We start from the raw sequence: 115,343 nt of genomic DNA, 5'->3' as shown, positions 1-115,343 counted from the left end.
CCGCGCACACCGTAGGGTGCGTTCGGGTCGGCGAGTTCGAGCACGTCGATGCTCATCGGCGGCATGTCGAGCACGGTCGGGATGAGGTAGTCGGTGAACGACGGGTTGCGCACCTTGCCGCCCTCGACCTGGATCTCCTCCATCACGGCGAGGCCGAGGCCCTGCGCCGACCCGCCCTGGATCTGGCCCAGCACGGCCTGCGGGTTGAGCGCCTTGCCGACGTCCTGCGCGCAGTCCAGCTCGACCACCTTCACCAGGCCGAGCTCCACGTCCACGTCCACCACGGCGCGGTGCGCGGCGAACCCGTACTGGACGTGGGCGTTGCCCTGCCCGGTCTCGGGGTCGATGGGCTCGGTGGCCCGGTGCCGCCACTCCACGGTCTCGTCGATCACCTCGTCGCCCAGCAGCCCGGCCAGGTCCACGTCTGCCGGGTCGCGGCCGCCGGCGAGCTTGGCGAGCTTCTCCCGGACAGCCGCGCACGCGGCCTTCACCGCGCCGCCGGTCACGTAGGTCTGGCGGGAGGCGGAGGTCGAGCCGCCGTTGCCGATGCTGGTGTCCATCGGCAGGATCGTCACCCGCTCCACGCCCAGCTCGGTGCGCACGATCTGCTGCATGATCGTCACCAGGCCCTGGCCGACCTCGGCCGCCGCCGTGTGCGCCAGCGCGGCCGGTTCGCCGTTGATCACCTGCAGCCGGACGCGCGCGGTGGAGTAGTCGTCGTAGCCCTCGGAGAAGCAGATGTTCTTGATGCCGACGGCGTAGCCCACACCGCGCACCACTCCTTCGCCGTGCGTGGTGTTGGAGACGCCGCCGGGCAGGTCCCGCAGGTCGACGGTGGTCGACAGCGGCGGCATCGGCTTGTCCCGCACCAGCTTCAGCAACTGCGCGACGGGCGCGGCCGAGTCGACCACCTGCCCGGTAGGCATGACCGAGCCCTCGCTCATCGCGTTGACGATCCGCACGTCGACCGGGTCCAGGCCCAGGGCCTCGGCGAGCTTGTCCATCTGGGACTCGTAGGCGAATCCGGCCTGCACCGCGCCGAAACCGCGCATCGCGCCGCACGGCGGGTTGTTCGTGTAGACGCCCCAGCAGTCGACGGTCACGTTGTCCACGTCGTAAGGGCCGATGCCGAGCGTGGCCGCGTTTGCCACCACAGCGGACGTGCTGGAGGCGTACGCGCCGCCGTCGAGGTAGATCCGCGCCTTGACGTACACGAGCTTGCCGGTGCGGTCCGCGCCGTGCTCGTAGTACAGCACCGCCGGGTGCCGGTGCACGTGTCCGTAGAACGACTCCTCGCGGTTGTAGACCATCTTCGTCGGCTTGCCCGTGTGCAGCGCGAGCAGGCACGCGTGCACCTGCATGGACAGGTCCTCGCGCCCGCCGAACGCGCCGCCGACACCGGACAGCGTCAGCCGGACCTTCTCCAGCGGCAGACCCAGTGCCGCCGCGACCTGGCCCTGGTCGACGTGCAGCCACTGGGTGGCGATGTAGAGGTCGACGCCACCATCCTCGGCGGGCACGGCCAGGCCGGACTCGGGGCCGAGGAACGCCTGGTCCTGCATGCCGACCTCGTACCGGCCGGTGACCACGACCTCGGCCGCCGCCTGCTGGTCACCCCGCCGCACGGGCACGTGCCGCACGAGGTTGCCGCCGGGGTGCAGCGGCGTGTCGTCGACCGCCGTCTCCATGTCCACGACCGGCGTGAGCACCTCGTACTCGACCTTGATGCGCTTCATCGCGCGCTGCGCGGTCTCCGGGTGGTCGGCACCGACCAGGGCGACCGGTTCACCCTGGTAGCGCACGACGTCCTCGGCGAGCACCGGCTGGTCCTTGTGCTCCAGGCCGTACCGGTTCTGCCCGGGCACGTCCCGGTGCGTGAGCACGGCGTACACGCCGGGCACCCGCAGGGCTTCGGTCAGGTCGATCGAGAGGATCCGCGCGTAGGGGTGCGGGCTGCGCAGGGTCGCGCCCCAGATCATGTCCTCGTGCCAGAGGTCCGAGGCGTAGGCGAACTCGCCGCGCACCTTAAGGTTCCCGTCCGGCCGCTGGGGGCTGAAGCCGATGCCACCGGGGACGGCGGAGGTCAGTTCGGCGGGGGTGAGGCTCATCGCTTCCCCTTCAGTCGCTCGGCGGCGGCGCGCAGGTCGCGCGCGAGATCGGTTTCGGAGGCGGTGCGCAGTTCGCCGTCGTCCACCACGGTCCGGCCGCCCACCAGCAGGAGCTTGAGCTTCGGCTGCGGTCCGAGGACCAGGGCGGCGACCGGGTCGTCGATGCCCGCGTGGTCGAGACCGTCGAGCCGCCACACGGCCAGGTCGGCGAGCTTGCCCGGTTCGAGGGAGCCGATCTCGTGCTCACGGCCGAGGCAGCGCGCGCCGCCCATGGTGCCCAGCCACAGCGCCTGGCGGACGTCCAGCGCCCGCGGGCCGCCGCGCTGCCTGGCCTGCAGCAGGGCTTGGTGCAGCTCCTCGACCATCCCGCCGGACTCGTTGGACGCCGCGCCGTCGACGCCGAGGCCGACCGGGGCGCCCGCCTCGAGCAGGTCGCGGACCGGGGCGATACCGGTGCCCAGCCGGCCGTTGGAGGTGGGGCAGTGCGCGCTGCCGGTGCCGGTGGCGCCCAGCCGCTTCACCGCATCGGGTGACAGGTGCACGGTGTGCGCGAGCCACACGTCGTCACCGAGCCAGCCGAGGCGCTCGGCGTACTCGGTGGGCGTGCAGCCGTACTCGGCCTGGCACTGGTCCTCCTCGTCGACGGTCTCGGCGAGGTGGGTGTGCAGCCGGACGCCCTTGGCGCGGGCCAGTTCCGCCGCGCCGGTCATCAGCTCGGCGCTGACCGAGAACGGCGAGCACGGCCCGACAGCCACCCGCACCAGAGCGTCCGGGCTCGTGTCGTGGTAGTCGGAGATGGCTTTCTCGGTGGCGACGAGGGCGGCCTCGGTGTCCTCGACCAGGTTGTCCGGTGGCAGGCCGCCGTGCGACCGGCCGCGGTCCATCGAGCCGCGGATGGCGTGCAGGCGGATGCCGACGCGCCGGCCCGCCTCCACCAGGGCGGCGAACTGGTCGCCACCTTCGCGCGGGTAGACGTAGTGGTGGTCGGCGGCGGTCGTGCAGCCGGTGGTCGCGAGCTTGGCCAGCCCGGCGGAGGCGGCCGAGTGCGTGATCTCCGCGTCCAGGCCGCCCCACACCGGGTACAGCACGGTCAGCCACTCGAACAGGGTGGCGTCCTGGGCGAGGCCGCGGGTGGCCCATTGGTAGAGGTGGTGGTGGGTGTTGACCAGACCGGGCGTGACGAGGCAGCCGCTGCCGTCGACCCACGTGTGCGGGCCGGTCGGCTTGGGCGCTTGGCCGGGGCCCACGGCGGTGATCCGGCCGTGCTCGATGACGACGTGGCCGAACGCGTGCTCGGTGCCCGCGGCGTCCACGGTGGCCACCGCGACGCCGTCGAGGATGGTCGGCGTCATCGGGCCGAGCTCTCCGGGTCTGCCTTGCGGGTCGCCGCCAGGCGCACGGCGTCGAGGATCTTCTCGTAGCCCGTGCAGCGGCACAGGTTGCCGGCCAGGGCCTCGCGGATCTCCGGGTCGCTCGGTCGTGGCACCCGGTCGAGCAGGTCGTGCGCGGCGACCACCAGACCGGGCGTGCAGAACCCGCACTGCACCGCGCCCGCCTCCACGAACGCCTCCTGGACGGGGTCGAGCCGGTCGCCGTCGGCGAGTCCTTCCACCGTCCGGACCTCGCGGTCCTGCACCTGGCCCGCGGCCACCAGACAGGAGCACACCGGCGTGTTGTCCAGGTACACCGTGCACGAACCGCACTCGCCCTGCTCGCACGCGTTCTTCGAGCCGGGCAGACCCAGCCGGTCCCGGAGCAGGAAGAGCAGGCTCTCGCCCTCCCACACGTCGTCGGCCTGCCTCGGCTCACCGTTCACCGTCACGTTCACGCGCATGGTCAGGCCACCTTCTCGGAGTAGTCGCGCCAGGCCCAGTCGAGCGTGCGGCGGGCCAGCACGGAGAGGGCGTGCTTGCGGTACGCGGCCGAGCCGCGCACGTCGTCGATGGGGCTCGCGGCCTGGGCCACGAGTTCGCCGAACCGCCGCTTCACCGAGTCCAGCAGCGGTTTCGGGGAGTCCCACTGGTTGCTGGCGGTCAGCTCGGCGGACAGGAACTCCTCGGCCGCCGACGCGCGGCGCGGCGTGGGCGCGGCGCTGCCGACCGCGGCGCCGACCCGGTGCTGGTCCGGGTGCAGGGCCACGGCGAACGAGCACACCGCGATCACCATGGCGTTGCGCGTGCCGACCTTGGCGAACTGCTGGGGCGCCCGCGTGGTCGGCACGTGGACCGCCGTGATCAGCTCGTCCGGCTCCAACGCGTGGCGCTTCACGCCCAGGTAGAACTCGGTGGCCGGGATGAGCCGGGTGCCCCTGGTCGAGGCGGCCTCGACGGTGGCGCCGGCGGCGAGCAGCACGGGGTGCGTGTCACCGGCGGGCGAGGCGGCGCCCAGGTTGCCGCCGACCGTGCCGCGGTTGCGGATCTGCGGCGAGCCGACCGTGCGGGACGCCATCGCCAACCCGGGCAGGCGCTCGCCCAGCTCGTCGATGATCCGCGTGTACGGGACCCCGGAGCCGATGCGCACGGTGCCGTGGTCGCCGCCGTCGGTGTCCCAGGAGCGGAGTTCGGCGATCCGGGTCAGGTCCAGCAGGGCGGCCGGGCGGCGGTGGTCGAAGTTCAGCTCCACCATCACGTCCGTGCCGCCGGCGATGGGCACGGCGTCCGGGCGCTGCGCCTTCAGGGCCAGCGCCTCGGCGAGGGTGTCGGGGCGGAGGAAATCCATCGGCTACCTCGGTGAGTGGAGTGCGCGGTGTGTGAGCCAGTACACAGACCGGGGGTGGTGATCGGCTACGGCGGTGCGCATGAATCCCAGGCTCCTACGACGAGTCGATTTGTGCTTTCCTACAAACACGATCGGACGAAGGTAAACCGGTGAGATGACGTGGAGGAGGCGCCCGTGTTGCTGGTTCGGAGCCTGCTCGGGATGCCGGAACTCCGACTTCGCCTCGTCGGCGGTGCCGAGTCCTTGGACAGCCCCGTGACCAGGCTTTACGGCACCGAACTGCCCGACCCGGCCCGCTACCTGTCCGGGGGTGAGCTGGTGCTTTCCGGGCTGTTGTGGCACCGGTCGGCGGCCGATTGTGAAAAGTTCGTCGCTTCCTTGGCGGCGGCCGGGGTCGCCGCGTTGGCGGCCAGCTCACCGGATGCCGGTGAATTGCCCGCGGCGCTGGTGGAGGCGTGTGAACGGCACGGCATACCGCTGTTGGAGGTACCGGTCGACCTGTCGTTCGCGGCCATCACCGAACGCGTGGTGCTGGAGCTGGCGGCCGAACGGGTGGGTGACGCGGGCGCGTTGCTCGGCAGGCACCGGCGGCTGCTGACCGTGGTCGCCGACGGCGGCGGGTTGTCCGAGCTGGTGGCGGCCGGGGCGGCGGAGCTGGACGCGCCGTGCCGGGTGCTGTCCTGCACGGGCCACGTGGTCGCCGGGCCCGAACTGCCGGAGGCGGCGGCGCTGGTGCGGGAGTTCCTGCTGGCCGACCGGCTGCCGAGGGTGGTCCGCGGCACGACGTTGCTGCCGGTGTCCGCGCGCGGCGGGTCGCGGTTGACGTCCTGGATCCTCGTGGTCTCCGGCGACCGCGCGCGGGACGAGGTGGCCGCCGAGCTGGCCAGCCTGGTCGGCGTGGAGCGGGCCCGGGTCGTGCAGGGGCGGGAGATCGAGAACCGCGCCGCCGGGCCCTTGCTGCGGCAGGTGCTCGCCGGTGGCGACGTCGCCGCGCGGATCGCGGCCGTCGGCTGGGACCCCGACGCGCCGCTGCGCGTGCTCGCGGCGTCGGTGTCGGACGGGCAGGTCGAGCAGGCCGTCGCGTTGGTGGAGGAAGTGCTGGCGGCCGTCACGTCGACGTTCCTGGTGGCCGCCGTCGGCGCGGAGGTGTACGCGCTGGCGCCGTCCGGGCCGTGGACGGAGGGGGTGCGGTCGGCGTTGCGGACGCTGGAACCGGGCTTGCGCTCGACCAGGGTGCTGGTCGGGATCTCGTCACCCGTCGGGCACGCGGGGCTGCGCGGCGCGGCGGAGGAGGCGTCGCACGCGAGACGCCTGGGCGAACGGCGGACCGGTCGGACGTGCGTGGTGGCGGGGGAGGAGATCGCCCTGCACCAACTGCTGCTGGCCGGTGTGCCGGAGGAACTGCGCCGCTCGCTGCGCCGACGGCTGCTGGGCCCGGTGCTGGACTACGACGCCGAACACGGCTCGGACCTGGTCGGCACGCTGCGGGTGTTCCTGGACTGCTCGGGCTCGTGGACCACGGCCGCCGCGCGTCTGCACGTCCACGTGAACACCCTGCGCTACCGGGTGGGACGGGTGGAGGACCTGCTCGGCGTGGACCTGTCGGACTTCGCCGAACGTGTCGACCTGTACCTGGCGCTGCAAGCGGGGTGAACCTCGCCGACCGTCGTCCGCGTCCGACATCGCGCTCACTCGCGCAACGGGGACCACGGTGGCCGCGGAACGCGCGTTTCGGCAGGGGCCATCCCCGACCCGCCGCCGCGCAGGCCGGGGATGGCGTCTTCCTCACCGCACCTGCTGCCACGGGACGAGCGTCGGGCGCTGTCCGGTGGCGAGGAACTCCTCGATCGCGACGGTGAGGTCGGCGACCGGGATCTCGCAGTGGGTGGGGAAGTCGATCCCGGCGTACCGGGGACGTCGGCGCGGGCCCTCGCCGAGGCGGTCGAGCGGCTGGTGCACGTCATCGGCGGCCCGCAGTTCGTCCACACCGGACGCGAAGTTCGCCTGGATCACGGTCACTCCCGGCACCGGCGGCCGGAGTTCACGCACTGCACCAGCCGGTTCATGATCTCCTCGGACATCACGTTGGCGAAGTCGTCGTGGTCGGAGAACGGGTTGTGCTCCTCCTGCGGGAACGCGTCGACCGCGTACTGCCCGGCGACCTGGACGTCACGCGGGATGTCGTAGGTCAGGCTGATCCGCAACTGCGGCACCGCCTTGAAGCCGCGCGGGCACTTGCCGTTCTCGTTCGGGTAGACGATGTGGTCGCGGTGGTTGGCGCTGTCGGTGTTCCTGCCGTCCCAGCAGCTGGCGAAGTCGTGGATGCGCTTGACCTTGCTGCCTTCCGGGCAGATCGGGTACTTGTCGATCAGCACCTTGTCCTCGAACCCGGTGCAGGTCCACGACTTGCGGGCGTTCTTCGGGCCGTTCGTGGAGACCTTGGCGTCGCCGTAGAGGACGCGGAGGAACTGCGGCATCGGCTCGACCTTGACGACGGGGCTGCCGCGGAAGGTGATGTCCACGACCTCGGGGCGCTGGATCTCGCCCTCGTTGCCGGGCAGCTCGTTCTCGTCACTGGCGCTCTTGCCGTCACCCTTCTCCGGCGCGTCCGCCTCGGCTTCCTGAGCGGCTTCGGCGACCTTGGCGTCGTTGGCGTCACCGTCCTTCACCGTGCACGGCGCGAGCCTCTTCAGGCGCCGCGGGCGTTCGGCGACCCGGTCGATCGCCTGGACGATGCGGTCGATCGACGCGGTCCGCTTGTCCCGCAACGGCCGGAGCACGGTGTTGTTGACGAAGTCGGGGTCGTCGACGTCCGCCGCGGCCTTCAGCTTCTCGTTGGCCTCCGCGACCTGGTCCTTCATCGCCTGGAGGTTGCGGTCGACCTCGGCCTTGGCCTGACGCGGCACGTTGCGCAGCTTGCGCCGCACGTCAGGGCATTCCACCTCGGCGCCCGCCGGCTCGCCCGGCTCCTCGTCCTCGTTCTCGCGGTCGATCCGCACCACCGGCCAGAAGTAGGCCGACTTGTCGCCGTTCTTGCAGGTGGTGTCGGCTTCGAGCAGGCTCTCGTTGGTGGAGTCGGCGTCGGTCGACACGTTGCCCACGTAGTCGTGCAGGTGCTCGGCGCCGTTGCGGACCCCCGGCTGCGCGATGAAGTTGTCCGGGTTGAAGTGCCCGTTCTCGTTGCGGCCGCAGTCCACGGTGAACGTGCCCGTGCTGGCACCGCGTTGCGGCCGGGGCACCTTCACGTTGCGCTGCTGCTTCGTGATGTCGACGAACAGGGAGATGTCCGCCCCGTCCGCCTGGGCGGTGCCCTGATCGCCGGTGGTGCTGATCGCGACGGCCAGGCCGATCGTGAGCGCCAACCCGGTCACGCCGGCAGTCAGCTTCGTGCGCCGGGAGAAGCGGTGCCGCCCCTGGTTTCGCGTCATGGATGTGTCACCTCGTCGTAGGTACGCGCCTGTGTGCGTTGAACCCCGACCGCCGGTGGGCGGTGGACACACTGGCATACGTACCGCACCCAGTCCGCGACCTGCCCGTTACCCGTTCGTTATCTCGATCGCCCCCTATCTTCGATGTCACTCTCCTGTCCGTTGTCGGACCGCCGGCCATCTGTTGCTGTGGGTGGTAGGTCAGGGGAGGGGTGTGCCTTGCGGGGACGTAGCGACAACTCGATGTCGGGCATGGTCTACGGGTCGGTGGTCCAAGCGGGCAGCGTCGGGGAGGTGCACTTCCACGACCGGCGACGGGAGCCGCTGATCCCGTACCAGCTGCCGCCCGCGCCGAGGTTGTTCACCAGCCGGGCGCGGGAACTGGCCGCGCTGGACGGCTGGCTCGTGGAGAACGAAGGACATCCGCTGGTCGTCGTGGTGAGCGGGCCCGGAGGCGTGGGCAAGACCTCGCTGGCGCTGCGCTGGCTGCACGACACCCGGTCGGCGTTCCCGGACGGGCAGCTCTACGTCGACCTCGCCGCGCGGACAGGCGACGAACCCATGACGCCGGAAGAGGTGCTTGAATCGTTCCTCCTGGCGTTGGGCATGCCCACCGTCGAGATCCCGTGGGGACTACCGCGAAGACAGGCCGCATTCCGCTCGATGACCGCCGACCGCTCGATCTCGGTGCTACTGGACAACGCTGTGTCCGCGGCCCAGGTCCGGCCGTTGCTCCCGACTTCGGCGCGCAGCGCGGTCGTGGTGACCAGCCGGTGGCGGCTCAGCGGTCTGGCGGTCGACGGCGCCCGGTTCGTCGAGGTCGAGTCGTTCGACGAGGAGTCGTCGGTGGAACTGCTGGAACGAGCGGTCGGCACGCGGGTCGCCTCGGAACCCGACGCGGCTCGGGAACTGGCCCACCTGTGCGCGGGTCTGCCCATCGCGCTATCCGTGATCGGCGCCCGGTTGTCGACCCACCCCCAACGTTCGCTGTCGAAGGAAGTCGGTTCACTGCGCGCGGAACGGCTCGGCACGTTGACCTTGGACGACGGGGTCTCGGTCGAGGCCGTGTTCGACGTCTCCTACTTGGAATTGCCGCCAGGGCACGCGCGGGCGTACCGCCTGTGCGCTCTGCACCCGGGAACGTCCTTCGGTGTGGAGGCGGCGGCCGCCGCGGTGGGCCAGCCGCCGGAGGACGTCGAACCGGTCCTGTCGGACCTCGTGGAGAAGAACCTCCTGAGCGAGGTGGCGGACGAGCGCTTCCGGTACCACGACTTGTTGCGGTTGCACGCACGCCGACACGCGGAATGGGACTCGGCGGCCGAAGGCGACGCCGCCGTGCGTCGCATCGTCGAGTGGTACCTGGAACGGTCCGTGGCCGCGGATCTGGCCGTGGTGCCGGACCGGCCTCGCGTCGGACCGCGCTACGAGTCGGCGGACACGGTGTTCGATCACGTCACCGCCGCGTTGGACTGGCTGGAGGAGGAACGCGCGAACCTGGTCATGGCCATCCGTGAAGCGGCCGAGAGGGAGTGGCACGCACTCGCGTGGCAGGTCGCGGAGACGATGTTCGGGTTCTTCCTCCACCGGCACCACTTCGCCGACTGGATCGCCGCGTTCGAAGCCGGTGCGGAGGCGGCGCGACTCGACCGGCACGCCGTGGCGGAATCCCGGCTGCGCATGCAGCTGGCGATCGGCTACCTGAACGTGGGGCGGCAGACGGACGCGTCCCGCGCGGCATCACGGGCATTGGAGCTGGCTCACCAGGCCGAGGACTTCGCCTCGATCGCCACCGCGCTGCGCCAACTCGGGCGGATCTGTCGACAGCAGGGCGAATCCGAGAACGCGCTGACGTACTTCCGGCGGTCGCTGGAGTTCGAGTCGGCGCTGGGCAGGCGGCGCGGTGAAGCACTCGCCCACCGCAGGATCGGCGAGGCGCTGACCGATTTGGCGCGGCACGAGGAGGCCATGGCCGCGTTCGCCACCGCCGCGGCGATCATGTCGGAGCTGGGCCAGGTGCTCGAACTGGCCCGCGTCCGCACCGTGGCGGCCATACCGGCCCTCGCCCTGGACCGGGTGGACGACGCGGCCGACCTGTTGGACTCCGCGCTGCCGGTGATGGCGGAGACGAAGTCGCCCGACTACATCGCCGACGTGTTGCTGTTGCTGGCCGACGTCGCGTTACGCAGGGACGACCGGCAGCGAGAGCAGGCCCACCTCAAGGCGGCGGAGGCGGCGTACACCCGCGCCGGACAACCGGTACCGGAACGCGTCCGGTCACGTCTCACCGGGTAGACGACGGCGTCGGCCACCGCCACCCACCGCGCGGTGGCCACGCCGTCCTCCGCCACCACGAACCCGTCCCGCGGACCGCCGACGACCCGCCACACGCCGGGCGCCTCGGCCTGCCACTCACCCCACGACACGGGGCACCGCCACCGGCGACACGGGCACCGCTCTCGCGGGCTCGGACAGGCCCATCAGTCGGTACATCGTGCGACGCAGGATGGCGCCGGCCTGATCGGGACACGAGCTGATCGCCTCGGTCATCCCGGGAACCACCGCGGCGGCGTCGAGTTCCGGCCGGAGCGGGTCGAGCACCGGTGCTCGTCGGTACACGAGGTCGGCCAGGCTTCCCTCGCGCAGCACGCCCTCCGGCAGCGGCACGACCGCCACCCGCTTGCCGATCGCCGCCGCGTACTGCGTGCACGACCCGTGATCCCCGACCACCACGTCCGCCGCCACCACCGCGGCCCGCCAGCCCTCCTCGGGCGGGATGACGAGCAGTCCGCGAGGCAGCCACGCGCGCACCTGACGTGCGCCGTGCACGCTCCAGATGTTCGGGTGCAGCACGGCCGCCACCGGTCGACCGGTGGCCAGAAGCCTTTGGTACAGGTCGATGTGCGCGCCGAAGGTCGAGTCGGGCGTCCACGTCGAGCAGACGGTGACCAGCCGCTGTCCCGGCGCGACGCCCAACGCCCGGCGGTAGTGCTCGCGGTACGGCGTGCTCGCCCGCATCCGGTCCAGGCAGATGTCCCCGGCCACCACGGCGACGGGCTCGGCCTCGGGGCACGATTCCCTCAGCGCGCCGAGTTCATCGCGGTGCGACAGCGCGACCGCCGAGGCGACGACGCGCCCGTCGCGGATCAGCTGCTCGCGCGCCAGCCCGTGTGCCGGGAGCGCGTCGCGCCGTCGTGGCCGCGCCCGCGACTTCAACGCGCCCGCGCCGTGTGCCACGACCAGCACGTCGCCGTGCACCTGGTCGATGCCGCGGAAGCTCGCCGCCAGCACCAGGTCGAACCGGTGCCTGATCGCCTGCCCCCACGGCAGGACGTGGCCGTCGAGCCCGCGCACGAACTCGGCCGTCCCGTGCACCGCGCCTTCCGTCGTGAACAGCACCTGCACCCGGTGGTCGGCCTCCAGCAACGGCACCAGGTCCGCCAACCGCGTTCCCGCGACCACGTGCGGCACCACGACGAGCACCGACTTGCACCCCGCCCTTGTCACTCGGCTCCCCGCGCCTAAGCCGATCGGCCCATTCGTCCACAGGTCTCCGGTCACGTGGCACCTCCGCTCAGTAAGCACGACCAGTTGGCATGAGAATCGACGACCACTCTGTCGGGACACTGCTCGGTGATCTTCCGAAACCCTCGAACCGCTGTTCAGGGGCACTGTTGCACGTGCGGTTCCGCAAACATGCGGGCCAGCCTGTCAGGTATCTGTCAAACGTCTACCGGGCGGCGAATAGCGATTTCGCAACGGTAATTGCCTGTTGGTCGTGAGGTGCACCAGACTTCGACTGGACGTCAGCGAGGGGTGGCGCTGTGACCTGCTTGTTTTCGATCTTGGGCGAAACGCGAATGCGCATCGGATCCCGGTTGGACAGGAGCTGGGCGACACCGAAGGCCCGCGGGATGCTGGGGGTGTTGTTGACCAACCCGGGGAGTTGGTTCACCACTTCCGAACTTCTGGAATGGATGTGGGCAGAGGACGACAAACTGCCTCGCAACCTGGCCCAGACGTTCTACAACTACTCCGGTCGGATCAGGCAGGCGTTGCATTTGATGAACGCCGGCGTGGAATTGGAGAATCGAAAAGGCGGCTACCGGGTGACCGCCCTTCGGGCTAACGTCGACTACTTCTTATCGGCTCAACTGCTCGACCGGTCGCGCGAGGCCCGCGAGCCGCGGGACACCTTGAGGGCGGTCCGCCGGGCGATGGAGTACTGGGCCGACGACATCCCGCTCGCCGATCTGCCGGGTGAGCCGGCGCTGGCGTGGCGTCGCCAGGCGCACGAGAACGTCTGGCTCCCGATGCAGAGTGCGTTGTGCTCCAGCCTGTTGGTGGACAACGACTTCCGCGGCGTGATCGCGCACATCGACGGACTGCCGCCCGCCGACTCGGCGTACCTGCCGCTGGTCATGAACCGGCTGGAGGCGATGCACGGCTTGCACTTGCGCAGCGAGATGGACGCCTACTACTACGCCATGAGGCGTCGGCTCCAGGACGAGTTCGAGGATGCCGCCGCGGCGACGCTCAAGAAGTTCTACGAGGGCTTGGCAGAGCCCGCACGAGTGCGACCGCGCGGGCCTGCCCGAACCCTGACCGCACCGCGGCGGCTGCCCCACGACGTCGAGGACTTCGTAGGACGTGACGCCCTGCTCGCCAAGATCGATGCGGTGACGGGCTGCGCCAAGGGTGAGCCCCGCCCGGGCATCGTCCTGCTGCACGGCACCGCGGGAGTCGGCAAGACCGCCCTCGCGCTGCACTGGGCGCACCGGGTCGTCGACTTGTTCCCCGATGGCGTGCTGCACTGCGACTTGAAGGGGTTCGCGGCGGACAAGGCGTTGGACGCGAGTGTGGTGGTCGACCGCTTCCTGGAAGCTCTGGGGGTCGACGTGGACCACCTGACCACCGCCGACCGGCGGGCACGGCAGCTGGAATCCACCTTGCAGGACCGTCGGGCGCTCGTCGTCCTGGACAACGTCCGCGGATTGCGCCAAGTGTCCCCGTTGCTCCCGCTCCTGCGCGACTGCACCGTCCTGGTCACCAGCCGCAACCGGTTACCCGGCCTGGGTCCCCGCGCCTTCCCGGTGGCGCCGCTGGGACCGTCGGAGGCCGCCCGGATGCTCGAAGCACGGATCGGTGATCGGGCCGTGCGCGACCGGTATGCGGTGGAAGACCTGGCCGCGCTGTGCGGTGCCCTGCCGTTGGCGATGGAGATCGTGGCCCACCGGATCGCGGCGAGCCCCGGTGCCGCGCTAGCCGAGTTCGTCGCCCAGCTGAGGGACGAGCGCCGGCTGTTGAACCTCGGCAATCACGGCGCTGACGGCGACATCAGCCTGAAGACGGTGTTCTCGTGGTCCTATCGAGCCTTGACTGGCCTGGACCGTCGGGCGTTCCGGCTGCTCGGCCTGCACCCCGGGCCGGACTTGAGCATCGACGCGGTCACCGCCGTGCTCGGCACGACGCGGTCGGCGGCGTTGGACTGCCTCGAACTGCTGACGTCGGCCCACCTCCTCGAACAGCCGGGCCCGCTGCACCGCTACCGCTTCCACGACTTGCTCCGCGACTACGCCGAGGAATGCGCGCGAGCGGACGAGACGGAGCAGGAACGCGCGCTCGCCGAGCACCGGCTCGTCGACTTCTTCCTGCACACCGCGAAAGCGGCGGACTCGGTGGCGTTCCCGTACCGGCCGGGGAAAGAGGTCCACGACCCGGTGGCCGGCGTGCTGCCGCTGGACTTCGCGCACGACCGGGCGGCGCAGGACTGGTTCATCGAGGAGCGGGGGAACCTCTGCGCCGTCATCGACCGCGCCGCACGCAGGGGCATGCACTCCCGCGTGTGCCAGCTGGCCCATGTTGTCACCGACATGTTCCGTCGGTGCGGCTATTACGAGGAATCCCGTGAAGTGCTCACGCTCGTGGTCGGGTCCGCGCAGCTGGAGGGTGACCTGGACGCCGAAGCCGCGGCGTACAACGATCTCGGCCTGGTGTGCTTCGAGCAGTCGGCGTTCTTCGAAGCGCGCAAGCACTTCCACCACGCGCACGCGATGGCCCAGCGGATGGGCAGCAAACGCGGTACCGCGACGTCGTTGCACCTCCTGGCCCGGGTCGACGTCGCCGAGGACAGGATCGAGGACGGCTTGCGCCGCTACGACGAGGTCCTGCGTCTGGCCCGCGAGGCGAACGACGGCACGCTCGCGGCGGGCACCCTGCACCGGTTGGGCGTGCTGGCGATGAGCCGCAACAACCGCGTGGACGCGGCGAAGTTGTTCCACCGCGCGCTGGAGTTGCGCGAGGAGCTCGGCATCCTGACCGGGCAGGCGGACACCCTCGGCGAACTGGCCGAGCTGCACCGGCGGCAAGGTGAACTGCGCACCGCGGAGGGCTACATCAGTCGGGCGATCCGCCTGCACATGCGCACCCGGGCACAGGCCTTGGCCGCCCGCGCGTGCGAGGTCTGGGCGGCGGTCCACCGGGATCGGGGGGATCTGGTCGGCGCCACCCACTGCGCGCGTCGAGCCGTCCAGCTCTACGACCGGGTGGGCAACTCCAAGCACAAGGCGGACGCCTTGGTGCTGCTCGGTGACCTGAGGTGGGCAGCCAAGGCGTACGCGGCGGCCACCGAGGGGTGGGAGCAGGCGTTGAAGATCTTCACGGACGCCGGTGATCCGCGTGCGGCGGAGGTCGCGGCCAAGCTCGACCCCTTCGACGGTGAACGGACCGTGCCCAACGCCAGGGATCCACGTTGGTCGGATGAGGCTTCCGGAATGGGACGCGAAACCCGGCAGGCCTGAAGGTCGAGCTGCCTGGTCGACGGGGCAAATACCAAGACGGACATCCTGCTTGGTTAATGGAACCGCATTTGTGCGCTTTCGCTGCGTAGGCAGACAAAACCGGCCGGGTGACACCTGTGGCCGCGCGATCGGGGGCATACCGCCGGTCCCGTTACAGCATGTAACCAGCCATCTGGGCTAACCTTGCGGTGATCGAGTGGTCGACTCTGCCGCTGGTCCCACATTTTCGATCACTGATGAGGTACCACTGGGGCACGCGTCGCTCGATCGTGTGTGCGAGCGCCTGTATTCCGCTCATTCGGCGTAGCCAGCGGGATTCCACCCCAGTGCCGGTCCCTTGAAGGGCTCTGACACGATCATCTCGCCTCCGAACCCGAGACCGGAGGTCAAACATAGGACGACTTAAAAGAAGGTTCCTCGTGTCACAGAGCTGGAAGCTTGTTGGTGTGGCGTTCACCCTTCTGGGGATGTTCGCAGTCGTGGCCGCGACGGACTACTGGTCCATCGACGCCGTCGACCGCACGCAGGTGTCCGAAGCCGCCTGAGCACACCCGGGGCCGGTCCTGTCCGTGCGGACGGGACCGGCCTTCCCGCTCCTGTCGGTTCGCTGTAGATGCCGCGTCACGCGCGCGGTGCGCTTCACCGCGCGCCGAGCGTTGCGAAACACTCCCGGGGCCGCCGCAAAGTGAGAAGGAGTGCTCATGCAACGCACACTCGGTGCGCTGGCAGCCGTGGTGCTGGGGGTTTCCCTCGTCGCCACCGCGCCCGCCGCCGCAGCGCAAGCACACCCGTTCCCCACCGAGTTCGGGTTGCCTGACGGGTTCCTGCCCGAGGGCATCGCGATCGGGGCCGCGCCGACCGCCTACTTCGGGTCGCGGGCCGATGGGGACCTGTTCCGCGTCGACCTCCGCACCGGGCGCGGTGAGGTGTTCAGCCAGGGGCCGGGGACCGCGTCGGTCGGGTTGAAGGTCGATCGGCGCAAGCGGCTGTTCGTGGCCGGCGGGGCGGGTGGTGACGGGCGGGTGGTCGACGCTCGAACGGGAGAGATCCTCAAGTCCTACGAGTTCGCCGCCGACGCGAACACATTCGTCAACGACGTCGTGATCACCGACGACGCCGCGTACTTCACCGACTCGCGCAAGGCGGTGCTGTATCGCGTCGCGTTCGGTCGGCACGGCGAGTTGGCGAAGTCGCACACCGCGATTCCGCTGACCGGTGACTTCGTGCTGACGCCCGGCGTCATCAACGCCAACGGCATCGCGGAGACGCCTGACGGCAAAGCGCTGTTGATCGTCCAGAGCAACACCGGCCAACTGCACCGGGTCGACGCGCGCACGGGCGTGACGACCGCCGTCGACCTCGGCGGCGAGGTGCTGACCAACGGCGACGGGCTGCTGGTCGAGCGCCGCACGCTCTACGTCGTGCAGAACCGGCTGAACACCGTCGCGGTGTTTTCCCTGTTCAGGGACGGGTCGGCTGGAACACTGGTGACCAAGGTCACCGACTCGCGGTTCGACGTGCCGACCACGGTCGCGTCGTTCGCGGGCCGGCTCTACCTGCCCAACGCCCGTTTCACCACACCGCCCACGCCCACGACGACGTACAACGCCGTTTCGGTGCCGAAGCCGTGAAAGTCAGGGGGCCGGTGCCGAGAAGTTCACATCGGCCCCCTGTTCGTGGCATCACTCGACTGGGTAACCTCATCGTCGCGTCGCGCAAGTGATCGCTGTCTCTTCGTAATAATGATCTTCGAGTGTTACCGTTCCGTCGCCGATCGGGTGAAGAAGAGGCAGCGTTCCTAGTGCTGCGCCTGACCAGGCAACGGACGAGGCTGCGGAGCGCTGTGAAGCAGAAGAGCACCACGGAGACGAACTACAAGACGATCCGATCGCGACTCACCGGCGTCGTCGTCGTCCCCAGCATCGTCCTGCTCATCATGTGGGCGCTGTTCTCGTCGTACACCCTGTTCGACGGCTTCTACCTCCGGGCCGTCGCCTCCGGCGTGAAGGACGCGTCGATCCCGGCGGTCCAGACGTTCGCCGCGCTGCAGAAGGAGCGCGAGCTCAGCATGACCGTGCTGAGCCAACCCGGCCGCGGCACCAGCGACCTCGAGGTGCAGCAGGCCGAGACCGACCGGGCCGTCGACACCATGCGCACGGCGTTCGACGAGCTGGCGTCGCAGGCACCGCAGGAGATCGTCGACAAGATCAACGCGCTCAACGTGCTGCTGGACCAGCTGCCGCAGCGCCGTTCGGCCCTCGAAGCGGGACGCGCGTCGAAGTCCGAGATCTACACGTACTACAACAGCCTCCTCGACGCCGGTGACGCGCTGTTCAGCGTGCAGGCCCGAGTGGTTCCCGACCACGAGTCCGTCAAGGGCGCCATCACCGCCACCGAGTACTTCAAGGCCGCGGACTGGATGTCCCGCGCCACGTCGCTCGCGTCGAGCGCCCTGGCCGCCGGTGAGTTCTCGTCACCGGAGGAGCACATCGAGTTCGCCAACCTCGTCGGCGCCTACCACTCCTCCTACGAGTCGATCGCGCCCTACGCCCGGCCGGAAGTGCGCGAGCACTACCAGTTCATGATCGAGGGCGACGCGTGGAAGCGGCTGGTCGAGTTCGAGGGCAGGCTGATCCAGAGCGGCGAGAAGCCGTCGGACGCCGGGTCGCTGCAGGAGTGGCAGAACGTCAGCGGCCCGATCTCCGACGAGTTGACCTCGCTGGTCAGCGAACAGGCCTCCAGCGCCGTGAACGTCACCATGGCCCGCGGTGAGAGCAAGTTCCGCACCGTGCTGATCGGCAGCCTGGTCGCGCTGCTCGCCGTGATCATCGGCATCCTGATCGCGATCCGCACGTCGAACCGCCTGGTCAACCGGGCCCTGATCACGCGTCTCGCGGCGTTGAAGAAGGACTCGCTGACCCTGGCGCACGAACGGCTGCCCGACATCGTCGACCGGCTCCGCGAGGGCAAGCACGTCGACGTCGAGGTCGAGGTGCCGCCGCTGGACTACGGCAGCGACGAGATCGGCCAGGTGGCCGACGCGTTCAACGCCGCCCAGTACACCGCCGTCGCCGCGGCTGTCAAGGAGAGCCAGGCCCGCGAAGGCGTGAACCGGGTCTTCCTCGACATCGCGCACCGCAACCAGGGCCTGGTGCACCGCCAGCTGAAGATCCTGGACAAGCTGGAGCGCGAGGAGGAGAACCCCGAGCAGCTCGACGCGCTGTTCCAGCTCGACCACCTCGCCACCCGCGCCCGGCGCAACGCGGAGAACCTGATCATCCTCGCGGGCGAGCAGCCCGGCAGGCAGTGGCGCAAGCCCGTGCGGCTGCTCGACGTGCTGCGCGCCGCCGTCGCCGAGACCGAGCAGTACGTCCGGGTGAAGGTGAACCCCGTGCCCGACACAGCGCTGGTGGGCGCGGCCGTCGCCGACACCATCCACCTGATCGCCGAGCTGGTGGACAACGCCACCGCGTTCTCCTCGCCGCGGTCGCAGGTGCAGGTGCACGCCAGCGAGGTGCCGCAGGGGATCGTGGTCGAGATCGAGGACCACGGCCTGGGCATCAACCCCGAGGACCGCGAGCAGCACAACGCGATGCTGGCCGACCCGCCGGAGTTCGACGCGATGCGCCTGCGCGGCGAGTCGCGCCTGGGCCTGTTCGTGGTCGCCCGGCTGGCCGCCCGCCGCGGCATCCACGTCGAGCTGCGCGAATCGCCCTACGGCGGCACGCTGGCGATGGTCCTCATCCCGTCCGCGATCGTCGCGGGCCCCACCACGGCGACGGAGCCCGCCGAGACCCGGCAGCTGCCCCGCCGCTCCTTCCACGAGATCCCGGAGCAGGGCGACGACTCAGTGCGAGACGCCAGGTTTCCCAACAGTTCCCGAGACCTGGAAGGGTTCTGGGCCCAAGCCGAGGCCGCGGCCAACGAACATCCCCTTCCAGAGGTCGAACGACTGAGCGGCGGGCTGGACCTGTCGCAGCGCAGTGGCGAGCTCGAGCTGTCGCAGCACAGCGGCGAGCTGGAGCTGCCGCAGCGGAAGCGGGCCACGTCCGAGTGGCCCGCCGAAGAACCGGGGTCGGCCGCCACCGCCGCCGACCGACCCGAACTGCCACGCAGGCGCCGTCAGCAGAACCTGGCGCCACAGTTGGTGCGCAACGATTTCCACCCTTCGCCCGAACCGCTCCCCGAGGTCGATCCCGAGAAGTCCGCCGAGAGGGTCCGCAAGGGCCTGTCGGCGTTCCAACGGGGCACACGCGACGCCCGTCGGACACCCGACGACCTCGAACCGTGATCAGCAGCAGTGGCCGGACGACTGGAAACCGGAAAGGCAACCCGATGAACGACATGACCAGCCAGCACAACGAACTGAACTGGTTGTTGGAGGACCTGGTCGGCCGGGTGGTCGGAGCTCGGCACGCGGTGGTCCTCTCGGCCGACGGTCTGCTGCTGGGCCGCTCACCCGGGCTGTCGAAGGACGACTCGGACCACCTGTCGGCGATGGCGTCGGCGTTCCAGAGCCTGGCCCGCGGCACCGGGCGGCACTTCGGCGGCGGCGCCGTGCGGCAGACCATCGTCGAGATGGAGCACGCCTACCTCTTCGTCACCGCGGCCGGCCACGGCGCCTGCCTGGCCGTCCTTGGCGAAGAGGACTCCGACATGGGCATGATCGCCTACGAGATGAACATGCTCGTCAAGCGCGTCGGCACGTACCTGTCCTCGGCGCCGCGCGGCACCGCCGCGGCGAGCCTGCCCGCCGCCCGAAGGTCCTCCTGATGGCCGGCCGCGAGGACTGGTGGTACGACGAGGCCGCGGGCCCGTTGGTCCGCCCGTACGCGATGGTGCGGGGTCGGACCCGCCCGCTGCGACCGGAGCTGCACCTGGTGACGCAGGTGCGCGCGATGCCGTCGCCGTCGGACCCGGACGCGCTGTCGGTCGAGCACATGGAGATCATGGAGCTGTGCCGCCGCCCGTTGTCCGTCGCCGAGGTCGCCGCGTACCTCGACGTGCCGCTCGTCGTCGTCAAGGTGCTGTTGAGCGATCTCATCCAACGCGGTGACGTCGTGATCCGAGACCCCTCCCGAGTCCCGCAAGTGCCGGACCGGAACCTGCTCCAGGCGGTGTTGGATGGTGTCCGTGGAATCTGAGCGGCCGGGTGGGGAACTGCTCGTACCCACCCCAGTGAAGATCGTCATCGCCGGTGGCTTCGGCACCGGGAAGACGACGATGGTCAACTCGGTCAGCGAGATACCGCCGCTGCACACCGAGGAGCTGCTCACCGAGGCCGGTGTCGGCGTCGACGACGTGCTGGGCCTGGAGTCCAAGGAGACGACCACGGTCGCCCTCGACTTCGGCCGCATCACGATCAACCCCGAGGTGGTGCTGTACCTGTTCGGCACCCCGGGCCAGAACCGGTTCTGGTTCATGTGGGACGAGCTGGCCTACGGCGCGATCGGCGCGGTGATCCTGGTCGACACGCGGCGGCTGGACAGCAGCTTCCCGTCGATCGACTTCTTCGAGCGGCGCGGCATCCCGTTCATCATCGCGGTGAACTGCTTCGAGGGCGCGCACAGCTACGAGGTCGAAGAGGTGCGCCGGGCCCTGGACGTGGACGCCGCCATCCCGCTCGTGCTGTGCGACGCGCGGGACCGCGAGTCGGCCAAGACGGTGCTGGTGAGCCTGATCCAGCACACGATGGACCGCCTCGACGCGATGGCGTGAGCCCGACCCGGTGACGGGTGACCGCGAACGGTCACCCGTCCCGCCTCACACCACCGGTTCGAGCTGGCAGTTGAAGTGCCGCAACAGCTTCGGCACGTGCGTCAGCCGGTACCCGGGCACCCGCTCGGGGTCCTTCGCGATCTCCGCCAGCGTCTCGCCGACGTACTCCAGGTGGCTCTGCGTGTAGACCCGGCGCGGGATGGCGAGGCGGACCAGCTCGTACGGCGCCGGCTTGACCAGCTCACCCGCCTCGTCCAGCTCGCCGAGGTACAGCGAGCCCAGTTCCGCGCATCGGATGCCGCCCGCCAGGTACAGCTCGGTGGCCAGGGCGAACCCCGGGAACCGGCTCGGCGGCAGGTGCGGCAGCAGGCGCCCGGCGTTGAGGTACACCGCGTGCACGCCGGTCGGCCGCACGCTGTCCACCCCCGCGGCCCGGGCCAGCTCGGCCACGTACGCGGTGGCGTCGGCCCGGGCCCGCAGGTACTCCGGGTCGGTCACCTCCAGCAGGCCTTGCGCCAGCATCTCCAGGTCGCGGCCGGCGAGACCGCCGTACGTGCGGAAGCCCTCGGTCGCGATCAGCAGCAGCTCGCACTTGGCGGCCAGCTCGGGGTCGCGGATCGCGAGCAACCCTCCCATGTGGACGATGGCGTCCTTCTTCAGGCTCGCCACGCACCCGTCGGCCAGCCGGAACGCCTCCTCCGCGACCTGCCGGGGCGTGTGGTGCTCGTAGCCCGGCTCCCGTTGCGTGACCAGCCACGCGTTCTCCGCGAACCGCGCCGCGTCGAGGAAGAACGGCACACCGTGGCGGCGGGCGATCTCACCCGCCGCCTTGATGTTGGCCATCGACACCGGCTGCCCACCACCACCGTTGTTGGTGATGGTGAGCACGACGACGGCGACGTCCTGAGGGCCGGACAGGATGGCTTCCAGCGCCTCCAGGTCGATGTCGCCCTTGAACGGCGCGTCGTCGTCGAGGTCCGCGGCGGCCCGGCACGGCAGGTCTACGGCCTGACCGCCGAGGATCTCGACGTTCGCGCGCGTGGTGTCGAAGTGCGTGTTGCTGACGCTGACCTGGCCCGGCTTGAGCAGCGCGGTGAACAGGATCCGCTCGGCCGCGCGTCCCTGGTGGACGGGGAACGCGTGCGGGTAGCCGGTCAGGTCCTGCACCACGTCGCGGAACCGGTAGTAGGAGCGCGCACCCGCGTAGGTCTCGTCACCGCGCAGTCCCGCCGCCTGCTGCTCGGCCGACAGGGCGCCGGTGCCCGAGTCGCTGAGCAGGTCGATCGTCACATCGGTGGCGGCGAGGTTGAACGGGTTGTACCCGGCCGCGGCCAGCGCCCGTTCGCGGTGCGCTCGGGTGGTGATCGGGATGGGCTCCACGACCTTGATGCGGTACGGCTCCATCGTGGGCATGGGTGACTCCTAGTACTAGCCTGCCAGGCTGATCGAACGGGGTGAGGCCGTGTCGTAGGCCTCGGAAGAGAGGTAGACGGTGATGCCGGGGCGCGGTCTGCCCATGCGCAGCGACACGTGGGCGATCAGGCCGACGCCCTCGTCCAGCGGTCGACGGGCGATGGCGCGCAGCGCGCTGTCGAACTGCGTGGGGTCGAGGTCGTACTTGGCCATCACCGCGAGCACCCGCCTGCGTGCTTCTTCGTCATCGGCGACGTAGTCGCGGATCGGCACGTACAGGGAATAGCCGCTCGGTGCCTGCGCGTCGCCGTCCAGGAACGTGTAGCTGGAAATCAGCGGGCGTCGGTCGAACGTTCCGGTGCTGCCGCCGGTGAGCAAGCAGAAATCGGGCACCCTGTCCACATCGACACCCCGCGCGGCGTTCGCGGCACGCGTGACGTCCGTTACATCCGCGGCGTGGTGGGAGATGTAGACCTTCACCCGGGCCCGCCGTTGTTCCACCAGGTCGAGTGCGAAGAACGAATATTTGTCAAGTCCGGGCCTGGTCACCGCGTGGGCGCGCAGTACCGGGAAACCGGCGGCGAAACCGGTCCGGGTCAGCGCTTCCCGGATCAACCCCTCGGCGGCGGCTTCGCCGCGCACTTCCGGGTTGAGGTAGACCTTCACCGCGGGCGCTTCGTCGGGGCGGAACACCAGCGAGTACCAGAACGTGAAATCGCTTTCCGGGTGGTCCGGCAGGAACAGGCTCTTGACCGCGTCGAAACGGCGGGTGTCCAGGTTCTCCCGGTGCCGCATCCGGTCGAGCGCGGCGAGCGCCGCCGCGGTGTTGGCCGCACGGGAAGGCCTGGTCGCGGTGGGTTCGACGATCGTGCGGAGGATCGGGGACTCTCCTGCCGCGAACGCCGTGGAGAACTCGACCGGGGTGTGGTCGTCGGCGACGTCGGAGGGCCAGGTCGGACTGCCGGAAACCGGGCGCAGGCCACCGGGTCCGAGCGCGTCCGCGAGCAATCCCACGGATTTGACGGTGTTTTCCGTGATGCCCAGAGAATGCAGCAGGGCACTGAGCTGTCGGCCCGTAAAATCGCGTATGGATACTTTTTGAGGGTCCAAGGCGGGGTTCTCCTCGTGGGGGGCGAGTCGAAAGTTACGCTAGGCGAAGCAATCTTGTCCACCGGGCGGCCGTAGCGTGACGTAGGGCACTCTAAAGGCAGGTCACAGGTCCTGTCGATCAGTGGTCACGAGGAAGGGGACGGTAATCAAGACTACTCCGAACGGCCTATTGACTAGACCTTCGTCAGTCTTTCGCACTAATCGCGTGCCGGGGTTCGATGACGGATCGTGGCTTTTTGTCCCCAGTGCCGCCCGAGGTACGGTCGAACGTTCGCCGGCTAATGCGTTCCACCATTCAAGACGCTGCTGTTAATTGTTCGCCGCGTTGTTCGCGTGACGCTGGCGACCCGGTGTGGTAAAGCGGCCCGGACAAGCGGACGGGGCCGCCGATCACCAGGATCGACGGCCCCGCGCACGCCCGGTCGGGCGTTCGGCTCAGGACGCGTAGTTGTGGAACCCGCGCCCGCTCTTCTTGCCCAGCAGCCCCGCGTCCACCATGCGCAGCAGCAACGGCGGCGGCGAGTACAGCGGCTCCTTGAACTCCTCGTACATCGACTCGGCGATGGCCTTGGTGGTGTCCAGGCCGATCAGGTCGGTCAGGCGCAGCGGACCCATCGGGTGCGCGCAGCCGAGCACCATGCCGTTGTCGATGTCCTCGGCGCTGGCGAAACCGGACTCCAGCATCCGGATCGACGACAGCAGGTAGGGGATCAGCAGGGCGTTGACCACGAACCCGGCCCGATCCTGCGAGCGGATGACCTCCTTGTGCAGCACCCCGGTCACGAACTCCTCGGCCCTGGCCCTGGTCCGCTCGCCGGTCAGCAGCGACGGCACCAGCTCCACCAGCTTCAGCACCGGCACCGGGTTGAAGAAGTGCACGCCGATGACCTGCTCGGGACGGCCGGTGGCCATGCCCAGTTTCATGATCGGGATCGAGGAGGTGTTGGACGCGAAGATCGCGTCCGGGTCCACGACGACCTTGTCCAGCGCCGCGAACACCTCCGTCTTGACCTGCTCGTTCTCCGCGACGGCTTCCACGACCAGGTTCCGGTCGGCGAAGTCGGCGAGGTCGGTGGTGAACCGCAGGCGCTCCAGTGCGGCGTCCCGGTCCTCGGCGGACAGCTTGCCGCTGCGCACGCCACGGCCGAGCGAAGAGGCGATCCGCCCCCGCGCGGCCTCCGTGGCGTCCGGGCTGACCTCGGCCACCAGCACGTCCAGCCCGGCCCGCGCGCAGACCTCGGCGATGCCGGAGCCCATCAGGCCCGATCCCACCACTCCAACACGTTGAATGTCACTCACGCCCCGATCCTGCCAGGGCCGTCCCCGATGGGCACATCTCCACTGGGGTTCTCCACAGCCGAACGGGCGGTGCTCCTCATGGTCGGCCGCCGTGCCGCGGCCTAGCGTTGCCGTCGTGATGATCAACACTGCGATAGCCGGTGTCGTCCTGGCCGTGACCAGCGCGTTTCCCGCGTTGGACGGGTGGGTCGAGCAAGACTGGGCCTCAGCGGCGCTGCTGACCGTCGAGGACGCCACCGGCACCCGCGCGGACGCGGCGGGTGAGGCGTCGGTCGGCGGGTACTTCCGGATCGGCAGCGTGACCAAGACGTTCGTGGCCACCGTCGTGCTGCAGCTGGTGGACGAGGGCGCGGTCGGGCTGGACGACCCCGTGGACCGGTACGTGGCCGGTGTGCCGAAGGGCGAGAACGGCGACCGCGTCACCGTGCGCCAGGTGCTCAACCACACCAGCGGCCTCTACGACTACATGCACGAGGAGGGCTACTCGACCAACCGGTGGCGCGGCGCGGACCGGTTCCGGAGCTACCGGCCGCGGGAGCTGCTGGACGTGGCGTTCGCGCACGAGGCCTACTTCGACCCCGGGAAGGGGTGGCACTACTCGAACACCAACTACGTCGTCGCCGGGATGCTGATCGAACGCGTGACCGGCCGGACCTACGGCGACGAGGTGCGCTCACGCGTCCTGCGCCCGCTCGGCCTGGCGCACACCAGCGTGCCGGGATGGCGGCCCGGCCTGCCGCACCCGCACGCCCGCGGCTACACGCAGGTCGACGGACGACTGGTCGACGCGACGCTGATGAACCCGACCCTGGACTGGGCGGCGGGCGAGATGATCTCCACCGCCGAGGACCTCAACCGGTTCTTCGACGCGCTCCTGAGCGGGCGGCTGACCAGCGCGGCGTCCCTCGACGCCATGCGGCAGACCGTGGAGGTGAAGGACACCGGCACGATCTTCGCCTACGGCCTGGGGTTGCAGCGGTTCGACCTGCCGTGCGGCCGTTCGATCTGGGGTCACGGCGGTGAGCTGATCGGCTACCGCACCTACGCCACGCGCGCCGACGACGGCACGCGGGCGACGTTGTCCTACAACCCGCTGCCCGTCGACGTGCCGGGAGAGGCGGTCATCGGGCTGCTCGCCTCGGTCTACTGCTGACCACCCGACCCTCGCACCCGTCGGCGACGGCGGGTGCGAGGTGGTGTCCGGTGGGTCAGCCCGGGGCGCCGAAGTCCTGCGTCCAGTAGGACTTGTTGTTGCCGTCCACGGCGTGGGCGACGCCGAGGTCGCGCAGTTCGCAGTTCACGATGTTGGCGCGGTGGCTCTCGCTGTTCATCCAGGCGCGCACGACCTCCTCCGCGGTGCCGAGGCCGGCCGCGATGTTCTCCGCCATCAGCCGATAGGTATACCCCGCCTCGGTGACGCGTTGTCCCGCTGTGCTGCCGTCCGAGCCGGTGTGGCTGAAGTTGCCGGTGCGTGCCATGTCGTCGCTGTGCCGCCTGGCCGCCGCGTCGAGTTGGGCGTTCGCGGTGAGGGCCGGGCAGCCGACGGCGGCGCGTTCCCCGTTCGTCAGGCTCAAAACCCGGTCTGCGAAGGTCTGGGTGGCGAGGGCGGGCGTGGCCGTGGCCAGGAGTGCCGCGACCGCCAAACCTGCCGTGAACGTCCTGCGTCCCATGTCTGCGTGCCTCCTCGTGGGCGGGTTCCTGTTGTCAAGGGGTTCCCACTTACGAGAGGACCTGTATTCCACGATAGGTGGAACCGTGGTGACCTCGTGTCAACGGACTCCCGGGGCCACGTCGTCTTGGGGGTGGAGGTAACGATGCGCAGTGATCCGGGGTCCCCCGAGGGGTTCGCCGAGTTCGTCGCCGAACGGTCCGGCTCGCTGGTCCGCGCCGCGTGGTTGCTCACCGGCGACGCCCACAAGGCCGAAGACCTGGTGCAGGTGGCGCTCGTGCGGCTGTGGGAGCGCTGGTCGAAGGTCGACGAGCCGGGCGCTTATGCCCGGCGGGTGCTCTACACGACGTACATGACCTGGTGGCGGCGGCGGTGGCGGGCGGAGACGCCGTCGGTCGCGGTGCCGGACGCCGTGACGCGGGACGACGTGGAGGGCGACGCGGTCGTGCGGCTGGCGGTGCGGGCCCGGCTCGCGCGGTTGAGCAGCCGGCAGCGGGCGGTGGTGGTGCTGAGGTTCTTCGAGGACTGCAGCGTGGAGGACGCGGCCCGGGTGCTGGGCTGCTCCACCGGGTCGGTCAAGACGCACACGTCGCGCGCGCTCGCCGTGCTGCGGGAGGACGCCGTGCTCAGGACGTTGATGGACGAGGGGGTAGTGCTGTGAAGGGCTTGCGCGGACTGCTGGCCGACGCCGTGCCGGACCTGCCGGAGGTCGACCGGGTGGCGGAGGTGGGTCGACGGGTGCGGCGGCGTCGCCGGGCCCGCGGTGTGGTGGCGGCGGGCGTGGTCGTCTCGCTGACCGCGGGCGCGCTGGTCGGCACCCAGTGGTTCAACCCCGTGCGGGAGGAGAGCCCGGTCGCCACCGCCGCGCCGATCGTGGTGATGCCCGCGCTCGACTGCCCCGCCGAGGTGCGGCACAAGCCCCCGCGGCAAGGAGCGGAGGGCCCGGTGGCGGACGAGTCGGCGGTGAACGCCCTGCTCTGCGTCTACGGCGGGACGCCGGGCGCCTACTACCGCGCCGAGATCCGGCACGACGTCGCGACCGTGGTGCGGGCGATGAACGAGTTGTCCGCCGAGTACCCCTACCCGTACGAGGTCGACGGCTGCAGGATGGATTGGCGCGGGCACTACGCGATCGTCTTCGGCTACCCAAACGGGACGCGGCACCAGGTCCGCGTCGACCTGAACTGCGGCACGCTGTTCCGCGACGACCTCATCCGCTTCGGCGACATCACGCGGCCGGTGGAGGTGTTCGCCGCGATCGTGCGCGCCGACGGCGGCGAGCCGCCGTACCTGCCCGGCAAGCGGTGACCGGTGGTCGGGTGGCGGTGCGCGGCCGCCACCCGACCCCACCGGTCAGTCCTTCAGCTCCCGCTCGGCCTGGGCGATGGCGGCGAACTCCTCCTCCGGCGCGGCGGCCACCAGGTGGTGGCGGCTGTAGAACCAGAAGTACGCCAACGCCACCACGACGATGCCCGCCGTGATGCCGGCGGCCAGTTCGTCCACGAAGAACGTCGCCACGACCGCCGCCACCGCGAGCACCAGCGCCACACCGGTGGTCACGACGCCGCCCGGCGTCCGGTACGGCCGCGCCAACCCCGGCTCTCGCACCCGCAGCACGATGTGCGAGACCATCATCAGCACGTACGACAGCGCCGCGCCGAACACCGCGACGTTGATCAGCGTCGCACCGCTCTTCAGGATCGCCGCCAGGACGAACCCGATGGTGCCCGGCACGATCAGCGCCAGGTACGGCGTCTTGCGCTTGCCGGTCTTGGACAGCCAGCGCGGCAGGTAACCCGCGCGCGACAGCGCGAACAGCTGCCGCGAGTACGCGAAGATGATCGAGAAGAACGACGCCACGAGCCCGGCCAGACCCACGTAGTTCACGATCTGCGCCAACGCGTTGTCGCCGCCGTAGGCCGCGCGCACCGCCTCGGGTAGCGGGTTGCCGGACGACATCAACGCCGCCGACCCCGCACCGCCCGGCGCGAACACCAGGATCGCCGCCGCGAACACCAGCAGCGCCAGCACCGCCGCGATGATCCCGCGCGGCATGTCCTTCTTCGGGTCGCGCGCCTCCTCGGCCGCCAGCGGCACGCCCTCGACCGCGAGGAAGAACCAGATCGCGAACACCAGCGCGCCCAACGCCCCGCTCACGCCGAACGGCAGGAAGCTGCCGTCCCCGATGTCGAACAGCTTGTCGGAATCGAACTTCGGGATCATCCCGACCACGAACGCGACCAGCGCGACCACCGCGACCCCGGTGATCACGAACATCAGCCGCAACGCCTCGCCCACGCCGTACAGGTGCACGCCGACGAAGATCACGTAGCAGACCAGGTACACCGGCCACGAGCTGGTGAGCCCGAACAGCCCGAGCGCCTGCACGTAGTCGCCGATGAACACCACGATCGCGGCGGGTGCGATGGCGTACTCGACCAGGATCGCGATGCCCGTCGCGAAACCGCCCAGCGGTCCCAGCGCACGGCGCGCGAAGCCGTACCCGGCCCCGGCCACGGGCAGCGCGGCGGCCAGTTCCGCCAGGCCGAACACCATGCACGTGTACATGGCGCCCATCAGGACCGTCGCGACCAGCAGGCCGCCCCAACCGCCCTGGGCGAGCCCGAAGTTCCACCCGGCGAAGTCGCCGGAGATGACGTACGAGACCCCCAGCCCGGCCAGCAGCACCCAGCCCGCGGCACCCCGCTTGAGCTGTCGGTGCTCCAGGTAGTCGCGGCCCACTTCCTCGTACTCGACGTGTTTGGCCATCTGCGCTCCCTAATGGGTCAGTCGCGCTCCTTTGCAGGGAGCGTGGCGCGGGTCACCTGACCGTGTCAACAGGCGGGCGACCGAAGATTCGCGCGAGCCAGGGTGTGGCGGCCTTCACTCGAAGGTGTCAAGATGAGGCGTCCAATGGCTCGCTGACATACCTTTGGAGGTACCGGGGATGCTCGCCGTGGAGGAGTTGCGCGTGCTCGTGGACACCGGGGAGATCGACACGGTGCTGGTCGCCGTCGTCGACATGCAGGGGCGTCTGCAGGGCAAGCGCTGCGCCGCGCGCTACTTCCTGGACGAGGTCCTGGCGCACTCCGCCGAGGGCTGCGACTACCTGCTGGCCGTGGACGTGGAGATGAACACCGTCGGCGGCTACGCCATGTCGTCGTGGGACACCGGTTACGGCGACTTCGTGATGAAGCCCGACCTGTCCACGCTGCGCCGGGTGCCGTGGCACGAGGGCACCGCGCTGGTCATGTGCGACCTGGTGTGGGAGGACGGCTCGCCGGTCGTGGCCTCGCCTCGCCAGATCCTCAAGCGGCAGCTCGACCGGCTCGCCGAGCGCGGGCTGCGCGCGTTCGTCGGCACGGAGCTGGAGTTCATCGTCTTCGACAACACCTACGAGGACGCCTGGGACCGCGGCTACCGCGACCTCACCCCGGCCAACCAGTACAACGTGGACTACTCCCTGCTGGGCACCGCCCGCATCGAGCCGCTGCTGCGCGCCATCCGCAACCACATGGCGGGCGCGGGCATGGTGGTCGAGTCGGCCAAGGGCGAGTGCAACCCCGGCCAGCACGAGATCGCGTTCCGCTACACCGAGGCGCTGGCCACGTGCGACAACCACAGCATCTACAAGACCGGCGCCAAGGAGATCGCGGCGCAGCACGGCAAGTCGATCACGTTCATGGCCAAGTACAACGAGCGCGAGGGCAGCTCCTGCCACATCCACCTCAGCCTGCGCTCGGCCGACGGCGAGCCGGTGTTCGCCGAGGGGCACGGCGTCTCGAAGCTCATGGAGCACTTCATGGCGGGGCAGTTGGCCGCGTTGCGCGAGCTGACCTACTTCCTCGCACCGAACATCAACTCCTACAAGCGGTTCGCGCCGGGCAGCTTCGCGCCGACTGCGGTGGCCTGGGGCAAGGACAACCGGACGTGCGCGCTGCGCGTGGTCGGGCACGGCCAGTCGCTGCGGTTCGAGAACCGGGTGCCCGGCGCGGACGTGAACCCGTACCTGGCCGTCGCCGCGCTGATCGCCGCCGGGCTGCACGGCGTGGACAACGAGCTGCCGCTGGAGGAGGAGTTCGTCGGCAGCGCCTACGACTCCGACAAGCCCACCGTGCCCGCCACGCTGCGCGACGCCGCGTCGCTGCTGGCGCACAGCGAGCTGGCACGTGAGGCGTTCGGGCAGGAAGTGGTGGAGCACTACCTCAACGCGGCGCGGGTCGAGCTGGCCGCGTTCGACAAGTCGGTGACGGACTGGGAGCGGATCCGTGGTTTCGAACGGCTCTAGGGCACGGCCGTTGATCGGCGTCAGCACCTACCTGGAACGCGCGAGGTTCGGCGTCTGGGACGTGGAGGCGGCCGTGCTGCACCGCGACTACCTCGACTCGGTGGTGCGCGCCGGTGGCAACCCCGTGCTGCTGCCGCCGGTCGGGGAGTGGGACGCGGACAGCGTCACGTTCCTCGACGGCCTGGTGCTGGCGGGTGGCGCGGACGTCGACCCGGCGCGGTACGGGCGGCCGCGCGACCCGCGCACCGGACCCGCGCGGCCCGAGCGGGACGCGGTCGAGCTGAGCCTGGCGCGTGCGGCGTTGAAGCTGGACCTGCCGCTGCTCGCGGTGTGCCGGGGCATGCAGGTGCTCAACGTGGCGTTGGGCGGCACGCTGCTCCAGCACGTGGAGGGCCACAACCCGGCGCCCGCCGTGTTCGAGCACACCGGGATCGCGGTCGCGCCCGGTTCCGCGCTCGCCGGCATCGTCGGCCTCGCCACCACCGTGTTCTGCCACCACCACCAGGCGCTGGACGTGCTCGGTGACGGCCTGCGGGTGGTCGCGAGCGCGCCGGACGGCACCGTGGAGGCGGTGGAGCTGCCCGGCGCGCGGTTCGTGCTCGGCGTGCAGTCGCACCCGGAGGCCGACACCGAAGACGACCGCTTGTTCGCCGCGCTTGTGGACGCCACCCGCGACAGGAGTGTGAAGTGACCACGTTCGACGTCATCAACCCGGCCACCGAGGAGGTGGTCCGCTCGGTGCCGCTGGCCTCGCTGGAGGAGACCGACGCGGCGATCGCCCGCGCCTCGGCGGCGTTGCCCGCGTGGCGCGCGGTCGCACCCGGTGACCGGGCCCGGCTGCTGCGCCGGTTCGCCGAGGCCGTGGACGGCGCGCTGGAGGAACTGGCGGCGCTGGAGGTGCTCAACGCCGGGCACACCATCGGCAACGCGCGGTGGGAGGCGGGCAACGTCCGCGACGTGCTGCACTACTACTCGGCCGCGCCGGAACGGCTGTTCGGCAAGCAGATCCCGGTGGCGGGCGGGCTGAACGTGACGTTCCACGAGCCGGTGGGCGTGGTCGGCGTGATCGTGCCGTGGAACTTCCCCATGCCGATCGCCGCCTGGGGCTTCGCACCCGCGCTGGCGGCGGGCAACGCGGTGGTGCTCAAGCCCGCCGAGCTGACGCCGCTGACCGCTCTGCGCCTGGCCTCGCTGGCGCGGGAAGCGGGCATCCCCGAGGACGTGTTCCAGGTGCTGCCGGGCGCCGGTCCGGTGGTGGGGCAGCGGTTCGTCACGCACCCGGACGTGCGCAAGGTCGTGTTCACCGGTTCCACGCGGGTCGGCAAGCAGGTCATGGCCGGCTGCGCCGAGCAGGTGAAGCGGGTGACGCTGGAGCTGGGCGGCAAGTCGGCCAACATCGTGTTCGCCGACGCGGACCTGGAACGAGCCGCGGCCACCGCGCCGTACGGGGTGTTCGACAACGCGGGCCAGGACTGCTGCGCGCGGTCCCGGATCCTGGTGCAGGCGTCGGTCTACGACCGGTTCATGGAGCTGCTGGAGCCCGCGGTGAAGGGCGTCGTGGTCGGCGCGCCGGGGGACGAGGCCACCGAGATGGGGCCGCTGATCTCGGCCGCGCACCGGGAGAAGGTCGCGTCGTACGTGCCCGACGACGTCCCGGTGGCGTTCCGCGGTTCGGCTCCGACCGGCGCCGGTTTCTGGTTCCCGCCCACGGTGCTCGCGCCCGTCGCGCCCGGTGACCGAGCGGCCGTGGAGGAGATCTTCGGGCCGGTGGTGGCCGTGCTGCCGTTCACCGACGAGGAGGACGCGGTGCGGTTGGCCAACGACAGCGCCTACGGCCTGTCCGGGTCGATCTGGACCCGGGACGTGGGGCGGGCGCTGCGCGTCTCGCGTGGCGTCGAGTCGGGGAACCTGTCGGTCAACTCGCACTCGTCGGTGCGGTACTGGACCCCGTTCGGCGGGTTCAAGCAGTCCGGGCTGGGACGCGAGCTGGGGCCCGACGCCCTCGACTCGTTCACCGAGACCAAGAACGTCTTCATCGCTCACTGATTGGGAGAGACATGGTTGTGCGACTTGAGGGCCGGGTGGCCGTGGTCACCGGCGGCGGCAGCGGCATCGGCCTGGCCTCGGTGCGGCGGCTGGCGTCGGAGGAGGCGAAGGTCGTCGTCGCCGACGTCGACGCGGAGTCCGGCAAGGCGGCGGCCGACGAGGTGGGCGGGCTGTTCGTCCAGGTCGACGTGACCGACGAGGAACAGGTGTCGGCGCTGTACCAGACCACTGTGGACACTTACGGGTCGGTGGACGTCGCGTTCAACAACGCGGGCATCTCACCGCCGGACGACGACTCGATCCTGACCACGGGCATCGAGGCGTGGGACCGGGTGCAGAAGGTGAACCTGACCTCGGTGTACCTGTGCTGCAAGTACGCGATCCCGCACATGCTGGAACGCGGTCGCGGCTCGGTGATCAACACGGCGTCGTTCGTGGCGACCATGGGTGCGGCGACGTCCCAGATCTCGTACACGGCGTCCAAGGGCGGGGTGCTGGCGATGAGTCGTGAGCTGGGCGTGCAGTTCGCCCGGCAGGGCGTCCGGGTGAACGCGCTGTCACCCGGACCGGTGAACACGCCGTTGCTGCGGGAGCTGTTCGCCAAGGACCCGGAGCGCGCCGCGCGGCGGCTGGTGCACGTGCCGCTGGGCCGGTTCGCCGAGCCGGAGGAGATCGCCGCGGCGGTGGCGTTCCTGGCCAGTGACGACTCGTCGTTCATCACCGCGTCGAACTTCCTGGTGGACGGCGGTATCGCCGGTGCCTACGTGACACCGCTGTGATGCCGTTGCAGGACGCGTTGTTCCGCCCAGTGCGGGCGGGCAACGCGTTCGAGGAGACCGTGGAGCGGCTGATGCAGGCGATCCGGCTCGGCGTGGTGGGGCCGGGGGAGCGGTTGCCCGCGGAACGTGACCTGGCGACCCGGTTGGGTGTCAGCCGGGTGACACTGCGCGAAGCGATCCGGTCACTGCAGGACGCCGGGTACGTCGAGTCGCGGCGCGGCCGGTACGGCGGGACGTTCGTGAACTCGCCGCTGCCGGCGCCCGCGCCGGACCGCCGGGTCGACCCCGCCGAGCTGGCGGACGCGTTGACGGTGCGCTGGGCGGTGGAGACGGGTGCGGCGGAGTGCGCGGCGGGCCGTGCGCTGGGCCCGGTGGAGCGGCGCAACCTGCTGGCGCGGCTGGCCGAGTGCCGTGACGCGTCGGTGGACTCCTACCGGCGCAAGGACTCGCGGCTGCACCTGGCGATCGCCGAGGCGACCGGGTCGGCGTCGCTCACGGCGGCCGTCGCCGACGCCCGGACGCGGGTCAACGCCCTGCTGGACCGGATACCCCTCCTGCCGCCGAACCTGGCGCACTCGAACGACCAGCACGAGCTGATCGTGACCCACATCGTGGCGGGCGACCCGGAGGCCGCGCGGCGGGCGATGGCCGAGCACCTGGACGGCACGGCCCTGCTGCTGCGCGGCTTCCTGTCCTGAAGGACCGTTCAGTGACCGCGCCGAGACCGCCGGAGCGCGACACGGTGGTGAGATCGCCCCCGGATACTTCCGCCCAATAGTCCGCGCCGCAATTCGGATCAGCGTTTACCCGCATTGCGGTCTTGGTACACTAAAGGGTGATCTGAGGGGGCAGATGTGGACGGTTTACGGCGGCCTGCTGATCCGATCAGAGTACTGATCGGCATCCGCAACGAGCTCGCCCGGTACGGTTTGGAACGCCTGCTGTCGGCGTTACCCGTGGTCGGGGCGCTGGAGGTTCGGAATTCGCCCGAGGATGGTTTGAGGGAGGTCGTGGACGGCCGGTTCGACGTGTTCGTGGTAGCTCTCGGCGAGCTCGATCCGACTGTTCCGGAGTTGCGGTTCGAAGGGCTCTACCCCGTTCGGCCCAAATTACTCGTGATCATGCGAGTAGATCCCCGAGTCCATGCCGATCATGGCGCACCACGCGGCCGAGGCGTCACCGTTGGCGAGCACCTCGACCACCTCGGTCTGCTGGGCGGACGTCATGCCGGGGCCGCCCCACGACACCGGCACGGCCATCCGGAACACGCCCGCCTCGCGCAGCAGCTCCACGACGTCGGCGGGCAGCCGCCGAGCCGCTTCGATGTCGGCGGCGCGCTCGCGCAGGACCGGCACGAGATCCTTGGCGCGAGCCAGGATGTCCGACGCGGTCAGGTGCGTCTCCGCCACCGACTCCAGCGTTTCCGAACCGGTCATGTGCTGACTGCTCCCTTCACGGTGGTGTGGTCCGGCGTCAGGCGTAGCGCCCCGGGGCCACGGTCCAGTCGGGGTCGATCGCGGCCTTGAGCCGGCGGGCCAGTGCCCGTGCGGCGGGATCGGGGCTGAGGCGGTCGAGCCAGTCGGCGTGGTCGATGTCGAGCCGGTACGGGACGTAGCCCGCCGCGCTGAACCGCTCGTAGGCCAAGTCGAGCGCGCGGTGCGCCCGTTCGGCCGTCCGCGGGGACCGGTCGAACTTGATCGGGACGACGAAGTCGACCAGGTCGGGGCTCAACGCGTTCAACGTCGCGCCGCACCGGACGCCGGTCTCGGCCGACACCCGTTCGAGCAGCGCGAGCGCGTGCTCCACGTCGGTGCCGGTGAACGGCACCAGCGGTAGGAAGAACAGCCACCCCAGGCCGTGTCGGTCCACCTCGTCGGCAGGCCGGCCGAGCGTCGCGGCGAGCACGTCGTCGTTGTCGCGCGGATCGCCCGCGTACAGCTTCGCCACGGCCCGGGAGATCGCGTCGGTCGGCTCGCCGTCCTCCTCGCTGAACAGCTCCGCCGCCTCGGTCCGCAGCACGGCGGTCAACGCGTCCACCGCGGCGGGCGTGCCCTCGACGCAGACGTGGGCCTGGAAGCCTCCGACTTCACCGCCGTACAGCTCGGCCGCGGTGAAGTCGAAGACCTTCAGCACGCCGCCGACCAGCCCCTGTGCCATCCAGCGGCGCATCTCGTCGATGGCTCGTGGCAGCACGTCCGCGGTGAAGTTCAGCCGCAGCACCCGCTGCGCCTCGGGTCGGGGCGGCAGCTGCACCGCGGCGGCGGTGACGACGCCCAGGTCGGATTGGACGAACAGCTGCGTCAACGACGGGCCGAGCCCGTGCGCGTACACCGGGGTCGGCCGGTCGGGGCGCGGCCACCAGCCGACCCGGACCAGTTCGCCGTCCGGCAGCACGACCTCCAGCCCCAGCAGGTCGTCCACCCGCTGCCTGCGCAGGCCGACACCCCGGTCGAGCGCGTTGCCGACCACGCTGGTGTGCGCGGAGGACGCGGTCACGTTCACCATGCGTTCGGTGCCGTGCAGCAGCCCGGCCAGCACGCCCTGGGTGACACCCGGCTCGACGACGGCCCAGCCGGCGCTCACGTTCACGTCGCGCACCCGGTCCAAGCCGCCCAGGTGCAGCACGACCACGTCGTCCCGGGCGGGCTCGCCGGACCCGAGTCCCCAGTTGCGGCCGGTGCTGACCGGGTGCAGCCCGCCGACGCCCGCGAAGGCGCGCACGACGCGGGTGACCTCGTCCGCCGTGCGCGGCGAGACCAGGCCGTGCACCCGGCGGGCGCGGAACTCGCCGACGTTGGGCCGGGGCGCGGTCTGGACCGGGTTCCCGTCGTCGTCGACGCGGATCTCCACCCGGTCGACGCCCACGATCTCGGCGGCGGCGTCGAGCGCCGCGCGCAGGGCCTTCCCGTGGTGCTGTCCCCGGTGCCGGGGACGACTGCCGGACATGGTCATGGATGCCTCACTGCGGGCGCCACTCGGTGAGCAGCCTCCGGGTCTGGGTCGATGGACGTCGGAAGAATCCTTCCGACGCGCGCGGGGAGCGCGGAAGACCCGGAGGGGCCGGTGCAGCGGGCACACCGGCCTACCCACCCGGCTAGGTCAGGTGGCCCGTCCGGTCAGGAACCCCGCAGGTGGCGGCCCGGCTTGTCGTCAGCATGTGTTGACGATCGCGGAGGCGTCAGCATATGTTGACGGCATGGCTGCGATCGCCGACCTCGACTCGGCCGCGCACGGCGAGGACCCGGACGCGGGGCTGCGCGCCGTGGCCCGCCTGCGCCGGCTGGTCGACCAGCTGGAAGCCGAACACGTCGCCGCCGCGCGCCGGGCAGGGTGGTCGTGGCGCGACATCGCCACCCGCCTGGGCGTCACCAAGCAGACCGTCCACCGCAAGTACGGCCGAGAGGACTGACCGGTGTTCCGAGGCGACCACCCCGACCTGACCCGCACCATCGGCCGCGCGCTCAAGCTCGCCCTGGACCTGGGCCACCCGCGCACCGGCAGCGAACACCTCCTGGCCGCCCTCTCCACCGGCCACCTCACCCCCAACCCGCAGGCCCTCGACTCGCTCACCGCCGGCCCGCCCGCCGGCCCGCCCGCCGCTGATCCACCCGCCGGCTCGCCCGCCGCCGGCCCGCCCGCTGGCTCGTCCGCCCCGGACTCGCTCACCGCCGGCTCGCCCGCCGCCGGCCCGACCTCGGCCGGCCCGACCGCCGCCGGCTCGCCCGCCGCTGATCCACCCGCTGGTCCACCCCTCGACCTGCGGCCTGCCGCCGTCCTGGTCGCCGCGGTCCTGGCCCGTCACGGCGCGACGCCCGCCGCCATCCGGGACGCGGCCCACCTCGCCGCGCCGCTCGGTGCGGGCGGCGCGGTCGACCAGGCCGTCCTGGCGCCGCTCGGTGTCGACCTCGACCGCCTGCTCGGCGGCACACCCGCGCTGGACCGACGCGCTGGCCGGGAACCGCTCCTCCCGTTCGGCGCGGCGAAGGCACGCCGGCGCTGCGCCCGCCTGACCCCACCGCTCGGCCTGGACGCCCAAGCGGCGTACGAGGCGTCGTTGCGCCTGGCCCTGGCCCGTCGCGAACGCGAGCACCGCCCCGAACACCTCGCCCTCGCCCTGATCGCCCTGGACCCCGGCGTCGCCTGGGTGCTCAAGACCGCCGGCGTCGACCGCGAAGCCCTGCTCGCCGACCTGGCCGCGACCTTCCCGCCCCCGCGCCGCAACCCGCTGCTCACCCTCGACCGCGGGATCGGCCACCGCGTCCGCCACCGCGACCTCGTCCGCCGCTACGAACGCACCACCGGACGTGCCGTGACCTCGACGGACGCGCTCCCCGCCCTGATCCGCGGCTGAGGACCCACCCGACCGGGTGATCCGCGGGACACCGGAGCGGCCGACCCGGTGCGCCGGAAATCCACTCGGTGAGCACCGATAACATCTTCGGCGAAGCAGGCAACTACGCCCACCGAGGAGTCACCGTGTCCCAGCCACGTCCCGCAGCCGCTCTCGCCCCACCGCGCGTGGTGGTGCCGGCGGGGACTACCGCGGGGACGGCGGTGCGTGAGGCGGGGCTGCCGGGCAAGGGCCCGGACGCCGTCGTGGTCGTGCGCGACCCCGAGGGCCACCTGCGCGACCTGTCGTGGACGCCGCAGGTCGAGGTCGAGGTCGAGGCGGTCGCCGCCGACACCGAGGACGGCCGCAGCGTCATCCGGCACTCCGCCGCGCACGTGCTCGCACAGGCCGTGCAGCAGCAGTTCCCCGAGGCCAAGCTGGGCATCGGCCCGCCGGTCAAGGACGGCTTCTACTACGACTTCCAGGTCGACAAGCCGTTCACGCCCGAGGACCTCGCCGCGCTGGAGAAGCGCATGAAGTCGATCATCAAGGGCGCGCAGCGGTTCAACCGCCGCGTGGTCGAGTCGGTCGACGCCGCCAAGGCCGAACTGGCCTCCGAGCCGTTCAAGCTGGAACTGGTCGACATCAAGAGCGACGTGGACACCGCCGAGGTCATGGAGGTCGGCGGCGGCGAGCTGACGATCTACGACAACCTCGACCCGCGTTCCGGCGACCGCGTGTGGGGCGACCTGTGCCGCGGCCCGCACGTGCCGACGACCAAGCACATCCCGGCGTTCAAGCTCACCCGCGTCGCGGCCGCGTACTGGCGCGGCAACGAGAAGAACCCGCAGCTGCAGCGCATCTACGGCACGGCGTGGGAGTCGCAGGAGGCGCTGGACGCGCACCTGGAGCTGCTGGCCGAGGCCGAGCGGCGCGACCACCGCAAGCTGGGCGTCGAGCTGGACCTGTTCAGCTTCCCGGACGAGATCGGCTCGGGCCTGGCGGTGTTCCACCCGCGCGGCGGGATCATCCGCAAGGCCATGGAGGACTACTCGCGGGCCCGGCACACCGAAGAGGGCTACGAGTTCGTCTACTCGCCGCACATCACCAAGGGCAACCTGTTCGAGACCTCCGGCCACCTCGACTGGTACCGCGAGGGCATGTACCCGGCGATGCACCTCGACGCCGAGATGAACGAGGACGGCACGGTCCGCAAGCCCGGCCAGGACTACTACCTCAAGCCGATGAACTGCCCCTTCCACGACCTGATCTTCAAGTCGCGCGGGCGGTCCTACCGCGAGCTGCCGCTGCGCATGTTCGAGTTCGGCGGCGTGTACCGGTACGAGAAGTCCGGCGTGGTGCACGGCCTCACCCGCGTGCGCGGCATGACGCAGGACGACGCGCACATCTTCTGCACCCCCGACCAGGTGCAGGACGAGCTGAAGTCGCTGCTGGGCTTCGTGCTCGGGCTGCTGCGCGACTACGGCCTCGACGACTTCTACCTGGAGCTGTCGACCCGCAACCCGGAGAAGTCCGTCGGCTCCGACGAGGTCTGGGAGCAGGCGACCGAGGCGCTGCGCGTCGCGGCCGAGGACTCCGGGCTCGAACTGGTGCCGGACCCGGGCGGTGCGGCGTTCTACGGGCCGAAGATCTCCGTGCAGGCCAAGGACGCGCTGGGCCGCACCTGGCAGATGTCCACCATCCAGGTCGACTTCAACCTGCCCGAGCGGTTCGAGCTGGAGTACACCGGCCCGGACGGCAACCGGCAGCGTCCGGTCATGATCCACCGCGCGCTGTTCGGCTCGGTGGAGCGGTTCTTCGGCGTGCTGACCGAGCACTACGCGGGCGCGTTCCCGGCGTGGCTCGCGCCGGTGCAGGTGGTGGGCATCCCGATCGCGGACGAGCACGTCGACCACCTGCTCGCGGTGGCGAAGCGGCTCAAGGCGAAGGGCATCCGGGTCGAGGTGGACGCCTCCGACGACCGGATGCAGAAGAAGATCCGCAACCACACCACGCAGAAGGTGCCGTTCATGCTGCTCGCGGGCGGCAAGGACGTGGAGCAGGGCGCGGTGTCGTTCCGGTTCCGCGACGGCACGCAGGTCAACGGCGTGTCGGTCGAGCAGGCCGTCGAGACGATCGTGGACTGGGTGGCGCGGCGTGAGAACGCCTCGCCCACGGCGGAACTCGTCCAGTGACCCAGGGGTACGAGGAGCAGGACGGGGTCGGGGTTCACGACGCGTTGCAGCGGTTGTGGACCCCGCACCGCCTCTCGTACGTGCGCGGTGAGGGCAAGGCCGTCGGCGACGAGCCGGAGGGGTGCCCGTTCTGCCGGGTGACCGGGCTGGACGACGCCGAGGGGCTGATCCTGGCGCGCGGCGAGCTGGTGTTCGCGGTGCTCAACCTGTACCCGTACAACCCCGGCCACCTGATGGTGCTGCCGTACCGGCACGTGCCCGACTACACGGACCTGACCGTGGCCGAGACGGCGGAGTTCGCCGCGTTCACCCAGAAGGCGATGCGGGTGATCCGGTCCGCCTCCGGTCCGCACGGGTTCAACATCGGCATGAACCAGGGCGTGGTGGCGGGCGCGGGCATCGCGGCCCACCTGCACCAGCACGTGGTGCCGCGCTGGGGCGGCGACGCGAACTTCATGCCGGTGATCGGCCACACCAAGGTCCTGCCGCAGCTGCTCGGCGAGACCCGCCAACTCCTCTCCGACGCCTGGTCCACCACCCCCTGACCCGCGAGTCGAACGCTCAGGTCCCGCGTGTCGAACGCTCGGGTCCCGTGTGTCGAACGCTCGCGTCCCCCGAGTTCGTCGCTCAGGTCGGGCGCGGGGTACCTGAGCGTGGAATTCAGGGGTCCTGAGCGTTCGACACACGGGCGCTGAGCGTTCGACTCGCGCAGGTTTTTCGGGTTCGGGTTGAACGAGGGGTGGGGCTGTCTCGTTCAGACCGGGTGACCACGCCCGGCTGACGAGAGGCGCACACCCTGTGACGGCCATGACCGAGCCCACCGCCGTGCAAGGCTTACCCCCGGACGATCGTCCGCTGTTCCGACGATTCGGCCGCGGCCCGAGCGCGACACCGCCGTTCCACCGCATCCACCACGCCTTCGAGCACCACGTCGCACGCTCGCCGCACGCGCGGGCGGTCGAGCACGAGGGCAACTGCCTGACCTACGCCGAACTCGACCACCGCGCGAACGTCGTCGCCGCCGAACTGCTCGACGCGGGCGTCCTACCGGGCGATCACGTCGGCGTCTTCCTGACGCGGTCGATCCACCTGGTCGTCGGCATCCTCGCGGTGCTGAAGGTCGGCGCCGCCTACGTGCCGCAGGACGTCCGGATCACCCCGCGCCCCCACCTCGACCACGTCCTGCGCACCGCCGACATCAAGGTCGTGCTGACCGTCCGCGAGCACGCACCGCGGCTCGAAGCGCCCACCGTGCTGGCCATCGACACCCTGCCCGACCGCCGCGTCACGGCACCGCGGACGGAAGGCGGCGACACCGCCGTCGTCATCTTCACCTCGGGCACGACCGGCGTCCCGAACGGCGTCCGCGTCACCCACGCGAACCTGTGCAACGTGCTCCTCACCGCACCCGGCGACCTGGGCGTCCGACCGGGCGACCGGGTCGCGCAACTGCTCAACATCGCGTTCGACATGGCGATCTGGGAGCTGTTCGGCGCCCTTGCCCACGGCGCCACGTCCGTCATCCGCGGCCGGGACATCGCGCGCACGGCGAGCACCGCCACCGTCCTCATCGCCACACCGGGTGTGCTGTCCACAGTGGACCCCGAGGAGTGCCCGCACGTCCGGGTGGTCGCCGTGGCCGGGGAGCGCTGCCCCAAGCCACTGGCCGACGCCTGGTCCACCCGCGCCGCGTTCCACAACGCCTGCGGACCCACGGAAGTCACGATCGTCAACACCGTGCAGCGCTACGACCCGCGCGTGGGCAGGCTGACCATCGGCCGCCCGGTCCCGAACACCACCGTCTACGTGCTCGACCAGGACCTGCGGCCGTGCCGGATCGGCGACGTGGGCGAGATGTGGGCGGGCGGCGCGTGCGTCACGGCCGGCTACCTCGGCAACGACGTGCTGACCGCCCAGCGCTACCGCCCCGACCCGTTCCTCGGCGGCGACCACCTGATGTTCCGCACCAGGGACCTGGGCCGCTGGACGCCGGACGGCGAGTTGGAGCACCACGGCCGCACCGACGACCAGGTGAAGGTGCGCGGCTTCCGGGTCGAGCTGGACGCGGTCACCTCCGCCCTGGAGACGACCTCCGGCTGCGCCCGCGCGACCACCGTCCTGCACGACGGCAGGCTGGTCGGCTTCGTCAGCCCCGCCACCGTCGAACCCGGAGCCGCCACGGACGCGGTGGCCCGCGCGCTGCCCTACTACTGCGTGCCGTCACTGGTCATCGCCGTGGACGACCTGCCGATGACCGCACGCGGCAAGGTGGACCGGGCCGCGTTGTCGTCTCTGGTGCCGGTCGCATGACCACCACGCGCACCGGCACGCCGACGGCGTCGTGGCTGAGAAAGCGCCCGTTCACCCACCACAACCGGCTCGCCGTCGCGGTGGTCCTGGTCAACGTGGTCGCGGCGTTCGCGGTGGACGACGCGCAAGCGCTCGCGGACCTGGTCGTCGCCAACGTCGCCCTGGCCGTGCTGATCCGCCAGCAGCACGTGATCAACCTGCTGTTCCGGCTGGCCACCAGCGCGCCGACGACGTGGCCGCTGCGGGTCCGCTGGACGCTGGGCAAGGTCTACCACTTCGGCGGCCTGCACGTCGGCGCCGCGATCAGCGCCACGGCCTGGTTCGCGGTGCTGGCCTGGGTCCTGGACGACGCCATGACGTGGACGATCCTCGCCCTGATGGCCGCGATGGTGGTGTTCGCCCTGCCCTCCCTGCGCGCACGGCGGCACGACCTGTTCGAGCGCGTGCACCGCTTCGCCGGCTGGACCGTGCTCGTGCTGTTCGCCGCGCACTCGTCCCGGCAGCCGGATTTCGTCGGCTCGACCCGGTTCTGGCTGCTCCTGCTGGTCGTCACGAGCGTCGCCCTGCCCTGGGTGCGGTTGCGGCGCGTGCCGGTGCGGATCGTCCGACCGTCGCGGCACGTGGCGCTGGTGTCGTTCGACCACGGCGTGACGCCGTTCGCCGGTTCCTCGACCGCGGTGAGCCGCCACCCGCTGCTGGAGTGGCACTCGTTCGCCAACGTGCCGACGCCGGGCCGCACCGGTTTCCGGCTCACCATCTCGCGCGCGGGGGACTGGACGGGCGCGCTGATCGACGACCTGCCGACGCACCTGTGGGTCAAGGGCGTGCCCACCGCCGGTGTCGGCAACATCGACAAGCTGTTCACCAGGGTGGTGTGGGTGGCGACCGGCAGCGGCATCGGGCCGTGCCTGCCGCACCTGCTGTCGGGTGAGACGCCGGCCCGCCTGGTGTGGTCCACCCGCACGCCCCGCGAGACCTACGGCGACGACCTGGTCGACGAGATCGAGGCCGTGCAGCCGGACGCCGTGGTCTGGGACACCGTCCGCGACGGCAAGCCCGACCTGGTCGAGCTGGCGCTGCGCGCGCACCGGGAGTTCGACGCCGAAGCCGTGATCTGCATTTCCAACAAGAAGACGACCTGGCACGTCGTGGAGAAGCTGGAAGCGCGGGGTGTGCCCGCCTTCGGCGCGATCTGGGACTCGTGAGGAGACTTCGTGGACTACTCGACCTTGCTCATCGACGAACGGGACGGCGTCACGACCCTCACCGTGTCCCGGCCGCGGGCGCGCAACGCGTTGTCCGGCCAGGTCCTCGGCGAGCTCGACCACTTCCTGTCCGGGATCCTGGACGGGCCGGCGCCGCGGGGCGTCATCCTCACCGGGGCGCCCGGTCCGGCGTTCATCGCGGGCGCGGACATCCGCGAGATGGCCGTGATGACGCCGGAGGAGGGCGAGCGGTTCGGGCGGCTCGGCCAACGCGTCACCCGGTTGCTGGAACAGGTGCCGTGCCCGGTCGTCGCGTGCGTGGACGGCTACGCGCTCGGCGGCGGCTGCGAGGTGGTGCTGGCGTGCGACTTCGCCTACGCGACCCGCCGCTCGGTGTTCGGCCAGCCGGAGGTCGTGCTCGGTCTCGTTCCCGGGTTCGGCGGGTGCGTCCGGCTGCAGCGCCTGGTCGGCCCTGCGGTCGCCCGGGAGCTGATCTACACCGGCAGGCACGTGGACGCGCCGGAGGCGGCGCGGCTCGGGCTCGTCAACGCGGTGTTCGACGACCGTGATGAGATGCTGGCCGTCGCACGCGCGGTGCTCGGCCGGATCGCGGGCAACTCGGCCACGGCGGTGTCGCTGGCCAAGGCCGCGGTGAACGCCTCCCGCGGCACGACCGTCGCCGCGGGGCTGGCGTTCGAGCTCGACGCGTTCCGCGAGGCGTTCACCACCGACGACATGCGCGAGGGCACGGCGGCGTTCCTCGCCAAGCGCCGGCCCGCGTTCACCGGCGCCACCGGGGAACCGCTGCTCCACGACTAGCCGAGGAGGTGCGCGATCAACGACAGTCACACTGCCCTGCTGCGCTCCCTCCACGACGAGCACGCGCCCGCGCTGTGGCGGTACGTGCGCCGGCTGACCGGGGACGACGAGCTGTCCCGCGACGTGGTGCAGGAAGCGCTGCTGCGGGCGTGGCGCAACCCCAAGGTGCTGGAGCAGGGGTCGGCGGCGGCTCGCGCCTGGCTCTACACGGTGGCGCGCAACGTGGTGATCGACGAGCGGCGCAGCGCCCGGGCGCGCTGGGAGATCGGCTCGGAACGGCTGCCCGAGCGGGCCAGGTCCGACCACAGCGACTCCGCCCTGGACGCCTGGCTGGTGGCCGACGTGCTCACCCAGTTGACGCCGGAGCACCGCACGGTGATCGTGCGTGCGTACTACATGGGTCAGTCGGTCGCCGAGCTGGCCGTCGCACTGGACCTGCCGGAGGGAACCGTGAAGTCCCGGCTGCACTACGGTCTGCGGGCGCTGCGGCTGGCGCTGGAGGAGAAAGGGGTCACCGGACGTTGAGCTCGCCAGTCGATCCGTACCGGGACTGGGGTGCCGCGTACGTCCTGGGTTCGCTGTCGCCCGGCGAACGGCGGGAGTTCGAGGGACACCTGCCGGGGTGCCCGGAGTGCTCGGGTGACGTCGCGTCCTTCGCGGGCGTGCCCGGCATCCTCTCGGCGGTGCCCCGTGACCGGGCGCTCGACCTGCTGGAACCCGAGGGTGAGGCGGACGAGCCGCCCGCGGCGGTGTTCAGCGGAATGGTGGCGGCCGAGCGGTCGCGCCGGTGGCGTGCGCGGATTCTGGTGGCCGCCGCACTGGTCGTCGCGGCGTCGACGGGGGCGGCGGTCGCGCTGGCCGTGCGGCCGGCCGCCCCCGACGCCGTGGTCGTCGCACCGCCGCCCGTGCCCGACGTGGCGATGCACCAGACCGTGCCGAGCCCGGTGACGGCCAGCGTGCAGCTGGTGGACGAGCCGTGGGGCACCCGGATCGAGGTGCTGTGCTCCTACGCCGTGCCGGACGGGCCGCCGCCGCCCGTCTTCGCCTACTCCCTGCACGTGGTCGCGGCCGACGGCACCTCGGCGAGGGTCGCGACCTGGACCGCCGGACCCGGCTCCACCACCCGGCCGGTCGCCACGACCGAGCTCGGCCGGTCGGACATCACCGGCATCGAGATCAGATTGGTGCAAAAAGACCTGGTCCTGCTCCGCGTCACGTTCTGACCGCCCGCCTCCCGGCGCCCATCCTCCGCGAACCGCGTTCCCGCAGGCCGAGGACCTGCTGCAAGAGCAACTGCACGTCCCGGTGCACGTGCGCCGGTCCCGGGAGGTGGATACGTGTTCCAGATCACCCGCGGCCACGGCCGGCCCAGCCGCAGACACCTTCCTGGCCGATCGTCAAGAGGGGTGAGCGTCGATACGGTGCGTTGCATGACCGCACCTGAGCGTTCGCGGCTGGCCCGAGAACGGCTCTCGCGCGAGTTACGAAGGCTGCGCACCGAGGCCAAGATGACCGGCACGGCCACGGCGCGCGCTACCGGGATGAGCCAGTCCAAGCTGTCGAAGATCGAGAACGGCATGCTCCTCCCGTCCGTGACCGACGTGGAGCGCCTGGTCGCCGAGCTGTCCGCGACCAGGGAGACGAGGGTCGAGCTGGTGGAGTTGGCCCGTCAGTTGCACGCCGAGGCGGAGACCCGCCGCGTGGTGCTGCACCGGGGGGCGCACCGGCACCAGCAGACCATCGCCCGTATCGAGGCCCGTGCCACCACCAGCCGCTTCTTCCAGAACGCGGGTGTGCCCGCGCTGTTGCAGAGCGAGAACTACCTGCGGGTCGTGCACAACACGATGCCCCCGCACGAGCAGGACAGCGCGATAGCCACGCTGCGCAGCCGCCGTGCCCGCATGGACGACCTGGGCAAGCGGTTCGTGTTCCTGCTGGCGGAGAGCGCGCTGCGCTGGCGCATGGGTTCGGCGGACCTGATGTGCGAGCAGATCGACCACCTCGTGCAGATCATCCGAAGGCCGAACGTGCAGCTCGGCGTGGTGCCCTGGACGGCGGACGCGAACATGGTGGCCCTGCACGGGTTCCAGGTCTACGACGAGCGGGTGGTGACGTTGAGCGTGCTGACCGGCAACGCGACCATCACCGACCCGCACGACGTGCGCGAGTACCTGGCCCTGTTCGGCAGGCTCGAACGGCTGGCGGTGCGCGGCGACGCGCTGGAGGACCTGCTGGAGCAGATCTCCAGGGACCACCGCAAGCTCGGCTGAGCTGGGCGGTTAGGCTGCCGGGGACCACTTCCTCCCCGTCGGTAGGTGCCTCGCCACCCCATGCTGAACATCTTCGCCCGCGCGTCGGTTTCGCGCGTCACCGATCCGATCGGGGCGTGGCTGCTGCGCCGCGGCCTCACCCCGAACACCGTCACGGTGCTGGGCACCGTCGGCTCCGTCGCCGCCTCGCTGTGGTTCATCCCGCGCGGGCAGCTGTTCACGGGCGCGGCGCTGGTCACCGCGTTCGTGCTGTTCGACCTGATCGACGGCGCGATGGCACGTGCCCAGGGCGGTGGCACGAAGTTCGGCGCCGTGCTGGACGCGAGCTGCGACCGGATCGCCGACGGCGCGCTGTTCGCCGCCATCGCCTGGTGGGCGTTCGGCGCGGACGAGCACGGCCTGGCCGCGGCGACCCTGGTCTCGCTGGTCGGCGCGCAGGTCACCTCGTACGTGAAGGCACGCGCCGAGGCGTCCGGGCTCTCCGCCGACGGCGGGCTGGCCGAACGCGCCGAGCGGTTCATCGTGGCCCTGGTCGGCGTCGGCCTGCACGGGCTCGGCGTGCCCTACATCCTCCCGGTGGCGCTGTACCTGCTGGCCGCCCTGGTGACGATCACCGTGCTGCAGCGCATCCTGGCCGTGAGCCGTGCCGCGAAGGAGCTGGGCGAGTGAACGAACGGCTGGCGGACCTCGGCTACGCGGCCGGCTGGCGCCTGGTGCGGCTGCTGCCCGAGAAGGCGGCCAGGGCGCTGTTCGAGGCGGTCGCGGACCGGGCCGCGAAACGCGGCGGTGGCAGCGTGCGGCAGCTGCGGTCCAACCTGCGCCGGGTCGTGCCCCAAGCGGGCGAGGCCGAGCTGGACGAGCTGGTGCGGCTGGCCGTGCGCTCGTACGCGCGGTACTGGCGCGAGGCGTTCCGGATGCCGTCCATGGACCAGAAGGAGCTCTACGCCGAGCTGGACCGCACGATGACCGGCGTGGAGAACCTGGACGCGGCGCTGGCCGAGGGCCGGGGCGCGGTGATCGCGCTGCCCCACTGCGGCAACTGGGACATGGCGGGCGTCTGGCTGGTCGGGCACTGCGGGACGTTCACCACCGTCGCCGAGCGGCTCAAGCCCGAGTCGCTGTACCGGCGGTTCATCGCGTTCCGGGAGAGCCTCGGCTTCGAGGTGGTGCCGCTGACCGGGGGCGAGCGCAACCCGGCGCTCGTGCTGGCCGAGCGGCTGCGCGCCAACCAGGTCGTCTGCCTGCTCGCCGACCGCGACCTCACCGCGGGCGGCGTGCCCGTGACGTTCTTCGGCGAGCGCACCCTGATGCCCGCCGGTCCCGCGCACCTGGCCGCGACCACCGGCGCGGCGCTGATCCCGGCCGGCCTGTGGTTCACCGAGGACGGCTGGGTCGTCCGGCTGCACCCGCCGGTCCGGGTCCAGGGCACGGCGGGTGTGCCCGCGGCGACCCAGCAGCTGGCCGACGTGTTCGCCGCCGACATCGCCGCCCACCCCACCGACTGGCACATGATGCAGCAGCTGTGGCTGGCCGACCTGCCGGAGAGCAGGCAGAAGGCGCTGCGCCGGGTGCTGGCCCGCCGGGGGGAATCGGCGTGAAGGTCGGCATAGTCTGCCCGTACTCCTTCGAGGTGCCCGGCGGGGTGCAGGCCCACGTGGTCGACCTGGCGCACGCCCTGCGCGGCCTCGGGCACGAGGTGGAGGTGCTGGCGCCCGCCGACGACGACACGCCGGTGCCGGAGTTCGTCACCCCGGCCGGGCGCGCGGTCGGCATCCCGTACAACGGTTCGGTGGCCAGGCTGTCGTTCGGACCGGTGTCGTTCGCCCGCGTCCGGCGGTGGATCGCCGAGCACGATTTCGACGTGCTGCACCTGCACGAGCCGACCGCGCCGTCGCTGTCGATGCTGGCGCTGATGGTCGCCGACGGCCCGATCGTGGCCACCTTCCACACCTCCACGCCCCGATCGAAGATGCTGTCGGCGTTCCAGGCGGTGCTGCAGCCGTTCCTGGAGAAGATCACCGCCCGGATCGCGGTGTCCGCGCTGGCCCGGCGGGTGCAGGTGGAGCACCTGGGCGGCGACGCGGTGGAGATCCCCAACGGCGTGGACGTCGGGTTCTTCGCCGACGCCGCACCGCTGGACGGCTACCCGCGCCCCGGCGGCACGGTCGGGTTCGTCGGCCGGTTCACCGAGCCGCGCAAGGGCATGCCCGTGCTGCTGGAGGCGTTCCGCGAGCTCGACCTGCCCGACGTCCGGATGCTGGTCGTCGGGCGTGGTGACGAGGACGAACTGCGCAAGCAGGCCGGGCCGGAGCTGGCGTCGCGGATGGTGTTCCTCGGCATGGTGGACGACGAGACGAAGGCGCGCGCGCTGCGCAGCGTGGACGTCTACTGCGCGCCCAACACCGGCGGCGAGAGCTTCGGGATCATCCTGACCGAGGCGATGTCGGCGGGTGCGGCGGTGCTGGCCAGCGACCTCGACGCGTTCCGGCGCGTGCTCGACGACGGCAAGGCGGGCGTGCTGACCCCGGTCGGCGACTCGTCCGCGCTGGCCGCGGCGCTGCGCGACCTGCTGACCGACCCGGCGCGGCGGGCGGACTACGTGGACGCGGCGCGGCAGCGGGTGATGATGTTCGACTGGTCGGTGGTCGCGAACCAGGTCCTTCGGGTGTATGAGAGCGCTATGGCGGCAGATCCCCGTCGGGTGGGCGAGGCGTGACCAGTTCCGGAGTCGCGACGACGTTCCTGGTCCTGCTGGCGCTGGCCGTGCTGATCGGGCCGTGGACGCTCGGCACCGCCAACCGGCTGGACCGGCTGCACGTGCGCACGGACGCGGCCTGGGCGGCGCTCGACGCGGCCCTGGCGCGGCGGGCGGTGGTGACGCGGGCGGTGGCGGCGGTGTGCGGCAAGCCCGAGCTGCGCGCGGCGGCGGACCGCGCCGAGCGGTCGCCCCGGTCGGACCGGGAGGCGGCGGAGAACCGGCTCTCGGCGCTGCTGGAAGGGCTCGACCGGTCCGTGCTGGAACCCGCGCTGGCCGCCGAGCTGTCCGACGCCGAGCAGCGGGTGGTGCTCGCCCGGCGCGTGCACAACGACGCGGTGCGCGACACGTTGGCGCTGCGCCGGCGGCGGTCCGTGCGGTGGCTGCGGCTCGCCGGCACCGCGCCGACGCCGTCCTACTTCGAGATCGCCGAACCCGGCGGCGACATCGAGGCGTCCACGCTGACCCAGCGCGTGTCCGCGCGGGTCGTGCTGCTGGACGCCGAGGACCGGGTGTTGTTGTTCGAGGGCTTCGACCCCAACCGGCCGGACGAGCTGTTCTGGTTCACCGTCGGCGGTGGGGTGGAGCCGGGGGAGGACGTCCGGACCGCCGCGGTGCGGGAGCTGTTCGAGGAGACCGGTGTGGAGGTCTCCGGCGACGAGCTGATCGGTCCGGTGTGGAAGCGGCACGCCGTGTTCGCCTTCGACGGCTTGAACTACGCGGCGGTCGAGTGGTTCTTCGTCGGGAAAGTGGAGGCGGTCGACGTGGACACCTCAAGGTTCAACGAGATCGAGCGGCAGACCATCCGCCGGCACAAGTGGTGGTCGGTGGACGAACTGGCGTCGACCGACGCGACGGTGTACCCGGTGCAGCTCGCCGACGTGCTGCCCGGTGCGCTGGTCGGGTGGGACGGCACGACCCGTTCGGTCCGATGATCGGGATCTCGAGCCGGGTGGACGACGTCGTCTCGTTCTACCGCGCCCTGGAGGAGTCGGACCGGCCGCGGGCGTACTTCGAGTTCGTGGACGTCGAGGGCTGGGTGGACGAGGGCGCGCGTGCGCTCTACGAGACCGTGGAGCACGAGGGTGAGCTGATCGCGATCCGGCAGATCGAGCTGCCCTCGGCGGGTGGCGTGCACCGCTACTCGTGGCGCCGGCTGGAAGACGTGTTCGGCGGTCTCACCGACGAGCCGATCGACCCGCACGAGGACCCGGTCAAGCCGATCCCGCGCGAGGCGTTCGTCGAGGTCTGGAACTCGCTGCCGCACGAGGTGTGACCGGCGGGCCGGGCGTCCGCCGCAGCGGAGCCCACCGGCACGGGTGGCCCGTCGCCGACCGTGCCGCCCGCCTGCCCACTTCGCCTTTCCGGTCCCCATTTCCGGGCATTTGCTCGAGGCGACCGCACTTATACCGCACTTATGCGGACTCTCGCCGATGGGTCCGACTATTGTGAGTGGCAACGCGGGATGGGTGTGCGGTCGGCCGGTCGATCCCCGGATGATCCGGTCCGGTTAACCGATGGGTGCGCCACGTCGAATTGTCCGGGCCATCGGGAGGCTCCGTGTCACTGGTCGAGCGATTCGTCGTCGGGGTGGACATCAAGGGCTTCTCCGCGCTTGTCACCCGCAGGCAGATCCTGGTCCAGGACGCGTTGCACCGGATGCTCGGTGAGGCCGCCGCGAGCGTGGGGCTCGACCGGGGCCTGTGGACCCGCCACCCCGGCGGTGACGGCGAGGTGGCGGTGCTGCCGCCCGACGTCGACCTCCTCGCGGCGGTGCGGGGGTTCGTCGCCGAACTCGACACCAGGCTCGCCGACCACAACGAGGACCACGGCGCCGGCACACGCATCCGCCTGCGGGTGGCGATGCACTCCGACGTCGTGGTGCGGGAGCCGGGGCCGCTCGGGTACTCCGGTCCCGCGCTGACCGTGCTGAGCAGGCTGCTCGACGCCGATCCGGTGCGGGCGGCGCTCACGGAGGCGCCGGACGCCAACCTCGCTCAGATCATTTCCGAGGTGCTCTACCGCAAGGCCGTGCTCTCGGGCCTCGGCGGACTGCGCCCGCGGCAGTTCCGCCAGGTCCGGGTCGATCTGCCGGCCAAAGGATTCCACGAGAACGCGTACGTGTACGTGCCTCCGCACGAGACCGCGACACCGCACGTTCCGCCTCCGCCCGTCGGGCGCACGGAACCAGAACAGCCGAGCATTGCGGACCTGATCAAGTCCCTGCGCCGCATCCGACCCCCGAAACCACCGGCCGCCCGTGAGCCGCTTCAGGCGGCGGTGGAGGTGGTCGAGCCCCCGCCGGTCGACTTGGCACCGGAGGTGCGCGAAGCCGTGCGCGAGGTGCGGGAAGCGCTGGCGCGCGGTGACCTGCGCGGTGCGGACGCGATGACGACGTGCGCGTTGCTCACGGAGGCGGGGCGTTGGGACAGCGGGTGGCTGCGCGGGAAGGACGGGGCCGCGCTGACCGACGCGCTGCTGAGCGAGCTGGACCTCGCCTGGTCGGACTTCTCCGCGGGCGAGGCGGGATTCCGTGTCCAACGTGCGAGGCTCGAAGGGTTGGCGCTTTCCGGGTCGAGGGAGTTCCGGGAGCTTTCCGTCCGGTTGGGGTGGCGGACCGAAAAGGACGAGGTGATACCGCGTTACGGGGAATTCAGCCGCCGGGCCGGCGGGACGGTGAATCCGTTCTACCCGACGCTGCGAAACCCCGAGCGAGAAGATCACGAGAACTGGCACGACGACTGGTCGGTGACCGTCATGGCCGTGCACGTCCGATTGCAGCGCTGGGAGCGGTGAGATGGTGTTCGTCGTCGTGCTCGTCCTGCTGGCCGCTGCCGGCTGGCTCGGTGTCACCGGGCTGCGGAGCGTTCCGCCCGGTCAGGTGGGCCTGATCACCAAGCGGTTCAGCCTGCGCCCACGGCACCCCGACGACGACCCGAGGGTGAGCGCGTTCGACGGCATCGGTCCGCAGGCGCGGCTGCTCCGGGGGAACACGCGCACCTGGCTGGTCCCTTACCTCTACGAGGTCGAGCTGGTCCCGCAGACGTACGTGCCGCACGGGACGATCGGCTTGGTCGTGGCCAAGGCAGGGGCCGTGAAGCCACCTGGCACGTGGATTGCCGAGCCCGTCGACTGCGACTACTTCCAGGATGGCGTGAGCTTTCTCCGGGGCAACGGAGCCGGGCGCGGTGGCCAGCAGGGCAGGCAGTTGCAGGTGTTGACCGGTGGTTACTACAACATCAACACCCACCTGTTCGAGGTGATCACGGTCGACACGCCGGAGGCGATGGAACGCGAGGGCCTGACCCGCCACGACCTGACCGCGGTGGAGATCTCGATCGGCCAGACCGGCGTGGTGATCGCGCACGTGGGGGCCAAGACCGTCCCCGACGTCCTCGGCCCGCGCGTGGACGGCCACGTCGCGTTCCAACTGCCCGTGGAGTTCGTGGCCCGAGGAGGGCGCCGGGGCGTGCAGGAGGAGACTCTGGACGAGGGCGGGCACTACGAGATCAACCCCTGGTTCGCCCGCGTGGTCGAGGTGCCGACTCGAGAGCTGATCCTGGAATGGAGCGAGGGCGGGAAGACCGCCGGAAACTTCGACAGCTCGCTGGGGCGGATCGTCCTCGACGTGCAGGGCCACACGGTCCGACTCGACATGCGTCAGACGGTCCGCATCCCGGCCACCGCGGCGCCGGAGATCGTGCGCAGCTACGGCCTGGGCGGGCGGGGCGAGGCCGGCGGGCGCAGCTCGGTGCAGGAGTTCGTGAAGAAGGTGCTGGCGGCCACGGTCGACGGCTACTTCCGCAAGCTCTCCGCCCGCTACCGGATCCAGGAGTTCATCACCCGCTACGACGAGGTGGGCAACCAGCTCGCGGGCGAAGTGCGCCAGGCCCTGGCGCAGACAGGGGTGCAGGCCATCCGCACCACCCTGTCGAACTTCTGGTGCGACCAGCCGGAGATCAACGAGATGCGCAGGCTGATCGCGCTCCAGCAGGAACGCGTCAGGCTCGTCCAGGAGGAGCTGGCCGAGTTGCGAGAGAGGAACCGGCAGGAGGACGTGCGGAGCGAGATCGAACTGAAGCGGATCCGGGTGGACGAGGAGCGTCGCCAACTGGACCTCATCAGGTTGAAGGTGCAGGTCAAGCTGCTCGGCGCCGAGCACGTGTCGCTGGAGCGCCTGCTGGCGCAGTGGGTGAAGGCGAACGTGCCGAACTACATCGGCGGCACGGACGGCGGAGTCGCGCAGGCGCTGCTTCAGGCCATGCCGTTCACGAAGGCGCAGGACCTGATCACGGACATGGCCGCCCGGGTGGCCGAGGGCCTACCCGGCACTGATGTCGACGCGTCGGAACTGACGAACGGTACGCCCAACCAGAACTAGAGGATGAACGTGGCGATCATCTGACCGAGCAGCCGCACGTCGGCGTGGCCCTTGAACTCCAGTCGCACCTGGCCCAGCCCGCTGAACCACAGGTCCAGCTCGGTGTCCATGTCGAAGGTGCCGGCGGTCTCGATGGAGAACGCCTGCACCCGGCTGTAGGGCAGCGAGGTGAAGTCCTTCTTGCGGCCGGTCATGCCCTGCACGTTCACCGCGATCACCCGCTTGTTGGTGAACACCACGAAGTCGCGCACCGTCTTGAAGCTCGACACGATCTGCTCGCCCTGGATCAGGATCGGCGACACCTGCGACGCGATGTCCTCGGGCCGGCACGGCGCCAGCTTGAAGACGGACTGCTTCTCGAAGTCGATCACCCCTCCGACGCTACCGCCTACCTGGGCCACCCGGCCGGGTTCGAGACCGATTGCCGGGAGATCCCCGACCCCGTCTCCGGGTAATCCCCGAACCGCGCCTCGTGCACGTGGGCGAAGAAGTAGCAGAACGCCTCGCACTCGGCGTCCACCACCGCCACCCGGGGATCGCGCGCCACGGCCTCGTAGAACTCCTGCCCCAGCGCGAGGATGAAACCGCGGGCGTACAGGAAGCCGTCGTCCGAGCCGTCCGTGACCTCCTGGACGTCGGCCCGGTCGATCTCGTACAGCTTGCGCTCGGCGACCCGGTCCAGCGCGGTCAGCTCCTCGGCCGACAGCGCCTCGCACGCCCGCGCCAACGCCCGCAGCACGGCGTCGAGGTGTTCCTCCAGCTCGGCGGCCTCCTCGAAGGCGTCGAGCGACACGTCACGCTTGGCCAACGCGCGGCGCACGTCGTTCGGGCCCGGGCCGAGGCCGGCCCAGGCGTCTTCCAGCATCGCCCAGAAACGGGCCTCTTCGGCAGCGGTCGGCAGGATCATGGCGGTGACGCTAGCAACGAGGTCCGACAATTCCGGGTGGACGGGATCGGGGGGTGCGTCCACACGGCGCGAACACCCCCCGATCGGGGTCACACCCGGCCGATGACCTCGTTGCCGTAGGACGCCAGCGTCTTGTCCTTGTCGTCGTGCATCAGGTACAGCGCGAAGTTGTCCACGCCGATCTCCCGCAGCTCCTGCAACCGGTCCACGTGCGCGGACGCCGGGCCCAGCAAGCAGAACCGGTCCACGATCGAGTCCGGCACGAAGTCGGTTGACCGGTTGCCCGCCTTGCCGTGGTGGGCGTAGTCGTAGCCCTCGCGGTCCTTGATGTAGTCGGTCAACGCCGCCGGCACCGCCCCCGAGTCGCCGTAGCGCGCGACCAGGTCGGCCACGTGGTTGCCGACCATCCCGCCGAACCAGCGCAGCTGGTCGCGCTGGTGCGCCAGGTCCGTGCCCACGTACGCGGGCGCGGCCACGCACATCGTGATCGCCGACGGGTCGCGGCCCGCCGCCACGGCCGCCTCGCGCACGCTCCCGATCGTCCACCGCGCGATGTCGACGTCCGCGGTCTGCAGGATGAACCCGTCCGCCTGCTCGCCGACCAGCTTCAACGCGCGCGGCCCGTACGCGGCCATCCACATCTCCAGCTTGCCGTCGCGCACCCACGGGATGCGCACCGGCGTGCCGTGGTGCTCGGCCTCCCGGCCCTCGGCCAGGTCCTTGATCACCGTCATGGCCCGGCTCAGCGTGGCCAGCGAGGCGGGCTTCTGCCCGATCACCCGGCGAGCCGAGTCACCGCGCCCGATGCCGCACACCGTGCGGTTGCCGAACATGTCGTTCAACGTGGCGAACAACGACGCGGTCACCGACCAGTCCCGGGTGCTCGGGTTGGTCACCATCGGCCCGACCACCAGGTCCTTGGTCGCGGCCAGCACCTGCGAGTAGATGACGAACGGCTCCTGCCACAGCACGACCGAGTCGAACGTCCAGCCGTAGCGGAACCCGTTGTCCTCGGCGGCCCTCATGCCGGCCACCACGTCCCGCGCGGGCGGGTCGGTCTGGAGCACTACCCCGAAGTCCACGTCCGCCCCCTCAGACCAGGTACTGGTTCAGCTCGCGGGACAGGAACTTCCCGTGCCCGGCCGAGCCGTGGAAACCGCCGGCGTCCACGACCACCCGACCGCGCGAGAGCACCGTGTCGACCTTGCCGGTGATCTCCATGCCCTCGTACGCCGAGTAGTCGACGTTCATGTGGTGCGTGGCGGCGGAGATCACCTGCTGCGCTGACGGGTCGTACACCACCACGTCGGCGTCCGCGCCGGGCGCGATGACGCCCTTGCGCGGGTGCAGGCCGAACATGCGCGCGGGCGTGGTCGAGCAGATCTCCACCCACCGCTCCAGCGTGATCTCACCGGCGACCACGCCCTGGTGCAGCAGGTCCATCCGGTGCTCGACGCCCGGCATCCCGTTGGGGATCTTGGAGAAGTCGCCGCGCCCCAGCTCCTTCTGGTCCTTGAAGCAGAACGGGCAGTGGTCGGTCGACACCACCGACAGGTCGTTGGTGCGCAGGCCGCGCCACAGCTCGGACTGGTGCTCCTTGGGCCGCAGCGGGGGAGAGGCGACGTACTTCGAGCCCTCGAAGTCCGGCTTCGCCAGGTCCTCCAGCGACAGGTACAGGTACTGCGGGCACGTCTCGGCGAACACGTTCTGCCCGGTGTCGCGCGCCTTCGTCACCGCGTCCAGCGCCTGCGCGGCGGACAGGTGCACGATGTACAGCGGCGACCCGGTGACCTTGGCCAGCGTGATGGCGCGCGAGGTGGCCTCGCCCTCCAGCTCGGCGGGCCTGGTCAGGCCGTGCTCGACCGGGTCCGTGCGGCCCTGCGCGAGCGCTTGCGCGACCAGCTGGTCGATCGCGATGCCGTTCTCCGCGTGCATCATGATCGTGGCGCCGATCTCGCGGGCCTTCTGCATGGCGCGCAGGATCTCGCCGTCGGTGGCGTAGAAGACGCCCGGGTAGGCCATGAACATCTTGAACGTGTTCACGCCCGCGTCGACGCAGGACTCCATCTCCTTCAACGACGTGTCCGTGACGTCGGAGACGATCATGTGGAACCCGTAGTCGACGGCGCACCGGCCGTCCGCCTTGCCGTGCCACTTGTCCAGTGTGGACAGCAGCGAGGAGCCCTTGGGCTGCACGGCGAAGTCGATGATCGTGGTGGTACCGCCCCATGCCGCCGCGATCGTGCCGGTCTCGAACGTGTCGGCGGAGAACGTGCCGCCGAACGGCATCTCCATGTGGGTGTGCGCGTCGATGCCGCCGGGGATGACGTACTTGCCGCCCGCGTCGATCGTCTCGTCGGCCTGCACCGCGAAACCCGGCGCCAGCAAGGCCACGATCTTCTCACCATCGACCAGCACGTCGGCGGTCACGGCGCCGGTGGCGTTGACCACCGTGCCGCCCTTGATCAGGATGCTCACGGCCGCACCAGCCCTTCGTAGGTGTCCGGGCGGCGGTCGCGGTAGAACGCCCACAGGTCGCGAACCTCGGCCAGCAGGTCCATGTCCAAGTCGCGGACCACGACCTCCTCCTCGGTGTCGGACGCCGCCTCGCCCACGAGCTGCCCGCGCGGGTCGGCGAAGTACGACTGGCCGTAGAACTCGTTGTCGCCCAACGGTTCCACGCCGACGCGGTTGATCGTGCCGACGTAGTACTCGTTCGCCACGGCCGCCGCGGTCTGCTCCAGCCGCCACAGGTACTCCGACAGGCCGCGGCTGGTCGCCGACGGGTTGAACACGATCTGCGCGCCGTTCAGCCCGAGCGCCCGCCAGCCCTCGGGGAAGTGCCGCTCGTAGCAGATGTACACGCCGACCTTGCCCACGGCGGTGTCGAACACCGGGTAGCCGAGGTTGCCGGGCTTGAAGTAGAACTTCTCCCAGAACCCCTTGACCTGCGGGATGTGGTTCTTGCGGTGCTTGCCGAGGTACGTGCCGTCCGCGTCGATCACGGCGGCGGTGTTGTAGTAGACCCCCGGCTGCTCCTCCTCGTACATCGGCACGACGAGCACCACGCCGAGCTGCTCGGCCAGCTCGCACATCAGCTCGGTGGTCGGGCCGTCGGGGATGCCCTCGGTGTAGGAGTAGTAGTCCGCGTCCTGCACCTGGCAGAAGTAGGGCCCGTAGAACAACTCCTGCAGGCACACCACCTGCGCGCCCTGCGACGCGGCGGACCGCACCGCTTCGACCGCGTTCGCGATCATCGACTCCTTGTCGCCGGTCCACTTCTGCTGGACCAGACCCGCTCGGATGATGGTGCTCACGCGTTCTCCCTCCGTGGCGCCAGCGCCAGGTAGACGAGCATGCCGCCGACCAGGCCGACGACCCAGTTGTAGTCGTAGAGCGGTTTGAGGAACGGGATCAGGCCGTCGGCCGGGAACGGCCCGTTGTACGCGCCGCCGACCGCCAGCACCGAGCCCACCAGCGTGGCCACGACCGCCCGCCAGTTCCAGCCAGCCTTGAACCAGTACGCGCCCCGCCCGGCCAGGTACAGGTCGGGCAGCTCCAGCCGGGTCTTGGCCAGCATCCAGTAGCCGGCGATGAACACGCCCGCCACGGACGCCAGCAGCCCGCCGTAGAAGCCGAGCCAGGCGAAGATGTAGATGCCGGGGTCGGAGATCAGCCGCCACGGCTGGATCACGATGCCGATCACGCCGGTGATCAGCCCGCCCACCGCGAACGTGATCTTCTTCGGGAACGCGTTGGAGAAGTCGTAGGACGGGCTCACCACGTTCGCCGCGAGGTTCGCCGACACCGTCGCCAGCACCAGCGCCACCAGTGCCACCAGCACCACCGCGGTGCTGTCGAACCGGCTGGCCAGCTCCGCCGGGTCCCAGATCGCCTCGCCGTACAGCGCCATCGCGCCCGACGTGGTCAGGATCGCCACGATCGCGATGAACGACATCGTGGTCGGCAGGCCGAGGACCTGCCCGATCGCCTGCTTGCGCTGGCTGCCGCCGAACCGGGTGAAGTCCGGCATGTTCAGCGACAGCGTCGACCAGAACGCGATCATGGCCATCAGCGAAGGGAAGAACACCTTCCAGAAGTCCGCACCCCAGCCGAGCTTGGACGGCTCCGACAGGATCGGGCCGAACCCGCCCGCCTTCACCGCCACGTACGCCAGCAGGACCAGGAAGCCCACGCTGACCAGCGGCGCGGTCCAGTTCTCGAACCGGCGGATCGCCTCCATACCGCGCCAGATGATCAGCATCTGCACGACCCAGAACGCCAGGAAGCACAGCCACAGCGTCCACACCTGACCCAGCACGACCGGCGCGTTCACCCACCCGTCGCCCGCGAGCCTGCCCACGATCACGTGCAGGGCCTTGCCGCCCACCCACGTCTGGATGCCGAACCACGCGCACGCGATGAACGCCCGCAGCAACGCCACCAGGTTCGCGCCCCGCACGCCGTAGAACGCACGGGCGAACACCGGGAACGGGATGCCGTACTTCGTGCCCGCGTGGCTGTTGAGCAGCATCGGGACCAGCACGATCAGGTTGCCCAGGGTGATGGTCAGGAACGCCTGCACCCAGTCCATCCCCAGCGCCACCAGCGACGCGGCCAGCGTGTAGCTGGGGATGTTGTGCGCCATGCCCATCCACAGCGCGAAGAAGTTGTACGTGGACCAGGTGCGCCGCTCCAGCGGCACCGGCGCCAGGTCGGAGTTGTAGTGCGGGCTGTCCGCGATCGCGGAATGATCACGCAGCTCGACGCGGCCGTCGGGATCGGCTGTGACCTGGGTTGCGGAGTCAAGGGCCATCGGTCACTCCCCTGTTACGCTCGTGAAACACCCTTCGTGCGGGCGGTTCGGCGCGATTTCCATCCCGGCATCCTCCGGTCGGCCCGCGCGCCCCGGCAGTGGCAAAGTGTCCACGCTTGCCATGATCAGGGCACACTCTGTCCATTGCCACTCCGGCCGCTGGTCCGGCCCCGTGCGACGGGCTCCGGTCGGCCCTCGACTGGCGGGTGAACGGTGACCTAACGTCCGTGGGATGAAGCTCGAACTGCGGCACCTGCGGGTCGTCTGCGCGATCGCGGACGCGGGCAGCCTGTCGAAGGCGTCCTCCCTGTTAGGCCTGGCGCAACCGGCGCTCACGGCCCAGCTGCACCGGATCGAGGCACTGCTCGGCGGCAAGCTGTTCGAGCGCGACCACAAGGGCGCCCGGCCGACCGTGCTCGGCGAGCTGGTGCTCGAACGGGCGCGCGTGCTGCTGCCCGCGTTCTCCCGGCTGCAGGAGGACGCCCTGCGCCTGGTGGACGACACCGTGCCCGCCGACCGGTACCGGGTCGGCGCGGTGAACGGCCCGATGCTCGGCGGGCTGGTGCACCGGCTGACCGAGGCGCACCCCGGCGCGCACGTCTCCACGCAGGTGTCGTGGTCCGGCCAGGAGCTGTCGGCCATGGTCGCCGCGGGCCGGTTGGACTACGTGCTGGTCGGCGTGTGCGGCGACGCGCCACCGCCGTCGGAGCACGGGCTGACGTGGCAGGTGATCGCGGTCGAGCCGGTGTTCGTGCTGATGCCCGAGGACCACCCGTTCACGCTGCTGGAGGAGGTGGAGCTGGCCGCGTTGAAGGACACGCAGTGGGCGGTCGTGCCGGGCGACGGGTGCTTCGGCGACTGCTTCGTGGCCGCGTGCAGCCGGGCGGGCTTCACCCCGCGCACCATGTACGAGGTCGACATCAACAGCTGCATCGACCTGGCCTCGTCCGGTGACGCCGTCGCGCTGTGCCAACCGACGTTCCGCCGCACCCCGGGCCTGGTCGCGATGCCGCTGGCGGGCGCGCCGCTGCGGTGGCGACACCTGATCGGCTGGGACCCGGAAGGACCCGCCGCCGCGTTCGGGCCGCAGGTGCTCAGGTACGCCGCCGAGGCCTACCGGGAGACCGCCGAGCGCAGCCCGCGCTACGCCGGTTGGCTGCCGGGCCACCCCGAGTACGGCGTGGTGCCGCACCAGGCACTGGTCTGACCGCGCGGTCGGCCGCCGAGCTCGGGACCAGGGGTTCTCCGTCGCGGCCGATCGGTCATCACCGCGTCTTATGACCTAAGTGGTATTACCGCGACCGGCCGCGCGGACCTAGTTTCACGGGGAATCCCTGCCCTCCCTCGAGGAGAATTCCCCATGTCAGCACTGTTGAGACCCCTCGCGCTCGCCGCGGCACTGGTCGCGACGGGCCTCCTGAGCCCGACCGCGGCGCAGGCTGCACCCTCCACTCCCGCCGGCCAGGAAGCCGAGATCCTGTCCGCGATCCAACGCGACCTCGGGCTGGACGCCGACCAGGCACGTGCCCGGCTGGCCGCCGACGAGCGCTCCGCCGACACCGCGCGCGGCCTGCGCAAGCGGCTGGACGGCCGGTTCGGCGGCGCGTGGATCGACTCCTCCGGCACGCTCACCGTCGGCGTCACCCGTGCGTCCGATGTGGACCAGGGCGGCGTGCGCACGAAGCTCGTCCAGCGCAGTGAGAGCGACCTGGACGCGGTGAAGTCCGCCCTGGACGCGAACGTGGCCAAGGCGCCGCGGTCCGTGCCCGGCTGGTACGTCGACGTGCCGACCAACACCGTCGTGGTCAAGTCCCAGCCCGGCAAGCGCGCCGCCGCACGCGCGTTCGTCGCGTCCTCCGGCGTCCCCGCCGCGGCCGTCCGGTACCTCACCACCACCGAGGCTCCCCGCCCGCTCATCGACGTGATCGGCGGCAACGCCTACAACATCGGCAGCGGCTCGCGCTGCTCGGTCGGCTTCTCCGTCACCGGCGGGTTCGTCACCGCCGGGCACTGCGGCTCGACCGGCGCGTCGACGTCCAACCCGAGCGGCACGTTCCGCGGGTCGAGCTTCCCCGGCAACGACTACGCGTGGGTGCAGGTCGCGGCGGGCAACACCCCGCGCGGCCTGGTCAACAACTACTCCGGCGGCACGGTGTCGGTCGCGGGCTCGCAGGACGCGCCGGTCGGCTCGACGGTCTGCCGCTCCGGGTCCACCACCGGCTGGCACTGCGGCACCATCCAGGCGCGCAACTCCTCGGTCAGCTACCCGCAGGGCACGGTGACCGGCCTGATCCAGACCACGGTGTGCGCCGAGCCGGGCGACTCGGGCGGCTCCCTGCTGGCCGGCACCCAGGCGCAGGGCGTGACCTCCGGCGGTTCGGGCAACTGCCGCACCGGCGGCACCACGTACTTCCAGCCGGTCAACGAGATCCTGCAGGTCTACGGCCTGACCCTGCTCACCGGTGGTGGCGGCAACCCGAACCCGCCGACCGGCTGCGACAACTCGGAGACCCGGTACAACGGCACCCTGGCCGCGGGCGGTCAGGCGTACCAGCCCAACAACAGCTACTACCGGTCCACGGTGTCGGGCGCGCACGTCGGCTGCCTGGTCGGCCCGAGCGGCGCCGACTTCGACCTGTACCTGGAGAAGTGGAACGGCAGCGGGTGGGCCGTCGTGGCGAAGGGTGACAGCCCGGCCGCGAGCGAGACGGTCAACTACAACGGCACGGCCGGCTACTACCGCTACCGCGTGCACGCGTACAGCGGTTCCGGCAGCTACACGCTGGGGGTCACCAACCCCTAGCCGCACGGGGGAACCGCCGCGGGTCCGTGTCGCCCTTACGTCTCCCCGACACGGGCCCGCCGGCGGTCCGAGATCCGCCAAGGGGGCGGGCGGTCCCGCGGTTCCGGTACCCCGGACCCGCGGGGCTCTTCCCTGCGCGGGGGTAACCCGTCCGGTGCGACTCGATCGAGTGGCGTGGGGACACGGAGCGTCAGTCACCTGATCGAGCGGTCAAGGGTGGGGGTGATCGTGGCCGATGCGGAGTAGGTCAACTTGCAGGTCCCCAACCAGGTTAGGAAAACCGTGTCCGGAAACCGCACGCGCGGACTCCTGCGTGCCGCCGCCCTGCTCGCCGTTGGTACTTCTCCGCTGTTCGCGTCCGCCGCGTCCGCAGCCGAAGGCCCCACCGAGATCGTGGACGGCAAGATCGGCAACGCGCCCGAGGTCGGCACCGACGCCACCAAGCCCGTCACCGAACTGCTCAGCGGCCAGGCCGTGAAGCTGCCCGCGCCGCTGCCCGGTGGTGCGTCGGAGGTCAAGGCGCCGCAGGTGGCCGCACCCGCCGCGCTCAAGGCGCCCGCCGCACCCCAGCTGCCGGTGGCGGGCGACGTGCTCGCACCGCAGCCCCGCACCCTGCCCGGTCTCCCGGCCGTCCCGGAGCTCCCGCTGGCGCCGGCGGTCTCGGTGGGTCAGGCGCCCGACCTGGGCGGCGAACTGGGCAAGCTGCCCCTGCCGCCGCTGGGTTAGTTCGCAAAGCCGGGCTCGCCGGGCTCATACCGCTGGCTGAGCCGCAGAGGCGGGCGAGTCGGGCGTAGTGCTCGTGTCGCTGCTGGCTGAGCTGCAGGGGTGGGCGAGCTGGGAGCTTGGCTCGTGTGGCCGCTGGCTGAGCCGCAGAGGCGGGTGAGTCGGGCGTAGGGCTCGCGCCGCCGCTGGGTCAGGTCGCGGAGGTGGGCGGGCGGGGCAGCTGAGGGTCCCGTTCGCCCATCTCCTGCACCAACAGCGCCACGTACAGCGAGAGCACCGACTCCGGGTCCTCCAGCGACACCCCGAGCACCTGCTCGATCCGGCTCAACTGCTGGTAGTACGCGGTCCGGGAGAGGTGGGCGGCGGCGGCCGCGGCCGACTTGTTGCCGCCCTGCTCGCAGAAGCACCGCAGCAGCTCCACCAGCCGGGTCCCCTGGTTGGCGTCCCGCGCCAGCAACGGGCCCAGCTCGCGGTCCGCGAACGCGACCACCCGCTCGTCCTCGCGCAGCAGGTGCAACAACCCGCGCAGCCGCACGTCGTCCAACCGGTGGTAGAGCCGGTTCCCGGGCGATCGCAGCGCCGCACCGGCCACGTGCGCCGCCTCGCCCAACGACCGCCGCACGTCCGGCAACGCGGTCACGGTCGTGCCGACGGCCACCACCACGGGCAGCGCGTGCTGCGTCGCCGCCGCCCGCCGGTGCACCTCCCGCGCCAACCGCCGCAGCACGCCGTCCAACCCCGCCTGCGGCGGCAGCGACAGCAACGCCCGCACGCTCGTGTCGTCCACCACGCCGACCAGCGCGGGCACGGTCACCCGTCGGGCCGCCAGCGCGGTCGCCTCGGCCAAGTCGCGCAGCACCTCCTGCGACGCCAACGCCTGCGCGGGCACGCTCGCCGCGCCCGGCCGGATCGCCACCCCGACGAGCTGCCGCCGCTCCAACGGCACGCCGAGCGCCGCCGCCCGCGTCGGCAGGTCGTGCGGCGGCTGCCCGAGCAGCTGGGTGAGCAGCGTCCGGTGCGTCTGCCGCTCCAACGACTCCCGGTCCCGCGCCACCAACCGGTGCACGGCCAACGCCGACGCGGCACGTTCGGCGACCACGACGTGCCGGTGCGGCGGAGGCTCCGGCGAGAGCAGCACCAGCCGCCCCCAGTCCGCGCCACGCGCGCCGACCACCGTCACCAGCCACCCGGCCTGCTCGTGGTACGCGGTCCGCTCCGGCACGGCCACCGCCCGTGACCGCTGGCCCCAGTCGGCCAGCACCGCGGTCGGGTCCTGACCGGCCGCGTCGTAGGCCAGCACCTCGTGCCCCAACGTCTCCAGCACCACCGGCAGCCCGGCGGTCCGGGCCACCTCGCGCAGCACCTCGGCCGGCTCCGCACCGGCCACGGTCAACGCGGTGAACGCCTCGTGCACCTGCTCGGCCGCCCGCAGCTCCACCAGCTGCGCGTCCACGATCAGCGACACCACGGCCTCGGTCACCGACACGAACCGGGTCTCCTTCGCCAGCGTCACCAGCGGCAGCTCGTGCTGCTCGGCGGCGGCCACCAGCGCGCCCGGCACCTCGTCGCTCCACCGCCGCACCAGCTCCACCACCAGCCCGGACGCACCGACCGACGCGAGGTCGGCGACGTAGCGGCGCAGCCCGTCCGGGTCGTCGGGCAACGCGATGCCGGTGGTCAGCACCAGCTCGCCGCCGCGCAGCAGGTGGGCGATGTCGGCCACCTCGGCGACGTGCACCCACCGCACCCGGCGGCCCATCCCGGCGGCGCCCGCGACCACGGCGGGCTCGCCGCGCCGGACCACGGGCAGGGCGAGCGCTTCGGCGACCGTGGGGTACATGGACACAACGTAATGCGCCGGGGCGGAAAGCGGTACAGGTTGTCCATGGCGGCCCCCGACACCGCCGACCACACTCCTCGGAAGGGACCAACGACCGGAGGACGCGATGGGACACGAGGAGTTGCTGGCCAGGCACCGCGCCGTGATGCCCCGCTGGATGGCCCTCTACTACGAGCACCCGATCGAGCTGGCGAGCGCGAGCGGACGCCGCGTCACGGACCGTGAAGGCCGCACCTACCTGGACTTCTTCGCCGGCATCCTGACCAACGCGGTCGGCTACGACGTGGCCGAGATCTCCGACGCGATCCGGTCCCAGCTCTCGACCGGCGTGCTGCACAGCTCCACGCTCTACCTGATCCGCTCGCAGGTGGAGCTGGCCGAGAAGATCGCCGAGCTGTCCGGCATCCCGGACGCGAAGGTCTTCTTCACCAACTCCGGCACCGAGGCCAACGAGACGGCGCTCATGCTGGCCACCCAGTACCGCCGCAGCGACCAGGTCCTCGCGCTGCGCAACTCCTACCACGGCCGCGCGTTCGCCACGGTCGCGATCACCGGCAACCGCGGCTGGTCGGCTTCCTCGCTCAGCCCGGTGAAGGTCAGCTGGGTGCACGGCGGCTACCGGTTCCGCAGCCCGTTCAAGGACCTCTCGGACGCCGACTACATCAAGGCGTGCGTGGCGGACCTGCGCGAGGTGATCGAGACGACGACCGCCGGCGACGTGGCGTGCATGATCGCCGAACCGATCCAGGGCGTCGGCGGGTTCTCCTCGCCACCGGACGGGCTGTTCGGCGCGTTCAAGGAAGTGCTGGACGAGTACGGCATCTTGTTCGTCTCCGACGAGGTGCAGACCGGCTGGGGCCGCACCGGGGAGCACTTCTGGGGCATCCAGTCACACGGCGTGACGCCCGACGCGATGACGTTCGCCAAGGGCCTGGGCAACGGCCTGGCGATCGGTGGCGTGGTCGCGCGCGGTGACCTCATGGACTGCCTCACGGCCAACTCGCTGTCCACGTTCGGCGGCAACCCGATCGCCACGACCGGTGCCCTGGCCACGCTGAACTACCTGCTCGACCACGACCTGCAGGCCAACGCCGCGAAGCTCGGTGAACGGCTGATCGACGGGTTGCGGGACATCGCGGCGGACCGGCCGTCGGTCGGTGACGTGCGCGGGAAGGGCTTGATGGTCGGCATCGAGCTGGTGGGCGCCGGTGGTGCGCCGGACGCGGCGAAGGCGGTCGCGGTGCTGGAGGGCACGCGGGAACGCGGGTTGCTGGTGGGCAAGGGCGGCTTGTACGGCAACGTCATCCGCCTCGCGCCGCCGATGACGTTGACCGAGGACGAGGTCGAGGAAGCACTCGGCATCCTGGAGGACGTGCTGTGAACACCATTACGCACTGGATCGGCGGCAAGCCGTGGAATGGCGAGAGCGCGCGCTCCGGTGACGTGTACGAGCCGGCGACCGGGCAGGTGGCGGGTCGGGTCGACTTCGCTGATGAGTCCACTGTGGACGCTGCCGTAGAGGTGGCGCGCGAGGCGTTCGGGTCGTGGCGTGACGCGTCGCTGGCGCAGCGGTCGAACGTGATGTTCGCGTTCCGGGAGCTGTTGAACGCGCGCAAGGGCGAGCTGGCCGCGATCGTCACGGCCGAGCACGGCAAGGTGCTGTCCGACGCGGCGGGGGAGGTGCAGCGCGCGCTGGAGGCCGTGGAGTTCGCGTGCGGCATCCCGCACCTGCTCAAGGGCGGGTTCAGTGAGAACGCCTCCACGCGGGTCGACGTGTACTCCATCCAGCAGCCGCTGGGCGTGGTCGGCGTCATCTCGCCGTTCAACTTCCCGGCCATGGTGCCGCTGTGGTTCGTGCCCAACGCGATCGCCTGCGGCAACGCGGTGGTGCTCAAGCCGTCGGAGAAGGACCCGTCGGCGGCCAACTTCATCGCGGAGCTGTTCGCCGAGGCCGGGTTGCCGGACGGGGTCCTGAACGTCGTGCACGGTGACAAGGTCGCGGTCGACCGGATCCTGGAGCACCCGGACGTGAAGGCGGCGTCGTTCGTGGGGTCGACGCCGATCGCGCGGTACGTCTACGAGACCGGCACGCGGCACGGCAAGCGCGTGCAGGCGTTGGGCGGCGCGAAGAACCACATGGTCGTGCTGCCCGACGCGGACCTCGACCTGGCGGCGGACGCGGCGGTGTCGGCCGGGTTCGGCTCGGCGGGCGAGCGGTGCATGGCGATCTCGGTGGTGGTCGCGGTGGACCCGGTCGGTGACGAGCTGGTGTCGAAGATCGTGGACCGGATCCGGGGTCTGCACGTGGGTGACGGTCGTCGTCCGGGGTGCGAGATGGGGCCGCTGGTGACGGGCGCGCATCGCGATCGCGTGCTGTCTTATGTGGACAGCGGGCGGGATGAGGGTGCGTCGTTGGTGGTGGACGGTCGGCTGCACGCGATCGACGGTGCGGCGGAGGGGTTCTGGTTGGGGCCGACGTTGTTCGACCACGTCGGGACGGATATGGCGATCTATCGGGACGAGATCTTCGGGCCGGTGTTGTCGGTGCTGCGGGTGGCGACGTACGACGACGCGTTGGAGCTGGTCAACGCGAATCCGTACGGGAATGGGACGGCGATTTTCACCAATGATGGTGGGGCGGCGCGGCGGTTCCAGAACGAGGTCGAGGTCGGGATGGTGGGCGTGAACGTGCCAATCCCGGTGCCGGTGGCGTATTACTCGTTTGGTGGGTGGAAGGACTCGCTGTTCGGCGATTCGCATGCTTATGGGCCGGAGGGGGTTCACTTCTTCACCCGCACCAAGGTCGTGACGGGGCGGTGGTTGGACCCTTCGCACGGTGGCGTGAACCTGGGCTTCCCTCAGAACACCTGAGGTCGGTGTTCTGGTCGGTGTTCGGGTCGGTGGTTGGGTCCGGCTCGATTTGACATGGGGCCCCTTACGGGTACTGGAGGCAGGCCAAAGCCGGGCAGGCCTGGCGGGAAAAGCGCCCGCCAAGCCTGCCCGGCTTCGACCAGCCTAAAGCACCCGAACCCCATGTAAAATCGAGCCTTTGCGGTCCTCCTGCGGGTCCGTTGTGGGCGGTAAGGCGGCCGGTGGCCTCCGAAAAGGTTGGGTTATTTTGCTTGTGCGGCGAGGGCTTGGGGGAGTGGGTCGTAGCGGGTGAAGCGGCGGGTGTAGGTGCCGGTGCCCGATGTGAGGGAGCGGAGTTCGACGGCGTAGCGCAGTAGTTCGGTGGAGGGGACTTCGGCGCGGATCGTGGTGTAGCCGGGGCTGTCGGCTTCGGTGCCCAGTACGCGGCCTCGGCGGCTGGAGAGGTCGCCCAGGACGGTGCCCAGGTGGTCGTCCGGTAGCCGGACGCTGACCTCGTCCACGGGTTCCAGGAGTGTTGTCTTGCCGTTGGTGGCGGCGTCCTTCAGGGCCAGTGCGCCGGCGGTTTGGAAGGCGGCGTCCGAGGAGTCGACGGAGTGGGCCTTGCCGTCGACCAGGGTGACCCGGAGGTCCACGACGGGGTGGCCGCCTTGGAGGCCGCGGTCGAGTTGGGCGCGCACGCCCTTTTCGACGCTGGGGATGAACTGGTTGGGGATCGCGCCGCCGACGATCTTGTCCACGAACTCGAAGCCGGAGCCGCGTGGCAGGGGTTCGACGATGATGTCGCAGACGGCGTACTGGCCGTGGCCGCCGGACTGCTTCACGTGTCGGCCGTGGCCCTTGGCCTGGTTCGCGAAGGTCTCCCGCAGCGCCACGCGCACTGGTTCGGTGTCGACCTCGGCGCCGCCGGCGCGCAGTCGGGCCAGCACGACGTCCGCGTGCGCCTCGCCCATGCACCACAGCACGAGTTGGTGGGTCTCGGCGTTGCGCTCCAGCCGCAGGGTCGGGTCGCCCGCCACGAGCTTGCCCAGGTTGCGCGCCAGGTTGTCCTCGTCGCTGCGGCTGCGCGGCACGACGGCCACCGGCAGCAGCGGTTCCGGCATCTCCCACGGGGTCATCAGCAGCGGCTTCTCCGGCGCGGACACCGTGTCGCCGGTCTCGGCGGAGCCGAGCTTGGTCAACGCACACAGGTCGCCCGCCACGCAGTACGGCACCTCGCGCAGGTTCGCGCCCAACGGCGAGTAGACGTGCGCGACCCGTTCGTCCACGTCGTGGTCCTCGTGACCGCGGTCGGCCATGCCGTGACCCGACACGTGCACCGGCCGTTCGGGGCGCAGCGTCCCGGAGAACACGCGCACCAGCGACACCCGGCCGACGTACGAGTCGACCGCCGTGCGCACGACCTCGGCGACCAGCGGGCCGTTCGGGTCGGCTTCCAGGCGTGGCTGGGGGATGCCGTCCACGCCGGTGACCTCGGGCAGCGGGTGCTCCAGGGGAGAGGGGAACGCCCGGGCGATGCCGTCGAGCATCTCCGGCAGGCCGAGGCCGGTCAGCGCGCACACCGGCATCACCGGGTGGAACGAGCCGCGCGCGACCGCCGTCTCCAGGTCCGCGATCAGCGTCGCCTGGTCGATCTCCTCGCCGCCGAGGTAGCGGTCCATCAGGGTCTCGTCCTCGCTCTCCGCGATGATCCCCTCGATGAGCGCGTTGCGCTGCTCCTCGAAGCGGGGGTCGTCGGTGGTGAGCAGGTTGACCAGGCCGTCGCCGTCGGGCAGGTAGAGGGGGACCACGCCCGCGCCGAACGCTTCCTGGCACGAGGCGATCTCGCCCGGGACATCGGCGCGCTGGTGATCGGTTCTGGCGACGACCACCGCGCGCGGCATGCCCACCATCGCGCACTCCTCCCACAGCGCCACGGTGGCCGGGTCGACGCCTTCCGCCGCGCTGACCACGAACAGCGCCGCGTCCGCCGCGCGCAGGCCGGCGCGCAACTCGCCGACGAAGTCCGCGTAACCCGGGGTGTCGATGAGGTTGATCTTGATGTCGCCGTGCTGGATGGGGGCGACCGAGAGACCGACCGACCGCTGCTGGCGCACCGCCGCCGGGTCGTGGTCGCACACCGTGTTGCCCTCGGTGACCGATCCTGGTCGGGTCAGCACGCCGGTGCTGGCGAGCAGGGCCTCGGCGAGCGTCGTCTTGCCCGAGCCGGACGGGCCGACCAGCACGACGTTGCGGACCTTGGCCGGGTCGTCCACAGCGACCGCGCCTGCCGAGTGGCCGTTGTCGGAGTGTTTGCTGCCCATTGGGACCACCCTCCACAAGTATTTAGTGTTCGATCTCACACCTGCGGGCCGCGGGGGACAACCCCAAGTGGCCACACCCAACCCGGCAGGAGGAATACCGGAGGAGGTCGTGGCCACGTCGGTCGGACCTGGCCGCGCCACCGGGTGGCGTAGGCCACTACCTGCGAAGGGAGTGAAAGTGGCCTGCCGAGAACGTGCCTGATTGGCATGCTTCGGCGGTCCACGTCGGTCGTACGATGGTGGTGTTCGCCCCCTACTTCCAGAAAGGCTGGTCGTGACCACTTCACCCGACGCCGGCACCCAGGTCACCGGCACTTCCCGCGTCAAGCGGGGCATGGCGGAGATGCTCAAGGGCGGCGTGATCATGGACGTGGTCAACGCCGAGCAGGCCAAGATCGCCGAGGACGCCGGCGCCGTGGCCGTGATGGCGCTCGAGCGGGTGCCCGCCGACATCCGGGCGCAGGGCGGCGTGTCCCGGATGAGCGACCCGGACATGATCGACGGCATCATCAACGCGGTGTCGATCCCGGTGATGGCCAAGGCCCGCATCGGCCACTTCGTCGAGGCGCAGGTGCTGCAGTCCCTCGGCGTGGACTACATCGACGAGTCCGAGGTGCTCACCCCGGCCGACTACGCCAACCACATCGACAAGTGGCAGTTCACCGTGCCGTTCGTCTGCGGTGCGACGAACCTGGGCGAGGCGCTGCGCCGCATCACCGAGGGCGCGGCGATGATCCGCTCCAAGGGCGAGGCCGGCACCGGTGACGTCTCCAACGCCACCACGCACATGCGCAAGATCCGCGCCGAGATCCTGCGGCTGCAGAACCTGCCCGCCGACGAGCTGTACGTCGCGGCGAAGGAGCTGCAGGCCCCGTACGAGCTGGTCCGCGAGGTGGCCGAGGCGGGCAAGCTGCCGGTCGTGCTGTTCACCGCGGGCGGTATCGCCACGCCGGCGGACGCGGCGATGATGATGCAGCTCGGTGCGGAGGGCGTGTTCGTCGGCTCGGGCATCTTCAAGTCCGGCAACCCGGCGCAGCGCGCGGAGGCGATCGTGAAGGCGACCACCTTCTACGACGACCCGGACGTGATCGCGAAGGTCTCGCGCGGCCTCGGTGAGGCGATGGTCGGCATCAACGTGGACGAGATCCCCGAGCCCCACCGCCTGGCCGAGCGCGGCTGGTAACGCTTGGTCGACCTGCGGCCCGCCGGACTTCCGGCGGGCCGCGATCGTCTTGCCTAGGGCTTCGGCGGCTGAGCTGCCAGTTTGATGAGCAAGTCGCGCAAGTAGCCGGCCAGCGGCATGTCCTGCTCCTTCGCCCGCGTGCGCAGGACCTCGATCACGTCGGTGGGCACGCTGCGGATGTGCACGCGCTTGGTGGTCTGATCGCTCATATGATGTATCGGTCGGGCCGGCTCATGGCTGGATCGCTCGAACGTGCGTGCTAGACGTGCTCTGAGACCAGGAGGGCGGTTGTCCCCTGTTGGAGTGCCTGGGCGGTGTGGGGGACGTCGCCGGGGTAGAGCAGGTAGTCGCCGGGGCCCAGTTCGACCGGCTCGGTCTGCGGGCCGGCCAGCATGCGGCCCGTGCTGACGATGACGTGTTCCACCGTGCCCGGCATGTGGGGTTCGGACTCGCGGGCCGGGCCCGGTTCCAGTTGCAGCATGTAGATGTCACGGCGGGCACCCGGTGGGCAGGACGCCAGCAGGGTCGCGGTGTAGTGGGCGCGTTCGGAGTAGATCGCCGGGCCTTCTCCCGCGCGGATCACCCGGACGCGGGGGGTCGGCGGGTCGACCAGGCGGGAGAACGGCACGCCCAGCGCCACGCCGAGGGCCCACAGGGTCTCCACGCTGGGGTTGCCGCTCGCGGACTCCAGCTGGGACAGCGTGGACTTCGCGATGCCCGCACGCTTCGCCAGTTCGCTCAACGACAGCCCGACGCGTTCGCGCTCACGGCGCAGTGAGGCGGCGATGACGTCGAGCGGCGCGCCTGTGTTCGACATGACAGTCCAATCGTTCGGCTTGACGAACGGGTTGCCCGTGTTCATCGTAGAAGACGATGCGTTCGACATGGCGAACCCTTGATGCCGAGCTGCTGCGTGACGTCGCCGCGGTAGCCGCCGGCGCCGCGGTCAGCGGTGCCTCGTTCGGCGCGATCTCCACCGGCGCGGGCCTGCCCTGGTGGCTGCCCGTGGTGATGTCGCTGCTGGTCTTCGCGGGCGGCTCGCAGTTCATGGCGGTCGGCGTGGTCGCCGCGGGTGGCAGCCCGGCCGCGGCGGTGCTGGCGGGGCTCCTGCTCAACGTCCGCCACCTGCCGTTCGGTCTGGCGGTCGGTGACGTGCTGGGCAAGGGCCTGCTCCAACGCCTGGTGGGCAGCCACCTGCTGATCGACGAGACGACCGCGTTCGCGCTGGCCCAGAGCGACCCGCGCAAGGCCAAGGCCGCCTACTGGTCGTGCGGTGTCGCGCTGTTCGTCGCTTGGAACGTCGCCGTGGTCGCGGGCGCGCTGATCGGCCAGAACATCGGCGACCCGAACGCGTTCGGGCTGGACGCGGCGTTCCCTGCGGCACTGCTCGCGCTGCTGCTGCCCGCGCTCAAGGACAAGGCCACCCGGCACGCCGCGTTGCTCGGCGCGGCCATCGCGCTGGCCGCCACGCCGTTCCTGCCCGCGGGCGTCCCGGTGCTGTTCGCGCTCGGGGGTCTGCTCGTCACGGCACGCGCACGACCGGAGGTGAAGGCGTGACGCTGACCGCCGTCCTGGTGCTCGCCGCGGGCACCTACGCGTTCCGCCTGGCCGGGCCGCTGCTGCGCGACCGACTCCAGCTGTCCGACCGGGTCAAGCTGCTGATGACCACCTCGGCGACCGTGCTGCTGTTCGCCCTGATGGCGACGTCCACGCTGACCAAGGGCCAGGGGTTCGCGGGCCTGGCCCTGCCGCTCGGCGTACTGGTCGCCGGGGTGGCGGCGTGGCGCAAGGCGCCGTTCGTCGTGGTCGTCGTGCTGGCCGCCGTGACGACCGCCTGCCTGCGGCTCGTCGGCGTGTCCTAGTTACCGGAGGTAGTCGCTCAGCCGTCCGGCGAGCCGGTGCCGGTCCTGCGCGCCGACCTCCGGCTCCGGTCCGCCCCGCTTGCCCGCCAGCACCTCGTCCACGAACCGCGCCACCTCGTCCGGCGGCGGCACGAGCGGCAGGCCGAGGTGTGCCACGACGACCGGCTGCTCGGTCGGGTCCGTCTCCACCGCGATCCACCAGCCGCGCTGCTCGTTCCACAGCAGCATCAGGTCACGTCCCGGCCCCTCCAGGCCCAGGTAGGCGGTGGCGGTGTCGCTGACCTCGAACTCGGTGCCCTCCGGCGGCACGCCGACCTCCTCGGCCACCGCCTGCACGTACCGGGCCAGTCCGAGGCTGATCAGCGCGCTGTCGTCCATGGGCCCATTGTCCGACTTCACCCGGCGATCGGGGCCGTGAGCCAGGTCTCCGGGATGCCGAACGCGTCCACCAGCGTCCGCGCGTGCGGCCGCAGCCGACCGCACAGCTCGTTCACCGCCTGCGACACCGCCTTCGCGCGTTGCGGCGTGAGCCTGCCGTGCTCCAGGAACCACGCCCGGTCCGCCTCGATCGTGCTCAACGCGTACAGGTCGCACATCTGGTCCAGCAGCACCGTCGCCTCCGGGTCCGAGCACCGGTCGACCGCCGCCACGAACGCCTCCAGCACCACCCGGTCCACGTGGGCGCGTGCGGCGTGCAGCACGTGGTCCTGCGCGGCGTTGAACACGTCGAACGCGTTGTCGCGCGACGCCCGCCGCAACCGCCGCGCCAACCCCTCCAGCACGTGCTTCTCGCGGTCCTCGAACTGCCGCACCTGCCAGCCCCGGTCCAGCAACGCGTCCGAGCTGCCCGACACCAACCGGTCGATGATCGCCCGCGCCGCCGTCCGCTCGATCACCACGCCCACCGCCTGGTCCGCCACGAACCGCGCCATGCCCCACGGGTCGAGGTCGCCGACGTGGTCCCGGTAGCTGGTCAGCAGCCCTTTCGCGACCAACTGCAGCAGCACGGTGTTGTCACCCTCGAACGTGGTGAACACGTCCGTGTCCGCCTTCAGCCCGGCGATCAGGTTCTCCGACAGGTACCCGGCGCCGCCGCACGCCTCCCGGCACGCCTGGATCGTCCGCGTGGCGTGCCACGTCGCCACCGCCTTCAACCCCGCCGCCCGTGACTCCAGCTCCCGCTGCTGCCGGTCGTCGGACACGTCGTGCAGCGCCGAGACCATCTCCTCCTGCGCGAAGTGCAGCGCGTACGTCGTCGCCAACGCGGGCAGCAACCGCCGCTGGTGGGCCAGGTAGTCGAGCACCACCACTTCCTCACCCGTGTCGGGCCGCGTGAACTGCCGCCGCCCGTCGCCGTACCGGATGGCCAGCGCCAACGCCTTCTTGGTCGCGCTGCCCGCACCACCGGCCACGCTGATCCGCCCGCGCACCAACGTGCCGAGCATCGTGAAGAACCGGCGCCCCTCGCCCTCGATCGGACTGGAGTACGTGCCGTCCGGCGCCACGTCGCCGTACCGGTTGAGCAGGTTCGCCCTGGGCACCCGGACCCGGTCGAACGACAGCCGCCCGTTGTCCACGCCGTTCAACCCGGCCTTCGGCCCGCAGTCCTCGATCCGCACCCCCGGCAGCGGCGCACCGGAGGCGTCCCGGATCGGCACCAGCACCGCGTGCACCCCGTGCGTCACGCCGCCCGTCACCAACTGCGCGAACACCACGGCCATCCGCCCGTCCCGCGCCGCGTTGCCGATGTAGTCCTTCCGCGCCGACGGATCCGGCGTGTCCACCACGAACTCCTCGGTGTCCGGGTCGTACGTCGCCGTCGTCCGCAGGTGCTGCACGTCCGACCCGTGCCCGGTCTCGGTCATCGCGAAGCAGCCGGGCAGTTCCAGGCTCATGATCGCGGGCAGGTACCGGTCGTGGTGCTCCGCGGTACCCAACGCCTGCACCGCGCCACCGAACAACCCCCACTGCACGCCCGCCTTCACCATCAGCGACAGGTCGCCGAAGCCCAACACCTCGAACGCCACCACGGAGCCGCCGACGTCGTCCTGCCCGCCGTGCGCGGCGGGGAACCCGATCAGCGGGTGGCCGCCCTCGGCCAACGCGTGCATCTGCTCGGACACCCAGGCCCGGTACTCCTCGCGCGCCAGCTCGCCCGGGGGCTTCAGACCGCCGAGCAACTCCAGCGACGTGCGCCGCAACGACGCCCACCGACCACCCAGCAGCTCACGCAACGCTTCATTCCCCATGACCTTTGTTAACACAGGTTCACCGAGAGCGTTGCCCTTCGCTGGGCCGATCGGTGTAACGGGTGACCCACGTCCAGGCGACCCCATTAGTGGCGTCTGTCACATCAGGAGGCAAGCCATGACGTTCCGTCACCGCCGCAGGCGGATCGCCGTCACCGCGGCGCTCGTGCTGACCGCACCACTGCTCGCGGGCGGCCCCGCCGTCGCCGATCCCACCAACAACTCACCGGCCAAGCTCACCAAGGCCGTCACGCTCGACGGGGTGCTGCGCCACCTCGACGCGTTCCAGGCCATCGCCGACACCCACGGCGACCGGGCCGCGGGCAGGCCCGGCTACCGGGCGTCGGTCGACTACGTCGTGGACACGCTCACCACCGCCGGGTACGAGCCGACCGTGCAGGAGTTCCAGTTCCCGTACGTCGAGGAGAGGTCCGAGCTCCACCAGCTCCTGCCGACCCCCGTCACCTACGTCGCCGACCGCGACTTCACCCGCAACGGCTTCACGCCGACGTTCCTCGGCGAGGCCACCGCGCCCGCCTACCCGGTGGACGTCGTCATCCCGCCCGGCCCGACGCCGAACTCCAACAGCAGCGGCTGCGAGGCGGCGGACTTCCTCGGCTTCCCGGTCGGCGGCATCGCGCTGCTGCAACGCGGCACGTGCGGCTTCGCCCAGAAGACGCTGAACGCGCAGGCCGCGGGCGCGTCCGGGGTGATCCTGTTCAACGAGGGCCAGCCGGGGCGCACCGGCCTGTCCACCCCGATCGGCGACACACCCGGCCTCGCCATCCCGGTCGTCTTCGCCACCTACGCGGTCGGTGAGGCGCTGGCCGCCAACGCGCCCAAGGTCGTCCGCGTGAAGGTCGACTTCCTCTCCGACACGCGCACCGCGTGGAACGTGTTCGCCGAGTCGCGCGAGGGCCTGGCCGACAACACCGTGATGGCGGGCGCGCACCTCGACAGCGTGCAGGACGGCGCCGGGATCAACGACAACGGCACCGGGTCCGCCGCGCTGCTCGAAGTCGCCGTGCAGATGGCCAAGGTCAAGACCAACAACCTGGTCCGGTTCGCGTGGTGGGGCGCGGAGGAGGAAGGGCTGCTCGGCTCCGAGCACTACGTCGCCACCCTGCCGCAGGCCGAACGGGACCGGATCGCGCTGTACCTGAACTTCGACATGGTCGGCTCGCCGAACTACTTCAACGGCGTCTACGACGGTGACAACTCCAGCGGCACGGCACCGCCCGGCTTCATCCCGCCCGGCTCGGCCGAGATCGAGGACGTGTTCGAGAAGTTCTACGCCGACCGCGGCGTGCCGGCGGAGGACACCGAGTTCTCCGGCCGGTCCGACTACGGGCCGTTCATCGCGGTGGGCATCCCGGCCGGCGGCCTGTTCACCGGCGCGGAGGGCGTGAAGACCGAGGCGCAGGCGGCCCGGTACGGCGGCGTCGCGGGCGCGGCGTTCGACCCGTGCTACCACCAGCCGTGCGACAGCCAGACCCCGGTCGACGACGGTGCCGACCCCGCGCTGTACGCGCAACTGGACGCGGCCTACGACCTGCGCGGCAACGTCAACGCCGTCGCGCTGGACGTGAACTCCGACGCCATCGCCACGGCGGTCATCACGTTCGCCTTCGACACCTCGACGGTGAACGGGGTGCGCTCGCCGGGCAAGTCCCACGGTGCGTCCTCGGTGCGCATCACCTCGTGAGCGCGTGGGGGCCGTCACGGCTGACGGCCCCCACCCTCGGGCGGCACGGTGTGCTTGCGGACGTGCTGGAACAGCAGGTTCGTCTGCACCTCGCTGACCTCGCGGCGCGTCGTGAAGCGGTCGAGCACCAGGCGCTGCAGGTGCGCGGTGTCCGCGACGGCCACGTGCACCAGGAAGTCCTCCGGCCCCGCCACGTGCGACATCGCCAGCACCTCGGGCAGCGTCAGCACGTAGTCCATGAACGGCTCCACGATCGCCCTCGTGTGCGGCCGGACCCGCACCGCGATGATCGCCTGCACCGGGCGTCCGAGGGCCGCCAAGTCGACCTCCGCGTGGTAGCCGGTGATCACGCCGCGCTCACGCAGCGACCGGTGCCGGACCACGCACGTGGACGCGGCCACGTTGACCCGGTCGGCCAGGTCCTTGTTGGCCAGCCGAGCGTCCTTCTGCAGCTCCTGCACGATTGCCGCGTCCACCGAATCCAGCACGCCGAACCCCTCTCGCCGTCGAAGAACCTGCGGAAGTTTCCCGCACCGACCGACGATAAGTCCAAGATTCGGGCATGACCCGGTTGCGAACGACGGCGGTGCACGGTGGGCGCGACGACCTCGCCGACCTGGGCGTGCACGCCCTGCCGATCGACCTGTCCACCACCTACCCGATCCCCGACCAGGCGGAGGGCGGCCACGCGCTGCAGCACTTCGCCGACGGCGGCGCGGCACACCCCGCCTCGCCGGTCTACTCCCGGCTGCACAACCCGACCGTGGCCCGGTTCGAGCAGGCCCTGGCCGCGCTGGAGGGCACGTCGGCCGCCGTGGCGTTCGGCAGCGGCATGGCCGCGGTGACCGCCGTCGTGCAAGCCTCCTGCGTGCTCACCGGCAAGCCGCACGTGGTCGCGGTGCGCCCGATCTACGGCGGCACGGACCACCTGCTGTCGTCCGGCCTGCTCGGCGTGCGCACCACGTACACGACCGCCGACCGGGTCGCCGACGCGATCACACCGCAGACCGGCCTCGTCGTCATCGAGACACCGGCCAACCCCAACCTGGACCTGATCGACCTCGCCGCCGTGGCCGCGCAGGCGGGTGACGTGCCGCTGATGGTGGACAACACGTTCGCCACGCCCGTGCTGCAGAACCCCGCGGCGCTCGGCGCGACCTACGTGCTGCACTCGGGCACCAAGTACCTCGGCGGGCACGGTGACGTGCTCGGCGGTGTGGTGGCCTGCGCCGAGGAGCACGCCGGGCCGTTGCGCCAGGTCCGGATCATCACCGGTGCCGTGCTGCACCCGCTGGGCGGTTACCTCATGCACCGCGGCCTGGCCACGCTGCCGCTGCGCGTCGAGGCGGCCCAGCGCACCGCGGTCGAGCTGGCCGCCAGGCTCGACGCCCACCGCGGCACCGTCCTGGTGCGGCACCCCAGCCTGCCCGGCGCCGACCCGGCCGGTCTCGTCGGCACCCAGATGCGGGGTCCGGGCGCGATGCTCGCGTTCACCACCCGCGAGGACCCCACCGCCGTCGTGCGCAGGCTCCGACTCGTCACGCCCGCCGTCAGCCTCGGCTCGGTCGACACGCTGATCGAGCACCCGGCCGCGCTGACCCACCGGCTGGTGCCCGGCGCCGCCCGCGAGGCCTCCGGCGTGCCCGGCAACCTGCTGCGGCTCAGCGTCGGGCTGGAGGACGTCGAGGACATTTGGCACGACCTCGACCAGGCCCTTTCCGGGCATTGTGAAGAGGGTTACATCAAGTCTTCCTCAAGCGATATCCGGGAGCCGGTCGCGAGCCACTAACGTGCCGCCGTCACGGTTTGCGCACAGCGCGCGCGAGTCGGCCACCGTCGGGTGCCCCAATCGGGTTGTTCGGGGGCCGGACCTGCTACAACAGGCCACCGCGCGCTTCCGCTCAGGCCGTGTCGAGAAGCCGGTGAACGCGCGGGAAATCCTGGACGACGCCGAGGTGGCGTGACCCGATTCGGTTTTCCGCAGTGCCGACCGCCATTGCCGCCCACCGCCGTCCGGTACGGACACGCGGTAGGCAGGCCCGCGTCGGGCTGAGCGCGTTCAGGTTTCGCCGGTGCCCGTCGTGCCGTCCTCCGCGGCGCGGGCGGGCCGCCAGAGCCCGTCGTTCGGTCGCCCACCAGGCGGTCGAACGGGTCGCGGCGCGCGACTCGCGCGTCGCGGGAGGACCGAACGGCCGGGCGGGTGCCACGAGCACCCGTCCGGCCCGGTCACCTAGGCTGGTGGCAGTTCACCTAGGAGGAAACCCAGCCGTGTCCGTTGTCGGTGTCCTCGCCCTGCAGGGCGACGTCCGTGAGCACCTCGTCGCGTTGGCCGAGGCCGACGTGCTCGCCCGCCCGATCCGCCGGCCCGAGGAGCTGGCCGAGGTCGACGGCGTGGTGCTGCCGGGCGGCGAGTCGACGACCATCAGCCGGCTGTTGGCCACGTTCGACCTCTTGGAGCCGCTGCGCGCGCGGATCAAGGAGGGCATGCCCGCCTACGGGTCGTGCGCGGGGATGATCCTGCTGGCCGACCGCGTCCTGGACGGTCGGCCCGACCAGCACCAGCTCGGCGGGCTCGACATCGTGGTGCGGCGCAACGCGTTCGGCAGGCAGGTCGATTCCTTCGAGGCCGAACTCGACTTCACCGACGTGGGAGAGGTGCACGCGGTGTTCATCCGCGCGCCGTGGGTGGAATCGGCGGGATCGGACGTGGAAGTACTCGCCCGGGTGCCCGAAACGGAAGACGCCGGTGAGGCCGCCGGTAGGATCGTCGCGGTTCGGCAGGGGCACGTGCTCGCCACCTCGTTCCACCCGGAACTGACCGGTGACGGGCGGGTGCACCGCCTTTTCGTGGACATGGTCCGTGCCGCGGGCTGAGCATTCGACGGAGGAGAAATGAGCGGCCACTCAAAGTGGGCGACCACCAAGCACAAGAAGGCCGCAATCGACGCCAAGCGCGGCAAGCTCTTCGCGCGGCTGATCAAGAACATCGAGGTGGCGGCCCGCACCGGCGGTAGCGATCCCGACGGCAACCCGACGCTGTACGACGCCATCCAGAAGGCGCGCAAGAACTCCGTGCCGCTGGACAACATCGAACGCGCCCGCAAGCGCGGCGGCGGCGAGGAGGCGGGTGGCGCCGACTGGCAGACCATCATGTACGAGGGCTACGGCCCCAACGGCGTGGCGGTGCTGGTCGAGTGCCTGACCGACAACCGCAACCGGGCCGCGTCCGAGGTCCGCACCGCGATGACCCGCAACGGCGGTTCCATGGCCGACCCCGGCTCGGTGGCCTACATGTTCACCCGCAAGGGCGTGGTGATCGTGCCGAAGGGTGACCTGACCGAGGACGACGTGCTGATGGCCGTGCTCGACGCGGGCGCCGAGGAGGTCAACGACCTGGGCGAGAGCTACGAGGTCGTGTCCGAGGCCGGTGACCTGGTCGCGGTGCGCAAGGCGCTGCAGGACGCCGGGTACGACTACGAGTCGGCCGAGGCGAACTTCCTGCCGTCGGTGACCGTGCAGCTGGAGGCCGAGGGCGCGCGGAAGATCTTCAAGCTGATCGACGCGCTCGAGGACTGCGACGACGTGCAGAACGTTTTCGCGAACTTCGACGTGACCGACGAGGTGATGGCCGAGGTCGGCTGACCTCCGCCCGACCGCTTCGCGCAGCCCCGTGCCGGTGCCTCCGGCGCGGGGCTGTCGTCGTCTCCTCCGGGTGCTCATGTGGGGTTGACGGGAGCAACGGGCACAATGGCCTGGTGTCGAACCCCTCCGCGCCGTCCGTCCAGGACATCAACCTGCGCAACTGGCTGCTGACCCAGGCCGAGCAGCACGGCCACGCCGTGGTCACCGTGCCCGAGGACGACGAAGGCGCCGGCTACTCGTTCTCCGTCGGCGCGTGGCGCCGGTTCGGTGTCGCCGAGGCGGTGGTCCTCGGTCTGCCGCCCGAGCACGCGCAGGTGCTCATCCGCGCCTACGTCGACCGGGCCAGGCGTGGCGAGCGGTTCGTGCCCGGCCGGCTCTACTACGACTTCTTCGACGGCGTGCCGGTCACCTTCGAGCGGGTGTTCAAGGGCTTCTACCCGGAGTTCTTCGGCAGCGCGTTCCTGCTCTACGGCAAGGGTGACTTCGCCGCGGTGCAGATCATCCTGCCCACGGCGGACGGCAAGTTCCCGTGGCACCACGACGCCCCGATGGGCTTCGGCGACTGGCAGCTGCTGCTCACCGAGACCGGCAGGCCGGAGAGCTGGGAACCGGGCGTCAACGGCCCCTGACCAGCACGGAAGCCACCTCTCGACACCGTTCGGGCCCTGCCGCACCACGCGGCGGGGCCCGATGTCGTTGTCCGGGAAATGTTGTCAGGAACCGGTTCACCGACCGCTGACAACGCCTGCGGGCTATCAATGTCGGTGTGCGGAGATGTCGGGGGCTCCGCACACCGCGAGGGGGAGGTGCGTCCCGTCCCGTGCAATCGGGGGAGCTGCGCGGGGCGGGGCGCGCGCGACGAGGCTTGGTCACGGGGGCCCCGCCCGTGCCAAGGAATGGGCGCCGTGGGGAGGGCTTCCGATGGGCTCTCCCCACGGCGTGGAACCACCGCTACGGCGTGCGCCCCAGCAGGGCGATCAGCCTGGTCTGCGGGTCGGCGTCGTCGGGCACCGGCACCGGCGGGTCGAACAGCCCGCTCGCCGCCCACGCCTCCGCGTTCGGCTCGATGTAGTCCAGCACCGCCTCGGCGAGGTCGGGGTCGATCCGCTCGTCCACCCCGATGGCGCGGGCCAGGTCCCAGGCGTGCACGGCCAGGTCGGAGGTCATCTGCCAGCCGTACTCGACCGCCGTCGCCTTGCCGTAGCTCAGGTGCACCGGCTTGAGCAGCGCCTTCGGCGCGATCCACGCCTCGCGCGCCGCGGCCGCCGCCAGCACCCACGAGTGCAGCGGGTCGGTCCCGAGCTGGTCGCCGTCGAACCGGTCGCCCACCTGCTCGACCGTGCAGCCCGCCAGCAGTTCCGGCGCCCACAGCTGCTCGTGGACCAGGTGGTTGACCAGGTCCCGGACCGACCACTCCTTGCAGGGCGTGTCCCAGTCCCACTGCTCGGGGCGCACCCGGCGCACCCGCGAGTCGAACTCCGTCATCGCGCGTCCGTGAGCCTCGATCAGATCCACTCCACGAGTGCACCAAACGTTGAACCGGACCGCACCCCGAGGCTGTGGAGTAGGCCACTCGGCGGTATCGGGATTTCATCCAGTACACCCGTACGGCGTAGCGTGACCCGGTACGCCGACGGTGACATCGTTGACACCCAGGAGGATCCACGTGAGCGCCACGAGCGCCGTCTCCACCCCGCAGCGGGGCTTCTTCGGTCACCCCCGAGGACTGTCGACGCTGTTCTTCACCGAGCTGTGGGAGCGCTTCTCCTACTACGGGATGAAGGCGATCCTCGCCTACTACCTGTACCGCACCGCCGCTGAAGGCGGGCTCGGGCTCGACAAGAGCTTCGCGCTGTCGCTGGTCGCCATCTACGGCGCGTCGGTCTACATGTCCGGCGTCGCGGGCGGCTGGCTGGCCGACCGGGTGCTCGGCGGGCAGCGCGCCGTGTTCTACGGCGGCGTGCTGATCATGTTCGGGCACGTCGCGCTGGCGCTGCCGATCGGCGTGACGGGCGTCTACACCGGCCTGATCCTGATCGTGCTGGGCACCGGCCTGCTCAAGCCGAACATCTCCACCGTGGTCGGCGGCCTGTACGACCAGCGGGACCCGCGCCGCGACTCCGGCTTCACGATCTTCTACATGGGCATCAACCTCGGCGGCTTCCTCGCGCCGCTGGTGTGCGGGTTCCTCGGTGAGACCTACGACTGGCACCTCGGCTTCGGCGCGGCGGCGGTCGGCATGGCGCTGGGCCTGGTCGTCTACCGGCTCGGCCGGCGAGGTCTCGGCGACGCGGCCGCCACACCGCCGTTCCCGCTGCCCGCCGAGGAGCGCGGCCGGGTGCTCGGCCGGATCGTCGCCGTGACGGTGGGCGTGGTCGCCGTCGTGGCGGCGCTGGTCGTGCTCGGGGTGCTGGGCGCCGAGGGCGTGATCAACCTGATCAGCCTGCTGTCGGTGCTGCTGCCGGTCGGCTACTTCGCGGTGATGATCCGCAGCCCGCGCACCACGCCGGTGGAGCGGTCCCGGGTGATCGCCTACATCCCGCTGTTCATCGCGGCGGCGATGTTCTGGCTGCTGTTCGAGCAGAGCGCGACGGTGATCGCCGCGTTCGCCGACACCAGGGTCGAGACCTCGTTCCTGGGGGTGGCGTTCCCGCCGTCGTTCATCCAGTCGATCAACCCGGTGATGATCATCGCGGTGGCGCCGCTGTTCGCGCTGCTGTGGGTGCGGCTGGCCAAGCGCCAGCCCTCGACACCGCGCAAGTTCGGTTACGCGTTGCTGCTGGTGGGCGTGTCGTTCCTGCTGCTGATGGTCGCCAGCCAGGGTGACTCGTCGGTGCGGGTCAGCTTCCTGTGGCTGGTGCTGATGTACCTGGTCATGACGTGCGGCGAGCTGCTGCTGTCGCCGGTTGGCCTGTCCGTGACGACGAAGCTCGCGCCGCGCGCGTTCGCCTCGCAGACCATGGGCCTGTGGTTCCTCGCCACGGCGGCCGGCTCGGGTGTCGGCGCGATCGTGGTCCGGTTCTACAGCGACGAGAACGCGGTGGCGTACTTCGGCGTGCTGGGTGCGGTGGCGATCGCCCTCGGTGTCGCGCTGGTCGCCTCCACGAAGGCCATCCACCGGTTGATGCAAGGCGTCGACTGATGTGCCGCTCGGTGAGGGGCGCCCCGTGCGCCCCTCACCGAGCAGGTCACTTGAACACCGCGGCGTTGCGCGTCGCCCAGTCGGCGAAGGAGCCGGCGGGGCGGCCGAGGACCCGTTCGACGTCCGGGCTCACCCGCTGCTCGTCGGCGGTCGGCGTGCCGAGGATGTCCAGGGTGGCGTCGGCGATCACCTCGGGCATGAACGCCGTCATCCCGGCCTTGGCCTCGGCCCGGCTCAGCTCCACGAACCGCACCGGCTCGCCCACCGCCTCCCCGATCGCCGCGACCTGCTGCCGCGGCGTGATCGCCTCCGGCCCGGTCAGCACGTAGGTCCGACCGCCGTGACCCGCCTCGCGCAACGCCGCCGCGGCGACCCCGGCGATGTCGTCCGGGTCGATGACGGGCAGCGCCACGTCGGCGAACGGCGCCGCCGCCGACCGCTGCTCCCGGACCGTTCCGGCCCACGCGTAGCTGTTCGACGCGAATCCGCCCGGCCGCAGCACGGTCCACTCCAGGCCGGACCGCGTGACAGCCTCTTCGAGGTCCGGTGAGTGCCGTCCCGTCCCCACGCCCTGTGAGGACAGCAGTACGACCCGCTCGACGCCACGCGCGAGGTCCAGCACGTCACCCAGCGCGGCGCCGTTGTTCGCCGTGAAGTCGCCCGAGGCCAGCAGGAACAGTGCGGTGGCGCCCTCGAACGCGGGCGTGAGGCTCTCCGGCTTGGTCAGGTCCGCCCGCACGTGGCGCACACCCGGCTGCCCCGACGCGCCGCGCGACACGGTCGTCACCCGCTGGCCCGCCTCGACCAGCGCCCGCACCAGCGGTCGGCCGACGTTCCCGGTCGCACCCGTCACCACGATCATGATCGCTCCCCGTTGTCGTGTGGTTCGTACGACGGGGACGCTACTTTCCTCAATATAGTAGGTACCTAGGGGTAAGTAACGTGGAAGGGGCCTGATGTGACCAGTGGCACAGCGGTCGACCCGGAGTTGGCCTGTCCCATCGCGCCGGTGGTGGACCTGGTGTTCAGCCGCTGGACGACCCCGATCCTGTGGGCGCTCAACGAGTACGGCCGGCAGCGGTTCGGCGAGCTGGCTCAGCGCATCACCACGATCACGCCCAAGGTGCTGACCCAGCGGCTGAGGCAGTTGGAGCGCGACGGTCTCGTCGTGCGCACCTATCACGCCGAAATGCCGCCCCGGGTGGAGTACGAGATCAGCGAACTCGGGCGCAGCCTCGCCCCGTTGTTCGCGCACCTGGCCGAGTGGTCGGCGGAGAACCTGGAAAAAGTCGAGCGGGCCCGTAGCGCGCACGACGCCAAGAATCCGCACTGATGCGGAAAGGGCGCAACGACCCGCCGCGGCGGCGGTGCGGCGGGTCGACGCGCGGTACCAGCATGCACCACATTCCTGAGGCTCAGCTGATGGTTTCCACGATCGGGTGTTGTTTTTTCGCGCCGGTGGTCACCGGGAGCTTCGCGGCACCCCGGATGATCCGCGACGGTCGGCGGTGCACCCGGCCCGCCGCTCTCAGCTCCGGGAACCGGCGGAACAGGCCGCGCAGTGCCGCCGCGCCCTCCATCCTGGCCAGGCCCGCGCCGAGGCAGTAGTGGATGCCGGACGAGAACGCGAGGTGCTCTCGCACGTCCGCACGGCCGGGGTCGAACCGGTGCGGGTCGGCGAACACCGACGGGTCCCGGTTGGCCGCCGCCAGCACCAGCATGACCGGCGTGCCCCCGGGCAGCCGGATCCCGGCCACCTCGGTCGACTTGAACGGGACCCGCACCGTGTACTGCACCGGCGGGTCGTGCCGCAGCGTCTCCTCCACGACGGCGTCGGCGTAGCCGGGATCGGCGAGCAACCGCTCGCGCATCTCGGGGTGGCCGAGCACCGCCAGCACCGAGTTGCCGATCAGGTTGACCGTGGTCTCGAAACCGGCCACCAGCAGCAGTTCCGTGGTGGCGATCAGGTCCTCGCGGGTCAGGTCGTCGTGCGCCACCAGCGCGGACACGACATCGTCCCCGCCGGGGTGCCGCCGCCGGTGCGCGATCAGGTCGTCCAGGAACGCCTCGAACTCGCGCAACGCCGCTTGCAGCGCCCGCAGCTCACGCAGGTCCCGCACGCCGTCGAGCGCGTTGACCAGCGCGCTGCCCCACCGGGCGAACGTCGCGTGGTCCGCGCCCGGCACGCCGAGCAGGTCGGCGATCACCTGGATCGGCACCCTGGCCGCGAAGTCGCCGACGAGGTCGAACGTGCGCCGGTCCGCCACCTCGTCCAGGTACTCCTCGACCACCCGCTCGACGGTCGCGGTCTGCGCGCGCAGCCCGCGTGGCGTGAACCAGGGCGCGACCAGCCGCCGCAGCCGGGTGTGGTCGGGCGGGTTGCGCACCAGGAACGACCGCTCGACCGGGTTCACCAGCCGCCGTCCGTCGAGCTGGACCGACGAGTCGACCGGTGACAGCGCGCCCGCGGGCAGCGGGCCGAACCCGGGATCGCGCAACACCCGCACGCACAACTCGTGCGACGCGGTGAGGTACAGGCCCATCCTGGTCTTCACCAGCACGCCCTGCCGGCGCACCGACTCGTACACCGGGTAGGGGTCGCGGGTCGGGCTGAGCCCGAGCAACCGGGCGGCGGGATCGCCGAGGAGGGCTTGCGCCCGGACGACGGCGCGCCCCAGGAACAGCAGCGTTCCGTTCTTCACCGTGGACGGCATGCCACCACGGTCGCGCGAACGCGAGAAAGGTTCAAGCACGGCCGTTCCCGGTCGCGGAAAACGGATCGCCGCACCGGGGCAGGCCCATCTACGCTCCCGCCCGATGACCACCGTGCTCTGGCTCCTCGGCCCGTCCGGCGTCGGCAAGTCGACGGTCGGCTGGCGGCTCCACCGCCTCCTCGACCGCGGCTCCTACGTCGACGCCGACCAGCTGGGCCTGTGCTACCCGGCGACCGCCGACGACCCGGAGAACCACCGGATCAAGTCGAGCGGGCTAGGCGCGTTGTGGCCGGAGTTCAAGGGCTCGCCGCTCGTCGTCTCGGGCTTCCTCAACACTCCCGAGGAAGCCCGCCTCTACACCGATCGCCTGCCCGGCGCGGACATCACGCTGTGCCGGTTGCGGGTGAACCGCGCCGAGCTGCGCGCCCGCTTCCTGGGCCGCGGGTGGCTCCCCGAGCACGTCGACCAGGCGCTCGACGACGCCGACGCGCTGGAACGCGCCCACTTCGCCGACTTCACCGTCGACACGGACGGTCGGGCACCCGCCGAGATCGCCGCGGAGATCCGGGAGAGGTGGGCCGCGTGACCGTCCTGTGGATCACCGGGCCGCGTGCCGTCGGCAAGTCGACCGTGGGCTGGGAGGTGTTCACCCGCCTCTTCGCGCACACCAGAACGGCCTACGTCGACCTGGCCCAGATCACCTTCGCCGCACCGCCGCTGGATGTGGCGGCGAAGGGACGGCGGCTCGACGCCGTCCGACGCGTCTACCGCGAGGCAGGCGCGCGGCACCTGGTCGTCACCGGCGAGCTTGAGAACGTCCCGCCGGAGGCGAAGGTGTGCTCGCTGTTCGCGGGCCCCGACGAGCTCGTGGCACGCCTGCTCCTGCGCGGCGCGGGCAAGGGGCCGGCGATCCCCGGCGACGACCTCCGCGGCCTGCCCGAGGAAGACCTGCGCCGCCTGGCCGTCCCCACCGTCGTGCCGGACGCCGACCTCGTGGTCGACACCGGCGGCCGGGAGGTCGGGGAGATCGCCGACGAGATCCTGGACTGCTTCTTCCCCGACCTCGGCGCCTAACGCCGGCGGACGACCAGTGACGCCAAGCGCCACGTGCCGCCGTCCGGCGTCGGCCGCGGCGTCTCCGCCGACGCGAGGTCCGGGAACCGCTCGAGCACGGCCGACAGCGCCACCTGCGTCTGCACCCGCGCGAACGCGGCGCCGAGGCAGAAGTGCGCGCCGTGCGAGTAGCCGAGGTGGCCGGTCGACGGCGTGCGCGTGACGTCCAGCCGGTCCGGCTCGGCGTAGACCCGCGGGTCGCGGTTGGCCGACACGATCGCCGTCATCACCCGCTCGCCCTTGTCGATCACCACGTCGCCGAAGCTCACCTCTTCCCGCGTAAACCGGGGCACGGTCAGCAGCTGCGGGCCGACCCACCGCGTCAGCTCCTCCACCGCGCGCGGCACCAGGTCCGGGTCGGCCCGCAGCGCCGCGAGCTGGTCGGGGTGGGTGAGCAGCGCGTCGAGACCGTTGACGATGAGGTTGGTCGGCGTCTGCCCGGCGATCACCAGCTGCCACACCAGGGTCACCAGCTCCGCTTCGGTGAAGCGGTCGCCGTCCTCGTCGCGCACGCGCAGCAGCTGGGAGATCAGGTCGTCACCCGGTGAGGTCCGGCGCAGCTCGACGGCCTCGATCGCGCCCTCGATCACACCCGGGATCGCGGCCAGGAACCCCGGCCCGTAGCCGCTCACCACGGCCACCCCGAACTCGCGCCACCGCGGCCGGTGCTCGACCGGGATGCCCACCAGCTCGCAGATCACGTCCATCGGCAGCGGACGGGCGAAGTGCTCCAGGAGGTCGACGGTGTCGTCGTCCGGCAGGGCGTCGAGCAGCGCGGCCACGATCGCCTCGATCCGCGGCCGGAACTCCTCCGCCCGGCGCGCGGTGAACGCGGGCGCGGCGAGCCTGCGCAGCCGGAGGTGCTCGGGACCGTTCATCTCGGACATCGTGCGCAGGTACGGCTTGCAGTGCTCGGGGATGCCGGGCAGGCCCTGGAAGCTGTTCGCGTTCAGCTCGAAGCGCGGGTCGCCGAGCATCGCCCTGGCGTCCTCGTGCCGGGTGAGGACCCACATGTCGCCCATGCCGGGCACGGTCATCCGCGCCACCGGGCACCGCTCGCGGGCCTCGCCGTAGGCGATGAACGGGTCGAGCAGCACCTCGGGGTTGGTGGGGTCGATCTCGGGAACGGTCACGCGATCCTCCGGATGTTCAGATCAGATGTTCTCATCATCTGAGTGGTCACGGTATCTTGGCCGCGCGACGCCTGGCAAACGGGGAGCGTGATGGTGCGGCTGAGCAGGGCGGAGGCGCAGGAGCGCAACCGGGCGCGGGTGCTGGACGCCGCCCGCGCCGAGTTCGCCGAACGCGGTTTCCGGGACGCCAAGGTCGACACGATCGCGCAGCGCGCCGAGCTGACCCGGGGCGCGGTGTACTCGAACTTCCCCGGCAAGCGCGCCCTCTACTTCGCGGTCTTGGCCGACCTGGCGGAACGGGCGACCGCGCCGGCGCACCCGCAACGCGGCTTGAACCGGCGCGAAGCGCTCGGCGCGCTGGCCCGTGCGTGGGTGACGTCGCTCAGCCACGACGCACTGGCCCGGGACCTCCTGCCCGAGGTGGCCGCCGAAGAGGCGACCCGCCGTCCGTTCACGCAGTTGATGAAGCTGGACGCACTGCTGCTCAGCCTCGCGCTGGAAGCGCTCGACCCGGTCGTGGCGCCGTCCGACGCGCCGCCGGTCCGGATGGTCCGCGTCGCCGAGGTCGTGCTCGCCGCGCTGCACGGCGCGAGCGGGCTGGCCACCGCCGCGCCCGGTTTCCTGGAGCCGTTCGACGTGATCAGCGCGTGCGAACAGCTCGCGGGCCTGGAGCTGAACGACTGGTGGGCACCGCCCACCGCGGCCGTGCTGGTGGGGGAGGACCGGCCGTGGGCGCCGCCGACCGCCGTCGACCTCGTGCGAGGGTCGGAGGTGACGCCGGACGACGACGGCGTGGTGGTCGTGCTGGGGCTGAACCGCCTGGCCGCCGTGGAGGAAGCGGTGCGCGCCGGCGCACGGGTGACCCTCGTGATGGTGACCGGCACGCCGGGGGAGTTGGCGCCGTTGGCGCGGTTGGTGTTGGCGCAGCTGTGCGTGAGCCTGCGGCAGGCGTTCCCGGTCGAGGCGTGGCCCCGGCTGCGGGTGGTGTGCGACGACACCGGCGCGGTCGCGGGTGCGGCGGGCGTGCCGTCGGTGAGCGACGAGACCGAGGTCGCGATCCGCGTCGAGGGCGGCCGGGTGGTGGCGCGGGCCGAGGGGTCAGGCGCGGGTCACGCGGTCAGTGCCGGGGCGCGGGTGCCGCGGACCTAGCCGCCGGCCTGGTGGTGGCCGGGCGGCGTTCCAGCACCTTGCGGAAGTCCGCCGGGATCGGGGTGCTGCGCAGCTCCGGCGTGCCGAAGGAGACGTACCGGTTCCAGCCGGTGGCCACCGGCGTGCCGTCCACGTCCGCGTCGAAGCCCATGGTCAACGTGGTGGTGCCCAGCGTCCGCACCCGCACCGCGATCCGCAGCAGGTCGTCGAACCGGGCCGGGCTGAGGTACCGGATGGAGGTCTCGGCCATCACGAAGTCGATGCCGTGCTTCTCCAGCTCCTTGTACGACCCGAGCAGGGACCGCAGCGTCTCCACCATGGCGGCCTCGAAGAACACCGCGTAGCGCGAGGCGTGCACGATCCCTTGGCGGTCGCAGTCGACCGGGCGCACCCGCACCCGGTGCACGTGGGCAGGTCGGGCGTCAGCCATGTCGGCGATCCTATGGGGTCACGTAGACGGTCCGCGTCGGCCTAGAGGTGACTGCTCCGAGTGACGCGCCGACGAGTTGGCCCGCCGCGACCAGCAAGATCACCGACGTCGGCGACCACGTGGCGAGCAGCGCGCCGCCGCCCGCCGCGCCCACCGCGTAGGCCCCGATCTTCAGGCTCGCCCCCGTGGTGGAGACCTGGCCGAGCAGCGCACCCGGCGTGTACCGCTGCCGCGCGGTGATGGTGGCGGTCAGCACCGGCCCCTGCGCGAGCCCGCTGACCAGCGCCAGCACCAGCAACACCGGGAAGTGGGGCGCGAGCGGCCACAGCGCGAGCGTCACGCCGTACAGCGCGACGGTCGTGAACACCACCCGCTCCGGTCGCCACAGGTGCAGCCACCGGCGGACCACCAGGAGGCAGCCCACGGCGCCGACCTCGAACACGGCCCACACCACCCCGGCCTGGTCGCCGTCCACGCCGAGCGCGCCGACGTGCAGCGGCAGCGCCGTGGCGAGCATGCCGACCGACCCGTACCCGACCACGGACGCGATCGTCGCGCCGCGCAACGGCGCCGTGGTGGCCAGGTGCCGCAGGCCCTTCTTGATCGCGGCACGCAGCGAAGGGTGGTCGCCGGGCGGGTGCGGCGGCACGTGCAACGCGGTCGTGCACAGCCCGCCGGCCAACGACAGCGCGGCGACCACGGCCACCGCGACGGCGGGCGACGCGACCGTGCTCAACACACCGGCCAACCCCGGTCCGGCGATCGCCGCCGCGTTGAACAGCAACGCGTCCTGCGAGGTGGCCTTGGGCAGGTCGGTGGCCAGGCGCGGGACCAGGCTGGTGAACCCGCCGCTGGTCATCGGCAACGTGATGCCCGCGACGAACGCCGCGGGCACCAGCCAGGGCGCCGGCGCGAACACCATGGCCACCGCCATCGCGGCGAGCACGAACTGGTTGGCCGCCAACGCCGCCACCGGCCGCCGCGCCCGGTCGAGCCACGCGCCGAGCAGCGGCCCGGACAGGATCGACGGCACGGTGTACGCGGCGATCACCGCGCCGGACAGCACGGGCGACCCGCTGCGCGCCAAGGCCAGCAGCACCACGGCCACGGCCACCATCTCGTCGGCCAGCCGGGCGAGGCCGGCCGCCCAGAGGTAGCGACCCATCAGGTCTTGCGCCGGTGTCGGCGCACGCTCTCCTCCACCAGGTCCAGCACGGGTTCGAGGTCGTCCGCGGGCAGGCCCATCGCCAGGTGCGACACCAGGCCCTCCAGCACCAGTTCCAGGAACGACGTCAGCACGTCCACGTCCACGTCGTCGCGCAGGTTCCCGGCCTCGCGCTGGCGCTCCAGCCGCTGCCGCGTCGCGTCGGTCAGCTGCCGCGACCGCTCCGCCCACCGCGCCCGGAACTCCGGGTCGGTGCGCAGCCGGCGCGACACCTCCAGCCGGGTGCCGAGCCAGTCGGCCGGGTGCTCCAGGTCGTCGGGGTCGGGCGGGTACAGCAGGTCCCGCATCACCTGCACCAAGCCCTGTTCGGCGACGACCTCCGCCATGCGCAGCGCGTCGTCCTCGGCCAGGGCGAGGAACAGCGATTCCTTGTCCCGGAAGTGGTGGAAGATCGCGCCCCTGGACAGGCCGGTAGCCTCTTCCAGACGGCGCACGGTCGCGCCTTCGTAGCCGAAACGCGCGAAACACGCACGGGCGCCGTCGAGGATCTGACGTCGACGGGCATCGAGGTGGTCCTGGCTCACCCTGGGCACCTGTCGATGTTGCCAGGGCCGCCGGACGAAATCCAATCAGTACGTACGGCTTGCCGGGTCCACTTTGGGGTGTACTTCGCCGTCTCGGCTCGAAACCCCAGGTCGTCGTCACTACGGTGGCGCACCGTGACCGCAGGTGAGGACATCCGGCCGCCGCTGAGGCTGGTGCCGGGATTGGGCTGGTCGAGCCGACCGTCCACGGTGGACCGCAGTCGGCACGGCCCGGACTTGATCGATCTGATCAGGCTCGTCGGCCGTCGTCCGGGCGACGTCGCGGACGCCCCGCCCGGTGGTGCCATCGTGGTGTTCGAGGCGTTGTGCGTCCCGGAGCCGCTGCGCACGCCCGCCTACGCCCTGGCGCTCGGCGACGACGCGGGCGGCACCGGCGTCGACCGGCTGCCGCACACCGCCACCCGGTTCTTCGTGCACGAGGCCGCGTTGCACGTCCGCGTCGGCGACGAAGCGGTCATGGCCGACCAGCTGGACGCGCTCGCGGACCGGACCGACGCGCCGGTCCGGCTGGTGCCGTTCGCCGCAGGTCACGCCGGCGCGCTGCGGTCGTCGTTCGCCCTGCCCGACGGGCGCCGCCAGGCCGAGGTGCTGGACCGGATCGCGCTCGACGTGCCGTCGTCACGGGCGCGGTTGCGCGGCCAAGCCGCGCACTACCGGAACCGGTAGGGGGACCGATGGGATCGCACACGCTGCGCTCGCGTCCGGTGCCGGACACCCGGCGACGACGGCTCGCGGTCACGATCGCGACGGCGCTGTCCCTGCTCGCCGCCTCCGGCGCGGCGGCGAGCGGGCTCACCGGCGACCTGTCCGAGGTCGCCCGGCACAGCGGGCCGAGCACCGACCGCGTCTCCGCGGCCACCGACATCGTCCCGCCCACGCCGCCGCGCAACCTGCGCGTCACCGGCAAGACCGAGCACAGCGTCTCGCTGGCGTGGGACCCGTCCGTGGACAACGTCGGCGTGGTGGGGTACGACGTCTACCAGCACGGCCAGCTGATGGTGAGCGTGTCCGGCACGACCCTGGAGGCCACCGTCATCGGGCTCGAAGCCGACACCCGGTACGACTGGACCGTCTTCGCGCGCGACGCCGCGCCCAACGTCTCGCGGGCCAGCAACAACGTCGTGGTGCGCACCGACAGCGTGGTGCTGGACAACGAGTCGCCCACCGCACCGGTCAACGTGCGGGTCACCGGCCGGTCGTCGACCAGCGTGTCGCTGGCCTGGGACGCCGCCACCGACAACGTCGGCGTGACCGGGTACGTGGTGCACCGCGACGGCGCGCAGGCGGGCACGGCCGACGGCCCGGCCACCACCGTCAACGGCCTGGCCGCCGGCACCGGGTACCGGTTCAGCGTGCGGGCGCAGGACGCGGCGGGCAACCTCTCGCCGTTCAGCGAGGAGGTCATCGCCGTACCCGGTGGCACGGCGCCCGCCGGTGAGCCGGAGCTCGGCGCGGTGACCACGTTGCGGGAGGGCACCGACGTGCCGTGGGGCCTGGCGTTCCTGCCCGACGGTTCGGCGCTGGTGTCCGAGCGGGAGGCGTTCACGATCTACCGGCTCTTCCCGGACGGCAGGCGGATCGACGTCGGCCGGGTGCCGGGCGCGCAGGGCACCGACGGCGAGGGCGGCGTGCTGGGCGTCGAGGTCTCGCCGACGTTCGCCGCCGACGGGCTCGTGTTCGTCTACCACACGGCGGCGGGCGGCAACCAGGTCGTGCGGGCCAGGCTGGTCGGCGGCGAGCTGTCGGGCTGGACCACGATCCTCGGCGGCATGCCGAAGAACCGCTACCACAACGGCGGGCGGCTGCGGTTCAGCCCGGACGGCCGGTACCTGTTCGTCTCCACCGGTGACGCGCAGAACGGCAGCTACGGGCAGAACCTGGACACCAACGCGGGCAAGATCCTGCGCATCCACCCCGACGGGTCGATCCCGGCGGACAACCCGTTCCCGGGCAAGGCGATCTGGAGCTACGGGCACCGCAACGTGCAGGGCCTGGACTTCGACTCGCGGGGCAGGCTGTGGGCCACCGAGTTCGGCAACAACTCGCAGGACGAGCTCAACCTCATCGAGCGGGGTGCCGACTACGGCTGGCCGGGGTGCGAGGGCACGGCCGGGTACTGCGACGACAGCGTGGCGCCGAAGAAGACGTGGCCGACGTCGGCCGCCGGGCCGAGCGGGTTGGCGATCATCAACGACCACTTGTTCGTGGCGACCACGGTCGGGCGGCGGATCTACCGGCTGCGCATCGACGGCGACGAGCTGGTCGACCAGCAGGTCTACTTCCAAGGCGCGTACGGGCGGCTGCGCACGCTGGAGGTGGACCGCGAGGGCGACCTCTGGCTGACCACCACGTGGGACCTGGACGACGTGGTGGACAACGACCGCGTGCTGCACGTCGATGTCGAATACCCGGGGTCTTGACGGTCACCCGGATGCCACGAGCTGTTCACCCCGTGACCGGATCGTCCGTTTAGTACTGCGAAAACGCCCACAAGGAGCAGCACGGTGGCCGCCGGACCGGCGTCCGCGGCCACCCGACCGGCCGCCGGCGACCCGTCCGTCAACCGACATGTCGTTGATCCGTAAGGGTTTTGCACAGCTGCGAGTGTCGGTGCCTGCGTGTAGCGTCGAACGGACGAGATTGATCACGGGGAGTGCCACCAGTGACTGCTGTCCGTAATGCCCCGGCTCCGGGGCCCACCCCGGCGGTGTTCCGGGATCGAGCGGAGGCCGAGGCCTACGTCGCCTCGGTCTGCTTCAAGCACGGACCTCCGAGGCTGCTCGGAGTCGAATTGGAATGGACCGTCCACCACGTCGAAGATCCCACCCGGCCGCTCGACGCGAAGACCCTCGCGTCCGCCCTCGGCCCGCACGCACCGCCGACCCTCGTCCCCGACAGCCCGCAGCGGCCACTGCCCTCCGGCACCCCGCTGACCGTGGAACCGGGTGGCCAGGTCGAGATCTCCACCCCGCCACGCGATTCCCTGACGGACCTGCTCAAGACCGTCGCGGCGGACATCGACCACCTCAACAGCCTGCTCGAACCGGCCGGTCTGCGGCTCGGCCAGCACGGCGCCGACCCGTTCCGCCCGCCGCGCCGGATGCTCCAGGTCCCGCGCTACGCGGCCATGGAACACGCCTTCGCCCCGCTCGGGCCCGAGGGCATCACGATGATGTGCAGCACCGCGGGCCTCCAGGTCTGCCTCGACTTCGGGCAGGCCGACGATCTGCCCCTGCGGTGGGCCGCGGTGCACGCGCTCGGACCCGTCGTGACCGCCCTGTTCGCCAACTCGCCGGGCGTCAACGGCCGCCGGACGGACTGGGCCAGCGCGCGGATGCGGACCCTCTACGCCACCGACCCGGTGCGCACGCGCCCGGCGGCGGTGTGCGCGAGACCGGCCGACGCGTGGGCCAGGCGCGTGCTCGACACGCCGGTCATCGCGGTGCGCAGACCGGGGCCGAACTGGCTGCCGCCGCACCGGTTGACCTTCGCCGACTGGATCGACGGTGCGCTGGACCGCCCGGCGACCACCGACGACCTCGACTACCACCTCACCCTGCAGTTCCCGCCCGTTCGGCCGCGCGGGTACCTGGAGGTCCGCTACCTGGACTCCCCGCCGCACGGCCGGTGGCTGCCACCGGTCGTGCTGATGGCGGCGCTGTTCGGCACGCCGAAAGCGGTGGACGGTGTGCTCGCGGCCACCGAAGGTGCGGCGAACCGCTGGCTCGCCGCCGCGCGGTACGGCCTGGACGACCCGGTGCTCGCCCGTGCGGCGCGCGACGTGGTCGAACTGGGCTGCGCCGCGCTGTCCGACACCGACCTGTCGGTCGGCCAGACCGACGCGATCGCCGAAGAACTGCACCGCACGCTCGCTGAGAAGACCGGAGGGGGCCGTTCATGACCAGCACCGAGAACCTGCGCGACCGGGTCGCCGCCCAGCTCACCAGGGCCCGCGACCGCAGCAGGCAGCTCACCGACGCGGTGGACGACCACGACCTCGTCCGCCAGCACTCCAAGTTGATGTCACCGCTGGTGTGGGACCTCGCGCACATCGGCAACCAGGAAGAGCTGTGGCTGGTCCGCGACGTCGGCGGGCGTGAGCCGGTCCGGGCGGACATCGACGAGCTGTACGACGCGTTCAAGCACGCCCGGTCGGTCCGGCCGGAACTGCCGCTGCTCGGGCCGACCGAGGCGCGCAAGTACGTCGGCGAGGTCCGGGACAAGGTGTTCGACGTGCTCGAGCGCACGCCGCTGGAAGGCCACCGGCTGGTCGACGGCGGGTTCGCGTTCGGCATGATCGTGCAGCACGAGCAGCAGCACGACGAGACCATGCTGGCCACGCACCAGCTGAGGGTCGGCGAGCCGGTGCTGGACGCGCCACCGCCGCCGCGCGGTGGCCCCGTCGGACCGGCCGAGGTGCTGGTGCCCGGCGGGCCGTTCACCATGGGCACGTCCACCGAGGCGTGGGCGCTGGACAACGAGCGGCCCGCGCACCAGGTCGTCACCGAGCCGTTCTTCATCGACACCACGCCGGTGACGAACGGCGCGTACGCGGAGTTCATCGCCGACGGTGGCTACCAGGACCCTCGGTGGTGGAGCGAGGCCGGCTGGGCGCACGTGCAGAAGGCTTCGCTGGTCGCGCCCCGGTTCTGGGAACGGATCGGCGACCAGTGGTACCGCACGGCGTTCGGCCGCACGGAGCCGCTCGACCCCGACCAGCCGGTGGTGCACGTCTGCTACTACGAGGCCGAGGCGTACGCGAGGTGGGCGGGCAAGCGGCTGCCGACCGAGGTGGAGTGGGAGAAGGCGGCCCGGTTCGACCCGGCGACCGGCCGGTCCCGCCGCTACCCGTGGGGCGACGAGGACCCGACCGAGGCGCACGCCAACCTCAACCAGCGGCACCTCACGCCGGCCCCGGTCGGCGCGTACCCGGCGGGCGCGTCCGCGCTGGGGGTGCACCAGCTCATCGGTGACGTGTGGGAGTGGACCAGCTCCGACTTCCACGGGTACGCCGGGTTCGAGGTGTTCCCGTACGCGGAGTACTCGCAGGTGTTCTTCGGGCCGGACTACAAGGTGCTGCGCGGCGGGTCGTTCGGCAGCGACCAGGCGGCGGTGCGGTCGACGTTCCGGAACTGGGACTACCCCATCCGGCGGCAGATCTTCTCGGGCTTCCGCTGCGCGCGGGACGCCTCGCGGGACGAACTGGCCTGACCGTGTGCCGCCACCTGGGTTACCTGGGCCCCGCCGTGCCCGTCGCCGCGCTCGTGCACGACCCGCCGCACTCGCTGGTTCGGCAGTCGTACTCGCCGCGGGACATGCGCGGCGGCGGCACGGTGAACGTGGACGGCTACGGCGTGGGGTGGTACCCCGCGCCGGGCGGTCCGGCGGTGCGCTACCGCCGGGCGGGCACGATCTGGTCGGACGAGAACCTGCTCGCGCTGAGCCGGGTGACGGTGTCCGGCGCGGTGCTGGCGGCGGTGCGCTCGGCGACGGTCGGCATGCCGGTGGCGGACACGGCGTGCGCGCCGTTCACCGACGGGCAGTGGCTGTTCAGCCACAACGGGCGGGTCGCCGACTGGCCGGAGTCCGTGGTCGACGTGGCCAAGACGCTGCCCGTGGCCTCGTTGCTGACGTTGGACGCGCCGACCGACGCCGCGCTGCTGTGGGCGTTGGTGCGGTCCCGTCTCGCCGCGGGAGCCGCGCCGGGTGCCGCGCTGGCGTCCGTCGTGTCCGAAGTGGCCGCCGCCGCGCCCGGTTCGCGGCTGAACCTGTTGCTCACCAACGGGACCGTGCTCGCCGGCACGACGTGGACGCACTCGCTGTGGGTGCGTTCCGGTGACGGCGCGGTGACGTTGGCCTCCGAGCCGTTGGACGACGACCCGCGCTGGCGGGAGGTGCCCGACGGGCACGTCGTCACGGCAGATATGTCTACTGTGGACGTTCAACCGATTGGACGAGGATGACCGAGCCTGTGCTGGACGTGCACCTGACCCCCGAGGACGCGGCGATCGCGCTGCGCGCCGAGGCGAGGGCGGGGCTGACCGCGCGGTCGAAGTGGGTGTCGCCGAAGTGGTTCTACGACGCGGTCGGCAGTGAGCTGTTCGAGGAGATCACCCGGCTGCCGGAGTACTACCCCACCCGCGCGGAGCGGGAGATCCTGGTGGCGCGGGCGGCGGAGATCGCGTCGCTCACCGACGCGCACTCGTTGGTGGAGCTGGGTTCGGGTTCGTCGGAGAAGACCCGGCTGCTCCTGGACGCGTTGCGGGCGCACGGCACGTTGCAGGAGTTCGTGCCGCTGGACGTGTCGCCGTCGGCGTTGACGGAGGCGGCACGGGCGATCATGGCCGCGTACCCGGGCCTGCGGGTGCACGGGGTGGTCGGCGACTTCACCGAGCACCTCGGCCTGCTGCCCGGCGTGCCGCCCCGGGTGGTGGCGTTCCTGGGCGGGACGATCGGCAACCTGATCCCGGAGGAGCGGGACAAGTTCTTCGCCTCCGTGCGCGACGTGCTGAACGCGGGGGAGTGGCTGCTGCTCGGGACGGACCTGGTGAAGGACCCCGACACCCTCGTGCGCGCGTACGACGACGCACAGGGCGTCACCGCGGAGTTCAACCGCAACGTCCTGCGCGTGATCAACCGCGAGCTGGACGCCGACTTCGACCCCTCCGACTTCCAACACGTGGCGCTGTGGAACGCAGAGGAGGAGTGGATCGAAATGCGCCTGCGCGCCCTGCGCCCGGTCAAGGCCCACGTGGCAGCCCTGTCCCTGGACGTCGAATTCACCGAGGGCGAGGAACTCCGCACCGAAGTCTCCGCCAAGTTCCGCCGCGAAACCGTCACCCGCGAACTGTCCGCCGCCGGCTTCACCCTGCACCGCTGGTGGACCGACCCGGCGGGCCGCTTCGCCCTGACCCTGGCCCGCGCCCTCCCCTGACCACCCGCGTGTCCTACGTTCGGAACGCGCGTGTCCTACGTTCGCGTACCCCGAGTTGAACGCTCAGAACAGCCGGCCCGTGTTCTGAGCGTTCAACTCGGGTGTTCTGAACGTAGGACACGCGTGACGGGAACGTAGGACACGCCGTCGGTAGGGCGCGAATCCTCCGTTCTGCGGGTAGTGCCGGCCACGATCGAGTGAAAGCCATCGCGCGATGGCGTCGCGGTGTCACCGAGGGGCGACGTCGAGCGAACCGAGGGAGCGCTACCGCATGCAACTCCGCACCAGAGCGCTGGTCCTCGCGCTGGCCGTGGGCACTACGGTGTCCGGCCTCGCGGGAACCAGTACCGCCGCCGCCCGGCAAGCCCAGGAAGCACAGGGCGCCACCCCGATCCAGTGGACCACCTGCGCCGAGGACGTCCTCGCCGAGATCCCCGCCGCGCAGCGCGACAAGGTCACCTGCGCCAACCACCCCGTGCCGCTGGACCACCGCAAGCCCACCGGCGCCAAGATCACCATCGCGCTGATGAAGCGCCCGGCCGACGACCAGGCGAACAAGGTCGGCTCGCTGTTCATCAACCCCGGCGGCCCGGGTGGTGCCGGCCTCATCTACTCCGCCTACGGCAGCTCGTTCTTCCAGCCGGAGGTCATGAACCGGTTCGACCTGATCGGGTTCGACCCGCGCGGCGTCGGGCGCAGTTCGCCGTTGCGCTGCTTCAAGACCCTCGAAGAGGCCAACGAGGTCTTCGGCCGCATGTCCGCCGTCCCGGTCACCCGCACCGAGATCCGCGACACCATGGACGCGACCGAGGACTACACCGACGCGTGCGCGCGCAACGCGGGCCCGCTGCTGAACCACATGTCCACCGAGGCCGTGGCCCGTGACCTCGACCTGCTCCGGCAGGGCGCCGGCGACCGGCAGCTCACGTTCGTCGGCTTCTCCTACGGCACGCTCCTCGGCGCCACCTACGCCAACATCTTCCCGTCCAAGTCCCGCGCCCTCGTCCTGGACGGCAACGTCGACCCGGCGCTGCGCACCTCCAACGGCGCCGAGTACGACCGGCAGCGCGCGCAGGGCTTCGAGCTCGCCCTCGACGCGTTCCTGAAGCGCTGCGACACCGAGGGCGACAAGTGCGCCTACAGCGACGGCAACCCGCGGGCCAAGTTCGACGAGGTGCGCGACCACCTGCGCACCCAGCCGATCACGCTGCCGAACAACCAGGTCGTGACCTACGACGGCTACATCGGCCGGGTCGGCAGTGACCTGTACGCGCCGACCAGGTTCAAGGCGCTGGCCGCGTGGCTGCAGAGCGTCTACGCGGTGCTGCACCCGGGCGCCGCCACGTTCTCGGCGCAGCAGCAGGCCGACCTGCTGCCGCCGCTGGCGAACAAGCACGGCTTGGCGGACGTCCGCGCCGGGCTCACGGGTGACACCGAGTACCTGTACGACGACTCGTACTACGGCGTGAACTGCACGGACAAGCCGTTCGCGCGCGTGCCGCAGCTGTTCCCCGTGCTGGCCGCGAAGTGGGAACGGGAGTCGCCCACGTTCGGCCGCTCGCAGGCCGCGTCCGACCTGCTCACCTGCGCGACCTGGCCGGTGCCCCGCCCGGACCGCTGGGACGGGCCGTGGCACCGACGCACGCCGAACCCGATCGTCGTGGTGGGCAACTACTACGACCCGGCCACGCAGTACGAGTTCAGCAAGCGCATGGTCCGCCAGCTCGGCAACGCCCGGCTGCTCAGCGTGGACGCGTTCGGGCACTGCATCCTCGGTGACAGCGCCGGGGTGGACACCGCGGTGACCGACTACCTGGTCGACCTCAAGGCCCCGGCGGGCGGTCAGGTGTTCCAGCCCAACGCCCAGCCGTTCTAGTGGCACCGGGTGCGGCCGTGGCGAAGGCGACGGCCGCACCCGCCAGGACGACCAGCTCCGTCTGCACGGGCATGGTGCGCAACCAGGTGAGACCCAGGTAGACGACGGCGGTGAGCAGCATGATCGGGCTCCGGCGCCGCCACGACCACACCGCCAGCCCGACCGCGACGACGAACGCCAGGAACAGCTCGTCGTAGTCGGTCCACGGGCCGACCGCCACGGCGATGGACACCCCTTCGAGCCCGCCGCTCTGGTTCCGCCCGCCGGGCGCGTTCGCGAGCATCGCGGGCAGTTCCGGCGCCAGGAACACCCGGTCCACCACCGGCCACACCACCAGACCGGTGCCGACCAGCAGCAACGGGTACCAGGCGCCGGGACGGCGGGTGCTCAGGTCGTAGGCCGCGAGCACCACCGCCGCGACCACCAGCGCGAGCGTGCTGTAGTGCCACAACGTGCCGAGCAGCCCGACGATCGCCACCACGTGCCACGGCCGGACCCGGTCGACCCTGGTGTGCGCGAGCACCGCACCGGCCACGACCACCAGTTCCGGGTGCGGCGGGAAGCCGAACGGGGGCAGCGTCGTGAGCGGCGCGTAGGCGAACCAGCCGAACTCCTCGGCCGGCTCCTGCCGGAAGTACCAGACCGCGGCCAGGTATCCCAGCGCCGTGACGGCGACGACGTAACTGCGCGCACGCCACGCCCAGATCCCCAGTCCGACGGCGACCACCAGGCCGAACAGGAACTGCCACAGGTCGAACGCGGGCCAGTACCACGTACCAAACCAGGCCACCGCGAACGCCGTCGAACCCGTCACCAGCAACGGGAACCAGGCGCCGGGCCGCTCGGCGTGCACCTCGCGTGCCTTCACCAACAACCCGGCGATCACCAGCGGGAGCGTGACGTCCAGCGGCGGACCGTCCTCCCACAGCGGGAGGACGAGCCCGACCAACACCGGTAACACCCACACGACGGCCCCCATAAGGGCGCCACCCTAGCGGCCCTCCGCCAGGCCGAACCGGGTGTGTGCCCGGCGCAGCCACCCCGGCGCCCACCAGTTGGCGCGACCGGCCAGTCGCATCAACGCGGGCACCAGCACGGCGCGCACGAACGTCGCGTCCACCAGGATCGCCACCGCCATGCCCGCGCCCAGCATCTGCAGGTACATCACGCTGCCGGTGGTGTACGCGGCGAACGACAGGGCCAGGATGGCGGCGGCGGCCGTGATCAGCGGCGCGCTGCGCTGGATCCCGGTGGTGACGGCGGAGCGCTCGTCGCCGGTGCGCGCGTACTCCTCGGCGATCCGCGACACCATGAACACCTCGTAGTCCATGGACAGGCCGTACGCGATGCAGAACATCAGGATCGGGATGCTCGGCTCGACCGTGCCGGTGGGCGTGAAGCCGAACACGTGCGCCAGGTTGCCGTCCTGGAAGCCCCACACCACCACGCCGAACATCACCGCGAGGCTGAGCAGGTTCAGCGCGGTCGCCTTCAGCGGCAGCAGCACGCTGCCGGTCATCAGGAACAGCAGCACGAACGTGACCGCCAGGATCAGGCCGACCACCAGCGGCACCCGGTCGGTGAGGGCGTCGCGGAAGTCCGCCAGCTCGGCCGGGTAGAGCTGGCGCACCTGCCGCTGGACGAGCTGATCGACCGGATGGCGGGGCCGATGATCGAGGTGAACCTGGCGAACCCCGGCTTCAAGGCCCTGTTCGGCCGCTCCGACATGCCCGAGCAGCTGGCCGCGCCGACCCGAGCCGTGCACGCCGCGGTGTTCGGGCGCATCGACGCGGTCCTGGCCGCACGTCGCCCGGACCTGCCCGACGCCGACCGCGCCCGCACCGCACAGGTGACGATGCGGCTGTTCGGCGGGCTGATCCCGATGATCGTCTCGGCCGACGAGGACGAGCGGCCGGCGTTGGCGGCGGAGCTGAAGAAGGTGCTGCTCGGCTACCTGGGCCCGATCGTGGGGTGAGGGGCGTCCCGGTCGGAACGCCCCTCACGGTCGGATCCGCTTACTTCGGCGGCGGCGGGACCAGGCAGCTCACCGGAGCCGACTGGTTGCCCGACGCGTCCACGCCGTAGACGAGGGCGTCGCCGTTGAGCGTGATGCGCCAGTCGATGTCACCGACACCGGGCTTCTGGTTCGGCGTCGCACCCGGCGCCTGCACCAGCTTGATCTTCGTGCCGGTCGGGAAACCGCCGAAGACGGCGGAGCTGGCCGAGTCGGAGACGAAGAGCTGCGGGTTCGGGTCGACCGCGTCGGTCGCGGTCAGCACGAAGAACCCGTCCTCGTTGTCGGCCGGCGGGACGTTGCCGCCGCCGGGGTTGTTGGTCGGCTGGCACGTGACGACCGGGGGAGTGGTGTCGACCCAGTCCTTCAGCACGTCGTCGCACAGCTGGTGACCCGCCGCGTGGGTGAAGCAGCCGCGGATCGAGTCCTGGCCGAGGCCCGCGAGCCCCTGCGTGGCCGGGTAGGTGAAGTCGACCGTGCCCGTGCCGGAGGTGCCCCCGTTGCCCGTACCGCCCGCGTTCGGGCCGCTGAGGATCGAGAAGTCGACCGGGACGTTCGCCACCGGGTCACCGAAGTCGTCGGTGACGGTCGCGGTCACGGTGTGCGTCTGGCCGGGCGTGCCCAGCTCGTTGGTCTCCTGCTCCGGCTCCACGTCGATGGCCGCGGCGCAGCCGCGCACGTTCACCGTCGGGTTGCCGAACGTCACGACGTGGCCCTCGGCGTCGGTGTAGGCGACGGTCGGGTTGACCGCGAGCGCGCCGCCACCGGCGGACGGGAAATGGGTCGCGGTGAACGTCAGGGTCACCGTCTCGGTGCCCAGCTCGGCCATGGTCCAGGTGAGCTGGTTGCCGTTCTGGGCGACCGAGCCCTTGGACACCGCCGCGCCGCTGACCGAGAACTGCGGCGCCACCGTGTCGACCACGGTCACGTTCGTCGCCGCGGGCACCACGATGGCCGCGCCGATCGCCTCGAAGACCTCTTGGAGCTGCGCGGCGGTCGGTGCCTGGTAGTAGTGCGTGGAGTCGGGATCGGTGGTCCAGTCCCGGATCTCGTTCGCGTCCACGGAGCCGAGGCCGATGCCGAAGATCTCGGTGCCGGCGTTGCGCGCCGCCTCGGCGGCCGGGCTCGCGTCGGGGCCGACGGTCGTCTGGCCGTCGGTCATGATGACCATGATCTTCTCGTTGGTCGGCTCCGAGCCTGCGAGCTGCGATTGGCCGGTGGTGATGGCCGCGGAGTGGTTCGTGCCGCCGGACGCGACGAGCGCGTCGATGGCGGACTTGGCGGCGTTCGCGTCGGACGAGAGCGGGGTGTCGACGGAGGCGCCGTCGGCGAAGCTGACCACGCCGATGCGGCTGCCGTTGGCCACGACGCCGTTCAGCGAGCCGTCGGTGGCCTCGTCGATGATGTCCACGAAGGACTTGGCGGCGGTCTTGAGGTCACCGATGGCGCCCTGCATGCTGCCGGAGCGGTCGAGGACCAGTTCGATGTCGACGGGGTTGCCGGCGATGCCGGTCTCGGCGTCGAGCGTCACGGTGACCGGGACGGACCCGCCGCAGGTGATGTCGGTGGCCCCCAGGGTCTTGGCACCGTTGACGGTGCCGCCCGCGGCTGCCGCCCCGGTGGTCGTGGCCAGTGGTGCCGCGAGTGCGGCCAACAGGATCGCGGTCACGCCGCAAGCCCGTCTTCGGGTGTTCTTGTGCATTTCGGTTCGCACCTCCTCGTGCGCGCCGACCAGACGTGAAGTCCCCTCTGGATTCACGTAGCGCATTCCGGTAGAGCCGGTTGAGTCAGTCCCCGAACAGGTGCGGACCAGCGAAGATCCGACCGAGTGACGTTCCGTGCGAGTCGGATGCGTCGGCAGGAAGAGGTTAAACGCGAATTTCACCACGGAGCAATCGGTTCACCCGATCGGGTTAAAAAGAATCATCGGTCGTTTTCGATCTGCGGATCGTTACGGGCGAAATTGAAATTGTGACGACAATGCGGCGACGACGCGTCCTCACCAGCCCGCGCCGTGCCTGAGCCCTGCGGCACGGGTCCGCTGAACGGCGACAGGGCCGCCCACCGCGGAGGTGGACGGCCCTGTCACGCGTTAACGACTAGCTGCGCACCATCTTGCGCAGCACGTACTGCATGATGCCGCCGTTGCGGTAGTAGTCGGCCTCGCCCGGCGTGTCGATGCGGACCACCGCGTCGAACTCCACCTTCGAGCCGTCGGCCTTCGTCGCCACCACGTGCACCGTGCGCGGCGTCTCGCCGTCGTTCAGCGCGGTGATGCCGGTGAAGTCGAAGGTCTCCGTGCCGTCCAGGCCCAGCTCCGCCGCCGACGAGCCGTCGGGGAACTGCAGCGGAAGGACGCCCATGCCGATCAGGTTCGACCGGTGGATGCGCTCGAACGACTCGGCGATCACGGCGCGCACGCCGAGCAGCGAGGTGCCCTTCGCGGCCCAGTCGCGCGACGAGCCCGAGCCGTACTCCTTGCCCGCCAGCACGACCAGCGGCACACCGGCCGCCGCGTACGCCTCGGACGCGTCGTAGATCGTGGTCTGCGGCGCGCCCTCCTCCAGGAAGTTGCGGGTGAACCCGCCCTGCACGTCGTCGAGCAGCAGGTTGCGCAGCCGGATGTTGGCGAACGTGCCCCGGATCATCACCTCGTGGTTGCCCCGCCGGGAACCGTAGGAGTTGAAGTCCTTGCGCTCGACGCCGTGCTCGGTCAGGTACTTGCCCGCGGGCGAGTCGGCCTTGATCGCACCGGCCGGCGAGATGTGGTCCGTGGTCACGGAGTCGCCCAGCAGCGCCAGCACGCGCGCGCCGCTGATCTCCGTCACCGGGGCCGGCTCCATCTGCATGCCCTCGAAGTACGGGGGCTTGCGCACGTAGGTCGACTGCGCGTCCCACTCGAACGTCTTGCCGGTCGGCGTGGGCAGCGACTGCCACCGCTCGTCACCCGCGAACACGTCCGCGTAGCCCTTGGTGAAGCCCTCCGGCGAGATCGCCGACGCGACCACCTCGGAGATCTCCTGCGGCGACGGCCAGATGTCGGCCAGGTACACAGGCTTGCCCTCGGCGTCGGTGCCCAGCGGCTCGGTGGTGATGTCCTTGTCCATCGAACCGGCCAGCGCGTACGCCACCACCAGCGGCGGGGACGCGAGGTAGTTCATCTTGATGTCCGGGTTGATCCGGCCCTCGAAGTTCCGGTTGCCCGACAGCACCGACACCGCCGCCAGGTCGCCCTGGTTGATGCCCGCCGAGATCTCCTCCTGCAACGGGCCCGAGTTGCCGATGCACGTGGTGCAGCCGTAGCCGACCAGGTGGAAGCCCAGCTTCTCCAGGTACGGCAGCAGCCCGGCGCGCTCGTAGTAGTCCATGACGACCTTGGAGCCGGGCGCGAGGGTCGTCTTGACCCACGGCTTGCGCTCCAGGCCCTTCTCCACGGCCTTCTTCGCCAGCAGCGCCGCGCCCAGCATCACCGACGGGTTGGACGTGTTGGTGCACGACGTGATCGCCGCGATCGCCACCGCGCCGTGGTCCAGCTCGAACTCCGCGCCGTCCACGGTCACCTGCACCGGGTTGGACGGCCTGCCCTCCGCGCCCTCGGCCGCGGTGTGGAACACGCGCGGCTTGCCGCCCTCGTCGCCGTTGCTCAGCGCGGGCGAGTCACTGGCCGGGAACGACTCCTCGGACGCCTCGTCCACCGGCGAGTTCGCCACGCCGTCGGTGTGCGCGACGTAGGCGCCCAGCGCCTGCCGGAACGCCTCCTTGGCGTCGGTCAGCTCGATGCGGTCCTGCGGGCGCTTGGGGCCGGCGATCGACGGCACCACCGTCGACAGGTCCAGCTCCAGCGTCTGGGAGTACACCGGCTCGGCGGCCGGGTCGTGCCACAGGCCCTGCTCCTTGGCGTAGGCCTCGACCAGCGCCAGCTGCTCGGCGGAACGGCCGGTCAGCTTCAGGTAGTCGATGGTCTCGCCGTCGATCGGGAAGATCGCGCAGGTCGAGCCGAACTCCGGGCTCATGTTGCCGATGGTGGCGCGGTTGGCCAGCGGCACCGCGCCGACGCCCGAGCCGTAGAACTCGACGAACTTGCCGACCACGCCGTGCTTGCGCAGCATCTCGGTGATCGTGAGCACCAGGTCGGTGGCGGTCGCGCCGGCGGGCAGCTCGCCGTGCAGCTTGAAGCCGACCACGCGCGGGATCAGCATGGACACCGGCTGGCCGAGCATGGCGGCCTCGGCCTCGATGCCGCCGACGCCCCAGCCGAGCACGCCGATGCCGTTGACCATCGTCGTGTGGCTGTCGGTACCGACCAGCGTGTCCGGGTACGCCTGCCCGTTGCGGACCATCACCACGCGCGCCAGGTGCTCGATGTTCACCTGGTGCACGATGCCGGTGCCCGGCGGGACGACCTTGAACTCGTCGAACGCGGTCTGGCCCCAGCGCAGGAACTGGTAGCGCTCCTTGTTGCGCTGGTACTCCAGGTCCACGTTCAGCTCGAACGCGTCCGGCCTGCCGAAGATGTCGGCGATCACCGAGTGGTCGATGACCAGCTCGGCCGGCGCCAGCGGGTTGACCTTGGTCGGGTCGCCGCCCAGCTGGGTCACCGCCTCGCGCATGGTGGCGAGGTCGACCACGCACGGCACGCCGGTGAAGTCCTGCATCACCACGCGGGCGGGCGTGAACTGGATCTCGGTGTCCGGCTCGGCCGACGGATCCCAGCTGCCCAGCGCGCGCACGTGGTCGGCGGTGATGTTCGCGCCGTCCTCGGTCCGCAGCAGGTTCTCCAGCAGGATCTTCAAGCTGTACGGCAGGCGCTCGGCGCCCTCGACCGCGCTCAGCCGGAACACCTCGTACGAGGCGTCGCCGACGGTGAGCGTGCCGCGGGCGCCGAAGCTGTCCTTGCTCGCTGGTGCAGTCACGTGAAACTCCATCTGGTGACGCGCAAAGTCGGTTGGGGAACTACTGCTGAGTCTCCCGCACCCGCGGGTGCGATGCCCTCTCACCCCAAACAGTACGCGTGTCCTGTATTCCGCTTCAACCCGGCCCTACCTTGGTCGGGGCATCATCACACCCGTGGTGCGTCTTGATCGAATCGGCAAGCGCTACGGCCGCGGCCCGTGGGTGCTGCGGGACGTCTCGCTCGCCGTCGAACCCGGTGAAGTGGTCGTGCTGCGGGGCGGCAACGGCGCGGGGAAGTCGACGTTGCTGCGGATCGCGGCGGGCGTGACGGCGCCGACGAACGGCCGGGTGAGCCGCGGCACGTCGGTCGGGTACGCCCCCGAGCGGTTCCCGACCGGGGTGAAGCTGTCCGCCCGCGACTACCTGCGCCACCTCGCCGCCGTGCGCGGTGTGCCGGTGCGGTGGGAGCTGACCGAGGCGCTGGGGTTCGTCGGCGACCCGGACGCGCCCATGGCCACCCTGTCGAAGGGCAACGCGCAGAAGGTCGCGCTGGCCCAGGCGCTGCACGCGACCGACCTGCTGGTGCTGGACGAGCCGTGGTCCGGCTTGGACGCCGCCGCGGGTGCCGTGCTCGGCGAGCTGGTGAAGTCGTCGCGGGCCGCCGTCGTGCTGACCGATCACCACGGGCACGACCTGCCGGGCGCCCGTGAGGTGGCGCTCGGCGCGGCCCGACCCGGTGGTGTGGTGATCGAACTGGACCGGGTGGGGGAGGCGTTCTCGCTGATCAGTGCGCTGGAAGGGGTGTTCGCGGCGCACGAGGTCGGCGGTGGCGCGCGAGTCGAGGTGCGGGCCGGTTTCAGCGACGGCGTGCTGGCCGAGGCGCTGCGGCTGGGCTGTTCGGTGCGGAGCGTGCGGTCGTGACGGCGCTGGTGCGGTACCTGCTGGTGGACGTGCTGCGCACGCAGCGCTGGCTGCCGCCGTCACTGGTGTTCGCGGCCGTGCTCGGGATGCTCTACGCCTCCGACGCCGGCCCGCCGCTGCCCGCCTACGCCGGGACGTGCGTGCTGGTCTACCCCGTGTCGGCGTGGCTGACGGTGGTCATCGCGACCGCCGAGGACCCGGTGCGCCGGACGATCACCGTGGTCACGGCGGGTGGTTGGGCGCGTGCGCAGGCCGCCGTGGCCACGCTGTCGGTGGTGGCGGCGTTGGCCGTGGCGCTCATCGCCACCGTGGTGCCGGTGGTGACGCAACCCCGCCCGTACCCGCCCGGCACGGTGGCGCAGGGCTTCGCGGCGCTGGCGGTGTGCGCGCTGGTCGGCGTCGGCGTCGGCCTGCTGTGCGGCCGTCCGGTGATCACGCAGGCCGGCTGGTCCGTCCTCGCCGCGACCGCGCTGGTCGTGCTGGTGTTCCTGTTCGGCCGCACCCCTCCGGTGGGCAACGTGCTGTGGGCGCTGTCCCACGGCGATGGCGTCACGTCGGCGTTGGCGGTCTCGGGCGTGGTCGCGGTGCTGTTCGTGGCCGGCGCGACGTGGCTGGGCACGGCACTGGGCCCCCGCCGCGGCTAGTGTCGCCGGTCGCGGCGGGGGCGGCGGTGAGCGAGTGCGGCCAGCCGGTCCACGACTTCGGCGAGCGTCGCCCGGGTGTCGATCTCCACGGTCGCCGACGCCCGGAGCAGGGGCTCGACCTCGGCCTTGTCCGCGATGACCCGTGCGCGTTCCCCGGCGGTCTTGCCGAACGGGTTGGTGTCGCGGCCGGCGATGCGGTCCAGCATCACCGCCAGAGGCGCGCTGAGCAGGACCACTTCGTCGAACCGGTGGCGGAACCGGCCCTGGTTCCACACCGTGCCGGCGATGAACAGCGGTCGACCCGAACGCTCGTGCTCCGCGATCAGCGCGTCGACCAGGTCCTCGCGCCACTGCCGCTCCACACCGTCGCCGACGGGCACGTGCTCGACCCAGTCGCCGAAGTCGGTGTCCACGACCCGGTAGCCCCGCCGCGCCAACCGGCCCAACGCGGTCGACTTGCCCGTGCCGGACATGCCGGTCACCAGGATCACCGCCACGGGCTCGACCCCCCGGAATTGTCGTACCCTGCCGGCAAATAAAAGCAGGGGTCCCCTTGGCGAGGACCCCTGCGCAGCACGGTCGCGTGCCGGTCGTGCTCGTCGAGCTACTTGATCGCCTTGATCAGCTCGTCGATGTCCTTCGGCTCCAAGCCGCGCATCAGCGTCAGGAACAGCTCGCTGTACGTGCGGATCGGGCTGACGTACCACTTGCCGTCGACCTCGGTGGCGACCACGCCGATGCCGTCCTTCAGCACCTGCGCGCCGACGCGGGCGATCACGTCGACCGCGGCGGACGGGATGTCGCCGCCGCCCTGCTGCTCGACCAGCTGCGTGATCTCGTCCGCGCACAGCCGCTGCGACTGGCCCTGGACCTTGGCGCTGTAGCAGTCGCCGTCCCGGCTGATCTCGACCGTCTCGCCCTCGGCCTCGATGACCAGCTTGCGGATGGTGAGCAGCGAGCCGCCCGAGACGTCCTTCGAGTCGGTCTCCAGCTCGATCAGCTTCGCGCCCGAGGCGGGCGTCTTGCCGATCTGGTCCAGGATGACCGGGCCGACGTCCTGCAGCACGCCCATCTCGTCCGGCGGCAGCAGGGCGATGACGCCCTCGATGTCACCGTCGAGCGCCTTCTCGACCATCTGCTTCGCGGCGTCGTTCGCCGTGCCCGCACCGGCCGGCGCGATGCCCTTGGCGGGCCACTTGAGGTCTTCCTCCTCCAGCGCGGCGTGCGCGATGGTGTAGAAGAGGCTCGGGTACCACTCGTCGCCGACCTTGATGGTGGCGATGCCGATCGGCTTGCCGCCCCGGTCGGCCTTCTCCTTGGCGAAGTCCAGCGTCTCGGTCTCGCTGGCCTGCTTCTGCAGGTCGGCACCGAGCGCGTCGACCAGCTTGTCGGTCAACGGGATCTGCTTGACGTCCGAGGTGATCGTGATCTTGCCCTCGACCACCTTGTTGATCGTCAGGCGGTCGTTGACCTTCTCCGCGGCGGCGTCGTCGAACTTGATGCCCTCGCTCTTGATCTGGACGCCGGTGACCTTGTTCGGGTCGGCCTCGGGCTTGAGGATCTCCAGCCGCTTGGCCTCGCTGACCGTGGCCTCGGTGTAGTCCTTGCTCAGCTTGGCCTCGGCGGGCGCCAGCCCGTTCATGATGCCCAGCACATCACCGCTGCCCAGCGCGCTGAGCAGGTTGTTCGCCGCGGTGGACGGGCTCTCGGAGCCGGCGGCGACGTCGTCGGAGCTGCGCAGCGCCCACACCGTGGCGACCGTGCCCGCGGCGAGCGCGAGGACGGCGACGACCGCGGTGATGACCAGGCCGGTGCGCTTCTTCTTCGGCGGCTCACCACCCGCGAAGCCTTGCGGCGGCTGACCGTAGGGCTGGCCGAACTCCTGCCCGTAGCCGGGCTGCTGGGGCTGCGGGAAGCCCTGCGGTCCGGTCTGCGGGTAACCCTGCTGCGGCTGCGGGCCGGTCTGCGGGTAGCCGCCCTGCTGCGGGTAACCACCCTGCTGCGGGTAACCGCCCGGCTGGCCCTGCTGCGGGTAACCCCCCTGCGGCTGGCCGTACGGGTTGTTCTGCGGTGGCCATTCGCCTCCGCCGCCACCTGGGTACGTCACGGTGCTCCTCCTGGAGTGCTGACAGCTGTGCGGGATCTCGCGGTGAGCACGGTGATCGCCCCGGCGACCCCCAGCACAGCACCACCGAGGGTGGCCACCGGTCCGGTCAGGCTGATCCCGACCAGTGCCGCCTCGTTGCCCCCTTGGACGGCGGCAAGTGCCGCCACCGTTCCCGCAATCGTGCCAAACACTAGTGCGAAACATGCCGCGATCCGGTGAAAACCCACCAACCAAAGCACCACACAGCACACCGCCAACGGGGTGAGTGCCACCCACGTCCCGCGCACCACCTCGCCCGGCACACCGTCCAACCCGGCGAAACCACGCAGAGCGAGCACCTCGTAACTGGTCCTGGTGACCGTTCCGGAGCGCAGCCACGGCAGGAAGAAACCCACCACCGCCGTGACCAAACCGATAACTCCGAGCGCCGCGCCCGTCCGTCGTCTGGTGGTCGACGCCGCCGACGGTCGTCTCATGGTCGGCCCCGCCGACGTGTCCCGCGCATGCCGACATGCTCTCAGGCGTGTGGGACGGTGGTGGCATGAGTGCACGGGACGTGATGGCGCTCGCCCGGCGGATCACCGCGCTCACCGGCGCGGGCCTGTCGATCGAGTCGGGCGTGGTGCGGTTCCGGTTCGACGCGACGGCGTTCCTGACGTCGGCACGGGTGCGGCGCGAGGCGTGGGAGTCCTGGCTGGACGATCCCCTGTGGACGGCCGAGCCGAACGCCGCGCACCGCGCGCTGGCGGGGCTGCAGCGGGCGGGGCGGGTGCGGTCGGTGCTGACGCAGAACGTCGACGGGCTGCACCAGCGGGCCGGGTCGACGGTGCTGGAGCTGCACGGGTCGATGTCGCGTGTGGTGTGCGTCTCATGCGACCGCTCGACCGCGATGCGCGACGCCCTGGCGCGGGTGCGCGGTGGTGAGGTCCCGCCGGACTGCACGGTATGCGGCGGTGTGCTGCGGCCGGCCGCGGTGGCGTTCGGCGAGCCCGTGCACGACGACGTGCTGCGCGCGGCGCGGATGGCGGTGCTGGACTGCGACGTGATGCTGGTGGCCGGGACGTCGCTCACCGTGGACCCCGCCGCGCGACTGGTGCCGCTGGCGGCGAAGGCCGGCGCGGCGGTGGTGATCTGCAACCTAACCCCGACGCCGTACGACGCGCTCGCGGCGGCCGTGGTGCGCGAGCCGGCCGCGTCGGCGCTGCCGGAACTGGCCGCGGTGCCCGTGGTGGCGAGGGGGCCGATCCGCACGTGGGGCGACCCGAGCACCTGGTGACCATCACCCATCCGTGACGCGCAACTACCCGTTCGTGGGCTCGGTGCGATGCCAGGGTGACCACATGGGGAATCAGCAGTCACCGATCAACCTGCGTGACGCGGTGGTGGTGCCACGGCTGGCGGGCGAACTGGACGTGCGGTGGCGAGCCGACCAGTTCAGCGCCCAGGAGGAGGGCCACGGCTGGCGGTTCCGCCGCGGGGCGAGCAGGTGGTGTGCCTGGGAGGCGCCGAGTTCCGGCTCGACAACCTGCACTTCCACCGGCCGAGCGAGCATTGGGTGCGCGGCCGGTCGCGGGGTGCGGAGATGCACGCCGTCCACCTGCGCGCGGACGACGTGCTGCGGGCGTGCGTGGTGGCGGTGTTCGTCGACCTCGGTGAACCGGGTCCGTCCGAGGCCAAGCCACCCGGCGGCATCGACCTGCCCGCGCTCTTCCCGGGCGGCGGCTTCCACCGCTACGAGGGCTCGCTGACCACGGGCGACTTCGACGAGATCGTGAGCTGGGTGGTGATGAACGACCCGGTCCAGGTGGAGGACCCGGCCCTGCGCGCCTTCGTGCGCACCCACGCCGACCACCCGCGGCCCGTGCAGCCGGTGAACCGGAGGTTCGTGCTGACGACGGGGTGACGCTGCCCGGCGTTCGGCGGGGTGCCTCGCGGTACTGGCCGGGGCGCGGGCGGGGAAATAAGGTCACCTCGTATGCGCGTACCCCTGACTGTCGCCGATTTCCTCTACCGGGCGGAGCAGGTCTTCGCCGACACCACGGCCTGCGTGGACGAGCCCGGCCAGCCCGCCGCACCCGTGCCGACGACCACCTACGGCGAGTTCGCCACCCGCGTCCGCGCCTGGCAGGCCGGGTTCGACGCGCTCGGCCTCGGCGAAGGTGAACGGGTGGCCGTGGTCAGCCACAACTCGGCCCGGCTGCTCGAACTGCTGCACGCCGTGCCCGCCACGGGCCGCATCGCGGTGCCGGTGAACTTCCGGCTCCGGCCGGACGAGGTGTCCTACATCGTCGAGCACAGCGGCGCGTCCGTGCTGCTGGTGGACCCCGAACTGGAACTGGACGGCGTCACCGCGCGGCACCGGTTCGTGCTCGGCGAGCAGACCGAGACCGAGCTGATGCGCTTCGACACCGAGCCGCGACCCTGGAGCGAGCCCGACGAGGACGCCACCGCCACGATCAACTACACCTCCGGCACGACCGCCCGGCCCAAGGGCGTCCAGATGACCCACCGCAACATCTGGATCAACGCGGTCACGTTCGCCATGCACGCCCGCGCGTGGGAGCGCGACGTCTACATGCACGTGCTGCCGATGTTCCACTGCAACGGCTGGGGCATGCCGTACGGCCTGGCCGGGCTCGGCGTGCCGCAGGTCGTGCTGCGCAAGGTCGACGGCACGGAGATCCTCAACCGGGTCCGCGACCACGGCGTCACGCTGATGTGCGGCGCGCCTGCCGTGTGGAACGCCGTGCTCGACGCGGCCCAGGACTGGGACGGCGAGATCCCCGGCCGCGACCGCGTCCGGATCATCTGCGCGGGCGCGCCACCGCCCAGCCGCACCATCGCCCGCGTCGGAGAGGAGCTGGGCTGGGAGTTCCTGCAGCTCTACGGCCTGACCGAGACCTCGCCGCTGCTCACGTTCAACCGCACCCGCCCGGCCGACGACGCGCTGCCGCCGCAGGAACGGGCGCGCAAGCTGTCCCGGGCGGGCGCACCGGGGCTGGGCGTGCGGCTGAAGGTGTCCGAGAGCGGCGAGGTGCTGGCCCGCGGCAACGTCGTCATGGCCGGCTACTGGGAGAACCCGGAGGCCGGCGCCGAGGCGCTGGAGGGCGGCTGGTTCCACACCGGCGACGGCGGCGAGCTGGACGACGAGGGCCACCTGACCATCTCCGACCGCAAGAAGGACGTGATCATCACCGGCGGCGAGAACGTGTCGTCGATCGAGGTGGAGGACGCCCTGTTCGGCCACCCCGCGGTCGCCGAGGCGGCGGTCATCGGCGTGCCGCACGAGAAGTGGGGCGAGACGATCAAGGCGCTGGTCGTGCGGGCCGAGGGCGCGGAGGTGACGGAGGCGGAGCTGATCGCGCACTGCAAGGCCAGGCTCGCCGGTTACAAGGCGCCCACGTCGGTCGAGTTCCGCGACGCCATCCCGCGCACCGCCACCGGCAAGGTGCAGAAGTTCAAGTTGCGCGAGCCGTACTGGGCCGACCTCGACCGCAAGGTCAACTGACGGTGATCGTGTCACCCACCTGAGGGTGTTCCGCTGTGTCTGCTGTGACCCATGTGGCTGATGTTCAGGCCGCGTCGGTTGGAAACGGTGAGGTGGGAGTGGCAGAGTCGGCCTGTGCGGGGCCGTTCGGCGTAACGCCGTTCGGCCGAGTGCGCGGGGAGGGCGGCAGTCGTGGCTCGATGGGTGATCCCGGTCGTGATCGCGTTGACCAGCGCAGTGGCCCTGGGTGGTGCGGCGCACGCCGTGCCACCACCCCCGCCCAACCCCAGCGACGCCGAGATCAGCGCCGGACGGCAGCAGGCCGACACCAAGGCCGCCCACGTCGGTGAGCTGACCGGTCGGCTCACCGACGCCGAGGCGCGGCTGCGCGAGCTCACCGACGACGTCGCGTTCAAGCTGGAGCTCGCGAACAAGGCGCGGGTCGACCTGGAGGCCGCCCAGGGCGAGGCCGACCGG

At 71.1% G+C, this 115,343-nt stretch carries 106 protein-coding genes (2 of these 106 cut by a window edge); 65 read left to right on the top strand and 41 right to left on the bottom strand.

Annotation, left to right across the window (positions count from 1 at the left end; translation table 11 throughout):
- The 4 genes in view from A6A25_RS06090 to A6A25_RS06075 are tightly spaced (at most 2 nt apart) and all read right to left on the bottom strand, a layout consistent with a single transcriptional unit that may run on beyond the window.
- Positions 1–2,108 carry the 5' portion of a xanthine dehydrogenase family protein molybdopterin-binding subunit gene (locus tag A6A25_RS06090; protein WP_073886777.1) on the bottom strand. It extends 118 nt beyond the left edge of the window, so the window shows 2,108 of its 2,226 coding nt (coding positions 1–2,108); the start codon lies at positions 2,106–2,108; its stop codon lies off the left edge, out of view.
- Positions 2,105–3,460, bottom strand: coding sequence for an 8-oxoguanine deaminase (locus A6A25_RS06085; RefSeq protein WP_073886776.1), 1,356 nt, complete (start codon positions 3,458–3,460; stop codon positions 2,105–2,107). The genes A6A25_RS06090 and A6A25_RS06085 overlap by 4 nt, the downstream gene beginning before the upstream one ends.
- Positions 3,457–3,942: a (2Fe-2S)-binding protein gene (locus tag A6A25_RS06080; RefSeq protein WP_073886775.1), complete on the bottom strand. Its 486-nt coding sequence runs from the start codon at positions 3,940–3,942 to the stop codon at positions 3,457–3,459. Before A6A25_RS06080 ends, A6A25_RS06085 begins: the two co-directional genes overlap by 4 nt.
- Positions 3,943–3,944: 2 nt before the next feature.
- Positions 3,945–4,826 (bottom strand): FAD binding domain-containing protein, encoded by an 882-nt coding sequence (locus A6A25_RS06075; RefSeq protein WP_073886774.1) that lies wholly within the window; start codon positions 4,824–4,826, stop codon positions 3,945–3,947.
- A 174-nt stretch (positions 4,827–5,000) separates the two neighbouring features.
- Here A6A25_RS06075 and A6A25_RS06070 point away from each other — a divergent pair, with 174 nt between their 5' ends.
- Positions 5,001–6,479 carry a PucR family transcriptional regulator gene (locus A6A25_RS06070; RefSeq protein WP_143192980.1) on the top strand — a complete coding sequence of 493 codons (1,479 nt, stop codon included), beginning with the start codon at positions 5,001–5,003 and terminating at the stop codon, positions 6,477–6,479.
- A gap of 132 nt (positions 6,480–6,611) precedes the next feature.
- Here the strand turns inward: A6A25_RS06070 and A6A25_RS06065 are convergent, their stop codons facing one another.
- Positions 6,612–6,845 carry an Imm1 family immunity protein gene (locus A6A25_RS06065; RefSeq protein WP_158073686.1) on the bottom strand — a complete coding sequence of 78 codons (234 nt, stop codon included), beginning with the start codon at positions 6,843–6,845 and terminating at the stop codon, positions 6,612–6,614.
- Positions 6,842–8,254, bottom strand: a complete 1,413-nt coding sequence (locus tag A6A25_RS06060; protein ID WP_073886772.1) for a DUF1996 domain-containing protein — start codon at positions 8,252–8,254, stop codon at positions 6,842–6,844. The genes A6A25_RS06065 and A6A25_RS06060 overlap by 4 nt, the downstream gene beginning before the upstream one ends.
- 219 nt (positions 8,255–8,473) lie before the next feature.
- Here A6A25_RS06060 and A6A25_RS06055 point away from each other — a divergent pair, with 219 nt between their 5' ends.
- Positions 8,474–10,546 carry a tetratricopeptide repeat protein gene (locus A6A25_RS06055; RefSeq protein WP_158073685.1) on the top strand — a complete coding sequence of 691 codons (2,073 nt, stop codon included), beginning with the start codon at positions 8,474–8,476 and terminating at the stop codon, positions 10,544–10,546.
- A 117-nt stretch (positions 10,547–10,663) separates the two neighbouring features.
- On the opposite strand, the gene A6A25_RS06050 is transcribed toward A6A25_RS06055, so the two are convergent.
- A complete protein-coding gene (locus A6A25_RS06050) occupies positions 10,664–11,734 on the bottom strand; it encodes a hypothetical protein (RefSeq protein ID WP_241828515.1) in 1,071 nt (356 codons plus the stop codon).
- Positions 11,735–12,228: 494 nt separating this feature from the next.
- Here A6A25_RS06050 and A6A25_RS06045 point away from each other — a divergent pair, with 494 nt between their 5' ends.
- The 6 genes from A6A25_RS06045 to A6A25_RS06020 all read left to right on the top strand — a co-directional run bounded on the left by A6A25_RS06045 (position 12,229) and on the right by A6A25_RS06020 (position 20,769).
- Complete coding sequence (locus tag A6A25_RS06045) at positions 12,229–15,051, top strand: ATP-binding protein (protein WP_143192979.1); 2,823 nt, start codon at positions 12,229–12,231, stop codon at positions 15,049–15,051.
- A 701-nt stretch (positions 15,052–15,752) separates the two neighbouring features.
- Positions 15,753–16,682 (top strand): SMP-30/gluconolactonase/LRE family protein, encoded by a 930-nt coding sequence (locus tag A6A25_RS06040; RefSeq protein ID WP_073886769.1) that lies wholly within the window; start codon positions 15,753–15,755, stop codon positions 16,680–16,682.
- Positions 16,683–16,894: 212 nt separating this feature from the next.
- The gene (locus A6A25_RS06035) at positions 16,895–19,342 is read left to right on the top strand and encodes a sensor histidine kinase (protein WP_073886768.1); all 2,448 of its coding nucleotides are present in this window, start codon (positions 16,895–16,897) and stop codon (positions 19,340–19,342) included.
- A 44-nt stretch (positions 19,343–19,386) separates the two neighbouring features.
- Positions 19,387–19,824: a roadblock/LC7 domain-containing protein gene (locus A6A25_RS06030; protein WP_053718071.1), complete on the top strand. Its 438-nt coding sequence runs from the start codon at positions 19,387–19,389 to the stop codon at positions 19,822–19,824.
- On the top strand, positions 19,824–20,195 hold the full coding sequence (locus A6A25_RS06025) for a DUF742 domain-containing protein (protein ID WP_053718070.1): 372 nt from the start codon (positions 19,824–19,826) through the stop codon (positions 20,193–20,195). Before A6A25_RS06030 ends, A6A25_RS06025 begins: the two co-directional genes overlap by 1 nt.
- Positions 20,176–20,769, top strand: a complete 594-nt coding sequence (locus tag A6A25_RS06020; RefSeq protein ID WP_073886767.1) for a GTP-binding protein — start codon at positions 20,176–20,178, stop codon at positions 20,767–20,769. Before A6A25_RS06025 ends, A6A25_RS06020 begins: the two co-directional genes overlap by 20 nt.
- A 45-nt stretch (positions 20,770–20,814) precedes the next feature.
- Here the strand turns inward: A6A25_RS06020 and A6A25_RS06015 are convergent, their stop codons facing one another.
- From A6A25_RS06015 to A6A25_RS06005, 3 genes are all read right to left on the bottom strand, one after another.
- Positions 20,815–22,182, bottom strand: a complete 1,368-nt coding sequence (locus tag A6A25_RS06015) for a tryptophanase (protein WP_073886766.1) — start codon at positions 22,180–22,182, stop codon at positions 20,815–20,817.
- 15 nt (positions 22,183–22,197) lie between these two features.
- Positions 22,198–23,196, bottom strand: a complete 999-nt coding sequence (locus tag A6A25_RS06010) for a tryptophan dimethylallyltransferase family protein (RefSeq protein WP_241828514.1) — start codon at positions 23,194–23,196, stop codon at positions 22,198–22,200.
- A 531-nt stretch (positions 23,197–23,727) separates the two neighbouring features.
- On the bottom strand, positions 23,728–24,591 hold the full coding sequence (locus tag A6A25_RS06005; RefSeq protein ID WP_073886764.1) for a 3-hydroxybutyryl-CoA dehydrogenase: 864 nt from the start codon (positions 24,589–24,591) through the stop codon (positions 23,728–23,730).
- A gap of 118 nt (positions 24,592–24,709) precedes the next feature.
- On the opposite strand from A6A25_RS06005, the gene A6A25_RS06000 reads away from it, so the two are divergent.
- Positions 24,710–25,744 (top strand): serine hydrolase domain-containing protein, encoded by a 1,035-nt coding sequence (locus A6A25_RS06000; protein WP_073886824.1) that lies wholly within the window; start codon positions 24,710–24,712, stop codon positions 25,742–25,744.
- A 55-nt stretch (positions 25,745–25,799) separates the two neighbouring features.
- Here the strand turns inward: A6A25_RS06000 and A6A25_RS05995 are convergent, their stop codons facing one another.
- On the bottom strand, positions 25,800–26,261 hold the full coding sequence (locus A6A25_RS05995) for a CAP domain-containing protein (RefSeq protein ID WP_073886763.1): 462 nt from the start codon (positions 26,259–26,261) through the stop codon (positions 25,800–25,802).
- Between the two features lie 144 nt (positions 26,262–26,405).
- On the opposite strand from A6A25_RS05995, the gene A6A25_RS05990 reads away from it, so the two are divergent.
- Both A6A25_RS05990 and A6A25_RS05985 read left to right on the top strand, forming a co-directional pair.
- Positions 26,406–26,921 carry a SigE family RNA polymerase sigma factor gene (locus tag A6A25_RS05990; protein ID WP_073886762.1) on the top strand — a complete coding sequence of 172 codons (516 nt, stop codon included), beginning with the start codon at positions 26,406–26,408 and terminating at the stop codon, positions 26,919–26,921.
- Positions 26,918–27,568: a hypothetical protein gene (locus A6A25_RS05985; RefSeq protein WP_073886761.1), complete on the top strand. Its 651-nt coding sequence runs from the start codon at positions 26,918–26,920 to the stop codon at positions 27,566–27,568. Before A6A25_RS05990 ends, A6A25_RS05985 begins: the two co-directional genes overlap by 4 nt.
- Before the next feature lie 45 nt (positions 27,569–27,613).
- On the opposite strand, the gene eat is transcribed toward A6A25_RS05985, so the two are convergent.
- Positions 27,614–29,029, bottom strand: coding sequence for an ethanolamine permease (eat, locus tag A6A25_RS05980; RefSeq protein WP_073886760.1), 1,416 nt, complete (start codon positions 29,027–29,029; stop codon positions 27,614–27,616).
- Between the two features lie 178 nt (positions 29,030–29,207).
- Here eat and A6A25_RS05975 point away from each other — a divergent pair, with 178 nt between their 5' ends.
- From A6A25_RS05975 to A6A25_RS05955, 5 genes are read left to right on the top strand one after another with little or no spacing between them, the layout of a single operon-like run.
- Positions 29,208–30,548 (top strand): glutamine synthetase family protein, encoded by a 1,341-nt coding sequence (locus tag A6A25_RS05975; protein ID WP_073886759.1) that lies wholly within the window; start codon positions 29,208–29,210, stop codon positions 30,546–30,548.
- Positions 30,529–31,239, top strand: a complete 711-nt coding sequence (locus A6A25_RS05970) for a gamma-glutamyl-gamma-aminobutyrate hydrolase family protein (RefSeq protein ID WP_073886758.1) — start codon at positions 30,529–30,531, stop codon at positions 31,237–31,239. Before A6A25_RS05975 ends, A6A25_RS05970 begins: the two co-directional genes overlap by 20 nt.
- Positions 31,236–32,594 carry an aldehyde dehydrogenase family protein gene (locus tag A6A25_RS05965; protein ID WP_073886757.1) on the top strand — a complete coding sequence of 453 codons (1,359 nt, stop codon included), beginning with the start codon at positions 31,236–31,238 and terminating at the stop codon, positions 32,592–32,594. Before A6A25_RS05970 ends, A6A25_RS05965 begins: the two co-directional genes overlap by 4 nt.
- 11 nt (positions 32,595–32,605) lie before the next feature.
- A complete protein-coding gene (locus tag A6A25_RS05960; RefSeq protein WP_073886756.1) occupies positions 32,606–33,373 on the top strand; it encodes a 3-oxoacyl-ACP reductase in 768 nt (255 codons plus the stop codon).
- Positions 33,373–34,071: a FadR/GntR family transcriptional regulator gene (locus A6A25_RS05955; protein WP_073886823.1), complete on the top strand. Its 699-nt coding sequence runs from the start codon at positions 33,373–33,375 to the stop codon at positions 34,069–34,071. The genes A6A25_RS05960 and A6A25_RS05955 overlap by 1 nt, the downstream gene beginning before the upstream one ends.
- 411 nt (positions 34,072–34,482) lie before the next feature.
- Here A6A25_RS05955 and A6A25_RS05950 read toward each other — a convergent pair whose 3' ends face one another.
- Positions 34,483–34,809 carry an acyl-CoA dehydrogenase family protein gene (locus A6A25_RS05950; protein WP_073886755.1) on the bottom strand — a complete coding sequence of 109 codons (327 nt, stop codon included), beginning with the start codon at positions 34,807–34,809 and terminating at the stop codon, positions 34,483–34,485.
- Between the two features lie 37 nt (positions 34,810–34,846).
- Positions 34,847–36,325, bottom strand: a complete 1,479-nt coding sequence (locus tag A6A25_RS44600; protein ID WP_073886754.1) for an FAD-binding oxidoreductase — start codon at positions 36,323–36,325, stop codon at positions 34,847–34,849.
- Positions 36,326–36,569: 244 nt separating this feature from the next.
- Here A6A25_RS44600 and A6A25_RS05940 point away from each other — a divergent pair, with 244 nt between their 5' ends.
- The 17 genes from A6A25_RS05940 to A6A25_RS05860 all read left to right on the top strand — a co-directional run bounded on the left by A6A25_RS05940 (position 36,570) and on the right by A6A25_RS05860 (position 53,638).
- Entirely contained in the window at positions 36,570–36,782 is a 213-nt protein-coding gene (locus tag A6A25_RS05940; protein ID WP_073886753.1) for a helix-turn-helix domain-containing protein, read from the top strand.
- A 3-nt stretch (positions 36,783–36,785) separates the two neighbouring features.
- A complete protein-coding gene (locus tag A6A25_RS44595) occupies positions 36,786–37,724 on the top strand; it encodes a Clp protease N-terminal domain-containing protein (protein WP_073886752.1) in 939 nt (312 codons plus the stop codon).
- Between the two features lie 125 nt (positions 37,725–37,849).
- Positions 37,850–39,898, top strand: a complete 2,049-nt coding sequence (gene thrS, locus A6A25_RS05930) for a threonine--tRNA ligase (protein ID WP_073886751.1) — start codon at positions 37,850–37,852, stop codon at positions 39,896–39,898.
- Positions 39,895–40,443: an HIT family protein gene (locus A6A25_RS05925; RefSeq protein ID WP_073886750.1), complete on the top strand. Its 549-nt coding sequence runs from the start codon at positions 39,895–39,897 to the stop codon at positions 40,441–40,443. Before thrS ends, A6A25_RS05925 begins: the two co-directional genes overlap by 4 nt.
- 262 nt (positions 40,444–40,705) lie before the next feature.
- Positions 40,706–42,208, top strand: coding sequence for an amino acid adenylation domain-containing protein (locus A6A25_RS05920; protein WP_073886822.1), 1,503 nt, complete (start codon positions 40,706–40,708; stop codon positions 42,206–42,208).
- A complete protein-coding gene (locus A6A25_RS05915; protein ID WP_073886749.1) occupies positions 42,205–43,413 on the top strand; it encodes a hypothetical protein in 1,209 nt (402 codons plus the stop codon). The genes A6A25_RS05920 and A6A25_RS05915 overlap by 4 nt, the downstream gene beginning before the upstream one ends.
- A gap of 9 nt (positions 43,414–43,422) precedes the next feature.
- Positions 43,423–44,232 (top strand): enoyl-CoA hydratase-related protein, encoded by an 810-nt coding sequence (locus A6A25_RS05910; RefSeq protein WP_073886748.1) that lies wholly within the window; start codon positions 43,423–43,425, stop codon positions 44,230–44,232.
- Between the two features lie 15 nt (positions 44,233–44,247).
- The gene (locus A6A25_RS05905) at positions 44,248–44,757 is read left to right on the top strand and encodes a sigma-70 family RNA polymerase sigma factor (protein ID WP_073886747.1); all 510 of its coding nucleotides are present in this window, start codon (positions 44,248–44,250) and stop codon (positions 44,755–44,757) included.
- The gene (locus tag A6A25_RS05900; RefSeq protein WP_073886746.1) at positions 44,754–45,455 is read left to right on the top strand and encodes a zf-HC2 domain-containing protein; all 702 of its coding nucleotides are present in this window, start codon (positions 44,754–44,756) and stop codon (positions 45,453–45,455) included. Before A6A25_RS05905 ends, A6A25_RS05900 begins: the two co-directional genes overlap by 4 nt.
- 207 nt (positions 45,456–45,662) lie before the next feature.
- On the top strand, positions 45,663–46,502 hold the full coding sequence (locus tag A6A25_RS05895) for a helix-turn-helix domain-containing protein (protein ID WP_073886745.1): 840 nt from the start codon (positions 45,663–45,665) through the stop codon (positions 46,500–46,502).
- Between the two features lie 60 nt (positions 46,503–46,562).
- On the top strand, positions 46,563–47,171 hold the full coding sequence (gene pgsA, locus A6A25_RS05890) for a phosphatidylinositol phosphate synthase (RefSeq protein WP_073886744.1): 609 nt from the start codon (positions 46,563–46,565) through the stop codon (positions 47,169–47,171).
- Entirely contained in the window at positions 47,168–48,100 is a 933-nt protein-coding gene (locus A6A25_RS05885; RefSeq protein ID WP_073886743.1) for a phosphatidylinositol mannoside acyltransferase, read from the top strand. The genes pgsA and A6A25_RS05885 overlap by 4 nt, the downstream gene beginning before the upstream one ends.
- Entirely contained in the window at positions 48,097–49,218 is a 1,122-nt protein-coding gene (locus A6A25_RS05880; RefSeq protein ID WP_073886742.1) for a glycosyltransferase family 4 protein, read from the top strand. The genes A6A25_RS05885 and A6A25_RS05880 overlap by 4 nt, the downstream gene beginning before the upstream one ends.
- Positions 49,215–50,192: an NUDIX hydrolase gene (locus A6A25_RS05875; RefSeq protein ID WP_073886741.1), complete on the top strand. Its 978-nt coding sequence runs from the start codon at positions 49,215–49,217 to the stop codon at positions 50,190–50,192. Before A6A25_RS05880 ends, A6A25_RS05875 begins: the two co-directional genes overlap by 4 nt.
- Positions 50,189–50,533: a hypothetical protein gene (locus tag A6A25_RS05870; RefSeq protein WP_073886821.1), complete on the top strand. Its 345-nt coding sequence runs from the start codon at positions 50,189–50,191 to the stop codon at positions 50,531–50,533. The genes A6A25_RS05875 and A6A25_RS05870 overlap by 4 nt, the downstream gene beginning before the upstream one ends.
- A 284-nt stretch (positions 50,534–50,817) precedes the next feature.
- Positions 50,818–52,053, top strand: coding sequence for a GUN4 domain-containing protein (locus A6A25_RS05865; RefSeq protein ID WP_073886740.1), 1,236 nt, complete (start codon positions 50,818–50,820; stop codon positions 52,051–52,053).
- 1 nt (position 52,054) lies between these two features.
- Positions 52,055–53,638: an SPFH domain-containing protein gene (locus A6A25_RS05860; protein WP_073886739.1), complete on the top strand. Its 1,584-nt coding sequence runs from the start codon at positions 52,055–52,057 to the stop codon at positions 53,636–53,638.
- On the opposite strand, the gene A6A25_RS05855 is transcribed toward A6A25_RS05860, so the two are convergent.
- The 6 genes from A6A25_RS05855 to A6A25_RS05830 all read right to left on the bottom strand — a co-directional run bounded on the left by A6A25_RS05855 (position 53,635) and on the right by A6A25_RS05830 (position 59,361).
- Entirely contained in the window at positions 53,635–54,009 is a 375-nt protein-coding gene (locus tag A6A25_RS05855; RefSeq protein WP_073886738.1) for a PH domain-containing protein, read from the bottom strand. The two genes, A6A25_RS05860 and A6A25_RS05855, sit on opposite strands and share 4 nt — an antisense overlap.
- 17 nt (positions 54,010–54,026) lie before the next feature.
- Positions 54,027–54,545 (bottom strand): DUF4240 domain-containing protein, encoded by a 519-nt coding sequence (locus tag A6A25_RS05850; protein WP_073886737.1) that lies wholly within the window; start codon positions 54,543–54,545, stop codon positions 54,027–54,029.
- Positions 54,546–54,634: 89 nt separating this feature from the next.
- Complete coding sequence (locus A6A25_RS05845; RefSeq protein ID WP_073886736.1) at positions 54,635–55,627, bottom strand: TIGR03842 family LLM class F420-dependent oxidoreductase; 993 nt, start codon at positions 55,625–55,627, stop codon at positions 54,635–54,637.
- 10 nt (positions 55,628–55,637) lie between these two features.
- Positions 55,638–57,023: a dihydropyrimidinase gene (gene hydA, locus A6A25_RS05840; protein WP_073886735.1), complete on the bottom strand. Its 1,386-nt coding sequence runs from the start codon at positions 57,021–57,023 to the stop codon at positions 55,638–55,640.
- Complete coding sequence (locus tag A6A25_RS05835) at positions 57,020–57,862, bottom strand: nitrilase-related carbon-nitrogen hydrolase (RefSeq protein ID WP_073886734.1); 843 nt, start codon at positions 57,860–57,862, stop codon at positions 57,020–57,022. The genes hydA and A6A25_RS05835 overlap by 4 nt, the downstream gene beginning before the upstream one ends.
- Positions 57,859–59,361, bottom strand: coding sequence for an NCS1 family nucleobase:cation symporter-1 (locus tag A6A25_RS05830; protein ID WP_073886733.1), 1,503 nt, complete (start codon positions 59,359–59,361; stop codon positions 57,859–57,861). The genes A6A25_RS05835 and A6A25_RS05830 overlap by 4 nt, the downstream gene beginning before the upstream one ends.
- Before the next feature lie 232 nt (positions 59,362–59,593).
- On the opposite strand from A6A25_RS05830, the gene A6A25_RS05825 reads away from it, so the two are divergent.
- From A6A25_RS05825 to A6A25_RS05815, 3 genes are all read left to right on the top strand, one after another.
- A complete protein-coding gene (locus A6A25_RS05825) occupies positions 59,594–60,568 on the top strand; it encodes a LysR family transcriptional regulator (protein ID WP_073886732.1) in 975 nt (324 codons plus the stop codon).
- 153 nt (positions 60,569–60,721) lie between these two features.
- The gene (locus A6A25_RS05820; RefSeq protein WP_073886731.1) at positions 60,722–62,164 is read left to right on the top strand and encodes a S1 family peptidase; all 1,443 of its coding nucleotides are present in this window, start codon (positions 60,722–60,724) and stop codon (positions 62,162–62,164) included.
- 282 nt (positions 62,165–62,446) lie between these two features.
- Positions 62,447–62,890 carry a hypothetical protein gene (locus A6A25_RS05815; RefSeq protein WP_073886730.1) on the top strand — a complete coding sequence of 148 codons (444 nt, stop codon included), beginning with the start codon at positions 62,447–62,449 and terminating at the stop codon, positions 62,888–62,890.
- 187 nt (positions 62,891–63,077) lie between these two features.
- Here A6A25_RS05815 and A6A25_RS05810 read toward each other — a convergent pair whose 3' ends face one another.
- Positions 63,078–64,727 (bottom strand): PucR family transcriptional regulator, encoded by a 1,650-nt coding sequence (locus A6A25_RS05810; RefSeq protein ID WP_073886729.1) that lies wholly within the window; start codon positions 64,725–64,727, stop codon positions 63,078–63,080.
- A 106-nt stretch (positions 64,728–64,833) separates the two neighbouring features.
- On the opposite strand from A6A25_RS05810, the gene A6A25_RS05805 reads away from it, so the two are divergent.
- Both A6A25_RS05805 and A6A25_RS05800 read left to right on the top strand, forming a co-directional pair.
- A complete protein-coding gene (locus A6A25_RS05805) occupies positions 64,834–66,108 on the top strand; it encodes an aspartate aminotransferase family protein (RefSeq protein WP_073886728.1) in 1,275 nt (424 codons plus the stop codon).
- Positions 66,105–67,598, top strand: coding sequence for a CoA-acylating methylmalonate-semialdehyde dehydrogenase (locus A6A25_RS05800; protein WP_073886727.1), 1,494 nt, complete (start codon positions 66,105–66,107; stop codon positions 67,596–67,598). Before A6A25_RS05805 ends, A6A25_RS05800 begins: the two co-directional genes overlap by 4 nt.
- 242 nt (positions 67,599–67,840) lie before the next feature.
- Here the strand turns inward: A6A25_RS05800 and A6A25_RS05795 are convergent, their stop codons facing one another.
- Complete coding sequence (locus tag A6A25_RS05795) at positions 67,841–69,898, bottom strand: elongation factor G-like protein EF-G2 (RefSeq protein WP_073886726.1); 2,058 nt, start codon at positions 69,896–69,898, stop codon at positions 67,841–67,843.
- A 274-nt stretch (positions 69,899–70,172) separates the two neighbouring features.
- Between A6A25_RS05795 and pdxS the strand changes: the two genes are divergently transcribed.
- A complete protein-coding gene (gene pdxS / locus A6A25_RS05790; protein ID WP_198932581.1) occupies positions 70,173–71,081 on the top strand; it encodes a pyridoxal 5'-phosphate synthase lyase subunit PdxS in 909 nt (302 codons plus the stop codon).
- Positions 71,082–71,134: 53 nt separating this feature from the next.
- On the opposite strand, the gene A6A25_RS43840 is transcribed toward pdxS, so the two are convergent.
- Together A6A25_RS43840 and A6A25_RS05785 are read right to left on the bottom strand one after the other, a co-directional pair.
- Positions 71,135–71,290 carry a hypothetical protein gene (locus A6A25_RS43840; protein WP_158073684.1) on the bottom strand — a complete coding sequence of 52 codons (156 nt, stop codon included), beginning with the start codon at positions 71,288–71,290 and terminating at the stop codon, positions 71,135–71,137.
- Between the two features lie 50 nt (positions 71,291–71,340).
- Entirely contained in the window at positions 71,341–71,898 is a 558-nt protein-coding gene (locus tag A6A25_RS05785) for a helix-turn-helix domain-containing protein (RefSeq protein ID WP_073886819.1), read from the bottom strand.
- A 56-nt stretch (positions 71,899–71,954) separates the two neighbouring features.
- Between A6A25_RS05785 and A6A25_RS05780 the strand changes: the two genes are divergently transcribed.
- The gene (locus A6A25_RS05780; RefSeq protein WP_073886725.1) at positions 71,955–72,638 is read left to right on the top strand and encodes an AzlC family ABC transporter permease; all 684 of its coding nucleotides are present in this window, start codon (positions 71,955–71,957) and stop codon (positions 72,636–72,638) included.
- The gene (locus A6A25_RS05775; protein ID WP_073886724.1) at positions 72,635–72,943 is read left to right on the top strand and encodes an AzlD domain-containing protein; all 309 of its coding nucleotides are present in this window, start codon (positions 72,635–72,637) and stop codon (positions 72,941–72,943) included. The genes A6A25_RS05780 and A6A25_RS05775 overlap by 4 nt, the downstream gene beginning before the upstream one ends.
- Here A6A25_RS05775 and A6A25_RS05770 read toward each other — a convergent pair whose 3' ends face one another.
- Both A6A25_RS05770 and A6A25_RS05765 read right to left on the bottom strand, forming a co-directional pair.
- Positions 72,944–73,321 (bottom strand): DUF6292 family protein, encoded by a 378-nt coding sequence (locus tag A6A25_RS05770; protein ID WP_073886723.1) that lies wholly within the window; start codon positions 73,319–73,321, stop codon positions 72,944–72,946.
- Positions 73,322–73,338: 17 nt separating this feature from the next.
- Positions 73,339–75,192 (bottom strand): acyl-CoA dehydrogenase family protein, encoded by a 1,854-nt coding sequence (locus A6A25_RS05765; protein WP_073886722.1) that lies wholly within the window; start codon positions 75,190–75,192, stop codon positions 73,339–73,341.
- Positions 75,193–75,310: 118 nt separating this feature from the next.
- Here A6A25_RS05765 and A6A25_RS05760 point away from each other — a divergent pair, with 118 nt between their 5' ends.
- Complete coding sequence (locus A6A25_RS05760) at positions 75,311–76,897, top strand: M28 family peptidase (protein ID WP_073886721.1); 1,587 nt, start codon at positions 75,311–75,313, stop codon at positions 76,895–76,897.
- A 14-nt stretch (positions 76,898–76,911) separates the two neighbouring features.
- On the opposite strand, the gene A6A25_RS05755 is transcribed toward A6A25_RS05760, so the two are convergent.
- Positions 76,912–77,385, bottom strand: coding sequence for an Lrp/AsnC family transcriptional regulator (locus A6A25_RS05755; RefSeq protein WP_073886720.1), 474 nt, complete (start codon positions 77,383–77,385; stop codon positions 76,912–76,914).
- A gap of 74 nt (positions 77,386–77,459) precedes the next feature.
- On the opposite strand from A6A25_RS05755, the gene A6A25_RS05750 reads away from it, so the two are divergent.
- From A6A25_RS05750 to A6A25_RS05735, 4 genes are all read left to right on the top strand, one after another.
- Positions 77,460–78,686, top strand: coding sequence for a trans-sulfuration enzyme family protein (locus tag A6A25_RS05750; RefSeq protein WP_073886719.1), 1,227 nt, complete (start codon positions 77,460–77,462; stop codon positions 78,684–78,686).
- Between the two features lie 479 nt (positions 78,687–79,165).
- On the top strand, positions 79,166–79,771 hold the full coding sequence (gene pdxT / locus A6A25_RS05745; RefSeq protein WP_143192976.1) for a pyridoxal 5'-phosphate synthase glutaminase subunit PdxT: 606 nt from the start codon (positions 79,166–79,168) through the stop codon (positions 79,769–79,771).
- An 18-nt stretch (positions 79,772–79,789) separates the two neighbouring features.
- Positions 79,790–80,539, top strand: coding sequence for a YebC/PmpR family DNA-binding transcriptional regulator (locus A6A25_RS05740; RefSeq protein ID WP_073886717.1), 750 nt, complete (start codon positions 79,790–79,792; stop codon positions 80,537–80,539).
- A 113-nt stretch (positions 80,540–80,652) separates the two neighbouring features.
- Positions 80,653–81,168: a DUF4262 domain-containing protein gene (locus A6A25_RS05735; RefSeq protein WP_073886716.1), complete on the top strand. Its 516-nt coding sequence runs from the start codon at positions 80,653–80,655 to the stop codon at positions 81,166–81,168.
- A 322-nt stretch (positions 81,169–81,490) separates the two neighbouring features.
- Here the strand turns inward: A6A25_RS05735 and A6A25_RS05730 are convergent, their stop codons facing one another.
- Positions 81,491–82,024: a TIGR03086 family metal-binding protein gene (locus A6A25_RS05730; protein ID WP_073886818.1), complete on the bottom strand. Its 534-nt coding sequence runs from the start codon at positions 82,022–82,024 to the stop codon at positions 81,491–81,493.
- Positions 82,025–82,205: 181 nt separating this feature from the next.
- Here A6A25_RS05730 and A6A25_RS05725 point away from each other — a divergent pair, with 181 nt between their 5' ends.
- A complete protein-coding gene (locus tag A6A25_RS05725; RefSeq protein WP_083668009.1) occupies positions 82,206–83,681 on the top strand; it encodes a peptide MFS transporter in 1,476 nt (491 codons plus the stop codon).
- Positions 83,682–83,727: 46 nt separating this feature from the next.
- Here the strand turns inward: A6A25_RS05725 and A6A25_RS05720 are convergent, their stop codons facing one another.
- Entirely contained in the window at positions 83,728–84,543 is an 816-nt protein-coding gene (locus tag A6A25_RS05720) for an NAD(P)H-binding protein (RefSeq protein ID WP_073886714.1), read from the bottom strand.
- Between the two features lie 96 nt (positions 84,544–84,639).
- Between A6A25_RS05720 and A6A25_RS05715 the strand changes: the two genes are divergently transcribed.
- Positions 84,640–85,014, top strand: coding sequence for a winged helix-turn-helix transcriptional regulator (locus A6A25_RS05715; RefSeq protein WP_073886713.1), 375 nt, complete (start codon positions 84,640–84,642; stop codon positions 85,012–85,014).
- A gap of 82 nt (positions 85,015–85,096) precedes the next feature.
- On the opposite strand, the gene A6A25_RS05710 is transcribed toward A6A25_RS05715, so the two are convergent.
- Positions 85,097–86,395, bottom strand: a complete 1,299-nt coding sequence (locus A6A25_RS05710) for a cytochrome P450 (RefSeq protein ID WP_073886712.1) — start codon at positions 86,393–86,395, stop codon at positions 85,097–85,099.
- Between the two features lie 103 nt (positions 86,396–86,498).
- Here A6A25_RS05710 and A6A25_RS05705 point away from each other — a divergent pair, with 103 nt between their 5' ends.
- Positions 86,499–86,981 (top strand): AAA family ATPase, encoded by a 483-nt coding sequence (locus tag A6A25_RS05705; protein ID WP_143192975.1) that lies wholly within the window; start codon positions 86,499–86,501, stop codon positions 86,979–86,981.
- Positions 86,978–87,469 (top strand): hypothetical protein, encoded by a 492-nt coding sequence (locus tag A6A25_RS05700; protein WP_143192974.1) that lies wholly within the window; start codon positions 86,978–86,980, stop codon positions 87,467–87,469. The genes A6A25_RS05705 and A6A25_RS05700 overlap by 4 nt, the downstream gene beginning before the upstream one ends.
- Here the strand turns inward: A6A25_RS05700 and A6A25_RS05695 are convergent.
- The gene (locus A6A25_RS05695; RefSeq protein WP_073886709.1) at positions 87,466–88,641 is read right to left on the bottom strand and encodes a cytochrome P450 family protein; all 1,176 of its coding nucleotides are present in this window, start codon (positions 88,639–88,641) and stop codon (positions 87,466–87,468) included. The genes A6A25_RS05700 and A6A25_RS05695 overlap by 4 nt on opposite strands.
- Before the next feature lie 90 nt (positions 88,642–88,731).
- Between A6A25_RS05695 and A6A25_RS05690 the strand changes: the two genes are divergently transcribed.
- Positions 88,732–89,790, top strand: a complete 1,059-nt coding sequence (locus A6A25_RS05690) for a TetR/AcrR family transcriptional regulator (RefSeq protein WP_073886817.1) — start codon at positions 88,732–88,734, stop codon at positions 89,788–89,790.
- Here the strand turns inward: A6A25_RS05690 and A6A25_RS05685 are convergent.
- The 3 genes from A6A25_RS05685 to A6A25_RS05675 are packed head-to-tail and all read right to left on the bottom strand — an operon-like array spanning position 89,759 to position 91,978.
- Positions 89,759–90,220 (bottom strand): acyl-CoA thioesterase, encoded by a 462-nt coding sequence (locus tag A6A25_RS05685; RefSeq protein WP_073886708.1) that lies wholly within the window; start codon positions 90,218–90,220, stop codon positions 89,759–89,761. The two genes, A6A25_RS05690 and A6A25_RS05685, sit on opposite strands and share 32 nt — an antisense overlap.
- A gap of 10 nt (positions 90,221–90,230) precedes the next feature.
- Positions 90,231–91,385 carry an MFS transporter gene (locus tag A6A25_RS05680; RefSeq protein WP_073886707.1) on the bottom strand — a complete coding sequence of 385 codons (1,155 nt, stop codon included), beginning with the start codon at positions 91,383–91,385 and terminating at the stop codon, positions 90,231–90,233.
- A complete protein-coding gene (locus A6A25_RS05675; RefSeq protein WP_073886706.1) occupies positions 91,385–91,978 on the bottom strand; it encodes a TetR/AcrR family transcriptional regulator in 594 nt (197 codons plus the stop codon). Before A6A25_RS05675 ends, A6A25_RS05680 begins: the two co-directional genes overlap by 1 nt.
- 126 nt (positions 91,979–92,104) lie before the next feature.
- Between A6A25_RS05675 and A6A25_RS05670 the strand changes: the two genes are divergently transcribed.
- From A6A25_RS05670 to A6A25_RS05640, 7 genes are all read left to right on the top strand, one after another.
- Positions 92,105–92,656, top strand: a complete 552-nt coding sequence (locus A6A25_RS05670; protein ID WP_073886705.1) for a Scr1 family TA system antitoxin-like transcriptional regulator — start codon at positions 92,105–92,107, stop codon at positions 92,654–92,656.
- Between the two features lie 8 nt (positions 92,657–92,664).
- Entirely contained in the window at positions 92,665–94,410 is a 1,746-nt protein-coding gene (locus tag A6A25_RS05665; RefSeq protein WP_073886704.1) for a PQQ-dependent sugar dehydrogenase, read from the top strand.
- Between the two features lie 242 nt (positions 94,411–94,652).
- Positions 94,653–95,891, top strand: a complete 1,239-nt coding sequence (locus A6A25_RS05660; protein WP_073886703.1) for a glutamate-cysteine ligase family protein — start codon at positions 94,653–94,655, stop codon at positions 95,889–95,891.
- Entirely contained in the window at positions 95,888–97,201 is a 1,314-nt protein-coding gene (gene egtB / locus A6A25_RS05655; RefSeq protein WP_073886702.1) for an ergothioneine biosynthesis protein EgtB, read from the top strand. Before A6A25_RS05660 ends, egtB begins: the two co-directional genes overlap by 4 nt.
- A 2-nt stretch (positions 97,202–97,203) precedes the next feature.
- Complete coding sequence (gene egtC, locus A6A25_RS05650) at positions 97,204–97,953, top strand: ergothioneine biosynthesis protein EgtC (RefSeq protein WP_073886701.1); 750 nt, start codon at positions 97,204–97,206, stop codon at positions 97,951–97,953.
- A complete protein-coding gene (egtD, locus tag A6A25_RS05645) occupies positions 97,950–98,924 on the top strand; it encodes an L-histidine N(alpha)-methyltransferase (RefSeq protein ID WP_073886700.1) in 975 nt (324 codons plus the stop codon). Before egtC ends, egtD begins: the two co-directional genes overlap by 4 nt.
- Positions 98,925–99,195: 271 nt before the next feature.
- Positions 99,196–100,800, top strand: a complete 1,605-nt coding sequence (locus A6A25_RS05640; protein ID WP_073886699.1) for an alpha/beta hydrolase — start codon at positions 99,196–99,198, stop codon at positions 100,798–100,800.
- Here the strand turns inward: A6A25_RS05640 and A6A25_RS05635 are convergent.
- Entirely contained in the window at positions 100,748–101,752 is a 1,005-nt protein-coding gene (locus tag A6A25_RS05635) for a hypothetical protein (protein WP_143192973.1), read from the bottom strand. The genes A6A25_RS05640 and A6A25_RS05635 overlap by 53 nt on opposite strands.
- Before the next feature lie 39 nt (positions 101,753–101,791).
- Complete coding sequence (locus A6A25_RS05630) at positions 101,792–102,430, bottom strand: MMPL family transporter (RefSeq protein ID WP_241828513.1); 639 nt, start codon at positions 102,428–102,430, stop codon at positions 101,792–101,794.
- On the opposite strand from A6A25_RS05630, the gene A6A25_RS05625 reads away from it, so the two are divergent.
- Complete coding sequence (locus tag A6A25_RS05625) at positions 102,422–102,775, top strand: hypothetical protein (RefSeq protein ID WP_274534291.1); 354 nt, start codon at positions 102,422–102,424, stop codon at positions 102,773–102,775. The two genes, A6A25_RS05630 and A6A25_RS05625, sit on opposite strands and share 9 nt — an antisense overlap.
- 40 nt (positions 102,776–102,815) lie before the next feature.
- Here A6A25_RS05625 and A6A25_RS05620 read toward each other — a convergent pair whose 3' ends face one another.
- Complete coding sequence (locus A6A25_RS05620; protein WP_073886696.1) at positions 102,816–104,483, bottom strand: vWA domain-containing protein; 1,668 nt, start codon at positions 104,481–104,483, stop codon at positions 102,816–102,818.
- 430 nt (positions 104,484–104,913) lie between these two features.
- Positions 104,914–107,727 carry an aconitate hydratase gene (locus A6A25_RS05615; protein ID WP_073886695.1) on the bottom strand — a complete coding sequence of 938 codons (2,814 nt, stop codon included), beginning with the start codon at positions 107,725–107,727 and terminating at the stop codon, positions 104,914–104,916.
- 154 nt (positions 107,728–107,881) lie between these two features.
- Here A6A25_RS05615 and A6A25_RS05610 point away from each other — a divergent pair, with 154 nt between their 5' ends.
- Both A6A25_RS05610 and A6A25_RS05605 read left to right on the top strand, forming a co-directional pair.
- Positions 107,882–108,628, top strand: a complete 747-nt coding sequence (locus A6A25_RS05610) for an ABC transporter ATP-binding protein (RefSeq protein WP_073886694.1) — start codon at positions 107,882–107,884, stop codon at positions 108,626–108,628.
- On the top strand, positions 108,625–109,272 hold the full coding sequence (locus tag A6A25_RS05605; protein WP_073886693.1) for a hypothetical protein: 648 nt from the start codon (positions 108,625–108,627) through the stop codon (positions 109,270–109,272). Before A6A25_RS05610 ends, A6A25_RS05605 begins: the two co-directional genes overlap by 4 nt.
- Here A6A25_RS05605 and A6A25_RS05600 read toward each other — a convergent pair.
- The 3 genes from A6A25_RS05600 to A6A25_RS05590 form a co-directional block, all read right to left on the bottom strand.
- Entirely contained in the window at positions 109,269–109,769 is a 501-nt protein-coding gene (locus A6A25_RS05600; RefSeq protein ID WP_241828511.1) for an AAA family ATPase, read from the bottom strand. The two genes, A6A25_RS05605 and A6A25_RS05600, sit on opposite strands and share 4 nt — an antisense overlap.
- Before the next feature lie 107 nt (positions 109,770–109,876).
- Positions 109,877–111,379, bottom strand: coding sequence for a hypothetical protein (locus tag A6A25_RS05595; RefSeq protein WP_083667997.1), 1,503 nt, complete (start codon positions 111,377–111,379; stop codon positions 109,877–109,879).
- Positions 111,376–111,777: a hypothetical protein gene (locus A6A25_RS05590; protein ID WP_143192971.1), complete on the bottom strand. Its 402-nt coding sequence runs from the start codon at positions 111,775–111,777 to the stop codon at positions 111,376–111,378. Before A6A25_RS05590 ends, A6A25_RS05595 begins: the two co-directional genes overlap by 4 nt.
- Before the next feature lie 143 nt (positions 111,778–111,920).
- Here A6A25_RS05590 and A6A25_RS05585 point away from each other — a divergent pair, with 143 nt between their 5' ends.
- From A6A25_RS05585 to A6A25_RS05570, 4 genes are all read left to right on the top strand, one after another.
- Positions 111,921–112,655 (top strand): SIR2 family NAD-dependent protein deacylase, encoded by a 735-nt coding sequence (locus tag A6A25_RS05585; RefSeq protein ID WP_073886814.1) that lies wholly within the window; start codon positions 111,921–111,923, stop codon positions 112,653–112,655.
- 210 nt (positions 112,656–112,865) lie between these two features.
- Positions 112,866–113,282 (top strand): carbonic anhydrase family protein, encoded by a 417-nt coding sequence (locus tag A6A25_RS05580; protein WP_073886691.1) that lies wholly within the window; start codon positions 112,866–112,868, stop codon positions 113,280–113,282.
- A 72-nt stretch (positions 113,283–113,354) separates the two neighbouring features.
- Positions 113,355–114,887 carry an AMP-binding protein gene (locus A6A25_RS05575; protein ID WP_073886690.1) on the top strand — a complete coding sequence of 511 codons (1,533 nt, stop codon included), beginning with the start codon at positions 113,355–113,357 and terminating at the stop codon, positions 114,885–114,887.
- A gap of 171 nt (positions 114,888–115,058) precedes the next feature.
- Positions 115,059–115,343 carry the 5' portion of an NlpC/P60 family protein gene (locus tag A6A25_RS05570; RefSeq protein WP_073886689.1) on the top strand. 1,020 nt of this gene lie beyond the right edge of the window, so the window shows 285 of its 1,305 coding nt (coding positions 1–285); its start codon is at positions 115,059–115,061; its stop codon lies beyond the right edge, outside the window.

The organism is Saccharothrix sp. CB00851 (assembly GCF_001905065.1).
GTDB lineage: Bacteria > Actinomycetota > Actinomycetes > Mycobacteriales > Pseudonocardiaceae > Actinosynnema.
This window is presented reverse-complemented; position numbering and strand designations above follow the sequence as displayed.

Excerpts from the sequence above, each read along its gene's own strand:
- A6A25_RS06085 (WP_073886776.1), bottom strand. The coding sequence starts at position 3,460 with ATGACGCCGACCATCCTCGACGGCGTCGCGGTGGCCACCGTGGACGCC.
- A6A25_RS06080 (WP_073886775.1), bottom strand. The coding sequence starts at position 3,942 with ATGCGCGTGAACGTGACGGTGAACGGTGAGCCGAGGCAGGCCGACGAC.
- A6A25_RS06075 (WP_073886774.1), bottom strand. The coding sequence starts at position 4,826 with ATGGATTTCCTCCGCCCCGACACCCTCGCCGAGGCGCTGGCCCTGAAG.
- A6A25_RS06060 (WP_073886772.1), bottom strand. The coding sequence starts at position 8,254 with ATGACGCGAAACCAGGGGCGGCACCGCTTCTCCCGGCGCACGAAGCTG.
- A6A25_RS06045 (WP_143192979.1), top strand. The coding sequence starts at position 12,229 with ATGTGGGCAGAGGACGACAAACTGCCTCGCAACCTGGCCCAGACGTTC.
- A6A25_RS06040 (WP_073886769.1), top strand. The coding sequence starts at position 15,753 with ATGCAACGCACACTCGGTGCGCTGGCAGCCGTGGTGCTGGGGGTTTCC.
- A6A25_RS06030 (WP_053718071.1), top strand. The coding sequence starts at position 19,387 with ATGAACGACATGACCAGCCAGCACAACGAACTGAACTGGTTGTTGGAG.
- A6A25_RS06025 (WP_053718070.1), top strand. The coding sequence starts at position 19,824 with ATGGCCGGCCGCGAGGACTGGTGGTACGACGAGGCCGCGGGCCCGTTG.
- A6A25_RS06020 (WP_073886767.1), top strand. The coding sequence starts at position 20,176 with ATGGTGTCCGTGGAATCTGAGCGGCCGGGTGGGGAACTGCTCGTACCC.
- A6A25_RS06015 (WP_073886766.1), bottom strand. The coding sequence starts at position 22,182 with ATGCCCACGATGGAGCCGTACCGCATCAAGGTCGTGGAGCCCATCCCG.
- A6A25_RS06000 (WP_073886824.1), top strand. The coding sequence starts at position 24,710 with ATGATCAACACTGCGATAGCCGGTGTCGTCCTGGCCGTGACCAGCGCG.
- A6A25_RS05995 (WP_073886763.1), bottom strand. The coding sequence starts at position 26,261 with ATGGGACGCAGGACGTTCACGGCAGGTTTGGCGGTCGCGGCACTCCTG.
- A6A25_RS05990 (WP_073886762.1), top strand. The coding sequence starts at position 26,406 with ATGCGCAGTGATCCGGGGTCCCCCGAGGGGTTCGCCGAGTTCGTCGCC.
- eat (WP_073886760.1), bottom strand. The coding sequence starts at position 29,029 with ATGGCCAAACACGTCGAGTACGAGGAAGTGGGCCGCGACTACCTGGAG.
- A6A25_RS05975 (WP_073886759.1), top strand. The coding sequence starts at position 29,208 with ATGCTCGCCGTGGAGGAGTTGCGCGTGCTCGTGGACACCGGGGAGATC.
- A6A25_RS05960 (WP_073886756.1), top strand. The coding sequence starts at position 32,606 with ATGGTTGTGCGACTTGAGGGCCGGGTGGCCGTGGTCACCGGCGGCGGC.
- A6A25_RS05955 (WP_073886823.1), top strand. The coding sequence starts at position 33,373 with ATGCCGTTGCAGGACGCGTTGTTCCGCCCAGTGCGGGCGGGCAACGCG.
- A6A25_RS05950 (WP_073886755.1), bottom strand. The coding sequence starts at position 34,809 with ATGACCGGTTCGGAAACGCTGGAGTCGGTGGCGGAGACGCACCTGACC.
- A6A25_RS44600 (WP_073886754.1), bottom strand. The coding sequence starts at position 36,325 with ATGACCATGTCCGGCAGTCGTCCCCGGCACCGGGGACAGCACCACGGG.
- A6A25_RS05940 (WP_073886753.1), top strand. The coding sequence starts at position 36,570 with ATGGCTGCGATCGCCGACCTCGACTCGGCCGCGCACGGCGAGGACCCG.
- A6A25_RS05920 (WP_073886822.1), top strand. The coding sequence starts at position 40,706 with ATGACCGAGCCCACCGCCGTGCAAGGCTTACCCCCGGACGATCGTCCG.
- A6A25_RS05915 (WP_073886749.1), top strand. The coding sequence starts at position 42,205 with ATGACCACCACGCGCACCGGCACGCCGACGGCGTCGTGGCTGAGAAAG.
- A6A25_RS05895 (WP_073886745.1), top strand. The coding sequence starts at position 45,663 with ATGACCGCACCTGAGCGTTCGCGGCTGGCCCGAGAACGGCTCTCGCGC.
- pgsA (WP_073886744.1), top strand. The coding sequence starts at position 46,563 with ATGCTGAACATCTTCGCCCGCGCGTCGGTTTCGCGCGTCACCGATCCG.
- A6A25_RS05870 (WP_073886821.1), top strand. The coding sequence starts at position 50,189 with ATGATCGGGATCTCGAGCCGGGTGGACGACGTCGTCTCGTTCTACCGC.
- A6A25_RS05860 (WP_073886739.1), top strand. The coding sequence starts at position 52,055 with ATGGTGTTCGTCGTCGTGCTCGTCCTGCTGGCCGCTGCCGGCTGGCTC.
- A6A25_RS05850 (WP_073886737.1), bottom strand. The coding sequence starts at position 54,545 with ATGATCCTGCCGACCGCTGCCGAAGAGGCCCGTTTCTGGGCGATGCTG.
- A6A25_RS05830 (WP_073886733.1), bottom strand. The coding sequence starts at position 59,361 with ATGGCCCTTGACTCCGCAACCCAGGTCACAGCCGATCCCGACGGCCGC.
- A6A25_RS05825 (WP_073886732.1), top strand. The coding sequence starts at position 59,594 with ATGAAGCTCGAACTGCGGCACCTGCGGGTCGTCTGCGCGATCGCGGAC.
- A6A25_RS05820 (WP_073886731.1), top strand. The coding sequence starts at position 60,722 with ATGTCAGCACTGTTGAGACCCCTCGCGCTCGCCGCGGCACTGGTCGCG.
- A6A25_RS05810 (WP_073886729.1), bottom strand. The coding sequence starts at position 64,727 with ATGTACCCCACGGTCGCCGAAGCGCTCGCCCTGCCCGTGGTCCGGCGC.
- A6A25_RS05805 (WP_073886728.1), top strand. The coding sequence starts at position 64,834 with ATGGGACACGAGGAGTTGCTGGCCAGGCACCGCGCCGTGATGCCCCGC.
- A6A25_RS05795 (WP_073886726.1), bottom strand. The coding sequence starts at position 69,898 with ATGGGCAGCAAACACTCCGACAACGGCCACTCGGCAGGCGCGGTCGCT.
- A6A25_RS43840 (WP_158073684.1), bottom strand. The coding sequence starts at position 71,290 with ATGAGCGATCAGACCACCAAGCGCGTGCACATCCGCAGCGTGCCCACC.
- A6A25_RS05785 (WP_073886819.1), bottom strand. The coding sequence starts at position 71,898 with ATGTCGAACACAGGCGCGCCGCTCGACGTCATCGCCGCCTCACTGCGC.
- A6A25_RS05780 (WP_073886725.1), top strand. The coding sequence starts at position 71,955 with ATGCGTTCGACATGGCGAACCCTTGATGCCGAGCTGCTGCGTGACGTC.
- A6A25_RS05770 (WP_073886723.1), bottom strand. The coding sequence starts at position 73,321 with ATGGACGACAGCGCGCTGATCAGCCTCGGACTGGCCCGGTACGTGCAG.
- A6A25_RS05765 (WP_073886722.1), bottom strand. The coding sequence starts at position 75,192 with ATGGGGAATGAAGCGTTGCGTGAGCTGCTGGGTGGTCGGTGGGCGTCG.
- A6A25_RS05760 (WP_073886721.1), top strand. The coding sequence starts at position 75,311 with ATGACGTTCCGTCACCGCCGCAGGCGGATCGCCGTCACCGCGGCGCTC.
- A6A25_RS05750 (WP_073886719.1), top strand. The coding sequence starts at position 77,460 with ATGACCCGGTTGCGAACGACGGCGGTGCACGGTGGGCGCGACGACCTC.
- A6A25_RS05740 (WP_073886717.1), top strand. The coding sequence starts at position 79,790 with ATGAGCGGCCACTCAAAGTGGGCGACCACCAAGCACAAGAAGGCCGCA.
- A6A25_RS05730 (WP_073886818.1), bottom strand. The coding sequence starts at position 82,024 with ATGACGGAGTTCGACTCGCGGGTGCGCCGGGTGCGCCCCGAGCAGTGG.
- A6A25_RS05720 (WP_073886714.1), bottom strand. The coding sequence starts at position 84,543 with ATGATCGTGGTGACGGGTGCGACCGGGAACGTCGGCCGACCGCTGGTG.
- A6A25_RS05710 (WP_073886712.1), bottom strand. The coding sequence starts at position 86,395 with ATGCCGTCCACGGTGAAGAACGGAACGCTGCTGTTCCTGGGGCGCGCC.
- A6A25_RS05705 (WP_143192975.1), top strand. The coding sequence starts at position 86,499 with ATGACCACCGTGCTCTGGCTCCTCGGCCCGTCCGGCGTCGGCAAGTCG.
- A6A25_RS05690 (WP_073886817.1), top strand. The coding sequence starts at position 88,732 with ATGGTGCGGCTGAGCAGGGCGGAGGCGCAGGAGCGCAACCGGGCGCGG.
- A6A25_RS05685 (WP_073886708.1), bottom strand. The coding sequence starts at position 90,220 with ATGGCTGACGCCCGACCTGCCCACGTGCACCGGGTGCGGGTGCGCCCG.
- A6A25_RS05680 (WP_073886707.1), bottom strand. The coding sequence starts at position 91,385 with ATGGGTCGCTACCTCTGGGCGGCCGGCCTCGCCCGGCTGGCCGACGAG.
- A6A25_RS05665 (WP_073886704.1), top strand. The coding sequence starts at position 92,665 with ATGGGATCGCACACGCTGCGCTCGCGTCCGGTGCCGGACACCCGGCGA.
- egtB (WP_073886702.1), top strand. The coding sequence starts at position 95,888 with ATGACCAGCACCGAGAACCTGCGCGACCGGGTCGCCGCCCAGCTCACC.
- egtD (WP_073886700.1), top strand. The coding sequence starts at position 97,950 with ATGACCGAGCCTGTGCTGGACGTGCACCTGACCCCCGAGGACGCGGCG.
- A6A25_RS05640 (WP_073886699.1), top strand. The coding sequence starts at position 99,196 with ATGCAACTCCGCACCAGAGCGCTGGTCCTCGCGCTGGCCGTGGGCACT.
- A6A25_RS05585 (WP_073886814.1), top strand. The coding sequence starts at position 111,921 with ATGAGTGCACGGGACGTGATGGCGCTCGCCCGGCGGATCACCGCGCTC.
- A6A25_RS05575 (WP_073886690.1), top strand. The coding sequence starts at position 113,355 with ATGCGCGTACCCCTGACTGTCGCCGATTTCCTCTACCGGGCGGAGCAG.